Below are 115,343 nucleotides of genomic sequence, written 5' to 3'. Positions count from 1 at the left end.
TCTAGCGCTTAATTTGGCGCCAGCGGGAAATCCTGAAGCCATTCCCATTGCCCAAACAAATCCGCCTATCCCTGGAACACGGAAAAGTGGTCGCATAAGTGGTTCTAATATAACGCCTATAAATTTTACAACACCAATACTAATAAGAAGTTCGGCAATGATGAAAAACGGTAAAAGTGAAGGGAATACAACTTCCCACCATATATTTAACCCTCGAATGGAAGCTTGTAAAGCAGCTTGGGGGTGGAGTACAAGAGAAAAGGTTAAAAACAGTGTTGATATGGTAAGGAAAGCCGTTTTCCATTTTTCATACATGTAAGTAAATCCCCCTTTGTCCCAAAAAACGTTCATTTCAGTATACGTGGATACGTAGTGAATTTAGACCATAAGTATGAAAAAGGAATGAAAAAAATTAAAGGGTGAGAAAAATGAAAGAACCGAAAATTGGCTTAGCTCTTGGATCTGGGGGCGCAAAAGGTTTTGCTCATATTGGTGTTATAAAGGTTTTAAGGGAAAATGATATACCGATTCATCTGATTGCAGGAAGTAGTATGGGGGCTTTGGTAGGTACATTTTATGCAGCTAGTTCAAACGTTGAAAGACTGTATAAACTGGCAAATGTTTTTAAGAGAAAATATTATTTAGATTTTACGGTTCCAAAAATGGGATTTATTGCTGGAAAACGTGTCAAAGATATGATTAAAATGTTTACATATAATAAAAATTTAGAAGAGTTGGATATCCCGACGGCTGTTGTGGCTACTGATATCTTGAAGGGGGAAAAAGTAGTTTTTACAAGTGGGCCAGTTGCAGAGGCAGTGAGAGCTAGTATTTCTGTACCTGGAGTGTTTGTACCAGAGAAAATAGATGGACGATTATTGGTAGATGGCGGAGTAATTGACCGCATCCCAGTATCGGTTGTGAAAGAGTTAGGTGCCGATATTGTTATTGCTGTTGATGTATCCCCGATTAAAGTAAATGGAGAGGTTACGTCTATTTATGATGTAATTATGCAGAGTATTGAAATTATGCAACATGAGCTTGTGATGAATCGGCAAATTGCATCGGATTTAATGATGCGCCCAGCTGTAGAACAATTTAGTTCCCGTGCTTTTACAAACATTGAAGACATTATTCGAGTTGGAGAGGTAGAAGCAGAAAAGCATGTTGCAAATATTCATTTATTAATTGAGCAGTGGAAGGAGAAACATAATGTTTAAGCGTTTTCGGTTTATATATGCAATTTTAATAGGGGTTATATTGGCAATGTTACTTGTTTACGTACGCCTGCCGTATTATATAACGAAACCAGGAATGGCTGCCAAATTAGAGCCTTACGTTCAAGTGGAGGGGGGAACAAAAGAGTCTGGTGATTTTATGCTTGTTACGGTTTCGATGGGACCAGCAAATGTAGTGAATTTAATAGCGGCACAGTTTAATAAATATACACATATTTCAAAAGCGGAAGAAATATTGCAAAAAGGTGAAAGTGATGAAGAATATCAATTTCGCCAAAATTATGCGATGAAAGATTCGCAAAATGCAGCGATCTATAATGCTTATAAACGTGCAAATCGTACTGTTTCTTTTGAAAATAAAGGTGTGTTGGTTGCTGGTGTAGCGAAAGGGATGCCGTCAGAAGGAAAGCTTAAACTTGGAGATGTCATCATTGCTGTCGACGGAAAAACATTTGAAAAGACGGAACAATTTATTGAATATATGACAGGGAAAAAAGAAGGAGATACAGTAAATATTGAGTACAAGAGGGATGGGAAACAGTTAAAAGAAAATTTAAATGTAAAGACTATTCCGAATGGAAATGGACGCGTTGGTATAGGTGTTTCTATCGTTACGGAAAGAGAATTAGTGGTAGATCCAAAAGTGAAAATTGACTCTCATGAAATAGGTGGACCATCGGCAGGTCTCATGTTTACATTAGAAATATATAATCAACTGGTGGACGAGGATTTAACAAGAGGACATGAAATAGCTGGAACAGGTACGATTAATGAAAAGGGAGAAATTGGCCCGATTGGCGGTATTCAGCAAAAAGTGGTCGCTGCAAGTGATGCTGGTGCTGAAGTGTTCTTTGCGCCAAATGAAAAAGGTGCGGAGAAATCGAATTATAAAGATGCACTTGAGGCTGCGAAGGATATTAAAACGAAAATGAAAGTTGTGCCAGTTGATACGTTGGATGATGCATTAATGTATTTGGAAAAAATGGGGAATAAATAAAAAAATCTCTCTGAAAAAGAGAGGTTTTTTTATAGGAATTTTGCAGTTGTTTCATCATAACGAATTGGGTGATGTGTGGCATCTCGTTTTAGTAGTTGCGTTCGTAATGGTTCTTTCATGATAGAGAAGTATACAGAATTGGCTTTTCGCTCTATGTGTAGAGTAGGATGGTCAAATGTTTTTGTATGTGTAAGGATTGGAAGCTCTATTTTTTTCTTGTTTTTTGAAAGGTAAGTTTGTCCTTTTTGTGACATGCCTAATAGACGAATGTATGGTGCATGTTGCTCTATATTTGCGCAATGTATTTCTTCTTTTGTTGTATTTGTTAAAATATGTGTACAAGCTCTTTGTAATCTAGTCCACGTATAACGCTTCGTTTTTAATGCTTCCATGAATAAATGGAAGGAGGAACTGGTTTGTATTTTTGATAAAATACGATGCTCTAAACCTTCCTCAATTTCATATATATGTCGTAAGTCTTCTGGAGACATCGTCATAAGTTTGTATTTGAAAAATGAAAAGTATTGTTCCCAATTATGTAACGTCCCGTAGTTTTGTTTATAACTCGCTAAAAGAGAAGCAGTCGCTTTTGGGATAAAAGACTCAATTTCTGTAAAAGAACTATTTTCGGTAAAAAGTTGTTTGCGAATACTCGTTGCGCTTGCAATATGTTGGTCGTTAAATGTTTCATCATGATAATGAGATGCGAATCTTTTTATCGTTTGTGCTTGCATAGAACTATTTTGCATAAGAATTGCTTTTATGTATTGGAAGCCTAAAATGTTATTTGGTTGTGACATATCTATATTTTTTTCAGAAGATAAAATGTGTAGGAAAGCTTCAGATGTAGCTTTTGCGTAACTATTACCTGCGTTCATAAATTGCTTTACAAGACGATTAAAAGTCTCTTCTTCATTTTTTTGCGCAGAGACGGTGTTATAAAAATTTTCGATTTGTCCATCTTCACTGCCGAAACAAATTTCAGAAACGTGTAGGGCGTTTAAAATAGAAATAGCGCCATTTGCAAAGGTTTCAGCCTTTTGCGTTGAAAAGGCATATGGAAGCTCTACAACGAGGTCTACACCGCATGCTAAGGCCATTTTGGTACGATACCATTTGGATACGAGTGCTGGCTCACCACGTTGTAAAAAAGGCCCACTCATAACAGCGATTGTAATATCAGAGTGTGTTAACTTTTTTGTTTGTTGCACATGATAATCATGACCGTTATGAAAAGGGTTATATTCAACAACAATACCACTGGCTTTTATGGTAATCTCTCCTTTCGATGTAGCATCTTTTTGAAAAACGTGATACTCTATATATTATTTACTATGATGACTTCATTATAGTGTAAAGAAAAAACATTGACAAATATAAAATGGCTAGCTATAATTTTGTTTGTTGCCTTGAGGTGATATGATATGAAATGGTCCATCCATCAATTGAATAAATTGAGAAATAAAGGATTGACATTGGATGAGATGGTAGATGTAAGTGAGCTAAAAGAGGTCGAGAAAGATATTCGTGAAATTAATCCTGTTCATGTAACAGGAAGAGTTGATTTTGGCTCCGGTAAGTTTACGTTCCATCTACATATAACTGGAAGCATGGTTTTACCATGTTCTCGCTCTTTAGTAGATGTGACATTACCATTTGACATTAAAACAACTGAGGTGTTCCAAACTTCACAAGAAGAATTTGAAACGGAAGCTGAAATTCATTGTTTAGAAGGAGAAGTACTTGACTTACTGCCCGTAATCAAGGAAAATATACTTTTGGAGATTCCAATGCAAATTTTCAGTGATGATGTTTCTGGTGGAGCACCGACGCAAGGTCAAGACTGGCAAGTGATTTCGGAAGAAGACAAAGAAAAGCCTGTTGATCCAAGATTGGCAGGACTTGCAAAGTTTTTTGACAAATAATCGGAAGACTGGTTCAGGCCTTCATATGAAAATAACTATTTCTTTTAAGGAGGTGGGAAGAATGGCTGTACCTTTTAGAAGAACTTCTAAAACAGTAAAAAGAAAGCGTCGTACGCATTTCAAATTATCAGTACCTGGTATGGTAGAGTGCCCAAGCTGTGGTGAAGCGAAATTAGCTCACCGTGTATGTAAAGCATGCGGTACTTACAAAGGTAAAGAAGTAATCAGCAAGTAATTGCGGGGAAATAAACGTAGAAGATATCTTCTACGTTTATTTTTTTTGTCTTATTCTTCATTTGTTGTATTCTATCTTTTCTAGTAACTGCATATGTTTAATAAAAAATGCATAGGGAGGACTAGAGAGATGGCGACAACAAGACAAGATGCTTGGACTGATGATGAAGATTTGCTTCTGGCAGAAGTAGTACTCCGGCATATTCGAGAAGGTGGAACGCAATTATCTGCCTTTAAAGAAGTGGGAAGACATCTATCTCGTACACCAGCAGCATGCGGCTTTAGATGGAATTCTTACGTTAGAAAGCAATACAAAGAACGTATTGAAGAAGCGAAGCAACTGCGTAAAGTGGAACATTATGAAGTGAAAGAGGCGAAAGTATTAGAGCCTAAGTCAATTACATTGAATGATGTTATTGATTTCTTACAAAATTATAAAGATGAAAACTCTTTAATGGTGTTGCAACAGCAAATTGAATCGTTACAAACAGAAAAAGAAAGTCTTCTGGAACGATTATCAGTTTATGAGGAAGAATATAGAACATTGCTTGATTATATCGATCAAAAAAGAAGTGTAATGGTAGCGGAAAGAAATAGTGCTCGTTCGAATGGGAAATTAGAGAAATTAAAGAAATAAAAAAACAGCTGCTATGTAGCTGTTTTTTTATTTCTTATGCAGACTCTTCGTTTGTAACCGCATTCAAATTTGTTTCTGGGTGCCAAACGTAAAAATCACCGTCAGGTACTGATACAGGTTGGAAATTTAATTTATCCCAAAAACCAGCTGAATGGATACGTGCGATCGTTTTAATCGGGAACTGCAGTCCCTTAGCATAATTTACAAGCATTTCTCCGAATCCTTGTTTTTGGAAATTTGGTAATACTTCAAGTTTATAGAGTTCTAGGTAAGTACCTGTAATTTCGAATGGTTCCCCGCCGTTCCTTTTCATGTATAGACTCATACGTGCAATTAGTGATCCACCGTAATAAATACCGTAAAATGGAGATTCACTATCGTTTTCAATAATGTTTGCTTGTAATTCTTCTAACATGGATAGTTCTTGAGCTCCGCAACCTTTAAATTTTTTAAACTCGTCTAATGTTTTATAATTGATGAGCAAGCGCTCAACTTTTGGGAATCCCATAACATCACATCCTTTTCTTGTCTCGTTGAATGCAGAAAAGTAAAAATATTTATAATAATATTATAACTCATTTTTTTATTTTTATGAAGATGATAGTATATTTCTTTTATTATTTTTTTGAGGATTTGCTAAACTAAGAGTAGAAGCATAGTAATAAGTAGTATATACATATTGGAAGAAGAGGTGGCATTTATTTGTCAAAAAGCAATGAAATTATAAACTGTGTTAATGTAATTGAGGGGATAAAGTGAAGCTGTAATTGTGGCGTTTGTTCATCTTTAATTAATTATGATTCCACACGAATCGAGTGTTCACGGAATAAAAGGGGAGGGGGAAAAAGGGACTTATGTATAGTATGCAAATGAGTTCCTTGTATGAAAATGAAAATTGGAGTTGTGGGACCAGGAGCTATCGGTCTATTGTATACATTTTATTTACAAAAAAGTAATCAAGATGTTACGTTGTTTACAAGGACAGCTAAGCAGGCTGACGAATTAAATATAACGGGTGTAACTTGTATTAGGGAGGGGAAACGTGAAACGGTATTCCCGCAGGTATTCCCAATAGAAAGTATGCCAGACCAGCAGCTAGACTATATATTTATTGCTGTTAAGCAATATCATATAACTGATATACTACCTTTTGTGCGAGGGAAATCCTCATTAATCTTTTTGCAAAACGGCATGTCACACCTTCATACTATGCAGAAAATAGAGAATGAAAATGTTGCAGTCGGAATTGTGGAGCATGGTGCAAAAAAAGAAGAAAGACATACCGTTTATCATACAGGGATAGGTGTAACGAAGTTTGGAATCGTGCACGGTCGGTCTATACATTTTGAAAAAATATTGAATTGCTTTTCCTTCCCTCATTTTCCGATTCGAATAGAAGATAATTGGAAGGATGTTATGCATAAAAAATTAGTAGTTAATGTATGTATCAATCCATTGACGGCATTATTGCAAGTAAAGAACGGAGATTTGATTACGAATCCGTTTTTTTATCAGATGATGGAGCAAGTATTCCACGAAGTCGTTTTTCTCGTTAAAGAAGAAAAAGAAATGGTATGGGAAATGGTACGTCATGTATGTGAAAGAACGTCTCATAATACATCATCTATGCTGGCAGATGTAAGGGCGAATAGACAAACGGAAATTGGTGCGATTGTTGGATATGTATTAGAAGAAGCTAAGAAACAGCAACGATCTGTTCCGACACTTCAATTTTTGTTTGATGCAATAAAAGGATTAGAAGTAAAAGTATAAGTGTAATTCTTTGCTTTTACGTGAAACATTGACTACAATGTGGATTGGTGAGAGAACAGGATACGAAAGGAAGAATTATATGGAGATAAAAGAAATCTCTGTTCCGCAACAAGGTGTTGTAGCGGACTATATGAACGGTAAAAAAGAGATACAGTCGTGTTTTGATTATATGTTAACAGAAGATGCTTTTAAACAGCGTGTACAAGATTTGCGTGAGAGGGAGTTTTTCCGCCAAGATTTAGTAACGCATTTATTAGAATATAATACAAAATTACAAGCGGGAGAAGCTACAATTCAAAATGTAAAAGCGCTTGGAGATGAAAATACATATGTTGTTATAGCTGGACAACAAGCTGGGTTATTAACTGGACCGCTTTATACAATTCATAAAATTATTTCAGTTTTACAGCTTGCGAAGGAAAAGGAAGAGAGTTTAGGTGTTAAAGTTGTTCCTGTTTTCTGGATTGCTGGTGAAGACCATGATATGGATGAAATTAATCATACTTTTGTAACGAAGAATAAAAAAATAAAAAAGACTATTTTTCATGATCGTAATCCGAAAAAGGCGAGTGCTTCAGAGTCCGAGCTTTCTTTGGAAGACTGTAGAAAGTGGATTGAAGAAATTTTTAAAACATACCCTGAAACGAATTTTACAAAGGATGTACTGCAATTTGTTGATGATTCTTTACGGAAATCGAATACGTATGTAGATTTTTTTGGTCACCTTATTATGAAAATGTTCGTGAATTCTGGTTTAATTCTTGTCGATTCGCATCATCCTGAATTAAGAAAATTAGAAGTGCCGTTTTTTAAACAAATTGTAAGTAAGTATAAAGAAGTGCAAGAGGGACTTCTTAACCAACAGGAAGTAATTAAAGAATTAGGATATAAACCAATTATTGAAACAAAGTCTAATGCAGTACATATATTCATGGAAATTGATAATGAGCGAGTGTTGCTTGAAGACAATCAAGGGAAGTTTGTTGGGAAGGATGGGACATATTCCTTTTCATATGAGGAATTGATTGAAGAGATGGAAAGAAGCCCAGAGCGTTTTAGTAATAACGTTGTAACGCGCCCTCTTATGCAAGAGTATGTATTTCCTACGTTGGCGTTTATTGGAGGTCCAGGGGAATTAGCTTACTGGAGTGAATTACAACAAGTCTTCCATACTATCGGTTTCCGAATGCCGCCTGTCGTTCCTCGTATTACAATAACTTATCTTGAGAGGGATATAGCGACAGATTTACACGATTTACAATTGCAAGAGAGTGATCCGTTTTTAAATAACGTGGATAAGTTGCGTGAGAACTGGTTATCTAATCAAATAGAGGAACCGATAGATGAACGATTTGTAGAGGCGAAAAAAGAAATAATGAATATTCATACGTCATTACAACAGTTTGTGAAGGAAATAGATCCTGGATTAAGTGCATTTGCAGGGAAAAATGAGTTCAAAATTAATGAACAAATTGAACTGTTGGAAAGAATGTTGAAAAGAAATGTTGAGAAAAAGCATGAAGTGGAGCTAAATAAATTCCGTCGCATACAATTTGCACTCCGTCCATTGGGAGCGCCGCAAGAGCGTGTGTGGAATGTATGTTACTATTTAAATCAGTTCGGTTTGGATTTCGTTGATCATGTAATGGAAAAAACGTTTTCTTGGAATGGAAAACATCACGTTATAAAACTATAGAATCTTGCTCTTAGGAGCAGGATTTTATTTTTATTCTGTTGAATTTACTGTGAAGTGAAATTTTTCTGAATTATTAATTTAAAAATCGGTAAATATCGTAATTATGCAGGATACTTAAATATATGACAAAATAGCACAAAATGTAAACGTATTATTATCTTTTTCGACAGTTTTTTATTTAAATTCCCGCAAAAGATGATAAAATTTAGTATATAATAAAAGAAAATAGCGATTTGTATAGTATGCTGCCGTTGTAGGCAAGTTAAATGAGTCGTTCTTTCATAGTATTTCGTTCTCTAGTCGTGAAATATGCGTTTAGAGGAGGAGATACATTCAACATAATTAATTGAAAAAAGAGTAGGTGCAACAATGTTTAATCACGTAACAGTGCTTTTGAAGGAAACAGTAGATGGCTTAGATATAAAGCCAGATGGTACATATGTAGATTGTACACTGGGGGGAGGAGGACATAGTTCTTATTTATTATCCCAATTAACTGAAGGCGGAAGATTAATCGCGTTTGATCAAGATGAGATAGCAATTCAAAATGCGAAAGAAAAATTCTCTTCATACGGTGAACAGTTCATAACAGTAAAGAGTAATTTCCGTTACCTATCTGAAAAACTACAGGAATTAGGTATAACGGAAGTAGACGGTATTTTATTTGATTTAGGTGTTTCATCCCCGCAATTAGATACGCCAGAGCGTGGCTTTAGTTACCATCATGATGCACCGTTAGATATGCGAATGGATCAAGATGCCCCATTAACAGCATATGATGTTGTAAATAGTTGGTCATATGAACAACTTGTAAGAATTTTCTTCCAGTATGGCGAAGAGAAATTTTCAAAACAAATAGCAAGGAAAATTGAAGCGTATCGTGAGAATAAAGCTATTGAAACGACAGGGGAATTAGTAGAACTAATTAAAGAGGGTATTCCAGCTCCTGCTCGTAGAACGGGTGGACATCCTGCGAAGAGAGTGTTCCAAGCAATCCGTATTGCGGTAAATGATGAATTGAAAGTATTTGAAGAAGCGTTGGAATCTGCAATTGAGATGGTCAAGCCAGGCGGAAGAGTTAGTGTTATAACATTCCATTCTTTAGAAGACCGTATTTGCAAAACGACGTTTAAACGAAATAGTACAACACCGCAATTGCCGCCAGGATTACCAATTATTCCTGATGAATTTAAGCCGAAGTTAAAGCTTATTACAAGAAAACCGATTTTACCTTCTGATATAGAGTTAGAAGAAAATAATCGAGCGCGTTCTGCGAAATTGAGAATCGCTGAAAAACGATAAAAAGGGGAGAGAGGTATGAGTAACTTAGCTGTAAAGTACAAACAACAAGCGCAAGAAGAGGTTCAGATTCAAACGCCCCCACAGCAGATGGTTCAGCCAAAAGCTAAAGCGAAGATTACAAGAATCGAAAAACTGTTGTATGTAGCGTTTATTGGCTTTTTATTGTATGCCTGTGTAGCGTTTATTGGAAATAAAGCAGGCCTTTATCAAGTTAATGTAGAAGCTGCGACAATAGAACAAAAAATTGTACAGCAGCAAAAAGAAAATCAAGAGTTACAGGCTGAAGTAGAGAAGTTAAGTCGTTATGAACGAATCGCTGAAGTTGCAAAAAAACACGGGCTAGAAATTAATGCAAATAATGTGAAAGGCCTCAAATAAGGCAATAGGTGTGAAGGGAAAATGAAGAGGAATATGACTAAATTTCATACCAATAAGGGAGCAGGGTATTTTATGATTTTATTCCTCCTGCTCTTTTTGCTGTTATTAGCCCGATTTTTTTACATACAAGCGACAGGAACAGTGCATAATCAGGATTTAGATACACTTGCTAAGCAAAAACATAGTAAAACAGGAGTTCTGGAAGCGAATCGTGGGACGATTTATGATCAAAATTCCCATGTGTTAGCGCAAGATGCAAACTCTTATAAACTTGTAGCGGAATTAAAAGGTGCGAAGCCTGTTGAGAATAAAGAGGATACTGCTAAGAAAATTGCGGGAGTACTCGGAACAGAAGAAGAGAAGATTTTAGCTACTTTAAATAAAGAGGGTAGAAGTCAAGTAGAGTTTGGGAAATTAGGTAAAGGCTTGACGAAAGAACAGAAAGAACAAATAGAAGCATTGAAATTACCAGGTATATCTTTTATTACTGAAAATGCAAGAGTGTATCCGAACGGTGATTTTGCATCTTATGTTGTAGGTCATGCGAGACCTGATGAAAAGGGAATCGCTGTAGGTCAATTTGGTTTAGAAAAGAGTTTGAATAAGTATTTAGGTGCTTCCAATGGAGAGGTAGCTTATACAGGCGATCGTAGAGGCGTATCTCTTGACGGTGGAAAAGTGAATGTGAAGGCACCTAAAAATGGAGATAATGTATATTTAACACTTGACCAGCGTATTCAAAGTTATTTAGAAGATGCAATGAAAGAAGCGAGTAAACATTATGAGCCAGAAAGCTTAATAGGAATTGTTGCGGATCCAAAAACAGGGAAAATATTAGCGATGTCTAGTAAGCCTAGTTATGATCCGAACCAAGAGAATAATAATTATTTTTATAATGACGCAATTGCAAATGCATTTGAACCTGGATCAACAATGAAAATTTTCACACTAGCGGCAGCTATTAATGAAGGTGTGTATAAGGGACAAGATTATTATCAGTCTGGTACATATCCAGTCGGGAATCGAAAAATAAAGGATCATAATGGCGGCGCTGGATGGGGATCTATTACTTTTGATGAAGGGGTAGAGAGATCTTCCAACGTAGCGTTTGCAATTTTAGGGGATCAAAAACTTGGTCCAGACCGTTTCCGAAAGTATATTCACGCTTTCGGATTAGATGAAAAAACGAATATTGATTTACCTGGTGAAGGTTCAAATACCATTGTATTCGATCAGCAAATACAGCAAGTAACAACAGCTTTTGGACAAGGTTCTACTGTAACACCAATTCAGCTTGTACAGGCTGCAACTGCTATAGCAAATGATGGGAAAATGATGAAACCTTATACAATTGATAAAATTGTAGATCCGATAACAGAGGAAGTAAAATTAGAACATAAACCAGAAGAAGTGGGAAAACCTGTTACAAAAGAGACAGCAGCGCAAGTAAGACAGTTATTAGAGCGTGTTGTTACATCACCGAAAGGAACAGGAACTGCTTACAAAGTCGATGGATATTCAGTTGGTGGTAAAACAGGAACAGCACAAATTCCGGATGGAAAAGGTGGCTATATGACGGGAAGAGAGAATTATATATTCTCGTTCTTAGGTATGGCACCTATGGACGATCCGCAACTTGTTGTGTATGTAGCTGTTAAAAAGCCGAAATTGAAAGATGATGAGAGCGGTGCACAACCTTTAGCTGATATTTTTAAATATGTAACGAAGAATAGTTTAGAGTATTTAAAGATTAAGCCTAATGAAGTGAAAAATCCGAAGAAATATGTGAAAGAGCAACAAACTGCTGTTCCAGATGTAACCGAAAAAACGATGGAAGAAGCGAAAAAAGCCATTGATAAAGCAAAACTACGTCCAATCGTATTAGGTGAAGGGAAAGTACAGCAACAAGTACCGAAAGCAACTGAACAAACATTGAAGGGTGACCGAGTCTTCTTAGTGGGAGATAAACCTACAATGCCGAATATACAAGGCTGGGCACTGCGTGATGTTATGAATTTAGCAAAAACATTAAAGCTTAACCTAAAACCTACTGGTACCGGATACGTTACTGAACAGAGTGTGCCAGAAGGAACATTGTTACAACCTGGTACAGAGTTAGGTGTAACACTTGTACCGCCACTTGAACCACAACAAGAAGCAGAAAAACCGTAATGGTAAAAGAGAAGATGTTCTAATTAAATAAGTACAAGCATATATTGGAACAAGCTAGGCGTAAGGGAGGCTTGTTCCAATATGCGTGTATCAAATGTAACGGTTAGAAAACGACTTATTTTTATACTTATATCAGGTATACTTATTTTCACTATCATCGATATTCGTCTTGGATATGTGCAATTTTTTCTTGGAAATATGTTAACGGATCGTGCGAAAGATTCATGGAGTCGTAATATTACTTTTGAACCTGAGCGTGGGAAGATTTTAGACCGAAATGGTGTGGAACTTGCTACGAATAAAAGTGCTCCAACTGTCTTTGTTGTACCGAGGCAAATTGAAAAACCAGCAGAGACTGCAGAGAAGTTAGCTGCAGTATTAGGTGTGGAAAAAGATGAGATTTATAAGAGAATTACAAAAAAAGAATCAATTGTAAGGTTAGATAAAGGCGGAAGGAAAATATCACATGATAAAGCGAAAGAGGTAAGAGGATTAAGTTTGAAAGGTGTTTATATCGCAGAGGACTCTATCCGGTACTATCCATTTGGAAACTTTTTATCACACGTATTAGGGTTTGCAGGTAGTGATAACCAAGGTCTTATGGGGCTAGAAAAATATTATGATAAAGAACTAAATGGTGATGAAGGTCATGTGCGTTTTTTTGCAGATGCAAAAGGACAAAGGATGCCTAATGTTGGTGATGATTTCAAAAAACCAGAAGCTGGTTTGAATTTAGGCTTAACAATTGATGCACGTATTAATAGAATTATGGAAAGAGAAATGAATATTGCAGAATCGACATACAATCCAGATGGTATGATTGCGATTGCGATGAATCCGAAAAATGGTGAAATTTTAGGTATGTCGAGTCGGCCGAGCTTTGATCCAGCAGATTTTCAAAGTGTTTCTCCAGAAGTGTACAATAGAAATTTACCAGTATGGAGTACGTATGAGCCGGGTTCAACATTTAAAATCATTACGTTAGCCGCAGCTTTGAATGAAAATTTAGTAGACTTAGAGAAAGATACGTTTTATGATGATGGAGCAGCTGAAGTTGGTGGAGCTAGATTGAAATGCTGGAAAGCAGGAGGCCACGGTAGCCAGACGTTTTTAGAAGTAGTTCAAAACTCTTGTAACCCAGGATTTATTGAACTGGGTGATCGTCTTGGTAAAGAACGGTTGTTTAAATACATTCGTAATTTCGGCTTTGGACAGAAAACTGGAATTGATCTGCAAGGTGAAGGTAGTGGGATTTTATTTAATTTAGATAAAGTCGGTCCAGTCGAGCAAGCGACAACTTCATTCGGTCAAGGTGTTTCTGTTACGCCAATCCAACAAGTGGCGGCGGTAGCAGCGGCTGTAAATGGTGGGACATTGTATCAACCGTATATAGCTAAAGAATTTATAGATCCGAAAAACAATCAAGTTGTAAGTAAAAAGACACCTGTGGACAAAAGAAAAGTTATTTCCAAGGAAACTTCAGAAAAAGTTCGGTATGCATTAGAGAATGTTGTAGCAAAGGGATCTGGTAAAGGTGCTTTCATTGATGGGTATCGTGTAGGTGGAAAAACAGGTACGGCCCAAAAAGTGAAAGATGGTAAATATTTAGAGAATAATTATATCGTATCTTTTATCGGTTTTGCTCCAGCAGATGATCCAGAAATTGTTGTTTATGTAGCTGTTGATAATCCGAAAGGTGTAACGCAATTTGGTGGAGTAGTAGCAGCTCCAATTGTTGGAAATATTCTTCGGGATGCACTTCCTGTTATGGGAGTGAAACCGAGAAAAGAACAGGTTGAGAGAGAATATAAATGGGGCGATATACCAACTGTGGAAGTTCCAAATTTAATTGGTATGAAAAAGAAAGATTTACAGACGCAACTCGTCGATTTGAAGCTTGATATAAGTGGAGACGGAGAGAAAGTCATTAAACAGTCCCCAGAAGCAGGAGCTAAAGTGAAAGAAGGCTCAAAAATTAGAATTTACTTCGGGAATTAAAGGTAACCTAGTACGTTTTATGGTACAATTGGTGGAAGTGAGTTCTTTATAGAAGAGTTACTTAATTTGAGGCCGTAAGAGTCTCAGTTATAAATAGGTCTATTTATTAGACACAGTAGCGCTTACCTCCTATTTTACATAATTAGGAGGTAGCATGTTGCTTATTAATAAAAGAGATAAATACACAATGTAGAGAGGGTTTAGTGAAATGAAGTTGCATACACTTGTATCATGTTTGCATGATTTTCCAGTTGTTCCAAAAGAAAATCCAGAAATCACATCTATAGAAGCTGATTCACGTAAAGTGAAAGAGGGAAGCTTATTTGTATGTATGAAAGGGTATACGGTTGATAGCCATGATTTTGCTAAGCAAGCAGCGGCACAAGGAGCGGCTGCTATTGTTGCGGAAAGACCAATTGATGTTGACGTTCCAGTTGTACTTGTGAAAAACACTTTTCGTTCGTTAGCGGTTTTAGCTGATTATTTTTATGGTCAACCAACACACAAGTTACATTTAATCGGTATTACAGGTACAAATGGAAAGACAACAACATCGCATATTATGGATGAGATTATGCGCGCACATGGTCATAAAACGGGGCTAATTGGAACGATTAATATGAAAATCGGTGATGAAACATTTGAGGTGAAAAATACAACGCCAGATGCACTAACACTTCAACAGACGTTTGCAAAAATGGTTGAACACGGTGTGGATAGCACAGTAATGGAAGTTTCATCACATGCTTTAGATCTTGGTCGTGTACACGGATGTGATTACGATGTAGCGGTGTTTACAAATTTAACACAAGATCATTTAGACTACCATAAAACGATGGAAGAATATAAACATGCAAAAGGGTTGCTATTTGCACAACTTGGCAATAGTTATAATCATAATCGTGAAAAATACGCGGTACTGAATAACGATGATGCTGTAACAACGGAATATATGAGAAGTACTGCAGCAACTGTTGTAACGTATGGAATTGATACAACAAGTGATGTTATGGCCAAAGATATCGTTATGACAAGTGGTGGAACTACATTTACGCTTGTAACACCGTATGAAAGTGTAAATGTTACGATGAAATTAATTGGGAAATTTAATGTATATAACGTACTAGCTGCAACAGCGGCAGGACTTGTTTCTGGTGTAAGTTTGGAAACAATCATCGATGTAATAAAGGAACTAGCTGGAGTTCCTGGACGTTTCGAAGTAGTTGATGGTGGACAAAATTATACAGTTATTGTTGATTATGCACATACACCAGATAGCTTAGAAAATGTATTGAAAACAGCAAAACAGTTTGCAAAAGGTGACGTATATTGCATCGTCGGTTGTGGTGGTGATAGAGATCGAACGAAGAGACCAATCATGGCAAGTGTTGCCACACAATATGCAACTCACGCAATTTACACTTCAGATAATCCAAGAAGTGAAGATCCAGCGGCTATTTTAGATGATATGGTACATGGTGCAAATGGAAATAATTATGAAGTGATTATTGATAGAAAAGAAGCAATACACCATGCGATCACTAAAGCGAAAGCAGATGATATCATTATTATTGCTGGTAAGGGTCATGAAACATATCAAATTATTGGTAAAGATGTTCATCATTTTGACGATCGTGAAGTCGCTAAAGAAGCAATTACAGAGCGTTTAAACAACGAAGAGTAACAACGTGAGAGGAGGACTACATGTGCTTGAGCAAGGTTTATTAGTAACGGCTGGGGTAGCATTCTTAATTTCTGTTGCCCTTTCGCCATTGTTTATTCCATTTTTAAGAAAATTAAAGTTCGGACAGAGTATTCGTGATGAGGGACCAAAGTCACATCAAAAAAAATCAGGAACACCGACAATGGGTGGTATTGTCATATATGTATCTATGATGGTAACTTCACTTATTATGGCAATTAAGTTTAAGCATTTAGGTGCAGAAGTTTCGTTATTACTATTAGTAACATTTGGTTACGGATTGATTGGATTTTTAGATGACTACATAAAGGTAGTTAAGAAGAGAAATCTTGGTTTGACATCAAAACAAAAATTAGTAGGTCAGCTTGTCATTGCAATTGCGTTCTTTTTAATTGGAAAAGGGCAAGCGTTCCACACATACATTATGATTCCGGGAACGGATGTTAAGTTTGAATTAGGTTGGGCGTATTTTGTACTTGTACTATTTATGCTTATTGGTGGATCAAATGCAGTTAACTTAACTGACGGTTTAGATGGTTTATTATCAGGAACAGCTGCTATTGCATTTGGAGCATTTAGTATTATTGCTGTGGCACAAGAGCAATTTGGAGTAGCGATATTCTGTATGGCAGTTGTAGGAGCTGTACTTGGATTTTTAGTATTCAATGCGAATCCAGCAAAAGTGTTTATGGGAGATACAGGTTCATTAGCTTTAGGTGGAGCCATTGCAGCTGTAGCGATTTTATTAAAACAAGAATTGCTACTTGTAATCATTGGCGGAGTATTCGTAATGGAAACTTTATCGGTTATTATTCAGGTCATTTCATTTAAAACAACAGGAAAACGTGTCTTTAAAATGAGCCCATTACACCATCATTATGAATTATGTGGTTGGTCAGAGTGGCGTGTTGTTGTAACGTTTTGGTCTGTAGGATTTTTATTAGCTGTGTTAGGAATTTATATCGGGGTGTGGATGTAATTGAAAACTGTAACTGAATTTCAAAATAAGAATATTCTTGTATTAGGCATTGCAAAAAGTGGTTATGCAGCAGCTACATTGCTACAAAAGTTAGGGGCAAATGTTATTGTAAATGACGGAAAGCCTTTAGCAGATAATGTACTTGCTGCAGAATTACAAACAAAAGGAATGGACGTTGTATGCGGTGGTCATCCTTTAGAATTATTAGAGAGAAATATTTCTCTTGTAGTAAAAAACCCAGGAATCCCGTATTCTAATCCAATATTAGTTGCTGCGAAAGAAAAGCAAATTCCAATTGTTACAGAAGTTGAATTAGCATATCGTATTTCAGAAGCACCATTTGTTGGGATTACGGGATCTAACGGTAAAACGACGACGACAATGCTTACATTTGAAATGCTAAAAGAAGGACAGAAGCATCCGGTAATTGCAGGGAACATTGGAACTGTAGCGTGTGAAGTTGCACAGGATGCAAAAGAAAATGAAGTTGTAGTTACAGAACTTTCATCGTTCCAATTGATGGGAGTAGAATTGTTCCAACCTAAAATTGCTGCGTTTTTAAATTTATTTGAGGCCCACTTAGATTATCATGGGACGAAGAAAGAATATGGTTTAGCAAAAGCAAATATTTTTAAAAACCAAACAGAAAATGATTATAGTGTAATAAATGCAGATGATGCAGATGTGATGGCTTTATCTGCTTATAGTAAAGGTCAAAAAGTACTATTCTCAACAACGCAAGAAATTGAAGATGGTGCGTGTATAAAAGATAACGCTCTTTATTTTAAAGCTGAAAAAGTTGTTGAAGTAGACGATATCGTTTTACCGGGTCAACATAATTTAGAAAATATTTTAGCAGCGATGAGTATCGCAAAATTATTGGGTGTTTCTAACGAAGCGATTACGGCGGTGTTAAAACGTTTTACAGGTGTAAAACATCGTTTAGAATATGTAACAACTATAAACAACCGTAAGTTTTATAATGACTCAAAAGCAACGAATATGTTAGCGACAGAGAAAGCTTTATCTGCGTTTACACAACCGACTGTGTTATTAGCAGGTGGGCTTGATCGTGGGAATGAGTTTGATGATTTAATTCCGTATTTCAAAAATGTTAAAGCGATTGTAACATTTGGACAAACCGCTCCAAAATTAGTAAGAGCCGCAGAAAAAGCGGGACTAGATACAATTGAAAGTGTCGATACTTTAGATGAAGCGGTAGTGAAAGCTTATGCTCATTCTACAGATGGCGATGTAATTCTTCTTTCTCCAGCATGTGCAAGCTGGGATCAATTTAAAACATTTGAAGAAAGAGGAGACATTTTTATACAAGCTGTGCATAAACTTATATAAAGTAAATCAAAACATCAGTAGGCTAACACCTACTGATGTTTTGTTACATAGGGCAAAAGTTTCTGCCTAAAGAGGTGGTGTTTATGGGTAATGAAGAAAACGCCTGATTTTATTCTCATCATCGTTACACTTGCGTTGTTAACAATCGGAATGATTATGGTTTATAGTGCGAGTGCGGTTTGGGCCTCTTATAAAATGGGGGACTCGTTCTTTTTTGCGAAAAGGCAATTGCTATTCGCAGGTCTTGGTGTAGTGGCTATGTTTTTTATTATGAAAATTGATTATTGGGTGTGGCGTACGTATTCAAAAGTAATTTTGCTAGTTTGCTTCATTCTTCTTATTCTCGTTCTTATTCCTGGAGTAGGTCTTGTTCGAGGAGGAGCGCGAAGTTGGATTGGAATCGGGGCATTTTCCATTCAACCGTCCGAATTTATGAAGTTTGCGATGATTATCTTCTTAGCGAAATTTTTAGCGGAACGACAAAAATTAATTACCTCTTTTAAACGTGGTTTACTACCAGCTCTAGGTTTTGTATTTCTTGCTTTCGGAATGATTATGTTACAGCCAGATCTTGGTACAGGAACGGTAATGGTCGGTACATGTATCATTATGATATTTATCTCGGGAGCAAGGGTCTTTCACTTTGCAATGTTTGGTTTGCTTGGTGTAGCAGGATTTGTAGGGCTAATTGCATCAGCACCGTATCGGATGAAACGTATTACATCATATTTAGATCCGTGGTCAGATCCGCTTGGAAGTGGATTTCAAATTATTCAATCGTTACTCGCAATTGGACCGGGTGGATTATTCGGGCTTGGACTTGGACAAAGTCGACAAAAGTTTCTTTATTTACCTGAACCGCAAACAGACTTTATATTTGCAATCTTATCCGAGGAATTAGGTTTTATTGGTGGTTCATTTGTGTTATTATTATTTAGTCTATTATTATGGCGTGGGATTCGTATAGCTTTAGGAGCGCCAGATTTATATGGTACGTTTTTAGCAGTAGGTATTGTGGCGATGATTGCGATTCAAGTAATGATTAATGTTGGTGTTGTAACAGGATTGATGCCTGTTACGGGTATTACTTTACCGTTTTTAAGTTATGGTGGATCAAGTTTGACATTAATGTTAATGGCAGTAGGTGTATTATTAAATATAAGTCGCCATTCTCGCTACTAAACCCTGTTTTATAAGACAGGGTTTTTCGTATGTGCGTGAAGAAACAATATGTATATAGAAATAAATACGACTGAAATAAGAAAAAGAGAAGCGGAGGAGTTAGTAGTGCGTGTATTAGTAAGTGGTGGGGGCACTGGAGGTCATATTTATCCGGCTCTTGCTTTAATAAGAGAAATAAAAAAATTAAATCCGGAAGCAAGATTTTTATATATTGGTACGGAAAATGGATTAGAGAGTACAATCGTGCCAAAAGCAGGTATACCGTTTCAATCTATTGTTATAAGTGGATTTAAGCGTAAAATATCGTTAGATAACGTGAAAACGGTGATGCGTTTCCTAAAAGGTGTACAAGACAGTAAGCGATATATTCGTCGTTTCAATCCAGATATTGTAATTGGAACGGGTGGATATGTATGTGGACCTGTTGTATATGCTGCGGCAAAATTAGGTATTCCAACTATTGTACATGAACAAAATAGTGTACCTGGTGTAACGAATAAATTTTTAAGTCGCTATGTTGATAAAGTTGCAGTTTGTTTTGAAGCGGCTGCAGAACATTTTCCACAGTCAAAAGTGGTCATGACAGGAAATCCACGAGCGTCAGAAGTAATGGATCAAAATGGAATGAAAGGAAAACGTTCAGTAGGTTTATCCCTTCCTAAAAAATCCGTGCTTATTTTTGGTGGAAGCCGTGGGGCTAGACCAATTAACGATGCTTTCGTAGAGGCAATTGAACAGTTTGGAAATAAAAGTTACGAAATATTGTATGTAACAGGTGAAGTTCATTATGACAAAGTGATGGAAGCAGTGAAGCAAAAAGGGAATCCGAATAATGTTATTATTAAACCCTTCATTCATAATATGCCAGAAGTACTTACAGGTGTAGATCTTGTTGTTTCAAGAGCTGGGGCAACAACACTTGCAGAATTAACAGCGTTAGGTAAGCCAAGTGTGTTAATTCCGAGTCCGTATGTAACAAATAACCATCAGGAAAAAAATGCACGTTCTGTTGTCGATAAAGGAGCAGCAAAAATGTTGCTTGAAAAAGATTTAACAGCTGAAACACTTATTCGTGATATTGATGAGATTTTATTAGATGCACAAACATTACAAAATATGAAGCTTGCTGCTGGGCAATTAGGTATTCCAGATGCAGCAAATAAGCTGTATGAAGTCATGAATAAGCTTGTAAAAAAATAACGTTAGGTGAACGCCCTGCATACTACTGTAATAAGGATGCTTAGTATGGGGGAGATTGTTTATGGAGCAATTAGTAAATGAGCTTATAGAAGCAAATGTTGGTCGCGTGTTAGTGGATGAACCGTTAGCACGTTATACCACTATGAAAATAGGTGGGCCAGCTGATATTTTAATTGTGCCAAAGCATGTTGCTGGTATTGAAAAAACGTTACAGTTAGTAAAGAAATATAAAACAAAGTGGACTGTAATTGGTCGTGGTTCGAACCTTCTTGTATCTGATCTAGGTATAGAAGGTGCCGTTATTCGTTTAGGAGAAGGATTAGACCACTTAGAAGTCGAAAAACATAGAGTAAGAGTTGGTGGTGGGTATCCCCTAATTAAATTATCAACTTTACTTAGTCGTCAAGGGTTAGCCGGTCTGGAGTTCGCAAGTGGTATTCCGGGAAGTGTTGGCGGTGCAGTGTATATGAATGCAGGAGCACATAAATCGGATATATCAAACATATTATCAAAAGCTCTTATTTTGTTTGAAGACGGAACAATTGACTGGTTAACGCATGGAGAAATGGAGTTTTCCTATCGTACATCTGTATTGCAAACGAAACGTCCTGGTATTGTTTTGGAGGCTGAGTTTCAATTACAGATAGGTGAGCGTGAGAGAATTGTAAGTGTTATGCAAAAGAATAAAGATTACCGTCGTGAGACACAGCCATGGAATCATCCGTGTGCAGGAAGTGTGTTTCGGAATCCAACTCCATACTTTGCAGGAGATTTAATAGAAAAGGCAGGGCTTCGTGGTTATCAAATAGGTGGGGCTCAAATTTCTGAAATGCATGGAAATTTTATTATTAATACTGGGGGAGCCAGCGCGCAAGATGTCTTATCTTTAATTGCATTAATAAAACAAACAATTAAGGATAAATTTGGCGTAGAAATGCATACAGAAGTAGAAATCATTGGAAGATAACGGTTATTCGTTCCGCTCATTATCATTTATGTTATAATAAGAAGATAAGAACGGCATGAGGAACATGCCGTTCTTTATGTTACGTAGGGGGATCGTACATGAAAAATAGTAAAGTAATTAAACTACAGGATCGTGTACCAAAGTTAAAAAATCAACAGAAGAAAAAGAAGAAAAATGTTAATCATCGGTTGATTTTATACATATCAATTTTATTTTTATTAGTGCTCTTTTTAATTTATTTTCGATCTCCGCTTAGCAATATAAAAAAGATAAGTGTGTTTGGAAATCATTATATGACAGATGAACAAGTGATGAAGGAATCAGGTGTGACGTATGATACAAGTTATTTCCGGGTGACAGCACATAAAGCAGAAGAAAACTTAACGAAACGAAAAGAAATTAAAGCAGTAAATGTAAAGAAACGTTTTCCAAATAAAATTGACGTTCATATTGAGGAATATTTAACGATTGGTTATATAAACAAAGATGGGAAATTACAACCGTTATTAGAGAATGGGAAAACACTTGATGTACTCCCGAACGGAAAGCTTCCTGTTGCAGCGCCAATTTTTGAACCTTTTAAAGAGGAGAAGATGAAGGAGTTAATTGCTGAGCTTGAAAAATTAACACCAACTATTTTAAGGTCTATTTCTGAAATTCGTTATTCACCGACGAATGCGAATGAAGACCATCTTACTTTATATATGAATGAAGGGTATGAAGTGAGCACTACGATTCAAAATTTTGCAAAACGTATGGAAGCTTATCCGCTTATCTTAAAAACAATTGAGCCGGGTAAAAAGGTATTAATTGACTTAGAAGTAGGGGCGTATACGAAAGAATTAGGAGCGGAAGAAAAAAAAGAATAGAATGATAGTTTTCAATACGTTATCGTAGAAAAAACGAAACGAACGTTCTGCTTGATGCATAGGAATTTACAAGAATGGTTCATTTGATGAAAAATATGTAAAAATTCTTAGATTCATACTAGGATTGGTACAAGTTTCACTTTTCTATGAGTACATCTTAGTGTAGACTTATACTTGGCGGTAATCTTTACACTTGAAATAGAATTATTTCAAGATAAGCAGTTATTCATAGTTTACTGCGATATTCTTAAATGAATGTTAAATAAAAATAAGAAAAATATAGGGTTAAAAAAGGGAAACGTATAAAGACGTTGAATATTTTTCTTATAAATAGTAAAGTTGCGATTGTTGTTCCATATATTGAGTTGTATGGTATAAATAAAGAAGGAGGTGCCAAAGAATGAACAGCAATGAAATATATGTTAGTCTTGACATCGGTACATCCAATGTTAAAGTCATCATTGGTGAAATGGTTAATGACAGCTTAAACATTATTGGTGTTGGAAATGTGAAATCAAATGGTTTAAAGAAGGGATCGATAGTTGATATAGACGAGACTGTTCGATCAATTAAAAAAGCAATTGAACAAGCTGAGCGTATGGTGGGAATCCACATTGAGCAAGTTGTAGTGGGTGTCAATGCAAACCAGGTACAGCTACTTCCTTGTCACGGAGTAGTCGCTGTTTCAAATGAAGATCGTGAAATCGGGAATGAAGATGTCTTACGCGTTCTAGATGCAGCACAAGTTGTGTCAATTGCTCCAGAACGTGAGTTTATTGATGTGGTACCTCGACAGTTCATTGTAGACGGTCTTGACGAGATTAACGATCCACGCGGGATGATCGGTGTAAGATTAGAAATGGAAGGTACACTTATTACAGGCTCGAGAACTTTACTACATAACCTACTTCGTTGTGTAGAAAAAGCAGGTCTTGAAATTGTTGATATTTGTCTTCAACCTTTAGCGGCTGCAACAGTTGCTATATCTTCAGATGAAAAAAATAGAGGAGTAGCCCTTGTTGATATGGGGGGAGGATCTACAACTTTATCTATTTTTAAAGATGGAGAGTTACAAGCGACGAGCGTATTACCATTAGGTGGAGACCATATAACGAAGGATATTGCGATTGGGTTGAAGACTTCAACAGAAAACGCAGATCAAATTAAGTTGAAATATGGACATGCTTTTTATGATACAGCGTCTGAAGAAGAGATGTTTACGGTTCCTATTATGGGAAGCGATCAAACAGAACAATATTCTCAGTTGGAATTATCGGATATAATAGAGGCTCGTGTAGAGGAAATTTTAATGTTTGTTCAAGATGAAGTGCGTAAGTTAGGAGTAAAGCAAGTAGCTTCTGGTTATGTACTAACTGGTGGAATTGCTTCTATGCCAGGTGTCCTTGATCTTGCATATGATATTTTACATGAAAATGTTCGTATAGCAACTCCTGATTATATTGGTGTGCGTGAGCCACAATATACAAGTGGAGTAGGATTAATTAAACATTCTTATCAAAAAGCTAAATTACGTGGGAAAAATGTGCAGGAAAAGCAAGAGCATTTTGAACCAGTACCAGCACCAGCTCCAGCGCCGGTACAACAGCAACCTGCGAAACAAAAAACTCGTAATCAAAACAATAATAATCAAAATGATGACCGTATGATGTCAAAAGTAAAACGTGTATTCCGTTATTTATGGGATTAAAATTGGACACGAAAAATGAGGTTCTAGGGGGATTTCGACATGTTAGAGTTTGATACTACTCAAGATCAATTAGCGAATATAAAAGTTATCGGTGTCGGCGGTGGCGGAAACAATGCTGTAAACCGTATGATTGAACACGGTGTACAAGGTGTAGACTTTATCGCTGTGAATACTGATGCACAAGCATTGAATCTATCAAAAGCTGAAACGAAAATGCAAATTGGTGGAAAATTAACACGCGGACTTGGTGCAGGTGCAAACCCTGAAGTAGGGAAAAAAGCTGCAGAAGAAAGTAAAGAACAGATACAAGAAGCACTTCGTGGTGCAGATATGGTCTTCGTAACTGCTGGTATGGGCGGCGGAACTGGAACTGGTGCAGCTCCAGTTGTTGCTCAAGTGGCAAAAGAACTAGGTGCATTAACAGTTGGTGTTGTAACACGTCCATTTACATTTGAAGGACGTAAGCGTGCAACGCAAGCGGCATCTGGTATTGCGGCATTTAAAGAAAATGTAGATACACTTATTGTAATTCCAAACGATCGCTTATTAGAGATTGTTGATAAAAACACGCCAATGTTAGAGGCATTCCGTGAAGCGGATAACGTATTACGTCAAGGTGTTCAAGGTATTTCTGATTTAATTGCAACACCAGGTTTAATTAACTTAGACTTCGCAGACGTAAAAACAATTATGTCTAATAGAGGTTCTGCTTTAATGGGTATTGGTTCTGGTAATGGGGAAAATCGTGCTGCTGAAGCTGCGAAAAAAGCGATTTCTAGTCCATTATTAGAAACATCTATTGATGGAGCTCAAGGTGTTATCATGAACATTACGGGTGGAGCTAACTTAAGCTTATACGAAGTACAAGAAGCAGCAGATATTGTAGCTTCAGCTTCGGATCCAGAAGTAAATATGATCTTCGGTTCTGTTATTAATGAAGGATTAAAAGATGATATCGTTGTAACTGTAATTGCAACTGGTTTTGATGATAGCATTGCAACTCAACCACCAAAACCAATTATCCGTCCGAATGTGAATCACACGCAACAACAGCAACAGCCAGTAGCGCAACCTCCAAAACAACGTGAAGTAAAACGTGAAATGAAGCGTGAAGAGCCGGTTGTACATGAGCGTCATTCAGATTCAGATGATATCGATATTCCAGCATTCTTACGTAATCGTCGTAGACGATAAAAGAAAAGGAGCTTTCAGGCTCCTTTTTTTGTTTTATACAAGGAAAAGATCTGCTAAGCAGGTCTTTTTTATTTTATATATTTCAATCTATCCCGCTCTTTGCCGGACAGCCCGATTGGTGCGTGGTGATTAAATTGTCACTTTATATATAAATAAAAAAATATAACATTCTATGAAACATATACTTTTATTTTTTACCGACAGATTATGTCTAGAAAGCACAAAATAACAAAAAAACACCTCCGCAAATTGACACACTTTCCTATTGGATATGCATTATACTAGTCTCAACTTAAAAAAAGAGGTGAATTGTTTGGTTGTTTACGCCGACGTTGTTTGGTTGTTAAACGCCTGCATTGATTTTCTTTTACTTTTATTAACAGCTACCGTGTTAAAAAAGAAGATCAAAAGATGGAGGCTTGTGTTAGGGGCATTTATAGGTTCAACCATTGTTATTTTTGCCTTTACTCCTTTTGCTTCTATGATGACACATCCGATTATGAAACTACTGTACTCGTTACTTATTGTGTATACAGCATTTGGGTTTACAACATTTAGAAATTATGCACAAACTGTTTTTACTTTTTACTTTGTAACCTTTATGGTTGGCGGAGGGTTAATGGGCACTCATTTCTTTTTGCAAACGAATGAAATGGTAAATGGGTTGGTTCAATCTCAATCAATTTCTTACGGTGACCCAATTAGTTGGTTGTTCGTTATTTTTGGTTTTCCAGTCATTTATTATTTTTCTAAAAAGCGAATTGAAAGCGTAGAGGTTACAAAAATACACTATGATCAAATTGTGAAATTGAAAATTCAATTAGCTGAAGAGGAACTAGAACTCGCAGGTTTAATTGATAGTGGGAATCAACTTTACGACCCGTTAACGAAAACACCTGTTATGATTATGCATATTTCATCATTAGAACATTGTTTGCCAACTTGGTTAACAGAACAAATTTATTCCAAAACACAGATTCCTCAAATACCAGAAAATGATTCTGGGTGGGCGACAAAATTACGCTTAATTCCTTTCCGAGCAGTAGGAGTAGAGAATCAATTTTTATGGGCAATTAAGCCAGAAAGTGTACAAATTTATCATGAAGGTAGTTCTATTGTCGTGAATAAAGTATTGATTGGATTAAATACACAACAGTTGTCAACCAATGGAGAGTATCAATGTATTGTGCATCCAAAAATGTTGATTTCGCAAAAAATGGTAATTGCTTAATAATGGGAGGCGGGATAATATGATGAAATTAAAATTTTATTTAGTATACCTTTGGTATAAAGTATTGTTGAAATTAGGAATTAAGACCGATGAAATTTATTACATTGGTGGAAGTGAAGCGTTACCACCGCCGTTAACGAAAGAAGAAGAGGAAGTTTTATTAAATAAATTGCCAAAAGGAGATCAGGCGGCAAGGTCGTTACTGATTGAACGTAATTTACGGCTAGTCGTATATATAGCCAGAAAGTTTGAAAATACAGGGATAAATATTGAAGATTTGATTAGCATTGGAACAATCGGGCTTATTAAAGCGGTAAATACATTTAATCCAGAAAAGAAAATAAAATTAGCAACATATGCCTCACGTTGTATCGAAAATGAAATCTTAATGCATTTGCGCCGGAATAATAAAAATCGTTCAGAAGTTTCTTTTGATGAACCACTTAACATCGATTGGGACGGGAATGAACTTTTATTATCAGATGTATTAGGGACAGACGATGATATTATTACAAAAGATTTAGAAGCTACTGTTGATCGTCATCTTTTAATGAAAGCATTACATCAATTGAATGATCGTGAAAAACAAATTATGGAACTTCGGTTTGGGCTTGCTGGAGGAGAGGAAAAGACGCAAAAAGATGTGGCGGATATGCTTGGGATTTCACAGTCATACATTTCGCGTTTAGAAAAAAGAATCATAAAAAGATTACGAAAAGAATTTAATAAAATGGTGTAAAGAATAAGACCAGCCGTTATGTAGGCTGGTCTTTTTCATTTTCGTTGTATGAGGAGAGACAACGAAAATGAAAAATGAAGAGAAAACCGCATGCATAAAATCCCCTTCAAAGGAAATACTTTACACTGTACAGCAACTCCCGATAGGAGGGAACACTTTGACGAGAAACAAAGTAGAAATTTGCGGTGTTGATACAGCTAAACTTCCCGTACTAAAAAATGATGAAATGCGTAAATTATTTCGTGAAATGCAAAGTGGAGAGATAAGCGCAAGAGAGAAATTAGTGAATGGAAACTTACGTCTTGTACTGAGCGTCATCCAAAGATTTAATAACAGAGGAGAATATGTTGACGATTTATTTCAAGTTGGTTGTATTGGACTTATGAAATCCATTGATAATTTTGATTTAGGCCAAAATGTAAAATTTTCAACGTATGCTGTGCCGATGATTATTGGGGAAATACGCAGATATTTGCGTGATAACAATCCGATTCGCGTATCTCGCTCATTACGAGATATTGCGTATAAAGCGTTACAAGTAAGAGAAAAGTTGATTGCAGAAAATTCAAAAGAACCAACAGCAATGGATATTGCAAAAGTGCTTGAAGTGACTCATGAAGAAATCGTTTTTGCTTTAGATGCAATTCAAGATCCAGTTTCATTATTTGAGCCGATTTATAACGATGGGGGAGATCCTATTTTTGTTATGGACCAGTTAAGTGATGAAAAACAAAAGGACGAGCAGTGGGTTGAAGAGTTAGCACTAAAAGAAGGAATGAAGCGTTTAAATGATCGTGAGAAAATGATTATTCGAAAACGTTTCTTCCAAGGAAAAACACAAATGGAAGTTGCAGAAGAAATTGGGATTTCTCAAGCGCAAGTGTCACGTTTAGAGAAATCAGCTATTAAACAAATGAATAAGACGATTCAAGGATAAGGTTTCACCATTTATGGTGAAACCTTTTTATATGTAACATAGTTTGTTTTGGCTCATAGTAGGGGAGAGATGTTCATATATTGAAAATAATATGTGGTTAGTAGAGGGTACTTCCTGTTCATTTGAGAAACAGTTTTTCAATTCGTCATATATAAGGGAGAGGATGAAAGTGATAAGAATTTCGGAATTGCAGATGAAAGATATAATAAATGTTTCAGATGGAAAAAGGCTTGGGAATATTGGAGATATTGAAATTGATATGAACACAGGGAAAATCGAATCAATAATTATTTCCAAACAGGCACGTATGTTAGGTATTTTTGGGAAAGATGTAGAAATTGTAATTCCTTGGAAGGAAATTGTGAAAATTGGGGAGGATGTCATACTTGTTAGAGTAAATACTGTTAATTCTGTAACAGAAACAATACAAACACCGACAATTTCATAAAGAATATTACAAATTCCTCTTTTTTTTCTGTTGGCATTATGAAAAAATAAAAGTATGGTAAAATAGACAGGAAGTACCATGCTTTTTTATGTTATTTTAATTAAAAGGAGCCGCTGTTATGATAGAACCATTTAAATATGTGGACGGTATACTGTATTTACAAGCGTGGAAAGAACTTGGAAACATTACTGCTGGATTTACGACAAAAGATGGTGGGGTAAGTACGGGCTCCTTTCATGCGATGAATTTAGGATTACATGTGAATGATATCGTGGAGAACGTTCATGAAAATAGACGCATTTTAGCAAATAAGTTACAGAAGCCATTAGAAAACTGGATTTGCTCTGAACAAGTTCATGATCATCATGTTGAAAAAGTAGGACAACAGGAAAAAGGAAGTGGCGTTTATTCATATGAAGACGGCATTTCAAAAACAGATGGCATTTATACGACTAATAATGATGTTCTTTTAACATCTTGTTACGCGGATTGTGTTCCACTCTATTTTTATGCGCCATCACATGATATGATAGGACTTGCGCATGCTGGATGGAAAGGGACTGTAAAAGAGATTGCAAAGGAAATGATTCAAAAATGGAATGCAGAAGGGATTTCAAGTGATGAAATTCATGTTGCAATTGGACCAGCAATTGGATCTTGTTGTTACGTTGTTGATGATCGAGTGTTAACAGCAGCAGAGCAAGTAGTAAACGGTTCTGTTCCCTATAAAAAAGTTTCTGACGGACAGTACGCAATTGATTTAAAAGAAATTAATCGTATATTATGTGTACAAGCAGGCATAAAAGAAGAGAATATTGTAATGTCATCTCTTTGTACAAGCTGTGAAGAACAACTGTTTTTCTCTCATCGTCGTGATCAAGGTAAGACAGGGAGAATGTTGAGTTTCATAGGTTTTAAGGAGGATGAAAGCAAGTGACAGTACAAACAAATTTAACAACTGTAAACGAAGCAATTAAACAATCTTGCGCGCGAGCGGGACGTTCTTTGCAAGATATTAAACTCGTTGCGGTTACAAAAACGGTAGGAATTGAAAAAACAAACGAAGTAATTGAAGCTGGAATTATCGATTTAGGTGAAAATAGAAATGAAGGTTTCTTACAGAAGTACGAACATTTCGGTTCAAAAGTGAATTGGCATTTTATTGGATCATTACAAACGAGAAAAGTAAAAGAAATTATTAATGAAATCGATTATTTACATTCATTAGATCGTCTTTCACTTGCAAAAGAAATTCAAAAACGTGCGAATAAGAAGGTGAAATGTTTTATTCAAGTGAAAACATCATCTGAAGAATCCAAGCAAGGATTGGCAATAGAAGAAACAGTTTCTTTTATTCAAAGTTTGCAAGAATTGGATAAGATTGAAGTGGTAGGATTAATGACAATGGCTCCGTTTACAGAAGAAGAGGAAGAAATTAGACGCTGTTTTAAGGAGTTACGTATGCTACAAAAAGAGGTGCAGGGGCTAGAATTATTACATGCACCATGCAAAGAATTATCAATGGGAATGTCTAATGATTACACGATTGCAATTGAAGAAGGTGCTACATATATTCGTTTGGGGACGATTTTAGTAGGAAAAGCGTAAAAGGAAGGAGAATCTTATTATGAGTTGGTCAAAAGTAAAATACTTCTTTTTTGATACACCTGAAGAAAAAGAAGCAGCTCAATATAGTTATGAAAAGGAGCAAACAGACATGAAGAAGCAGCAAGATCCGCCAGAACAACAAGATGTTACGTTTCCAAAAGCGCAACCGAAACAAAATGTTGTGAGCATTGAAACAGCAAAGCAATCTTCAAAAGTTGTTTTATTAGAACCACGCACATATTCAGAAGCGCAAGGAATTGCAGACCATTTAAAAGGTAGACGAGCTGTTGTGATTAATTTACAACGAATGTCTACTGATCAAGCTGTACGTATCGTTGACTTTTTAAGTGGTACTGTATACGCTATAGGCGGGGACATTCAAAAAATAGGACCGAAAACATTTATGTGTACGCCTGAAAATGTAGATATTGTTGGTGCAATTTCAGAGTTATTCGGTGAAGAAGAAGACACAAATATAAAGAGGTGGTAATACGCCATGGAAACAGTTTTAAGGCTTTTAGTTACTGCTATCGAGATATACTCGTGGGCACTTATTATTTACATTCTCCTATCATGGTTCCCAGGTGCAAAGGAATCAACTTTCGGAGATTTTCTTGCGCGTATTTGTGAACCGTATTTAGAACCATTTCGCAGATTTATCCCGCCGCTTGGTATGATTGACATCTCACCACTCGTTGCGATTTTTGCGTTGAAACTTGCTACAAGTGGTTTAGTAACTTTATTCGGCTATTTCTTATAGTAAGAGGTTAGATGAATGAGCATCTACGAGCATTTTAGACCTGATGAAGTAGTCTTTGTGGATAAAGTATTAGAGTGGAAACAGGCGGCTGAGTACCATCAAGTGAAGTTAACAGACTTTCTTGATCCAAGACAACAACAAATTGTCACTATGGTAATAGGACAAGGGGATATTGCTGTACAGTTTGATGGTGCAACGTCTCGTGCAGAGCGTAAAAGAGCACTCATTTATCCGGATTATCTAGTAGTAAATGAAGAGGAATTTCAAGTAGAAGTATTGGAAATTGACTATCCTTCCAAGTTTTATACGCTAGAGCATAGGCAAATATTAGGTACATTTATGTCTCTCGGTTTAACGAGAGAAAAATGTGGTGATATTTTGCTTCAAGAAGATCGTGCCCAAATTGTAGTCGCGAAAGAAGTTGTATCTTATATTGAGATGAACTTACAATCTATAGGGAAAGTGAAAGTCTCCTTATCACCAGTGCAAGGAGAAAAAATTCTACAGATACAAGAAACGTGGGGCGAGAAATCTGGAACGGTTTCTTCACTTCGTTTAGATGTTATGTTAGCTGAAATGTTACATATATCTAGACAAAAAGTACAACCTCTCATAAAAAATGGTTTAGTAAAAGTCAATTGGAAAACAGTGGAGCAAACCTCTTATGAATGTTATCCAGGAGATGTTTTTTCAGTGAGAGGGTATGGACGAAGTAAATTGTTTTCTGTAGAAGGTAGAACAAAGCGCGACAAATGGAGAATTTTGTATGGTATACTAAAATGATTGGTTTTTTAGAAGGAAATCCTCCTATTTTGTCGAAGAAAAGATATAATTGAAAGAGGAAATTTAGATAACTACTTGGAGGTGGCGTTGTGCCGTTAACACCATTAGATATTCATAACAAAGAATTTGGTCGCGGATTCCGTGGCTATGATGAGGATCAAGTAAATGAGTTTCTTGATCAAATTATCAAAGATTATGAATTAGTCATTCGTGAGAAAAAAGCTTTAGAAGAAAAAGTTGCGCAATTAGAAGGGAAATTAGATCATTTCTCTAATATTGAAGATACGTTAAACAAATCTATCGTTGTTGCACAAGAAGCAGCGGAAGAAGTAAAACGTAATGCGCAAAAAGAAGCAAAATTAATCGTACGTGAAGCTGAAAAGAATGCAGACCGTATTATTAATGAAGCGTTAGTAAAATCAAGAAAAGTTGCTTTTGATATTGAAGAGCTAAAGAAACAAGCGAAAGTATTCCGCACTCGTTTCCGTATGTTATTAGAAACACAGCTTGAAATGTTAAACAACGATGATTGGGATAAACTAATTGAGTTAGAAGACGAAGTAGACGAGCTGTTGAAAAAAGAAGAAACAGTGTAAGCTTGACGTTTTTCTCATTATTACATATAATTTTAAACAACATATTTATTAAGAAAAACGAAGATAGGGATAAGTACCTTTTTCATACCTTATATAGCGAACTGAGGATGGTGTAAGCTCAGGATAAGGAGATAATGGGAATATCACCCTGGAGTTCCGCGCTGAACAAATAGAGTAAGCGTAGGCGTATATTCGCGTTAAGAATATAAAGAGGATTGTATACATACGTATAGGATCTACTAGGGTGGTACCGCGGGAGACTTTCTCGTCCCTTTTTGGGATGAGAAAGTCTCTTTTTTATTCCGTTTTTTAGGTCTTTCTTTTATACATGTAAGGAGGAATTGAGCATGGAGTACAAAAATACATTACTAATGCCAAAAACAGAGTTCCCAATGCGTGGGAATTTACCAAAACGTGAGCCTGCAATGCAAGAAAAGTGGGCGGAAATGAATATTTATGAAAAGGTACAAGAACATACGAAAGGTCGTCCTTTATTTGTACTGCATGATGGACCTCCATATGCCAATGGTGACATTCATATGGGACATGCATTAAATAAAGTATTAAAAGACTTTATCGTTCGTTATAAATCAATGACTGGTTTCTGTGCACCATATGTGCCAGGTTGGGATACGCACGGTTTACCAATTGAACAAGCTTTAACAAATAAAGGTGTAAAGCGTAAAGAAATGACAGTTGCTGAGTTCCGTAAGTTATGTGCAGAGTATGCATATGAACAAGTAGAACGTCAACGTGAACAATTTAAGCGTTTAGGTGTACGTGCTGATTGGGATAACCCATACATTACTTTAGAGCCAGCTTATGAAGCACAACAAATTAAAGTGTTTGGTGATATGGCGAAAAAAGGTTATATCTATAAAGGACAAAAACCAGTTTACTGGTCACCAACGAGTGAATCAGCTTTAGCGGAAGCTGAAATTGAATACCAAGATAAGAAATCAGCATCTATTTACGTAGCATTCCCTGTTAAAGATGGAAAGAACGTATTAGAAGGTGATGAGAAATACATTATCTGGACAACTACACCTTGGACGTTACCTGCAAACTTAGGTATTTCTGTTCATCCAGAACTTGAATACGCTATTGTAAAAGTAAATGATGAAAAATATATTATTGCTTCTGAACTATTTGAGACAGTTGCAAAAACGTTAGAGTGGGAAAATGCTGAAGTTGTGAAAACGGTAAAAGGTAGCGAACTTGAGTATACAGTTGCAAAACATCCATTCTACGATCGTGATTCATTAGTTATGTTAGGAGATCACGTAACAACAGATGCAGGTACAGGTTGTGTTCATACAGCACCAGGACACGGGGAAGATGACTTTGTTGTTGGTAAAAAGTATGGATTAGAAGTACTTTGCCCAGTTGATGATAAAGGTGTATTAACAGAGGAAGCACCTGGATTTGAAGGCTTATTCTATGATAAAGCTAACAAGCCAATTACAGAAAAATTAGAAGAAGTAGGCGCGTTACTGAAACTAACATTCATTACGCATTCATACCCACATGATTGGAGAACGAAAAAACCAATTATTTTCCGTGCGACAGCACAGTGGTTTGCATCTATTGAAGCATTCCGTAAAGAGTTATTAGAAGCTGTTGCGGAAACAAAATGGGTACCAGCATGGGGCGAAACTCGTCTTCATAACATGGTTCGTGACCGTGGCGACTGGTGTATTTCTCGTCAGCGTGCATGGGGTGTGCCAATTCCTGTATTCTATGCTGAGAATGGTGATCCAATTATTACAGATGAAACAATTAACCACGTAGCAGATTTATTCCGTGAGCACGGTTCTAACGTATGGTTCGAGCGTGAAGCGAAAGATCTATTACCAGAAGGATTCACACATCCAGGTAGCCCGAATGGTGAATTCCGTAAAGAAACAGACATCATGGATGTATGGTTCGACTCAGGTTCTTCTCACCAAGCGGTATTAGAAGAGCGCGATGACTTACAACGTCCAGCTGATTTATATTTAGAAGGATCTGACCAATATCGTGGTTGGTTTAACTCTTCATTATCAACAGCAGTTGCTGTAACAGGCAAAGCTCCATATAAAGGTGTACTAAGCCATGGCTTCGTATTAGATGGTGAAGGACGTAAAATGAGTAAGTCGATTGGAAATATCGTCGTACCGAAGAAAATTATGGATCAATTAGGCGGAGATATTTTACGCTTATGGGTATCTTCTGTTGACTATCAATCTGACGTACGTATTTCAGATGATATTTTAAAACAAGTTGCAGAAGTATATCGTAAAATCCGTAACACATTCCGTTTCTTATTAGGAAACTTAGACGACTTTAAGCCAAGTGAAAATACAGTAGCTGTAGCTGAACTTCGTGAAGTAGATCGTTACATGTTAGTGAAATTAAATGACTTAATTACAAAAGTAAAAGAAGCATATGAGACATACGACTTCGCTGCTGTATATCATGCAATTCATAACTTCTGTACAATTGATTTAAGTTCATTCTACTTAGACTTTGCAAAAGACATTTTATACATTGAAGGTGCGAACCATGAAGATCGTCGTGCAATCCAAACAGTATTATATGATGTTCTTGTTGCATTGACGAAACTTGTAACACCAATCTTACCGCATACAGCTGATGAAGTATGGCCATACATTCCAGGCGTAACAGAAGAAAGTGTACAATTAACGGATATGCCAGAAGCTGTACAATTAGATGATGCGGAAGCATTAAAAACAAAATGGGATGCATTTATGACATTGCGTGATGACGTATTAAAAGCGTTAGAAGTAGCTCGTAATGAGAAGGTAATCGGTAAGTCATTAAATGCAAGCATTACGCTATATCCAACTGCAGAAATGAAAGCTATGTTAGAGTCTATTAACGAAGACTTAAAGCAATTATTCATCGTTTCTGAGTACAAACTTGGTGGCATGATGGAAGAAGCGCCAGCAGATGCACCGAAGTATGAACATACAGCGGTTGTTGTTGCTCAAGCAACTGGTGAAACATGTGAACGTTGTTGGGTAGTTTCAGAAACAATTGGTAAAGACGCTGAACATGAAACATTATGTGAGCGTTGTGCAACGGTTGTTAAAGAAAATTATGTAAAATAATAAGGGATGACTGCACGTAAAGTGCAGTCATTTTTTTGTTAACAGTATATTGAAATAACTTTCACTCTCTTTCCTATGAAGGAAAAATGTGTGAGAGGTAAGCATATAAATTTCGGACACACTAATCGTACATTGCAACTGGGAGGAATGTACACGTGAATGAAATGTATATGGAAATCAAAGAAGAATTGCAATTGATGCGAAAAGAGTTACAAGAGAGGCTAGCTAAAGAGGTCATGCACAAATATGATACAGAGTTTAGCGAAGAGCTTGGATATGAAATGAAGGAAGAGATAAAGAAAAAACTTTTGTTACATGATATAAAAGAGGATTTAAAAGATGTAGAACGTGCATTATTTAAAATGGAAATAGATATGTATGGTATTTGTGAAGACACGGGGAGAGTAATTTCGGTAAAACAAATGAAAACGATGCCGACTGCCCGTACCATTCATGAATTTTTCTATGAAAAAGTAAATGTATGAATGTGCACAACGATATTATATTACCTTTTTTTAATTTATTTTATTCTTCTATAAAGGTTCATTGTGAAAAGGTTGCAGCTATGCTAAAATTTTGAGGTACACTGTCTTTGTGGGGGAAATGAAAATGATATATTATGTAATAGCGTTATTTGTCATTGCCATCGATCAAATATCGAAATGGCTAATTGTAAAGAACATGGAATTGGGTACGAGCATTCCGATTATCGATAATGTATTATACATAACATCACATCGAAATAGAGGAGCTGCTTGGGGCATTTTAGAAAATAAAATGTGGTTCTTCTACATTATTACAGTCGTTTTTGTAGTATTTATCGTATTTTATATGAAAAAATATGCGAAAACAGACAAGCTTCTAGGAATTTCATTAGGTCTAATTTTAGGCGGAGCAATTGGCAATTTTATTGATCGTGTATTTAGACAAGAAGTAGTGGATTTCATTCACGTGTATATTTTCTCGTACAACTATCCAGTATTCAATATAGCTGATTCAGCATTATGTATTGGTGTTGTATTAATTATTATTCAAACATTATTAGAAGGCAAGAAAACGAAGGAGTAATTGAATGAGTGAAGTAGTACAAGTAACAGTTGCAGAAGAACAAAAAAATGAGCGAATTGATAAATTCGTTGCAGGAATAAATAATGAATGGTCACGTACACAAGTACAGCAATGGATTAAAGATGACGTTGTAACAGTTAATGGAAAAGCGGTAAAAGGGAATTATAAAGTTAGAGAAAATGATGAAATTACAGTGACGATTCCTGAGCCAGAAGAGTTAGATATTCAACCAGAAGATATGAATTTAGAAATTTATTATGAAGATGCAGATGTACTCGTTGTTAATAAGCCGCGTGGTATGGTTGTACATCCAGCACCAGGTCATACAAGTGGAACGCTTGTGAACGGTCTTATGCACCATTGTACAGACTTATCGGGTATTAACGGTGTAATGCGTCCAGGTATCGTGCATCGTATTGATAAGGATACATCAGGCCTATTAATGGTTGCTAAAAATGATATGGCACACGAATCACTTGTAAATCAACTTGTAGCAAAAACAGTAACAAGACGTTACAAAGCGATTGTACACGGTGTTATTCCGCATGATAAGGGAACAATTGATGCTCCGATTGCTCGTGATAAGAAAGAACGTCAAAGTATGACGGTTGATGAAAATGGTAAGCATGCTGTTACGCATTTCCAAGTGTTAGAGCGATTCAAAGATTTCACCCTTGTAGAATGTCGCTTAGAAACAGGGCGTACACATCAAATTCGTGTTCATATGAAATATATTGGCTATCCACTTGCAGGAGATCCAAAGTATGGACCAAAGAAAACATTAGACATGAATGGACAAGCACTTCACGCAGGCATTTTAGGATTTGATCATCCTCGTACTGGTGAATATATTCAGTTTGAGGCACCGATTCCAGAAGTGTTTGAAGACGCATTAAATATTTTACGAAAATAGTATTGACAAATCATAAGAAAACTGAGATACTGACAACAGTTAAATAATGATCCTTTAACACAGCCCCGTGAGGTTGAGAAGGTAACGGTTTGAAATACATAGGGTATGTTGTACCCTTTTTCAAAAGTCCTCTCGCACACGTTGAGAGGACTTTTTTTATACCATTACTCTCACGCAAGAAAAAAGCTTGGAGGTGTAGAGCATGCAAGAGAAAGCTGTCGTTTTAGATGACCAAATGATTCGCCGCGCTTTAACACGAATTAGTCATGAAATCGTGGAACGAAATAAAGGTGTCGATAATTGTGTTCTTGTCGGAATTAAAACTCGTGGAATTTTTATTGCACAACGTTTGGCAGAACGAATTGGTCAAATTGAAGGAAAAGAAATAGAAGTTGGAGAGTTAGACATTACGTTATATCGTGATGATTTAACACTACAATCAAAAAATAAAGAGCCACTTGTAAAAGGTTCTGATATCCCTGTAGATATTACGAAGAAAAAAGTTATCCTTGTGGATGATGTATTATATACAGGCAGAACAGTTCGAGCAGCAATGGATGCTCTTATGGATTTAGGTAGACCATCACAAATCCAACTGGCGGTTCTTGTTGATAGAGGTCATCGTGAATTACCGATTCGCGCTGATTATGTAGGAAAGAACATTCCAACATCAAGTGAAGAGCGTATCGAAGTTGATTTGCAAGAGACAGATCAACAAGATCGAGTAAGCATATACGATAAGTAAAGCCCTTTTAAATGTAGTCCTGTGAGGCTGCCAAAGGGTCTTGGCTTTCATATGTCAAATTTGGCATACGAAAGTGTAGGACTCTTTGTGCACAGGCACAAAGAGTTTTTTTATTGCAAAGATTTAAACTGAAGGAGGATGTAACAATGGAACAAAAGCCAGTGTTAGACGTTAATGAAGTACCGAAACCGGGAAAATGGTTATTTTTAAGTATACAACATTTGTTCGCGATGTTTGGATCAACAGTGCTTGTTCCGTTTTTAACAGGATTGAATCCGTCAGTAGCATTAATATCAAGTGGATTAGGAACGCTAGCGTTTCTTCTTATAACGAAAGGTCAAGTACCTGCCTACCTAGGATCATCATTCGCCTTTATTGCACCGATTATAACAGCAAAAACAGCAGGTGGACCTGGAGCAGCGATGCTCGGTGGTTTGCTAGCAGGACTTGTTTACATCTTAATCTCACTCGGAATTAAGAAATCAGGATCAAAGTGGATTATGAAATTACTTCCGCCAATCGTAGTTGGACCGGTAGTAATGGTAATCGGTTTAGCACTAGCACATACAGCAGTTAACATGGCAATGAACGGTGCCGATGGCAAATATAGCTTTACACATTTTTCGGTAGCATTAGTAACATTAGCAATTACAATCATTTGCTCCATATTCGGGAGAGGGTTCTTCAGTATCATACCAGTTTTACTTGGAATCATTGGAGGTTACATCTTCGCTTACTTCCAAGGGCTAGTAGACTTAAAGCCGGTAGCTGAGGCAAAATGGTTTGTTGTACCAGATTTCACAGTACCATTTGTAACATATACACCAGAGTTTTCATGGAAGATTGTACTCTTGATGGTACCAGTTGCACTAGTAACAATTTCAGAACATATCGGACATCAAATTGTATTAGGAAATGTTATTAAAAGAGATTTGATTGAAAAACCAGGTTTACACCGTTCAATCTTCGGTGATGGAGTAGCAACATTAATCGCATCACTAATCGGTGGACCACCGAATACAACGTATGGTGAAAACATCGGCGTGCTCGCAATTACAAGAGCGTACAGTGTATACTTATTCATCGGTTCAGCGGTATTCGCAATCATGTTTGGATTTATCGGTAAGATTTCTGCGCTGATTCATTCGATCCCAACACCAGTTATGGGTGGTGTATCAATCTTACTATTCGGTGTAATCGCATCAAGCGGATTACGCATGATGGTAGACGATAAAACAGATTTAAGTGACAAACGAAACTTAATGATTGCATCAGTAATACTAGTAATCGGTATTGGTGGAGCGGTACTTCACGTAGGAGAATCATTCCAAGTAGAAGGAATGGCACTAGCAGCAATTGTAGGTGTACTGTTAAATCTACTACTACCGGAAACGAAACAAATAAAACAATCTAACCAGATTGCTTCATAATAATAACCTTTTAATTCAGTCCTGTGAGACCGGAAAGGGTGGCTTCTTTCTTGCACCCTAGTCTCACACGACTAGGGTATTTTTATGCAAAGGTTGTTATAAAAATACAAAAGTGGTAACATAAAAATCAGAAAGATGAGGGATGACGATGAGCCATTTGTTAACGATGAGTGAATTATCGGAAGTAGAAATTTCAGAAATCCTAAAAGACGCAGAAGATTTTGCGAATGGGAAAGAGAGCAAAACGACAGAGCAAACTTTTGTTGCGAACTTGTTCTTTGAGAATAGTACGAGAACGAGATTTAGCTTTGAAGTTGCTGAGAAGAGATTAGGACTTGATGTTTTAAACTTTTCAGCTGATGCATCTAGCGTACAAAAAGGAGAAACTTTATACGATACGATAAGAACACTAGAATCAATCGGAACAAAAGCAGTGGTCATCCGCCATGAGCAAGATCGCTACTTCGATGAACTAAAAGATCAGGTGAATATTCCAATCTTAAACGCTGGAGATGGATGTGGAAATCATCCAACACAGTGCCTACTCGATCTTCTTACCATTAAACAAGAGTTTGGAAGATTTGAAGGTTTGAAGATTGCGATAGTAGGAGATGTTCGTCATAGCCGAGTAGCACGTTCTAATGCAGAAGCATTAACGAAGCTGGGTGCAACAATTTACTTTGCAAGTCCAGAAGAATGGAAAGATGAAGACAACACATTTGGAACATACAAATCATTGGATGAACTTGTTCCAGAAGTGGACGTAATGATGTTACTCCGTGTACAACATGAGCGTCATGATCATTATGAAACAGACATTATGAAAGAGTATCATGAGAAACACGGATTAACAGTGGAAAGAGAAAAGCGTATGAAAGAAGGAAGCATTATTATGCATCCAGCTCCTGTAAACCGTGATGTTGAAATTGCAAGTGAACTTGTTGAGTGTGAGCGTTCACGCATATTTAAACAAATGGAAAATGGAGTTTACGTAAGAATGGCTGTACTAAAACGCGCCTTGCCAAATGTATTAGGAGGAATGAAACATGAATTATTTGTTTAAAAATGGTCGTTATATGAATGAAGAAGGAAAAATCGTAGCAACGGATCTTCTCGTACAAGACGGTAAAATCGCTAAAGTAGCAGAAAATATTACGGCAGATAATGCTGAAGTGATCGATGTGAACGGAAAGTTAATCGCACCTGGATTAGTAGATGTACACGTACACCTTCGTGAACCAGGTGGTGAACATAAAGAAACAATTGAAACAGGTACATTAGCAGCGGCAAAAGGTGGATTCACTACAATTTGCGCAATGCCAAATACACGTCCAGTACCAGATTGCAGAGAACATATGAAAGACCTGCAAAATCGTATTAAAGAAAAAGCACATGTTAACGTACTACCATATGGAGCAATTACAGTACGTCAAGCGGGTTCTGAAATGACAGATTTCGAAACATTAAAAGAGCTTGGAGCATTTGCTTTCACTGATGATGGTGTAGGCGTACAAGATGCTAGCATGATGTTAGCTGCTATGAAGCGTGCAGCGAAATTAAATATGGCAGTAGTTGCGCACTGTGAAGAGAATACTCTTATTAATAAAGGTTGTGTACATGAAGGGAAGTTTTCTGAGAAACACGGATTAAACGGTATCCCATCAGTATGTGAATCTGTACATATTGCAAGGGATATACTGCTTGCTGAAGCAGCAGATTGTCACTATCACGTATGTCACGTAAGTACGAAAGGCTCTGTACGCGTAATTCGTGATGCAAAGCGCGCTGGAATTAAAGTAACAGCAGAGGTAACGCCTCATCACTTAGTGTTATGTGAAGATGATATCCCATCAGCTGATCCTAATTTTAAAATGAACCCACCGCTTCGTGGAAAAGAAGACCACGCAGCATTAATTGAAGGTTTATTAGATGGAACAATCGATATGATCGCAACTGACCATGCACCGCATACAGCAGAAGAGAAAGCGCAAGGAATTGAAAGAGCACCATTCGGGATTACTGGTTTTGAAACTGCATTCCCACTTCTATACACAAACCTTGTGAAAAAAGGAATTATTACACTAGAGCAGTTAATTCAATTCTTAACAGAAAAACCAGCTGATACATTCGGCTTAGAAGCAGGTCGCCTGAAAGAAGGTAGAACAGCTGATATTACAATCATTGATTTAGAACAAGAAGAAGAGATTGACCCAACAACATTCTTATCAAAAGGAAAAAATACACCATTCGCAGGTTGGAAATGCCAAGGATGGCCGGTAATGACAATCGTTGGTGGTAAGATCGCATGGCAAAAGGAGAGTGCATTAGTATGAAAAGACAACTTATCTTAGAAGATGGAACAGTATTAATTGGAACAGGTTTCGGAGGAGAAATCGAAAAGTCAGGTGAGGTTGTATTTACAACAGGAATGACTGGATATCAAGAAACATTATCTGATCCATCATATTGCGGTCAAATTGTAACATTCACGTACCCACTAATCGGAAACTACGGCATCAACCGTGATGATTTTGAATCGATTCACCCATCTGTAAATGGTTTAATCGTAAATGAAATTTGTGATCACCCATCAAATTTCCGTAACGAAATTTCGTTAAATGACTACTTAAAAGAAAGAAACATCCCAGGATTAGCAGGGATTGATACGAGAAAATTAACGAGAAAAATTCGTCAATACGGTACATTACGCGGACGCCTATGTAACATGGATGCAGATGTAGAGTACATCGTGAGTCAATTAAAAGCGACAGTATTTACAGATCATGTAAAACGCGTATCAACGAAAGATCCATATCCAAGCCCAGGCCGCGGACATCGCGTCGTACTAGTAGACTTCGGTATGAAACATGGTATTTTACGAGAATTAAATAAACGTGATTGTGATGTAATTGTAGTTCCTTACAACACAACAGCCGAAGAAATTTTACGCCTTAGTCCAGATGGAATTATGTTAAGTAACGGACCTGGGGATCCAAAAGATGTACCAGAAGCAATTGAAATGTTAAAAGACATTATCGGTAAAGTTCCTTTATTCGGAATTTGCCTAGGACATCAATTGTTCGCTCTAGCATCTGGTGCGAATACAAGTAAGTTAAAATTCGGTCACCGTGGTTTAAACCATCCAGTAAAAAATATTGCAACTGGAAAAGTAGCAATTACATCTCAAAACCATGGTTACGCAGTAGAAGAAGAATCAGTTGAAAATACAGAGCTTGAAATTACACATGTTGCTTTAAATGATGGAACAGTAGAAGGTCTTCGTCATAAGAAGTTTCCAGCATTTACAGTTCAATACCATCCAGAAGCTTCAGCAGGACCAGAAGATGCAAATGATTTATTCGAAGATTTCTTAACAATGATTGAAAACTTCAAGAAAGAAGGGGAAGAGTTATGCCAAAACGCCTAGACATTAACACAATTTTAGTAATCGGATCAGGACCAATTGTAATTGGGCAAGCAGCGGAGTTTGACTACTCTGGTACACAAGCTTGTCAATCTCTTAAAGAGGAAGGTTACAAAGTAATCCTTGTTAACTCTAACCCAGCAACAATTATGACTGATACTGCAACAGCAGATAAAGTATATATTGAGCCTTTAACATTAGAATTCGTAAGCCGAATCATTCGTAAAGAACGTCCAGATGCAATCTTACCAACATTAGGTGGTCAAACAGGTTTAAACATGGCTGTTGAACTTGCAAAATCAGGCGTACTTGAAGAGTGCGGAGTTGAAATTTTAGGAACGAAATTATCAGCAATCGAGCAAGCGGAAGATCGTGATTTATTCCGTACATTAATGCAAGAGTTAAATGAACCAACACCACCAAGTGAAATTATTCATAACCTTGATGAAGCATATGGCTTTGTAAAAGAAATTGGTTATCCAGTAATCGTTCGTCCAGCATTTACATTAGGCGGAACGGGCGGCGGAATTTGTCATAACGAAGAAGAGCTAATTGAAATTGTAACAAGTGGTTTAAAACATAGTCCAGTAACGCAATGTTTATTAGAGAAAAGTATTGCTGGCTGTAAAGAAATTGAATATGAAGTAATGCGTGATTCAAATGATAACGCGATTGTAGTATGTAACATGGAAAACATCGATCCAGTTGGTGTTCATACGGGTGATTCTATCGTTGTAGCACCAAGCCAAACGCTAAGCGATCGTGAATACCAAATGTTGCGTAACACTTCATTACGAATTATTCGTGCACTAGGAATTGAAGGTGGATGTAACGTTCAGCTTGCATTAGATCCATATAGCTTCCAATACTATGTAATCGAAGTAAATCCACGTGTAAGTCGTTCATCTGCACTAGCATCTAAAGCAACTGGATATCCAATTGCGAAATTAGCAGCGAAAATTGCAGTCGGCTTAACATTAGATGAAATTGTAAACCCAGTAACACAAAAAACTTACGCTTGCTTCGAGCCAGCACTAGACTATGTTGTTTCAAAAATTCCACGCTGGCCATTTGATAAGTTTGAATCAGCGAACAGAACACTTGGAACGCAAATGAAAGCAACTGGTGAAGTTATGTCAATCGGACGTAACTTAGAAGAATCATTATTAAAAGCAGTTCGTTCTTTAGAGCTTGGCATTTATCACTTAGAATTAGACCACTTAAAAGAACTTGATAAAGAAACAATGAAAAAACGCATTATTAAAGCAGATGATGAGCGACTGTTTATCGTAGCAGAAGCGATTCGTCAAGGTGTAACGAAAGAAGAGATTAACGAATGGTGTGAAATGGACTTCTTCTTCTTACAAAAAGTTGAAAATATCGTAAATATGGAACGCGAAGTAAAAGCGAATGTAGGAAATATGGAAGTACTACAAACTGCAAAAGAAATGGGCTTCAGCGATCACTATATTGCAGCTGCTTGGAACAAAACGGAGCGCGAAATTTACGATATGCGTAAAGAAAATAATATGACGCCAGTATTCAAAATGGTAGATACTTGTGCCGCAGAATTTGAATCTGCAACACCATATTACTACAGCACATACGCTGATGAGAACGAATCAATTGTAACAGATCGTAAGAGTGTAGTAGTTCTAGGATCTGGTCCGATCCGCATTGGTCAAGGTGTTGAGTTTGACTACGCAACAGTTCACTCAGTATGGGCAATTAAAGAAGCTGGATATGAAGCAATTATCATTAACAATAACCCAGAAACAGTTTCAACAGACTTCAGTATTTCTGACAAATTATACTTTGAACCATTGACGATTGAAGATGTAATGCACATCATCGATTTAGAAAAACCAGAAGGTGTTATCGTTCAGTTCGGTGGACAAACGGCAATTAACTTAGCGGCGAAATTAGAGGCTCATGGTGTGAAAATCTTAGGAACATCACTTGAAGACTTAGACCGTGCAGAAGATCGTGATAAATTCGAAGCTGCTTTAACAAAGCTTGGTATCCCACAACCAGTTGGTAAAACAGCAACGACTGTAGAACAAGCGGTAGCAATCGCAGAAGAAATTGGTTACCCGGTATTAGTAAGACCATCTTACGTACTAGGTGGACGTGCGATGGAAATCGTATATCGTCAAGAAGAACTACTGCACTACATGAAAAATGCAGTTAAAGTTCACGCAGATCACCCAGTATTAATCGACCGTTACATGGTTGGTAAAGAAATTGAAGTAGATGCAATTTCAGACGGTGAGAATGTGTTCATTCCAGGTATTATGGAACATATTGAGCGCGCTGGAGTTCACTCTGGTGACTCAATTGGAGTATATCCACCACAAAGCTTATCTGAAAAATTAAAAGAACAAATTATTGAGCATACAATTGCACTTGGAAAAGGATTAAACATTGTTGGATTACTAAATATCCAGTTTGTAGTATTCGAAGATCAAGTGTACGTAATTGAAGTAAATCCGCGTGCGAGCCGTACAGTACCATTCTTAAGTAAAATTACAGGTGTACCAATGGCGAACGTTGCAACGAAAGTTATTTTAGGGCAAGACCTAGTAGAGCAAGGATACGGAACGGGTTATCACCCAGAAGAGAAAGAAGTATATGTAAAAGCTCCGGTATTCTCATTCGCGAAACTACGCTCAGTTGATACAACATTAGGACCTGAAATGAAATCAACAGGGGAAGTAATGGGTAAAGATTTAACGCTTGAAAAAGCATTATACAAAGGGTTAGTTGCTTCTGGAATTAACATCCCAACTCACGGATCAGTAATCATTACTGTAGCAGATAAAGATAAAGAAGAAGCGATGGAAATTGCAAAACGTTTCCACGAAATCGGCTATAACTTATTAGCAACAGCTGGAACAGCACAATCGTTAACAGAGCAAAATATCCCAGTACAAGTTGTAAACAAAATTGATTCTGAAGACTACAACTTACTAGATATTATCCGTCAAGGAAAAGCACAGTTTGTAATCAATACGCTAACAAAAGGTAAACAACCAGCGCGTGATGGTTTCCGCATTCGCCGTGAATCAGTAGAAAATGGTGTAGCTTGCTTAACATCACTTGATACAACGAGAGCAATCTTACGAGTATTAGAATCTATGACATTCTCAGCTCATTCAATGAAAGAAATTACGCAAACAAAGCGTCACGAGGTGGTACATGCATGATGCAAAAGCAAAATATGATCGTCGTTAATCAAAAAGAAATCGCAAAAAATATTTACGAATTAGTGCTTCAAGGAACGTTAGTACAGCAAATGAAAGAACCAGGACAGTTTGTACACATTAAGGTAGCAGAGGGCATTGCGCCCCTTCTGCGCCGCCCAATTAGTATTTGTAATGTAGATCAAGAGAAGAACGAGTTTACAATGCTATATCGTGCGGAAGGACAAGGGACAAAAACATTAGCAACTAGAAAACAAGGTGAAATGGTAGACGTACTAGGACCACTAGGACACGGTTTTCCTGTAGAAGAAGCAGAAACTGGTCAAACAGCTTTACTAGTAGGCGGGGGAATTGGTGTACCACCACTTTATGAATTATCACAGCGCCTTGTTGCAAAAGGTGTACGTGTGATTCACATCTTAGGTTTTCAAACGAAAGATGTAGTTTTCTATGAAGAAAAATTTGCAGAACTTGGTGATACGTACGTTGCGACAGTAGACGGTACACACGGTACAAAAGGATTTGTCACAGATGTAATTGATCATTACGGAATTGACTTTGATATTCTTTATTCATGTGGTCCGTTAGCGATGCTTCGTGCATTAGAAGGACGTTACAAAGAGAAAAAAGCCTATATTTCATTAGAAGAACGTATGGGCTGTGGTATTGGAGCTTGTTTCGCATGTGTATGCCACTTACAAGAAGATCCAAGTGGACATTCTTACAAGAAGGTGTGTAGCGACGGACCAGTATTTCCAATCGGGGAGGTTGTACTATGAACAGACTGCAAGTTGAATTACCAGGATTATCATTAAAAAATCCAATTATACCGGCATCTGGATGCTTTGGATTTGGTCGTGAATATGCACAGTTTTACGATTTAAGTGTACTAGGATCAATCATGATTAAAGCGACAACAGAACAACCACGCTATGGAAATCCTACGCCTCGTGTTGCTGAAACACCGGGTGGCATGTTAAATGCAATCGGACTTCAAAACCCAGGATTAGAAAAAGTAATGAATTCTGAATTACCATGGTTAGAACAATTTGATCTTCCAATCATTGCGAACGTTGCAGGCTCACAAGCTGAAGATTATGTAGCGGTTGCAAAGGAAATTTCTAAAGCACCTAATGTTCATGCACTAGAATTAAACATTTCTTGTCCAAATGTAAAAACAGGTGGTATCGCCTTTGGTACAAATCCTGAAATTGCTGCTGATTTAACGAAGCGAGTAAAAGAGGTTTCTGAAGTACCTGTATACGTGAAATTGTCACCGAACGTGGCAAACATTGTAGAAATTGCAAAAGCGATTGAAAATGCAGGTGCAGATGGTTTAACGATGATTAATACATTGCTTGGTATGCGTCTAGATTTAAAAACAGCTAAACCAATTTTAGCGAACCGTACAGGCGGATTATCAGGTCCTGCGATTAAGCCAGTAGCAATTCGTATGGTACATGAAGTAAGCCAAGCGGTTAACATTCCAATTATCGGAATGGGTGGTATTGAAACAGCGGAAGATGTAATCGAATTCTTCTACGCTGGCGCAAGCGCAGTTGCAGTAGGTACAGCGAACTTTATCGATCCGTTCGTATGTCCGACAATTATTGAAGAGTTACCAGCATTACTAGATGAATTAGGATTTGATCACATTTCGGAATGTCAAGGAAGGAGCTGGAAGCAAACATGTCACAGTCGTTAATCGTTGCACTAGATTTCCCAGGGAAACAAGATGTAGAACAATTCTTGCACCACTTTGAAGGGGAAGAGTTATTTGTCAAAGTTGGTATGGAGTTATTTTACAAAGAAGGCCCTGCGATTATTACGTACTTAAAAGAAAAAGGACATAAAATCTTTCTAGATTTAAAACTTCATGATATTCCGAATACAGTAAAAAGCGCTATGCGTAGCCTAGCTAGTCTAGATGTAGATATGGTAAATGTTCATGCTGCTGGGGGAAGCAGTATGATGAAAGCTGCGATTGAGGGATTAGAGGAAGGTAAGCAAGAAGGAAAAGAGAGACCGATTTGTATTGCAGTTACACAACTAACAAGCACTTCGGAAGATATGATGAAAAAAGAGATCGGCATTGAGAAAACGTTAGAAGAAGCGGTTGCTCATTATGCAAAACTAACGAAAGAAAGTGGACTTGATGGCGTTGTTTGCTCAACACTTGAAGTTCCAAAATTACGTGAAGTATGCGGAAATGAATTTGTAACAGTAACACCGGGGATTCGTCTTGCAAGCGATGATGTAAATGACCAGGTGCGCGTAGCAACACCGAAACGTGCGAGGGAACTTGGCTCAAGCTATATCGTAGTTGGACGTAGTATTACAAAAGCAGAAAATCCGCTTGAAGCGTATAAAACAGTAAAACAACAGTGGGAAGGTGTAACAGTATGAAAAAAGAAATCGCATCGCATTTATTAGAAATTGGAGCAGTATTTTTACAACCAAATGATCCATTCACATGGTCTTCAGGTATGAAATCACCAATTTATTGTGATAACCGTTTAACTTTATCTTATCCGAAAGTACGTCAAGCAATTGCAGCTGGATTAGAAGAGTTAATTAAAGAGCACTTCCCAACTGTAGAAGTTATTGCAGGAACAGCAACTGCTGGTATTGCGCACGCTGCATGGGTAAGCGATCGTATGGATTTACCAATGTGCTACGTACGTAGTAAAGCAAAAGGTCATGGTAAAGGGAACCAAATCGAAGGAAAAGCTGAAAAAGGTCAAAAAGTAGTAGTAGTAGAAGACTTAATTTCAACTGGCGGTAGTGCTATTACATGTGTAGAAGCACTTCGCGAAGCTGGCTGTGAAGTATTAGGAATCGTATCAATCTTCACATACGAGCTTGAAGCAGGAAAAGAAAAGCTAGAAGCAGCTAACGTAGCATCATACTCTTTAAGCGACTACAGTGCATTAACTGAAGTAGCAGCAGAAAAAGGTATGATCGGACAAGCTGAAACGAAAAAATTACAAGAGTGGCGTAAAAATCCAGCTGACGAAGCTTGGATCACAGCGTAACACGAAAAAAAGACGACTGCGGGGGAACGCGGTCGTCTTTTTTATATCATTGTTAAAACTTCATGTGAAGTTTTAACAATATCAAAGAAAATCATATTCTTGTCTCCTTGCTAACAACTATTTAGCGTTTTCCGCAACCTCATATCCTCTCACAAACAATAGCGTCATATAAGAAACAATAAATGAGAATATGCTATACATGCCAACCCAAAAGAAAAACTTTGGAGTAAAGGCAATAACACCTATTATTAAAAAACTAGCAAACGTTACAATCGGCATTACGTAATACGTTTTCGTTTTGCGTGTTCCAATAACAGATACGATAAAGATAAATAATGGACAAATTAATAAGACGAAAATCAATTCATTCATAGGTATGTCCCCTTTTCTAATTGCAGTAATCTGTTTCTCGTAAACGTTTTAAACTAAATACTCTCTTAATATAATTTCGCTAAGTAATAATGAATACCTTTTGAAAGTCAGTAATTCATGATGAATTTTACAATAAAAAACGTAAGCAAGAAAACACTTGCTTACGTTATAAAATAAACATCGCAACGATCGTAGTGACAATTAAGCCAATCATAACTGGTAAAAAATTTCGGCGTGCAAGTTCAAATGGATCGACTTTACAAATCGCAGCGGCAGGAATAAGTGCCCAAGGAATTAACGTCCCACCCCCGGTCCATATAGCTGCAATTTGTCCGAGAGCTGTTAATGTAGCTGTTCCATGACCAAGTGCTGTGCCGAAAAGATTTGCAATGGAACCAGCAAGCGATATACCGGAAAAACCAGATCCATCTAATCCTGTTATAACACCAACGATAGTTAAAGTTCCAGCTGATACATATTGATTTAAAGGAACAGTTTGAGATAAGGCGATCCCTAAGTCGTTAATGATTCCGTGTGAACCTTTCGGTAAATAGTCCCCGATAATTTTCACAAAGCCGCTATCTCCTAAATAAAAGAGTGCAGCGATCGGAATGACTGGTCCGAAAATTTTAAATCCAAATTGGAGACCTTCTATAAAATAATCGGTCGTTTTATTCAGTCCATTGCCTTTATAGGCGATGAGAGAAATGATGATAATCATAATAACAGTCGTCCCGCCGATAAGTGCCGTTGCATCGCTTCCTTGTAGTTTAAATTGAATCATACAGAGGATATCAATGATATATATGATCGGGATACATATAGCAAGCCATTTCTTTATGCGAGGAGATAATAAAATAGTAGTTTTAGATGGTTCCGTTGATGAAACAGAGTCTTGTAACGATATTCCTGTATGAAACTCTTTTCGTAAGAAGAAAAAAGCGAAAGAAGTTGTAACGACGCCCATAACGATAACGAGTGGAACACTTGCAGATACGACGCTGGAAACAGGGAGACCAGCAGCGTCTGCGGTTAATTTTGGTGCGCCTTGTATAACGAAGTCGCCGGATAAAGCAATCCCATGACCGAATAAGTTCATAGCAATCGCGACTCCAATTGGAGGAAGACCGACGCGTACAGCAACCGGTAATAAAATAGCTCCCATTAAGGCGACAGCTGGAGAAGGCCAAAAGAAGAAAGAAATTGTCATCATTAAAAGGCCGATAATCCAGTAGGCGAGTGTAGGGGTACGAATCATCTTTGTAAATGGTGAAATCATCGTATCATTTATACCGGTTTGAACGAGTAAATTGCTCATCGATACGATAATGGAAATGATTAATATAGTTGGTAATAATTCAGTAATGGAGTAAATGAAACTTTGAAAGATCCCGCTAATGGCAAGAGGGATAGAACCTGTTGCGGTTAATGCTAATAAAAAGATAAAAATGATACAAATAATTGTCGTATCTTTCCGGAGAATAAAAAAAGTAATAATAGTAAGTAAACAAAGAACATAGAGAGCGTGTAATAGCGTTAATTCAACTCCCATAACAGTCACATCCTTTAGGCATTCGTGTAGTTTATTGTATGAAAGCAGTGAAAGTATGTGAGTATAGGAAACCGAAAAACCAAAATTTCATGTACCGTAATGGCAAGATTGAAAAATGGATGTTACAATACAATTAATCCTAAAAATGGAATTAAAGGAGGGCTTATGCGCAAAAAAATTGGATTTTGGGGATTTATCATATCTTGTAGTCTATTAATCATTTTAAAACTGTTTACAAACAATGAGTGGATCAGTATTATACCTGTTTTTGGGTTTGTATTTATACTTTTATATAACTGGGATGGTATGAAACAATATAGTAAGAAAAGTATCGGAATTATGATAGGTATCATTGTTGTTTACTCAATTTTTGTAGGATTTATTTTAATAGAAGGGCAGAAACAAATGGAGAAAATGTCTATTTTTCAAGAGTGGATGTCTTCTGCAAAAGGTCTTTATTTTGTAATTGTCGTTGTTATTTTTCTAAGAATTGTCATAAGCATAGTAAGTTACATAGTAAAGGAGAAGTAGAATGGGGGGGGGGTACGAATGAGAGAAAAAATAGGATATTATGGTGTGCTCGTTTGTTTACTATTATCAGTTATTTCAGGGCAATTTCTTAAAAGTGAATGGATACCAGCTATATTATGTATAGGAGTATTGATTTTTGCACCTATGTATCGCTGGAAAGAATGGAAAGCATATACCCGAAAAAAGAAAATTGTTTTCAGTATCGAGTTTGTTATTATAATTAGCACGATTCCATTTTTGTTACTGAAGGGAAATGAAATAATAGATGGAATTGTAATGTTTCAAGGGTGGTTATTTTTTGCGAAATTGCTATATTTAATATGCATTTTAATAGTGGTAGCGCTAGTCGCTAAAAAAGTAAATGAAAAGTTATTCGCTAACAAATAGAAAATGCCACCTTATTTGGTGGCATTTTCTCATTTTATTGAATGAGCTTTTTGCATCTTTTTAATTAAACGAATTTGTCCGCGATGATTGATTTCATCTTCGAAAACGTGAAACCACTTAAAATAGTTATTTGCTTGTTTGTCATACCAAAAGTCTGTCGTTTTAAACAGCCATTCATCAGGTAATGATTGGAATGTTTCAATCGTTTTGGAACGTACTTCTTGTAATGTATCAATATAAAATTCTATAGAGTTTCCTTTTATTTTCTCGCGTCCAAGAGCTTCTAACTCGAGGCCAGGTAACCATCTTTCTAGTTCGGCCTCCGTTGGTTCGCGGTCTTCAAAAGTATGAATCTGGTAGTAAAATTCAACAGCAGCCATGTGATATAATAGCATGCCGATTGAATTTGCTTCCTCATCATATAAATAATCAAGTTCTCCCATTGTTAAATCTTCCACCCCTTGCATTGTTGTATAGCGAGCATAATTCATCATGGAAACAAGTTTGGAAAATTCAGGATGTAAACCGTCTATTTTATCGATTACAAAGTTCAATTACAATTCCCCCTCTTTAAACGAATACTCCAGAGAAGGAATTCTATGTGCAGAGAAAAAATCCTGTTGGGAATTTCAAAATATTAACAAGGGATTATAATTAGATCTCTATTTGATTTTGTAATAACTTCATATCCATCTTCTGTAATGACGATATCATCTTCAATTCTACAACCGCCCCAGTTTGGTATGTAAATACCTGGTTCAACTGTAACGACCATACCTTCTTCTAAAATAGCCTTACTTTCTTGGGATAGGCGAAGTGGTTCATGAATTTCTAATCCAAGACCATGACCAGTAGAATGTCCAAAATATTGACCGTATCCATTTTCTATAATATAGTTTCTCGTTATATCATCGATACGTTTCGCAGTTTCTCCAGGCTTAATTGCTTCAGTCCCGCGTTTTAATGCTTCGCGTACAACACTGTATATTTTTTTGAACTCTTCTGATGGTTCCCCAATTGCTACAGTACGTGTTATATCGGAACAATATCCGTCGTAAAGTGCACCGAAATCTAATGTAACGATGTCGCCTCGTTCAATTATTTTATTTGATGCAACTCCATGAGGAAGAGAAGAACGAACACCAGAAGCTACAATAATTTGAAATGATGAGGATGTAGCTCCTTTTTTTCGCATGAAAAATTCTAACTCATCTCGTACATCATTTTCACTTATTCCTGGTTTTAGAAATGTAAGAATGTGGTAAAATGCTTCATCCGCAATATTAGCTGCGATTTTCATTGTTTCTATTTCATGGGTGTCTTTAATAAGACGAATGTTTTCAATGATTTCGCACACTTGAACCATTTCCGTATGTACATATTTTTGTAAGTTTTTATATTGTTGCAATGTCATATTATTTTCTTCAATTCCAAGTTTTTGAATGTTTAATTTTGATACTTGATTTGCAATTTCTTTTTCTAAATTTCCTTTATGCATAATAATTTCAGCATTTTTTATTTGTGAATTCGCTTGGTCTACATAGCGAAAATCAGTTATAAAAACAGCTGCATCCGCAGAGATTAAGACAACACCAGCACTACCTGTAAAGCCTGTCGCATATTGGCGATTTTCTTTTTTTGTAATGAGTAACCCGTCAATTTCATAGTTCTGTAGTTGATTTTGGATTTTATTAATTTTTAAAGTCATATTAATTCCCCCTATTCACAGTATTGAATAAAGCAAATAGTGTGCCAAAGTGTATATTTGAAGAAAGGATAAGAACTACATATATTTAAGTTGAAGTGAAAAAATAGCTAGCCACTTGTAGGAGACAGGTCATTTATAAATAATTGGCAGGGATGAAGAAACATTGATTTGAGTCGTGCTTTATATACATACTGTAAAAAAATTTATACAGATATGGAATAACACTGTCAATCTTTTTGACAATATATAAAATGACAAAAGAAAGATATTACGAACTAATGGAAAAGAATAAAAAATGCGCTGCTTATAAGCAACGCATTTTTTTATTTAAGCTTTTAATTTCATTACAGTATCTGCATCTGGTGTTACATATACAGTTTGTTGATTGTCATAAGTAACAAAACCAAGTTTTGCACCACTCGGTTTTTTCACATGGCGTATTTTTGTGAAATCAACAGGTACAGAACTAGACTCTTTTGCTTTACTATAATAAGCAGCAATTTTGGCAGCTTCTAGTAAAGTTTCTTCAGCAGGTTCTAAAGAACGAATGACAACGTGAGAACCAGGTATGTCTTTCGTATGTAACCAAATTTCATCACGACGGGCAAATTTCGTTGTTAAATAATCATTTTGTTTATTGTTTTTACCGACGAAAATTTCTGTGCCATCACTTGCTACATATTTATCTAATACTGGTTTAGTAGGCTTTTTCTTTGCGTTTTTCGTTTTACGATTGCGCATATAACCTTCTTCAGCTAATTCCTCACGAATTTCTTCAATATCTTTTGAAGAAGCAGCTTCCATTTGTTGAAGTAAGCTATCAAAATAAAGAATTTCTTCCTTAGTTTTTTCGATTTGTTCTTCTACAACAACAATTGAATTTTTCGCTTTTTGGTACTTTTGGAAATAGCGTTGTGCATTTTCAGATGGCGTTTTTAAAGGATCTAATGTAATCTTTACAGTTCCGCCATTTTCATCGTAATAGTTAACGACTTCAATGTCTTTATCGCCTTTTTTCAAAGCGTACATATTGGCTGTAAGTAGTTCTCCAAATAGTTGATATTTATCTGCTTTTCCAGCATCTTGTAATGTTTTTTCTAGTTTAATGAGTTTTTTCTCATTTTTATTTTTTTCGTTTTGCATAAAGCGCTCTAAATCGTGAGCTTGTTGTTTTACACGGTCACGCTCTGCTTTTCCGAAAAAGAAACGGTCTAGCAATTCACTAACAGATGAGAATGTCTTGTTCTCTCCTGCTAAGTGCGCAAGAGGGAAAAGATAAAAGAATTCTTTCCCATTTGAAGTAGTCATTGTTGGCGAATATGTATGAGTTAATAATGGTTTTTGTATGGAGAAAAATGCGTCAGCTAATGCTTTTTCATTTACCATACCAGCTTTTTTCACGACTTCTTTTGCGAATAACGGTGATATTCCTGTAAAGGTGCCGACAAGCTGTTTATCCATGTTTCCAGATAGAAAGTCTAGCGGTCTAATAAATTCATCATTTGTTTCGATCTGAAGTGGGTTAATTTTATGTTGTGCTGGTGGTGCAATATATTCAGCTCCAGCGTATACAGTTCGATGTCGGTTTACTGCTAAAGAAACGTGTTTTAAGCTATCTAAAATATTGTTTGTTTTTGTGTCTACTAAAATAATGTTACTATGTCGCCCCATAATTTCAATTACTAATGTTTTTAGCGATTCATCACCAATTTCATTTCTGCTACGAACGGTAATTTGAACAATACGTTCTAAATCAATTTGTTCAATTTTTTCAATGAATCCACCTTCTAAATGCTTACGAAGAAGCATGCAGAACATTGGTGGAAGTGCAGGTGAATCGTAATTTTGATTTGTTAAGTGTAAACGTGCATATGTCGGATGAGCGGAAAGAATGAGTTTTTGATTTTTTCCGTTTGCTCGAATATGTAATAAAATCTCGTATTTTGAAGGTTGATATATTTTTGAAATTCTTCCCGTGTAAAGAGAATTTGCAATTTCATGTGTAATCGCTCTTGTAAATAATCCATCGAATGCCATAAATGAACACTCCTTTCTAACTAAAAGTTAATTATAGCATTTTTTTGGACGAGGCTGAATAAGCTTTCAATAGAGTATGTCTGGAATCAGGAGGTCGATAGCAGGATGAACTGGTATGGAATGCGCGCACATGAAGTGGAAGAAAGAACGAATACGAATGTGAAGGTTGGACTTACAGAGAAAGAAGCAGAAGGACGAATAAAAAAATTTGGTACAAATGAATTAGAGGAAGCGAAAAGGCCTTCTGCACTGATGGTATTTTTAGCGCAATTTAAAGATTTTATGGTACTTGTTTTATTTGGTGCAACAATAGTCTCTGCTTTTTTAGGGGAATACATTGATTCTATTGCGATTGTGGCAATTGTTATTATCAATGGTATTCTAGGCTTTTTTCAAGAAAGAAAGGCTGAAAAGTCATTGGAAGCTTTAAAAGAGCTAGCCGCCCCACAAGTAACTGTACTGCGGAATGGAAAGTGGATAAAGGCACCGTCTAAAGCACTCGTTTTAGGTGATGTTATTAAATTTTCTAGTGGCGATCGTATTGGAGCTGATGTACGTCTTGTTGAGGCGTCGAGTTTATATATTGAAGAATCAGCTTTAACAGGAGAGTCAGTTCCAGTGCAGAAGAAAGTAGAAGCGTTGCAAGGGCAAGATGTTTCAATTGGTGATCAAAAAAATATGGCTTTTATGGGTACGATGATTACACGAGGATCTGGCACAGGGGTCGTTGTAGCAACTGGTATGAATACAGCGATGGGCCAAATTGCAAATATGTTGCAAAATGCAGAGCAAATGGAAACACCATTGCAAAGAAGATTAGAGCAACTTGGAAAAATATTAATTATTGTAGCTCTTATTTTGACAGCGCTCGTTGTATTAGCTGGTGTGTATCAAGGGAATGAAGTATATCATATGTTTTTAGCTGGCGTGTCGCTAGCTGTTGCTGCTATTCCAGAAGGGTTACCAGCAATCGTTACAGTAGCTTTATCGCTTGGTGTACAGCGTATGATAAAAAAGAGAGCAATTGTAAGGAAGTTACCAGCAGTAGAAACGTTAGGCTGCGCTTCTGTCATATGCTCTGATAAAACAGGAACAATGACGCAAAACAAAATGATGGTAACACATATGTGGTCAGGTGGAGAGTTGTGGAAAGTGACAGGCCAAGGGTATGAACCTAATGGCTCTTTTATGAAAGGTGAAAAAGAAATTAATCCAGCTAAGACGAAATCACTTTATCAACTACTTACATTTGGTTCACTATGTAATAACGCAAATATTATTCAAAAGAAAAAGGCGTATGTATTAGATGGAGATCCAACTGAGGGGGCGCTTGTAGCTGCAGCAATGAAAGCGGGGATAACACGTGAGGCACTGAAAGGGAAATTTGAAATTATTCGTGAATTTCCCTTTGATTCAACTCGAAAAATGATGAGTGTTATTGTACGAGATCGAGAAGGGAAAAAATTTGTTGTTACGAAGGGAGCGCCAGATGTCCTTCTGCAAATGAGTCAAACGATTTTATGGGGGGATAAGCAACAACCTTTAAGTGAGTTGTATAGAAAAGAAGTACAGGCGGCTATTCATAGCTTAGGTAGTCAAGCACTTCGAACAATTGCAGTTGCATTTAAGCCTTTAAAAGTAACAGATTCTATCGAACATGAAAGAGACGTTGAAAAAGATTTTATGTTAGTTGGGATACAAGGAATGATTGATCCGCCAAGACCAGAGGTAAAGCAGGCAGTAAAAGAGTGCAGAGAAGCTGGCATTCGAACGGTGATGATTACCGGTGACCATAAAGTGACTGCAATGGCGATTGCGGAACAATTGAGCATTTTACCACAAGGTGGACGCGTTGTTGAAGGGGTAGAACTCGCAAGTATGGATGTAGAAGAATTAGAAAATGTTGTGGAAGATACGTATGTATTTGCTCGCGTATCACCAGAACATAAATTGAAAATTGTTAAGGCGTTGCAAAATAAAGGACATATAGTAGCGATGACAGGTGATGGAGTAAACGATGCTCCTGCTATAAAAACAGCGGATATTGGGATAGCGATGGGAATTACAGGGACAGACGTTGCGAAAGAAGCTTCTTCTCTTGTCTTGCTGGACGATAATTTCGCTACGATTAAATCGGCAATTAAAGAAGGTAGAAATATATACGAAAATATACGTAAGTTTATTCGTTATTTATTAGCATCGAACGTAGGGGAAATTTTAGTCATGTTATTTGCGATGTTGCTTGCATTACCACTGCCGATGGTTCCAATTCAAATTTTATGGGTGAACTTAGTTACTGACGGTTTACCGGCGATGGCACTAGGTTTGGATAAAGCTGAAGGAGACGTGATGAAGAGAACTCCACGTCATCCGAAAGAAGGGGTATTTGCTAGAGGGCTTGCCTGGAAGATTATAAGCCGTGGCTTTCTAATAGGAGCAGTGACGTTAGTAGCGTTTATTATTGCATATAATCAACATCCAAATGAATTGAAATATGCACAAACTGTAGCATTCGCGACGTTGGTACTTGCTCAGCTTATTCATGTATTTGATTGCCGAAGTGAGCATTCTGTTTTCCACCGCAATCCGTTTGGAAATGTGTATTTAGTAGGAGCGGTTATCATTTCATTACTACTCATGCTCGTCGTTATATATTACCCACCGTTACAACCGATTTTTAGCACGATGCCAATACAAGCGAGAGATTGGTTGTTAATTGGAGGTTTATCATCAATTCCGACTTTCTTATTAGTAGGCTCTTTATTAACAGGGAAAAAAGGGAAGAAGGAAAAGTCAATATTATATAAGAAGGGATTAAACTTGAAATAGTCAATGATATGAAAATGTGATATAATTTACAGAAGGTAGTAGAGCCTTGTCTCTATTACCTTTTTCATTGAGTTATTTCATGGCTTGGATGTGATAAAAAATGATTTGTAGTATGACAGGATTTGGAAGGTCGAAAGTAGAAAGTGATACTTTTCAAATTACAGTAGAAATGAAATCGGTGAACCACCGTTTTCTAGAGATGAGTATTCGACTACCGAAGCAGATGATGGTATTTGAAGACAAAATTCGTAAAATAATTGCACAGCAAGTTCGCCGTGGACGCATTGAAGTGTCTATTAGTATAGCGGGTGAAGGGCTTGTTGAAAGAAAATTAAGTGTGAATTGGTCGCTTCTTGAGCAGTACCAATCGATTATGGAAGATATAAAAGGGAAATTTCAATTACAAGATTCTATTACACTCGAGCAATTAATGGCAATGCCAGAAGTAACAGCGATTGAAGAGGTAGAAAACGTAAATGAACAATTTGAGAACAGTTTATATGAGGCTGTTCGCCAAGCTGCTCATATGTTAAAAACGATGAGAGATGGCGAAGGAGAACGATTACATAAAGATATAGCGTATCGTTTACAAGAGATTCACAATTGTGTAAATGCAATTATTCCGCATGCACCAATTGTTACACAAAAATATCGTGAACGATTAGAAAATCGCTTAAAAGAATTACATAATCAAGATCTAGATGAACAAAGATTGCTAACAGAAGTTGCAATCTTTGCTGAACGTTGTGATATTCACGAAGAGTTAGTTCGTTTGCAAAGTCATTTAGAACAATTCCGTGAAACACTGCAGATTGAAGAACCTGTTGGAAGGAAAATGGATTTCATCGTGCAAGAGATGCATAGAGAAATTAATACGATTGGTTCTAAGGCAAATGACTTAACAATTTCAAAATATGTTGTAGAAATGAAAAATAACCTTGAAAAAATTCGTGAACAAGTACAAAATATTGAGTAGCTTTCAAAAAATATATAAAGTTATACGTGGTGGAGAAATCGGATAGACTTACTAGGAGGCGCAAACTATGGCCATGCGGTTTTTAAATATTGGATACGGAAATATTGTATCTGCTCATCGAATTATTGCTATTGTAAGTCCGGAGTCAGCTCCTATTAAACGAACAGTACAGGAAGCACGTGAACATAATGCTTTGCTTGATGCTACGTATGGGAGAAAAACAAGGGCGGTTATTGTTATGGATGATGGGCATGTTGTATTAAGTCCAATTCAGCCAGAGACGATTGCACATCGTTTGAATAATAAAGAAGATTTAAGTGAGGAAGGGTAGGTTTTACATATTTATGAGAAGTAGAAGAGGATTGCTCATCGTTCTTTCAGGACCTTCTGGTGTTGGGAAAGGAACGGTTCGAAAAGAGCTGTTTAGTCATGAGGATACACGTTTTCAGTACTCCATTTCAGTAACGACACGTAAGCCACGTGAAGGTGAAGTGGATGGTGTGGATTATTTCTTTAAAGAGAGAGAAGAATTTGAAGAAATGATTCGTAATGAAAAATTACTTGAGTGGGCTGAGTTCGTAGGTAATTATTACGGAACACCAATTGACTATGTTGAAAAAACATTGCAAGAAGGAAAAGATGTATTCTTAGAAATTGAAGTGCAAGGAGCAATTCAAGTTAAGAAAGCTTTCCCAGAAGGTGTATTTATTTTCTTAGCACCTCCAAGTTTATCTGAACTAAAGAACCGAATTGTCGGTCGTGGTACAGAAACTGAAGATGTTATTGAAAATCGTTTAACGGTAGCGAAAGAAGAAATTGATATGATGGACGCTTACGACTACGTTGTAGAAAACGACCAAGTTGAACTAGCTTGTGAAAGAATTAAAGCAATTGTGGTTGGCGAACATTGCCGCCGCGAAAGAGTAGCAAAATATTATAAAGAAATGACGGAGGGTCTATAATTATGTTAAATCCATCAATTGATTCATTATTAACAAAAATCGATTCTAAATATACACTTGTAACAGTGGCTGCAAAACGTGCGCGCGAAATGCAACTTGCTAATAACTGTGTTGTAGAAAAACCAGTTTCTCATAAATGTGTAGGTAAAGCATTAGAAGAAATCGATATGGAAGCGTTAAGCTACGTACCAAGTGAAGATAAAGTAACTGAATAAGACTTTGTCTTCGACAATTTAAAACATAGACTTTATAATTTTCTATGTAACGGTAACAACCTATTTACAAGTAGGTTGTTATTTTTTTACGGTAGGGAAGAAATATTGATACTGATGAGCTGATAATCTTGTTTCAGTATTATAAGTTTGAAAAAGAAAGAGGACGAGCCATATGCTAAAAGGGAAAAAGATACTTTTATGTGTAACAGGAGGCATTGCGGTCTTTAAAGCGGCTGCGTTAACGAGTAAATTGACACAAGCTGGTGCTATTGTAAAAGTAATGATGAGTGAGTCGGCAATGAAGTTTGTTACACCTCTTACATTCCAGGCACTTTCTCGCCATGATGTATATACGGATACATTCGATGAGAAAGATTCAGCTGTTATTGCTCATATCGATTTAGCAGATTGGGCAGATGTTGTACTTGTTGCACCTGCTACAGCCAATTGTATTGGAAAGCTAGCTAACGGCATTGCAGATGATATGATTACAACTACTTTGTTAGCTACTACAGCCCCAGTGTGGATTGCACCTGCTATGAATGTGCATATGTATGAAAATAAAATTGTTCAAAAAAATATGATGACGTTAAAAACGTTAGGATATACATTTATTGAGCCTGGAGAAGGTTTTTTAGCGTGTGGTTATGTAGCGAAGGGAAGATTAGAAGAACCTGAAGCGATTATTGCACGGTTAGAAGAGGTTTTTTCAGAACAAAAACCATTGCAAGGAAAAAGGATATTAATAACTGCTGGTCCAACTCGTGAAAAGATTGACCCAGTCCGTTTTATGACTAATTTTTCTTCTGGAAAAATGGGATATGCGATTGCGGAAGTGGCAGCGAACTTAGGCGCTGAAGTCATACTCGTTTCTGGACCGACAGCATTAAATCCACCATTACATGTAACTACAGTGCAAGTGGAATCTGCACAAGATATGTTAGAGGCAGTCATTCAACATTATCAAAACGTAGATGTTGTCATTAAAACAGCAGCAGTTGCAGATTATCGTCCGAAATATGTACATGATAATAAAATGAAAAAGAAAAATGGCGATGCTGTAATTGAACTCGAGAGAACAGTAGATATTTTAAAAACGTTAGGTGAGAAGAAAGATAAACAGTTACTTATCGGTTTTGCGGCTGAAACGACAAACGTAGAGGAATATGCAACGAAAAAATTACGTGAGAAAAATGCGAATATGATTGTTGCGAACGACGTAAAGGCGCAAGGAGCTGGATTTGGTACAGATACAAACATTGTAACAATGTATAGAAAAGATGGAGAAGTTATAGAGTTGCCACTTTTAACGAAGAAAGAGGTTGCTCGTGAAATATTAAAGCAAATTGAGATGATGTTAGAAGATGATCGTCTATGAAATTTGCAAGTGTAATTGTTGATGTACCAGCACGTCAGACAGATCGACCATTTGATTATATTATCCCTAAAAAATGGGAAGATATTGTTCAGACGGGCATGCGTGTAGTAGTTCCGTTTGGTCCAAGGAAATTGCAAGGTTTTATTATTGGGATCAAAGATTCGGTTGAAGTAGAAAGTAAGAAGTTAAAGACAATCCATGAAATATTAGATGTAACACCTGTATTAAATGAAGAATTGTTAAAGCTCGGATATTGGCTTACAAGTGAAACGTTATGTTATATGATTTCAGCATTTCAAGTTATGCTCCCGACGGCCATAAAAGCAACATATAAAAAACGTCTACAGCTTCGCAAACAAGAAGAAGTAGCACCTGAACTACTATTTTTATTTCAGGACAAAGAAGCGATAGATTGGGAAGCGATTGAGACACAGCCACATCTATACCGCACGATTCAACAAGAAATTAAACATGGCACGATTGAAGTCGTTTATCAAGTAAAAGATAAAGTACAAAAGAAGAAACAAAGAGTTGTTCAACCGGAGTTGCCAGAAGATAAATTAGAATTGGCAGCATTTGAACTGAAAAGTAAAAAACAACAAGATGTCCTCTATTATTTTGTGGAAAATTATAAAAGTGTGCCGTTGAAAGTAATAACAGAAGAGTTGCAAATAACAGATGCTCCGATTAAAGCACTTGTTAAAAAGGGGCTACTCTCAGAAAAGTATGTGGAAGTATATCGGAATCCGTATGACGATGACGATTTTGAACAAACGAAACCATTCCCACTTACTGAGGAACAAAAGCAAGTTATTACACCGATTTTATCATCAATTACAAATGAAACTTACAATCCATTTTTACTATATGGTGTTACAGGAAGCGGAAAAACAGAAGTATATTTACAATCTATAGCAGCGGTGCTCGAGAAAGGAAAAGAAGCTATTGTACTTGTTCCTGAAATTGCACTAACGCCTCAGATGGTAGATCGTTTTAAAGGTAGATTTGGCTCACAAGTTGCGGTTCTTCATAGTGCGCTGTCTGTTGGAGAAAAATATGATGAATGGCGTAAGATTTTAAGAAAAGAAGTGAAAGTTGTAGTTGGTGCACGTTCAGCTGTATTTGCTCCTTTTGAAAATTTAGGGATTATTATTATTGATGAGGAACATGAATCGAGTTATAAGCAAGAAGATAATCCGAGGTATCATGCAAGGGATGTAGCTGTGTGGAGGGGACAATATCATAAATGTCCTATCGTTCTTGGTAGTGCAACACCGACGCTTGAATCATTTGCAAGAGCGAAAAAAGGTGTGTATGAATTACTGACGATGGAAAAACGTATGAACGAACAAGCTTTACCGACAGTAGAGATTGTTGATATGCGTGAAGAACTTCGTGACGGGAATCGCTCCATGTTTTCAAAGGCACTGCATGAAAAAATAGCAGATCGATTAGAAAAGAAAGAACAAATGGTGCTCTTTTTAAATAGAAGGGGGCATTCTACATTTGTTATGTGCCGTGATTGCGGGTACGTTGTACAATGTCCGCATTGTGATATCTCACTAACATATCATAAAATGAACCATCGTTTAAAATGCCATTATTGCAGTTACGAAGAAAATATGCCGACTGCGTGTCCTGCTTGTCAAAGTACATACATTCGTTTCTTTGGTACGGGTACGCAAAAGGTAGAAGAAGAAATTACAAAACTATTTCCAGAGGCACAAGTCATTCGAATGGATGTAGATACGACGAGTCGTAAAGGGATGCATGAGAAATTATTAAAGGCGTTCGGGGAAGAAAAAGCAGATATATTACTTGGAACACAAATGATTGCGAAAGGGTTAGATTTTCCGAAAGTAACGCTTGTTGGGGTTTTAACTGCTGATACGATGCTTCATTTACCTGATTTTAGGGCGAGTGAGAAGACTTATCAGTTATTGACGCAAGTAAGTGGACGAGCAGGCCGACATGAATTGCCAGGGGAAGTCATAATTCAAACGTATACACCAGAACATTACAGTATAGAGTTAGCAAAGAACCAACAATACGATGTGTTTTTTGACCAAGAAATGCAAATGAGACGAACGAGACAATATCCACCTTATTACTATGTTGTACTTGTGACGGTATCTCATCCGGAATTATTGAAGGCAGTACAAGTGACGGAAAAAATTGTCGGTCATTTACGATCGCACTGCACAGAGCAAACAATGGTGTTAGGACCGGTTGCTTCAGCAATTCCAAGGATAAAAGATAGATATCGTTATCAATGCATGATAAAATACAAACGGGAACCAAACTTAAAGAACGTGCTCAAAATGGTAAATGAACATTATCAAGCAGAAATGCAAAAAGAGCTACAAATCTCAATTGATTTTAATCCAACAATGTTAATGTAGCGGAGGGAAATATGGCAGTTTTAGAAATAGTAAAGCATCCAAATGAAGTGTTAGAAACACCTTGTGAAAGAGTAATTAACTTTGATAAAAAGTTAGTGAAATTGTTGAAAGATATGCATGAAACAATGTTAATTGCGGACGGAGTCGGTTTAGCTGCGCCTCAAGTAGGGGTAAGCTTGCAAGTGGCGGTAGTTGATATCGGTGATGATACGGGGAAAATCGAGTTAATCAATCCATCGATACTAGAAAAACGTGGTGAACAAGTAGGTCCCGAAGGCTGTTTAAGCTTCCCGGGACTTTATGGTGAAGTAGAACGTGCGGATTATATTAAAGTACGTGCACAAAATCGCAGAGGCAAAGTATTTTTACTAGAAGCAGAAGGGTTTTTAGCGCGTGCAATTCAACATGAAATCGATCATTTACACGGTGTGTTATTTACATCGAAAGTGACAAGATATTATGAGGAAAACGAATTAGAATAGGTATTAAAAGGAGCGGTTTTTAAATGATAAAAGTAGTATTTATGGGAACACCGGACTTTTCAGTGCCGGTGCTTCGTCGTCTTATTGAAGATGGCTATGATGTAATAGGTGTTGTGACGCAACCAGATCGTCCGGTAGGTAGAAAAAAAGTATTAACACCTACACCTGTCAAAGTGGAAGCAGAAAAGCATGGTATCCCGGTCTTACAGCCGTTAAGAATTCGTGAAAAAGACGAATATGAAAAAGTATTGGCATTAGAGCCAGATTTAATTGTAACAGCTGCGTTCGGTCAAATTGTACCAAATGAAATTTTAGAAGCACCGAAGTATGGTTGTATTAACGTCCACGCTTCTTTACTTCCTGAACTTCGTGGTGGCGCACCAATCCATTATGCAATTATGGAAGGGAAAGAAAAAACAGGTATTACAATTATGTATATGGTAGAAAAATTGGATGCTGGTGATATCTTAACGCAAGTAGAAGTGGAAATTGAAGAGCGTGAAACGACAGGTTCGTTATTTGATAAGTTAAGTGAAGCAGGGGCACATCTTCTATCTAAAACAGTACCTTTACTAATTCAAGGTAAGTTAGAACCAATTAAACAAAACGAGGAAGAAGTAACGTTTGCATATAATATAAAACGTGAACAAGAGAAAATTGATTGGACAAAAACAGGTGAAGAAGTATACAATCACATTCGCGGATTGAATCCATGGCCAGTTGCTTATACAACTTTAGCAGGACAAGTTGTTAAAGTATGGTGGGGAGAAAAAGTACCTGTAACGAAATCAGCTGAAGCGGGTACGATTGTTGCGATTGAAGAAGATGGTTTCGTTGTAGCAACTGGTAATGAAACGGGTGTTAAAATTACTGAATTGCAACCTTCTGGTAAAAAGCGTATGAGTTGTTCGCAATTTTTACGTGGCACAAAACCTGAAATTGGAACGAAGTTAGGAGAAAATGCATGAGACAAAATGTTCGTGAATTAGCTCTTGATGGTTTAATTCAAGTAGAAAAAAGTGGTGCATACAGTAACTTACTTTTAAATAATCTAATTGAAAAAAGTACAATTGATAGAAAAGATATTGGTTTATTAACTGAAATTGTATATGGAACAATCCAACGTCGTGACACATTAGATTATTATTTACAGCCTTTTTTAAAAAAGAAAGTTGAAGCATGGGTAAGAGTATTACTTCGCTTATCTTTATATCAAATGATTTATTTAGACCGAGTGCCCGAAAGAGCGGCTATTCATGAAGCGGTTGAGATTGCAAAGCGTCGCGGACATAAAGGCATTGCTGGTATGGTAAACGGTGTATTACGTTCGATTCAAAGAGAAGGTGTACCTTCTGTAGATGAAATCAAAGATCCAGTAGAACGTTTGGCAATTGCAACAAGTCATCCAGTTTGGCTTGTTCAAGAGTGGACTGCTGAATATGGTTTAGAAACTGCTGAGAAAATGTGTGAAGTGAACATGTTACCGCCTGTACCAACAGCGCGTGTAAATGTTGATAAAATAACAGTAGAAGAAGCAATTACATTATTGGCTAGTGAAGGTATAGAAGCGAAGCGTGGCGATTTATCAGATGATGCAATTCAAATTGAAAAAGGAAATGTAGCGCACACAGATGCGTTTAAAAAAGGTTTTCTTTCTATTCAAGATGAAAGTTCTATGCTGGTAGCACGCGCTCTAGAACCAGATGAGGGAGATGTAATTCTTGATAGTTGTGCTGCTCCAGGCGGAAAAACAACGCATATTGCAGAGCGATTAAAAGGAACTGGTCAAGTCATGTCCCTTGATTTACATGCACACAAAGTACGCTTAATTAAACAACAAGCAGAGCGACTTGGTCTAGAAAATGTCGAAACTAAGGCATTAGATGCTAGAAAAGTGCAAGAACACTTTGCAAATGAAACATTTGATAAAATATTAGTAGATGCCCCATGTTCTGGATTTGGTGTAATTAGACGTAAGCCTGATATTAAGTTAGGTAAAGATAAAGGCGATAGTGAAAGATTATCGATGATCCAATTTGCAATACTAGAAAAAATCGCACCGTTATTAAAACAAGGTGGTCGCCTTGTTTATAGTACGTGCACAATTGAGAAAATAGAAAATGAACAAGTAATAGAACGATTTTTACAAGAGCATCCGGAGTTTGAGTGGGATACTACGATAAAAGAGCGTATGCCAGAAAAGCTAAGTCCGTATATGGATGAAGGTCAAGTACAAATTTTACCGCATTATTTTGCAACAGATGGCTTTTATATTGCTTGTTTAAGGAAGAAGGTGTAGCATCGTGGAAACGACTGTGAGAAAACAAAAGAAAAACTTAGAAACGAAAAAACCATCAATTTACTCTTTACAACTTCATGAAATGCAAGATTGGTTAAAGGAGCAAGGAGAACCAAAGTTCCGTGCTGGACAAATTTTTGATTGGTTATATAAAAAACGTGTAAAAAATTATGAGGATATGTCAAACCTTTCTAAAGGATTGCGTGAAAAATTGTCGAATTCCTTTGATATTACTACTTTAAATACGTTAGTAAAACAAACGTCTTCGGATGGAACAATTAAATTCTTATTCCAATTATATGATGGATATTCTATTGAAACGGTATTAATGCGACATGAATATGGAAATTCCATTTGTGTAACAACACAAGTAGGTTGTCGTATTGGTTGTACGTTCTGTGCTTCAACGCTTGGTGGTTTAAAGCGAAACTTAGAAGCTGGAGAAATTGTAGCGCAAGTAGTAGAAGTGCAACGTGCACTTGATGAATCAGAAGAACGTGTAAGTTCTCTTGTCGTTATGGGAATTGGAGAACCATTTGATAACTACGATAATTTAATGGGATTCTTACGCATCATTAACCATGAAAAAGGACTTCATATTGGCGCGAGACATATGACAGTTTCGACAAGTGGAATCATTCCAAAAATTTATAAGTTCGCTGAAGAAGACTTACAAATTAATTTTGCGATTTCACTGCATGCTCCAAACTCAGAATTACGTTCAAAATTAATGCCGATTAACCGTGCTTATAAGCTACCTGATTTAATGGAAGCTATTAAATACTATGTAAATAGAACAGGGCGTCGTATTACTTTTGAATATGGACTATTTGGAGGAGAAAATGACCAAGTTGAGCACGCTGAAGAACTTGCTGCGCTCTTAAAAGGTGTAAAATGTCATGTGAACTTAATTCCGGTAAACTACGTACCTGAACGTGATTATGTACGTACGCCACGTGAACAAATTTTCTTATTTGAAAAAACGTTGAAAGATCGTGGAGTAAATGTAACGATTCGCCGTGAACAAGGTCATGATATTGATGCAGCCTGCGGTCAGTTGCGTGCGAAGGAGCGCAAAGAAGAGACGAGGTGACGAGATGAAAGCCGTGTTTCTATCAGATAAAGGAAAAGTTCGTCAACATAATGAAGATAGTGCAGGAGTTTTTCACAATTTAGATGGAAATATTTTAGCGGTAGTAGCAGATGGAATGGGAGGTCATCGAGCTGGTGATGTAGCGAGCTCGATGACCATTCAATTATTCCATGATTATTGGAAGCAAACGCATAATATGAATGAGCCAAAAAAAGTAGAAGAGTGGTTACATACTAGTGTTGGGATAATTAATGAGCGTATATATGAGTACTCTAAGCAACATGTAGAATGTAATGGTATGGGAACAACACTTATAATAGCAATTTGTACGCCGAGCTTTGTGACAATAGGTCATATAGGGGATAGTCGTTGTTATATGGTATCAGAGGGAGAAATCTCGCTTGTAACGGAAGATCACTCACTTGTAAATGAACTTGTGAGACATGGTGAAATTTCAAAAGAAGACGCAGAATATCACCCGAAAAAGAATGTTTTATTAAGGGCATTAGGAACAGAAGAGAGAGTTGGATTAGATGTTAAAACATTGGTGCTAGAGGAAGATGATCAGCTACTTCTTTGCTCTGATGGATTATCTAACAAAGTTTCTATTGCTGATATGCAACAAATTTTACAGTTAAATGAACAGCTAGAAACTAAGGGACAACGTCTCATTCAATTGGCGAATGATCGTGGCGGGGAAGATAATATCACCCTTGTTCTGATTGATTATGCGGGTTCGACAAACGAAAGTAGGTGAAGTGCAACGTGCTGATTGGAAAACGCTTAAATGACCGTTATAAGCTGCTGAAAATGATTGGTGGCGGTGGAATGGCCAATGTGTATTTAGCTCATGATGATATACTGGGCCGGGATGTAGCGGTGAAAATATTAAGACTCGACTATTCAAATAACGAAGAGTTTATTAAACGTTTCCATCGAGAAGCGCAGTCTGTTACAACGTTGTCGCATCCAAATATTGTGAATATGTATGATGTCGGAGAAGAGGATGGTATATATTATCTTGTAATGGAGTATGTACCAGGACAAACATTGAAGCAATACATAATTGAGCGAGGGATGTTACCTATTGGAGAAGCTCTTGACATAATGGAGCAGTTAACATCCGCCATGGCACACGCCCATCATTTTGAAATTGTGCACCGTGATATTAAACCGCACAATATTTTAATTCGAGCTGATGGAGTAATAAAAGTAACAGATTTTGGAATTGCGACAGCTACAAGTGCAACAACAATTACACATACAAATTCAGTACTCGGTTCGGTGCATTATTTATCACCAGAACAAGCACGCGGTGGGATAGCAAATAAACAATCAGATATTTATTCCCTAGGGATCGTTATGTTTGAGTTGTTAACAGGAAGACAACCTTTTTCTGGCGAATCTGCTGTTGCTATAGCTTTAAAACATTTACAAAGTGAAATTCCATCTCCAAAAAGATGGAATGAAAATATTCCTCAAAGTGTCGAAAATATTATATTAAAGGCAACTGCGAAAGATCCATTTCATCGATATCAATCTGCCAATGCGATGAAACGAGATATTGAAACTGCGCTATATCCAGAGAGGATAAATGAGCAGCCATTTTACATACCGGAAGATATGGAAGCGACAAAAGCGATTCCGATTATTCAACAAGAACAATTATTCGAAAATGTTACTGATGAAACAATTGTTTTAAAAGGAAGTAAAGTGGATGAACAGATAAGAAAAGAAGAAACGGATTTAAGTAAGAAGAAAAAACGAAGTAATAAATGGCTCAAAATTTTAATTACAACATTTTTACTGTTAGCGATTGGAATAACGTTAGCGCTTACTGTTATTCCAGGATTCTTTATTCCAAAAGATGTAAAAGTACCTGATGTGGCTGGTATGAAATATACGACAGCAGTAAATACATTAGTTGAAAAGGGTTTTGAAGTTACGGAACCTAATATTGTATATACAGATGATGTTGAAACCGGTGACGTTATAAAAACAGATCCTGTAGCAGGTAGAGTCGTGAAAGAAAACTCTAAAATTACTATCTATCAATCAGGTGGGAAAAAGAAAAGTAAGATGATTGATTTCACAGGAAAAGATTTAGAGAGTATAAGAACAGAGTTAGAAGAGAAATATAAACAAGTTACAGTATATTATATTGAAGATGATAGGCCGAAAGGTGCAATTGTAGAGCAAATTCCGACGTCTGACCAAATGGTGGTAGAGGCCGAGCAAGAACTGAAAATCTGGGTAAGTAAAGGCCCTTATCAAATTAGACCGGGTGATTTTTCAAGGTGGACTGAAAATAGTGTAACTGGTTATTTGAATGAGAGAAAACTAACTCCAGATATAAAACGAGAGTATTCCGATACTGTTGATAAAGGACTTGTAATTTCGCAATCTCCAAAACCGGGAACGCCGTTAAAAGAAGGGGATAAAGTGACGATTATCATCTCAGAGGGCCCTAAGCCGAAAGTAACGAAAACCGTGAAAGTGGATAATATTTCTATTCCGTATGAGTCTTCTATAATAGGTGAGAAAAAACCGCAAACAATAGAAATTTATAAAGAAGATATGCAACAAAAAATGGATAGACCAATTGAAACTAGAACAATTTCAGAGTCGGCAACTATTTCATTAGAATTTGTAATTCAAGAAGATACAAAAGGACGCTATAAAATTGTAAGAGATGGTGTAACGATTATTGACAAAGAAGTACCATATCCAACACAATAATAATACATTCCACTTTCTTTCTAGAGAGAATGGAATGTATTACTCCTGCCTGTTATGCTGTCTACACATAGTGGACTGTATAACAGGCAAAAATATATGATTCAAAAAGTTATAAAAGTGATACTGTTATAAATAATATTTTAAATTTGATGGTAGATTAAATATATTAACTTATATATATGACGGGTTTTGAAATCTTTATTTAAAGAATAATAATCCATTCAATATGAATTACAGCTTCACTTTATACAGAATAAAGGAGAATTATATGCCAGAAGGAAAAATTGTAAAAGCTCTAAGTGGATTTTATTATGTGCAGCATGAAGAAGGGATTACACAATGTCGCGGACGTGGTGTGTTTAGAAAAAATAAAATTACACCACTGGTAGGAGACCAAGTTGTCTTTCAGGCTGATAATCCAAGTGAAGGATACGTGCTTGAAGTATTTGATCGAAAAAATGAACTTGTTAGGCCTCCTATTGCTAATGTTGATCAGGCAATTCTCGTTTTTTCTGCAGTAGAACCAGATTTTAATCCGGGACTGTTAGATCGATTTTTGGTGCTAATTGAATATCATAACATTAAGCCGATTATTTGCATTAGTAAGATGGATTTAGTGGATGAAAAAATGAGAGAGACTGTTGAAGCTTATGCAAATGACTATCGTGAGATGGGATATGATGTATTATTTACTTCTATAAATACATCGGAAAGTATTGATATTTTAAAACCATTCTTAGAAGGTTGTGTTTCCGTCGTTGCGGGACAATCTGGTGTTGGGAAATCTTCTATGCTTAACGTCTTACGTCCAGAATTAGAACTGAAAACGAATGATATTTCCTCACATTTAGGACGCGGAAAACATACGACAAGACACGTAGAATTAATTGCGATTGGAAGCGGACTAGTTGCAGATACACCTGGTTTTAGTTCACTCGATTTCATAGATATAGAGGTAGAAGATCTTACATATTGCTTTCCAGAGTTGAAAGAAGCGAGCCAATACTGTAAATTTAGAGGGTGTACACATCTTTCTGAACCGAAATGTGCTGTGAAGGCTGCGGTTGAAGAGGGGAAAATTACAGAATATCGTTATAAGAATTATAAACAATTCGTAGAAGAAATTAGAGAGAGAAAGCCGAGGTATTAGTTATGATTAAAATTGCACCATCGATCTTATCAGCAGATTTTTCAAAATTAGGGGAAGAGATTAAAGATGTAGAAAAGGGCGGAGCGGATTACATTCATGTCGATGTAATGGATGGACATTTCGTACCAAATATTACGATTGGACCATTAATTGTAGAAGCGATTCGTCCGATTACATCGTTACCGTTAGATGTACATTTAATGATTGAAAATCCAGATAACTATATTCCGACTTTCGCAAAAGCGGGAGCGGATATTATTACTGTTCATGTAGAGGCGTGCCCTCATTTACATCGTACAATTCAGTTAATTAAATCTCATGGCATTAAAGCAGGAGTTGTATTAAATCCACATACGCCAGTTTCAGTGATTGAGCATGTGTTAGAAGATATTGATATGGTATTACTTATGACAGTAAACCCTGGATTTGGTGGGCAGAAATTTATCCATTCTGTATTACCGAAAATTAAACAAGTTGCAGAAATGGTTAAAGAGCGCAATCTAGACGTGGAAATTGAAGTTGATGGTGGTGTAAACGCTGAAACAGCAAGACTTTGTGTGGAAGCTGGAGCAAATGTACTTGTAGCTGGGTCAGCAGTATACAATCAAAAAGACCGCGGTGAAGCAATTCGTGTCATTCGTGGATAATGAATGAACGAGTCTTTATCCCAGTGAATCTTCTAGTGTAGTAAGTTTTCACTATTTATAAAGGATAGAGAAAAAATATGTAAAAAGGCAATCTACCGACTGGCAGATTGCCTTTTTACAATAGAAGGGGAAGGAAACATGATTATTCATATTTTAGCGGGAGGACCTGCGGAATATTGTGCAGATTTTTCTCGATATGAAAATGAGAAAGTAGTGTGGGCGGCAGTTGATAGAGGAGTATACCGTTTATTAAAAGGCGGGATTACTCCAGCTGTTGCGTTTGGAGATTATGACTCGGTTACTGAAGAGGAATTAGTATGGATGGGGCAACAAACGAATGATTTACATATTGTCCCTCGTGAAAAAGATCAAACGGATTTAGAAATTGCGATCAACTGGGCGTTAGAACAGAAGCCAGCATTAATTCGTATTTTTGGTGCTACCGGCGGAAGACTTGATCACGGTTTAGCGAATATACAGATGCTTTTAAAAGGGTTAGAAGTAGGAATAGAAATGTGTATTGTAGACAATAAAAATGAAATAAGCGTGAAAAAAGTAGGTACACATATAATTGAAGAAAATGAAAATTTCCCTTATGTATCTTTTGTGCCGGTTACTGAAATAGTGGAAGGGATTACATTACTTGGTTTTAAGTATCCCCTAACTAATAAAACAATAGAATGGGGATCGACACTTTGTATTAGTAATGAACTCATTGATGAAAAAGGTACTTTTTCATTTACTTCTGGCATATTAATGGTGATAAGAAGCACTGATTAAAGAAACAATTTTGCTCCTTACATCATATAGTGAACAAGTGGAGTAATGGGGATTAGGAGGGAAACCATGAGATTTTATACAATTAAGTTACCTAAATTTCTTGGTGGAATTGTTCGTGCCATGTTAAATACCTTCAAAAAAGATTAAAAAAAGCACCTATTACCGGTGCTTTTTCCATTTTCATAGTAAAAAAAGAGCCTAGCGGCTCTTTTTTTTATTATTAAACACGTTCGATTTTGCCAGATTTTAATGCTCTAGCAGAAACGTAAACACGTTGAACTTTTCCGTCGATGCGTACGCGAACTTTTTGAAGGTTAGCGCCCCACTTACGTTTTGTAGCGTTCATTGCGTGAGAACGAGAGTTACCAGAACGAGCTTTTCTTCCAGTAATAGCACAAACACGAGCCATTTATATTTCCCTCCCTTGATACCTTACCATACGTAATTTTTCAATGTTAGTCTTTTATGCGATGCTAAAAACACTACTATAATTTAACACAACTAAATAGAGAATGCAACACCGTAGAAAAAAGAAATCAAGAAAAATTACTTGACACTATATGTCAATGAAGAAAAGTTGAAATCAAGAAAAATTGCTTGACATATTATAGTGATACATGTTGTATAATAACAATGGACTATTTTGCTCATCATAAAACAGTGTAGTTTTCAACATAAAATATGAGAGTGAAAAAGAAAGAACGATGGAATTTTCTTTAAAAAGATTATATGATAGTAACTAAAGTAGTCTAACTCACTTTCACCATTTATGAAGGGGGAAAACGAGATGTCAATTGAAATTAAAACGAAGTACGGTCAAATTGATATTAGTACAGATGTAATTGCAACAATTGCTGGAGGTGCCGCGGTAGATTGCTACGGTATCGTAGGTATGGCATCAAAGAATCAGTTAAAAGATGGATTAACAGACATTTTACGAAAAGAAAACTTCACTAGAGGTGTTATTGTTCGTAAGGATGAAGACGAAGTACATATTGATATGTATATTATTGTGAGCTATGGTACGAAAATTTCAGAAGTAGCACATAACGTGCAGACGAAAGTGAAATATACATTAGATCAAACTGTAGGACTAGCAGTAGATTCTGTAAACATCTACGTACAAGGAGTTAAAGTAATAAACTTGTAATGTGCATTAAGGAGGAAAATCTGTGTCAATTCAAAAAATTGATGGAAAACGTTTATCACAAATGATCATGCAAGGAGCGAATAATTTAACAAATAATGTTCAGCTTGTTGATGCATTAAACGTATTTCCAGTTCCAGATGGCGATACCGGTACAAACATGAACTTATCTATGACTTCAGGCGCACGTGAAGTGAAAGCAAACCCTTCACAACATGCTGGTAAAGTCGGCGTAAGTTTAGCCAAAGGATTATTAATGGGAGCTCGTGGTAACTCTGGAGTTATTTTATCTCAGTTGTTCCGTGGTTTCTCGAAATCCATTGAGCAAAAAGAAGAATTAACAACAGTTGATTTTGCTGAAGCTTTAGAAGCTGGAGTAGAAGCGGCTTACAAAGCGGTTATGAAACCGATTGAAGGAACGATTTTAACGGTTGCTAGAGAAACGGGTAAATATGCAGTAACAGTTGCGAAAAAACAGCGCGACTTTGTTTTGTTTATGGAAGACGTTGTGAAAGAAGCAAATGCATCGTTAAATCGTACGCCAGATTTATTACCTGTATTAAAACAAGTTGGCGTTGTAGATAGCGGTGGTAAAGGTCTTGTTGTTGTATACGAAGGATTTTTAGCTGACTTAAAAGGAGAAACAATTTCTTCTGATGCGCCGACGCAACCATCTATGAATGAAATGGTGCGCGCAGAACATCACCGTAGTGTACAAAGCCAATTGAGTACAGAAGATATTAAGTATGGATATTGTACGGAGTTCATGGTGAAATTAGAAGCTGAAAAAGTGAAAGAACATAATTTCTCTGAACAAAAATTCCGTGAAGATATTAGTGTGTATGGTGATTCACTACTAGTTGTATCTGATGATGAAATTGTAAAAGTTCATATCCATGCAGAGCATCCTGGAGACGCTATGAACTACGGACAACGTTACGGTAGTTTAATCAAGATTAAAGTAGAGAATATGCGTGAACAGCATACTGCTTTGTTAGATGAGCCTGCTATGATGCCTGAGCCAACTAGCCAGTCTAAAGAGAAACAACCGTACGGTATTGTAACTGTAGCTATGGGATCTGGTATTAAAACTTTATTTGAAAGCATTGGCGCGACGAAAGTTATCGAAGGTGGCCAAACGATGAATCCAAGTACGGAGGATATCGTGAAGGCAATTGAAGAAGCAAACGCTGAAAAAATCATTATTTTACCGAACAACGGGAATATCGTAATGGCAGCAGAACAAGCAGCGTCAGTTGTAGATCAAGAAGTGATTGTAGTTCGTTCAAAAACAGTTCCTCAAGGTATGGCTGCGATGTTAGCATTTAATCCAGTTGGAACGCTAGAAGAAAATGAAGAAAACATGAAAGAAGCTTTATCTCATGTGAAAACAGGTCAAATTACGTATGCTGTACGTGATACGGAAATAGATGGTGTGGCAATTCAAAAAGATGATTTCATGTGTATCGCAGATGGAAAAATCGTATCAACAAATGCTGAAAAAGTAGGAGCTGCGAAGCAATTACTAGGAGCACTTATTGATGAAGATTCTGAAATCGTAACGATTCTACAAGGTGAAGATGCAACTGACGAAGAAGTAGCTGAATTAGTTGCATTTGTAGAAGAGAATTTTGAAGATGCAGAAGTAGAAGTACATGCTGGAAACCAACCGGTGTATTCTTTCATCTTCTCTGTAGAATAAGAAAAAATTCGTTTTGAAAATAAATGGATTACTTACTTGCTAATGGATAATAAGTAGTAATATGAAGTTTATTACTAGTTTTTATTCAAAAGGCTAGCATATTGAAGATAAAAAAGAGCCTTGCTGCTAATAGTGAGGCTCTTTTCTTTCGTGTTGTTTATGAGGGATTTGAGTAGTTTCTCTTAGAATGCCTATGATAGAATATATAGGGTGAAAGAGAGCGATTACAGATGTCAATCATGTTAATGGATAATGAATCAAAAAAATAATGTGACGGAGCGTGAGAATCTTGAATGAAGTTGTACAAGTTCCCGTTACGGATGTAAAGGGAATCGGAGGAGAAACATCTGAATTACTACACGAGATGGGAATTTATACAGTTTCTCATCTATTAGAACATTTTCCGTACCGTTATGAAGACTATGCGATGAAAGATCTTGCTGAAGTAAAGCATGATGAACGTGTAACAGTAGAGGGGAAAGTTCATAGTGCTCCTTTACTGCAATATTATGGGAAGAAGAAGTCGCGTCTTACGGTTCGTGTCCTCGTAGGTCGTTATTTAATTACAGCTGTATGTTTTAATAGGCCGTACTATAAGCAGAAGTTAAATTTAGATGAAACGGTAACGATTACTGGTAAATGGGATCAGCATCGTCAAACGATTGCGGTATCAGAACTTCATTTTGGACCGGTTGTACGTCAACAAGAAGTAGAGCCTGTGTACTCAGTGAAAGGGAAACTTACAGTAAAACAGATGCGCCGTTTTATTGCACAAGCGTTAAAAGAGTATGGAGATTCTATAGTTGAAGTGTTACCTGATGGATTGCTAAGTCGATATAAATTATTGCCACGTTATGAAGCGCTTCGGGCGTTGCATTTTCCAACAGGTCAGGAAGATTTGAAGCAAGCGCGTCGCCGTTTTGTATATGAGGAGTTTTTCTTATTTCAGTTAAAAATGCAAACGTTACGGAAAATGGAGAGGGAAAATTCGAAAGGGACGAAAAAAGAAATTCCTTCAGAAGAATTGCAAGAGTTTATCGATGCTCTTCCGTTTCCGTTAACTGGTGCGCAACGCCGAGTTGTAGATGAAATTATGAAAGATATGACATCTCCTTATCGAATGAATCGTCTGTTGCAAGGTGATGTAGGTTCTGGTAAAACGGTGGTTGCTGCAATTGGTCTTTATGCAGCAAAATTAGCACATTATCAAGGTGCTTTAATGGTTCCAACAGAAATTTTAGCAGAACAACATTATCAATCGCTCGCAGAGACGTTCTCGCACTTTGGTATGAAGGTTGAATTGTTAACAAGTTCAGTTAAAGGTGTGAGACGCCGAGAGATTTTGGCAAAATTAGAACAAGGAGAAATAGATATCCTTGTTGGAACACATGCTTTAATTCAAGATGAAGTGATCTTTCATAGGTTAGGTCTCGTTATTACTGATGAACAACATCGATTTGGTGTAGCGCAGCGACGAGTTTTACGTGAGAAAGGTGAAAGTCCAGACGTATTATTTATGACAGCGACTCCGATTCCACGTACGTTAGCAATTACTGCATTTGGAGAGATGGATGTTTCTATAATCGATGAGATGCCAGCTGGTAGAAAGGTAATTGAAACATACTGGGCAAAACATGACATGTTAGATCGTGTTCTCGGTTTTGTAGAGAAAGAGATAAACAAAGGAAGACAAGCATATGTTATTTGTCCCCTTATTGAAGAATCTGAGAAACTGGATGTGCAAAATGCAATCGACTTACATAGTATGCTGACTCATCATTATCAGGGTAAATGTCAAGTTGGTTTAATGCATGGAAGATTATCATCTCAAGAAAAAGAAGAGATAATGGGACAATTTAGTGAAAATAAAGTGCAAATTCTTGTATCGACAACAGTTGTTGAAGTAGGTGTGAACGTACCGAATGCGACTGTAATGGTTATTTATGATGCAGAGCGTTTCGGTTTATCGCAGCTTCATCAGCTAAGAGGACGTGTTGGGCGTGGTAGTGAACAATCGTATTGTTTATTAATCGCGGATCCAAAATCGGAAACGGGAAAAGAAAGAATGCGTATTATGACCGAAACGAATGATGGATTTGTATTGTCAGAAAAAGATTTAGAGTTAAGAGGTCCTGGAGATTTCTTTGGGAGTAAGCAAAGTGGTTTACCAGAATTCAAGGTTGCTGATATGGTACATGATTATCGGGCGTTAGAAACAGCTAGACAAGATGCGGCGTTACTAGTAGATTCAGAAGCATTTTGGCATAATGATCAATATGCGTCGTTGCGTACGTATCTTGACGGGACAGGTGTGTTCCAGGGAGAGAAGCTCGATTAAAGGGAGGCGACAAAAGTTTTTGTTGCATTCTACTTTTAATGATTATATACTACTGTTAGTACCTAGTCATAAAAATGGATGGTGCGGTATGAAAAAAAGAAGAAGTAAAAAAGAAAGACAAGAATTATTACAACAAACTATAGAAACGAATCCTTTTATTACGGATGAAGATTTAGCAGAGAAATTTCAAGTGAGTATACAAACTGTACGTCTCGATCGTATGGAATTATCTATTCCTGAACTAAGAGAAAGAATTAAACATGTAGCTACAAAGCAACATGAAGAAGATGTGAAATCTTTACCGTTAGAAGAGGTTGTCGGAGAAATTATTGATATAGAATTAGATAGACATGCGATTTCTATCTTTGAAGTGAAGGTAGAACACGTATTTAAAAGAAATCAAATTGCTCGTGGGCATCATTTGTTTGCACAAGCAAACTCACTAGCTGTTGCGGTTATTGATGAAGAATTAGCTTTAACCGCAAAGTCTACCATTCGATATATTCGTCCTGTAAAATTAGGAGAGCGTGTTGTTGCAAAAGCGCGCGTGGAAGATGTAGAGAATGATAAAGGGCGGACGGTTGTCAAAGTGCGTAGCTTTGTTGGAGAAGAACTTGTTTTTACAGGCACTTTTGAAATGTATCGATCAAGTAATTATAGTGAGGAAGGTAACAACTTATGAAAATCGCAATAGATGCAATGGGCGGCGATCATGCTCCAAAGGCTGTCGTACTAGGAGCAATGAAAGCTATTAAGGAATATTCTGATTTACATATTACGTTAGTAGGGAAAGAAGAGGAAATTCGTCAATACTTAACGAGTGAAGAACGAATTACTATACTTCATACAGACGAAAAAATCGAATCGACAGATGAACCAGTAAGAGCGGTTCGTCGAAAAAAACAAGCTTCAATGGTACTTGCGGCGCAGCAAGTGAAAGACGGCGTAGCGGATGCTTGTATATCAGCTGGAAGTACAGGTGCTTTAATGGCGGCTGGATTGTTTGTTGTAGGTCGTATGGAAGGAATTGAGCGACCAGCTTTATCCCCTACAATGCCAACTGTTGATGGAGAAGGTTTTGTTATGTTAGATGTTGGAGCGAACGTTGATGCAAAACCAATTCACTTATATCAATATGCAGTAATGGGATCTGTATACGCTGAGAAAGTAAGAGGAATTAAAAATCCTCGCGTCGGACTTTTAAATGTTGGGACAGAGGATGGCAAAGGAAACGAGCTTTCAAAACAAGTCTTTGCAATGCTTAAAGATGCGCCAATTAATTTTGTTGGAAACGTTGAATCAAGAGACTTGTTACAAGGTGTAGCAGATGTTGTTGTATGTGATGGTTTTACAGGTAATGTAGCGCTAAAATCTTTAGAAGGAACAGCACTTGCATTATTCTCTATGTTAAAAGAGCAGTTAATGAGTTCGTTTACGAGCAAATTAGCAGCCGCGGTATTAAAACCAAAACTTATGGTATTAAAAGATAAAATGGATTATTCGGAGTATGGAGGAGCGGCATTATTTGGATTGAAAGCTCCTGTCATTAAGGCTCACGGTTCTTCTAATGATCAATCGATATTTAGTGCGATTCGTCAAACGAGAGAAATGGTAGCGAAAGAAGTTATTCCTACTATTTCAAGCGTAATGGAGAAAGAGCCACTCCAATAAGAGGAGGATTTGAAATGGGAAAACTAGCATTTCTTTTTCCGGGCCAAGGTTCACAGGCAGTTGGAATGGGTAAACAGTTAGCAGAGAATAATAAAGAGGTTGCAAATGTATTTGCAAAAGCAGATGAAGTGTTGCAAGATTCACTTTCAGAAGTGATTTTTGAAGGGCCGCAGGAAAAGCTTACGTTAACGACAAATGCGCAACCGGCTTTATTAACAACGAGTTTTGCTATTTTGACAGCTTTAAAAGAGTATGATATTACACCAGACTTTGTCGCAGGGCATAGTTTAGGTGAGTATAGCGCTCTTGTAGCAGCGGGTGCATTAACTTTTGAGGATGCAGTATATGCTGTAAGGAAACGTGGGGAATATATGGAAGAAGCTGTTCCTGGCGGAGAAGGTGCAATGGCGGCTATTTTAGGTGCTGATCCACATATGCTGAAACAAGTTACAGAAGAGGTAACAGGTGAAGGGTATGCAGTACAAATCGCTAATATGAATAGTACGAAGCAAATTGTGATTTCTGGAACAAAGCAAGGGGTCGAGATTGCTTCTCAAAGAGCGAAAGAAAATGGTGCAAAGAGAGCGATTCCGCTTAAAGTAAGTGGACCGTTCCACTCTGCGCTTATGAAGCCAGCAGCGGAGAAATTCCAAAGTGTCTTAAATGAAATTACAATTCAAGATACGAATATTCCGGTAATCGCAAATGTAACAGCAGACGTTATTACGAGTGGTGCGCATATTCAAGAAAAGCTAATCGAACAGCTCTATTCGCCTGTCTTATGGTACCCATCCATTGAATATATGGTGAATCAAGGGGTCGATACATTTATTGAAATTGGACCTGGGAAAGTACTTGCTGGACTTATGAAGTCAATTGATTCATCAGTGAAAGCATACGCGATATACGATGAAGAGACATTAAAAGATACCATTTCAAATTTGAGAGGAGAAAACTGATGTTAAAAGGGAAAGTAGCATTAGTAACGGGCGCTTCACGTGGAATTGGTCGTGCGATTGCGATTGATTTAGCGAAACAAGGGGCAAATGTGGTAGTAAATTATGCCGGTAATGAGCAAAAGGCAAATGAAGTAGTTGATGAAATAAAGAACTTAGGTTCGGATGCCATTGCAGTAAGAGCAGATGTTGCAAATGCTGAAGACGTTACAAATATGGTGAAACAAACTGTAGATGTATTTGGACAAGTTGATATTCTTGTTAATAATGCAGGTGTAACAAAAGATAATTTATTAATGCGTATGAAAGAAGAAGAATGGGATACAGTTATTAATACAAACTTAAAAGGTGTATTCTTATGTACGAAGGCAGTATCTCGTTTTATGATGCGTCAACGTCATGGGCGTATTGTTAATATCGCCTCTGTTGTTGGAGTAACGGGTAATCCAGGACAAGCAAACTATGTTGCTGCTAAAGCAGGTGTAATTGGATTAACAAAAACATCAGCAAAAGAGTTAGCGAGCCGCAATATTACTGTAAATGCAATTGCTCCTGGATTTATTGCGACGGATATGACAGACGTATTAGATGAAAATATAAAAGCTGAAATGTTAAAATTAATTCCTGCAGCTCAGTTTGGTGAAGCGCAAGATATCGCAAATGCTGTAACGTTTTTTGCTTCTGATCAAAGCAAATATATTACAGGTCAAACGTTAAATGTTGATGGCGGTATGGTAATGTAATAAAAGAATCGATTTCAACTAGTTTTTTTGGACAATATTTAATATAATATTTGAGGGGAGGTGAATGGAATGGCAGATGTTTTAGAGCGTGTAACAAAAATTATCGTTGATCGTTTAGGAGTAGAAGAAACAGAAGTAGTACCAGCTGCGAGCTTCAAGGAAGATTTAGGAGCAGACTCCCTAGATGTAGTAGAACTTGTAATGCAATTAGAAGACGAATTCGAAATGGAAATTTCTGATGAAGATGCTGAAAAGATTGCTACTGTTGGCGATGCTGTGACTTACATAGAGAGTCATCTATAATGCTTGAATGAAGTCCCGTTTTTTAGCGGGGCTTCTCGGCTTATATCTGGAGGGACCTATGCCGTACCGTAAATATAGAGAAAAAAAATACGAAACAAAATATCGTGAAGCGTTTAAATTATTTCAAGAAAAGATAGGTATTACGTTTACAGATGAAAAATTATTGATTCAAGCATTTACGCATTCATCGTATGTGAATGAGCATCGAAAAAAACCACATGAAGACAATGAGCGTCTCGAATTTCTTGGAGATGCAGTATTGGAACTTACTGTATCGCAGTATCTGTTTCAAAAATATCCGACAATGAGCGAAGGAGAGTTAACAAAACTACGTGCAGCAATTGTATGTGAACCATCTCTTGTTCGTTTTGCAAACGAGTTGTCATTTGGTAGCCTTGTTTTATTAGGCAAAGGTGAGGAAATGACAGGTGGACGTGAACGACCAGCTTTATTAGCGGATGTCTTTGAAGCGTTTATTGGTGCCCTTTATCTTGATCAAGGGCTAGAAACAGTATGGGGCTTCTTAAAAGAAATTGTATACCCTAAAATTAATGAAGGTGCTTTTTCTCATGTGATGGATTATAAGAGTCAATTACAAGAGTTGATTCAGCGTGATGGTAGTGGCAATATTGAGTATCAAATTTTGCAAGAAAAAGGCCCAGCCCACAATCGAGAATTTGTGTCACGTGTTACGTTAAATAACGTGGCTTTAGGACTTGGTAGTGGCAAGTCGAAAAAAGAAGCAGAACAACAAGCTGCTGCAGAAGCGTTGAAAAAGTTAAAAGAACAACTATAAGGAATCCCCCTTTGAATGAGGGGGATTCCTTATGCATAGAATGAAACTTTCTTTTCGTTTGTAAATGAAAGGAAAGGAAATCCGTATAAAAGTTGTTTTTGTATAAATAACATTTATAGCAACGGAGAATAGGAGGAAGGCCTTTCGTGTTTTTAAAAAGATTAGAAATAGCAGGATTTAAGTCTTTTGCTGAACGTGTATCTGTCGATTTCGTCCCAGGTGTAACGTCTGTAGTAGGACCTAATGGAAGCGGGAAAAGTAATATTACGGATGCCATTCGCTGGGTACTTGGTGAACAATCGGCAAAATCATTACGTGGTGCAAAGATGGAAGATATTATTTTTGCAGGTAGTGATACGAGAAGAGCGGTTAATGTTGCTGAAGTAACATTAACTTTAAATAATGAAGATCAACGTTTACCGATTGAATATAATGAGGTGTGTGTAACGCGTCGTGTATCTCGTTCTGGTGATAGTGATTTTTATATTAATAAACAATCATGCAGGTTGAAAGATATTATCGATTTATTTATGGACTCTGGTATGGGAAGAGAAGCTTTTTCGATTATTAGCCAGGGGAAAGTTGAAGAGATTTTAAGTAGTAAATCAGAAGAACGTCGTGGTGTATTTGAAGAAGCGGCGGGAGTGCTGAAATACAAACTTCGTAAAAAGAAAGCTGAAAGTAAATTAGCAGACACACAAGAAAACTTAAATCGTGTACAAGATATAATTCACGAATTAAGTAGTCAAGTAGAACCTTTAGAAAGACAAGCTTCTATTGCAAAGGATTATCTCGAGAAAAAAGAAGAATTAGAGAAAGTAGAAGCAGCGCTTATTGTACATGAAATTGAAGAATTGCATGAGAAATGGGAAGCGCTTCGAAATCAGTTTGGGCATAATAAAAACGAAGAAGCTAAAATGTCAACGCATTTACAAAAAGGTGAAGAAGAGTTAGAGGAATTACGAGGCCAATTACAAGCGGTAGATGAGTCGGTAGATTCCTTGCAAGAAGTACTTTTACTTTCTAGTAAAGAGCTAGAAAAGTTAGAAGGGCAGCGTGAGCTATTAAAAGAGAGAAAGCAAAATGCAACGACGCATTGTGCGCAACTTGAACAGTTAATTGTTGAATTAACAGAGAAAGCTACGAGTTATGATGGTGAAATCGAATCGAGTACAGAAGTGTTGATGCAATTTGTAAATCATGTAAAAGAGTTGGAGACGAAATTGCATGATAATGAGCAATTGCTTGCAACGTTTGCTGACAATTTGGAGGAACAAATTGAGAATTTAAAAGGTGACTATATTGAACTTTTAAATCAACAAGCTAGTCATCGTAATGAGTTATCTATGATTGAAGAACAATCTAAACAACAAAATTCAAAAAATGAACGCCTTGATGAAGAAAATGCGAAATATGTAGAAATGCGTATGGAAATTACAGCGAAAAAGACAAAACTTGTGGAAAGTTATGAACAAGTAAAAGAAAAAGTAGCTGGAATCCTTTCGAATATACAAAAGACAGAAGCGGCACTTGGGAAATGCAAGGCGCAGTATAGTGAAAATGAAACAAAACTGTATCAAGCGTATCAATTTGTACAACAGGCACGTTCTCGAAAAGAAATGCTAGAAGAGATGCAAGAGGACTACTCTGGTTTCTATCAAGGGGTACGTGAAGTGTTAAAAGCTAGAGAAAATAAGTTGCAAGGTATTGAGGGGGCTGTTGCAGAATTGCTAACGGTACCGAAAGAATATGAAATTGCAATGGAAATTGCTCTAGGTGCAGCGATGCAGCATATCGTTGTACAAAACGAAGAACATGCTCGTAATGCAATTGCGTTTTTAAAACAAAATAAACATGGACGAGCAACGTTTTTACCGCAGGCTGTTATGAAAGGTAGATCGTTATCATTTGAGCAATTACGTATTGTAAATCAACATCCATCGTTTGTAGGTGTGGCAGCAGAACTCGTGCAATATAACAATAAATATGAAAATGTAGTTTCCAATTTATTAGGTACTGTTATTGTTGCAAAAGATTTACGCGGGGCGAATGAGTTGGCGAAACAATTGCAATACCGTTATCGCATTGTAACAATCGAAGGTGATGTAGTGAACCCTGGCGGTTCTATGACAGGTGGAGCGGTAAAACAGGCGAAATCATCTTTATTAGGACGTCAACGTGAATTAGAAGAGTGGACGAGCAAGTTAACTGATATGGAAGAAAAAACGACGAAGTTAGAAAACTTTGTTAAAGCAGTAAAACAAGAGATTCAAGAAAAAGAAGTGCAAATACGCGAACTAAGGAAAAGTGTAGAAACAGAGCGTGTAGATGAACAGAAGTTAAGAGAAGAAATTAGTCGCTTAGAATTAGAAGAACATCGTATTAATGATCGTTTATCTATTTACGATTTAGAGATTGAAGGGTTTTTACAAGACCAAGTGAAAATGCAAGGTCGTAAAGAAGAGCTAGAAAAGACTTTAGCGACTCTTCAGGCAGAGATTACGGAATTAGATAGCAAAATCGTAGCCTTGACAAAACAAAAAAGTGAGCAACATTCTTCAAAAGAAAAAGTTCAAAAAGAAATGACCGAGTTAAAAGTGTTGGCAGCTGAAAAACAACAACGCTTATCTAATCAAAAAGAAAAAGTAGAACGATTGACGAAGGAAAAAGAAGAAACGGATGCAACGCTTGTCAAAACAAAAGAGGATTTAGCATTCTTAAAACAAGAAATGACATCGAATTCAAGTGGAGAAGAGCAAATTACGAATATGATTGAGAAGAAAGCATATGATCGTAATCAAACTTCGGAGTTAATTCGCTCTCGTCGAGAACAACGTGTATCGTTACAAGAGAGAGTAGAACAGTTAGAGCGTAATCTGAAAGAAACAACGGGTAAACATAAATACATTCTTGAGATGTTGAAAGATCAAGAAGTAAAAATAAACCGACTTGATGTAGAGTTAGAAAATAGATTACAACATTTACGTGAAACATATACGATTTCATTTGAAGCGGCAAAACTGAAGTATACAATGGTGATGCCTGCTGAGGATGCACGTAAAAAAGTGAAACTAATTAAACTATCCATCGAAGAGCTAGGCACAGTAAACTTAGGGGCAATTGATGAGTATGAGCGTGTAGCGGAGCGTCATACATTCTTACTTGAGCAAAAAGATGATCTAGAAGAAGCAAAAACGACATTGCACCAACTTATTACTGAAATGGATGAAGAAATGAAAAAACGCTTTTCTACTACGTTTGAAGGGATTCGAATGGAGTTTCAATCGGTGTTCTCTGAATTGTTTGGAGGCGGTAGAGCGGATTTAGTCATGACGAATCCAGAGGATTTATTAAATACGGGTATTGATATTGTAGCGCAACCGCCAGGGAAGAAACTGCAAAACTTAGGTTTACTTTCAGGTGGAGAGCGTGCTTTAACGGCAATTGCGCTATTATTTGGTATTTTAAAAGTGCGCCCAGTCCCATTCTGTGTATTAGATGAGGTCGAGGCCGCTCTTGATGAGGCAAACGTTGCCCGTTTTGCCCAGTATTTAAAGAAATTTAGTGATGAGACACAGTTTATTGTAATTACACATAGAAAAGGTACAATGGAAGAGTCTGACGTATTGTACGGTGTAACAATGCAAGAGTCAGGGGTATCTAAACTTGTCTCGGTTCGTTTAGATGATGGGGAAGAACTAGTCGCAAGCAAATAGGAAGGATGGGACAGTATGAGCTTTTTTAAAAAACTAAAAGAAAAAATTTCAAAACAAACGGATACGGTAACAGAGAAGTTTAAACAAGGATTAGAAAAAACGAGAAATTCGTTTGCGGATAAAGTAAATGATTTAGTCTTTCGTTACCGTAAAGTAGATGAAGATTTCTTCGAGGAATTAGAAGAAATCTTAATCGGTGCAGATGTTGGCGTCTCAACAGTAATGGAATTAATTGACCAGCTAAAAGAAGAAGTGCAACGTCGTAATATTCAAGACCCAAGAGAAGTACAAGCTGTTATTTCGGAAAAATTAATAGAAATTTATAAAGGTGACAGCGATTTTACTAATGAAGTTAATATGCAAAAGGATGGCTTGACAGTTGTTTTATTTGTTGGTGTTAATGGTGTAGGTAAAACGACAACAATTGGTAAGATGGCTCATAAGTTTAAATCAGAAGGTAAGTCTGTCTTATTAGCGGCAGGAGATACATTCCGTGCTGGAGCGATTGAACAATTAGAAGTTTGGGGCGATCGCGTTGGGGTAGAAGTGATTAAACAAGGATCAGGATCTGATCCAGCAGCGGTTATGTATGATGCGGTACAAGCTGCAAAAGCACGTAAAGTAGATGTATTACTATGTGATACAGCAGGACGTTTACAAAATAAAGTGAACTTAATGAAAGAGTTAGAGAAAGTAAAGCGTGTAATTGAGCGTGAAGTACCAGGAGCTCCTCATGAAGTATTACTTGTTATTGATGCTACAACGGGACAAAACGGTTTAAGTCAAGCGAAAACATTCCGTGAAGCAACGAATGTCACTGGTATTGTTTTAACGAAGTTAGATGGAACTGCTAAAGGTGGTATTGTATTAGCGATTCGTAACGAAATGGATGTACCGGTGAAATTCGTTGGATTAGGAGAACAAATGGATGATCTGCAACAGTTCAATCCAGAACAATATGTATATGGTTTATTTGCGAACTTAGTAGAAACAGAAGAAGTATAAGTGAAAGGAGCGGTATTTTCCGCTTCTTTTTCTATAAAAAATATGTGATGTTAAGAAAAAAACTTGACACTCTTTTGTACTCCATGTAAACTAATTCATGTAAAGGGAAATCACTTAACAAAGGATGATCCAACATGCTCGAAAAAACAACGAGAATGAACTATTTATTTGATTTTTATCAATCGTTGTTAACGCAAAAACAAAGAAGTTATATGTCGCTTTATTATCTAGATGATTTATCTCTTGGTGAAATTGCGGAAGAATTTGATGTAAGTCGCCAAGCCGTGTATGATAACATTAAACGGACTGAAGCGATGCTTGAAGAATATGAAGAAAAATTAGTATTACTTCAAAAGTTTCAAGAGCGACAGCGACTTGTTGCAAAGCTAAAACAGCTAATCAGCGAAGAAGAGCATGTGAATGAAGAAATGAAACAAGTTGTTGAAGCTATCGAAAAATTAGATTAGGAGGGCGGCAATATGGCATTTGAAGGATTAGCCGACCGACTTCAACAGACGATGCAAAAAATCCGCGGCAAAGGAAAAGTTTCTGAAGCCGATGTGAAAGAAATGATGAGAGAAGTTCGTCTAGCTCTTTTAGAAGCGGACGTTAACTTTAAAGTAGTAAAAGATTTTGTAAAGCGTGTGTCTGAACGTGCTGTCGGACAAGATGTAATGAAAAGTTTGACACCTGGACAACAAGTAATTAAAGTTGTACAGGAAGAACTTACAGAACTTATGGGCGGAGAGCAAAGCAAAATTGCTGTTGCTAATAAGCCACCGACTGTTATTATGATGGTTGGTCTGCAAGGTGCAGGTAAAACAACGACGACAGGTAAACTGGCGAATTTGCTTCGTAAAAAGCATAATCGTAAACCGATGCTTGTTGCAGCGGATATTTACCGTCCTGCAGCGATTAAACAGCTTGAAACATTAGGGAAGCAATTGGACATGCCTGTATTCTCTTTAGGAGATCAAGTAAGTCCTGTTGAAATTGCGAAACAAGCGATTGTAAAAGCGAAAGAAGATCATCATGATTATGTTTTAATTGATACAGCAGGTCGCCTGCATATTGATGAAGAACTAATGGATGAATTAGCGAAAGTGAAAGAAGTTGCGAAACCGGATGAAATTTTCCTTGTTGTCGATGCGATGACAGGACAAGACGCGGTAAATGTTGCACAAAGTTTCCATGAACAGTTAGGTTTAACAGGGGTTGTATTAACGAAATTAGATGGTGATACGCGCGGTGGTGCGGCATTATCTATTAAAGCTGTTACAAATACGCCAATTAAATTTGCTGGTATGGGTGAAAAACTAGATGCAATTGAAGCGTTCCATCCAGAACGTATGGCATCCCGTATTTTAGGGATGGGAGACGTCTTAACATTAATTGAAAAAGCGCAAGCTACAGTTGATGAAGAGAAAGCAAAAGAACTTGAGCAAAAAATGCGTACGCTTTCGTTTACCCTTGACGATTTCCTAGAACAACTTGGACAAGTGCGTCAACTTGGACCGCTAGATGAATTGTTAGGGATGCTTCCTGGTGCAAATAAAATTAAAGGGCTGAAAAATGCACAAGTTGATGAAAAACAAATTGGGCATATTGAGGCAATTATTCGTTCTATGACTAAATTAGAGCGAGAACAACCGGAAATAATCAATGCTAGTCGCAAAAAACGCATTGCCAAAGGTAGCGGTACAACGGTACAAGAAATCAATCGTTTAATCAAGCAATTTGATGATATGAAAAAGATGATGAAAACGATGACTGGAATGCAAAAAGGTAAGAAAAAAGGACTAGGTGGATTGAAGTTTCCATTCATGTAAGGAAAAAAGATGGCTCTGTTAAGAAAAAATACTTTACAAAGCAATAGTCTTTTTGCTAATATAATTATCTGTGTGAAATAAATTCGGAGGTGCTTTATAAATGGCAGTTAAAATTCGTTTAAAACGTATGGGAGCTAAAAAAACTCCTTTCTATCGTGTAGTTGTTGCAGATTCTCGTTCTCCTCGTGACGGACGTTTCATTGAGGAAATCGGTACTTACAATCCGGTTGCTCAACCAGCTGAAGTTAAGATCAACGAAGAAGCAGCATTAAAATGGTTAGGAAATGGTGCTAAACCATCTGATACAGTTCGTAACTTATTCTCTAACCAAGGTATCATGGAGAAATTCCACTTATCTAAACAAGGTAAGTAATTGAGGCAATGACTATGAAGAAGTTAGTCGAGACGATTGTCAAGCCTCTTGTCGATCATCCTGAAGATGTAAAAGTTACACAGGAACTTTACAACGGAGAGATAAAGTATCGATTAACTGTACATCCTGATGATGTTGGAAAAGTCATTGGAAAGCAAGGGAAAGTTGCGAAAGCAATTCGAATGCTCTTGTATTCAGTGGGACATCACAATAGTGAAAAAGTAACACTGGAAATTCAATAAACGTAAAAAGGGCGAGGAGTTATTCCTCTCCCTTTTTTAACATTTAAAGAGAAGTTGCATGTTCCATATGAGAAATGGGGATGCTTAATTTATATAGAAACCAGGGGTGACATACTGTTTATGACAAAATGGTTTAACGTAGGAAAAATTGTAAATACTCATGGCGTAAAAGGAGAAATTCGTGTGGTTTCTCGTACTGACTTTCCAGAAGAGCGATATAAAGTAGGGAATACGTTATACATATCGAATGAAAAAGGTGGAGAGCCTTTCCCAGTAAAGATTACTTCTCATCGTCAACATAAAACATTTGATTTATTGACATTTGAAGGATACGGGAATGTAAATGAAGTAGAACAGTTTAAAGGTTCTCTTTTAAAAGTGCCTGAAGATCAATTAGGTGAACTAGCTGAAGGTGAATACTACTATCATGAAATTATTGGCTGCAATGTTGTAACGGAAGAAGGAGAAGCGTTAGGGACAATAAAAGAAGTTTTATCTCCTGGTGCAAATGATGTTTGGGTAATTAAACGTCCAAAAGGTCAAGATTTGTTAATTCCTTATATTGATGATGTTGTGCTTCAAGTTAACATTGAGAATAAATTAGTAACCATTCATGTAATGGAAGGGCTACTATAATGAAAATTGACATTTTAACATTGTTTCCAGATATGTTTACAGGTGTGTTTGGATCTTCAATTTTAAAGAAAGCACAAGAAAAAGAAGCGGTAGAGCTTCGTGTTGTCAATTTCCGCGATTATACAACGAGTAAGCATAATAGCGTGGATGATTATCCGTATGGTGGTGGTGCTGGGATGGTATTAACTCCTCAGCCTATTTTTGATGCTGTAGAAGATTTAACGAAAGAGACAGAGCGTAAGCCGAGAGTTGTCTTAATGTGTCCGCAGGGTGAAAGATTTACTCAGAAGAAAGCGGAAGAGCTTGCAGAGGAAGAGCATTTAATCTTTGTATGTGGGCATTATGAAGGATATGACGAACGAATTCGTGAACACCTCGTAACAGATGAGATTTCTATTGGTGACTACGTATTAACTGGTGGAGAGTTAGCCTCTATGGTTATTACCGATAGTGTTGTACGTCTCCTACCAGGAGTACTAGGAAATCATGCTTCACAAGTCGAGGATTCGTTTAGTACTGGTTTATTAGAGCACCCTCACTATACACGTCCAGCTGATTTTCGTGGTATGAAAGTGCCGGATGTATTAATGTCAGGAAATCATAAAAATATTGATGAATGGCGACATAAAGAATCACTACGTCGTACATATACACGTAGACCGGATTTATTGGAAGAACGAGAATTGTCTAAGCAAGAAAAGAAATGGTTAGAACAGATTAAAGAAGGCAAATAAGGGCTTGATATATTTTCTATTGCAACAGCCCTAGCAATATGCTATTATAACACTTGTGCTACTGAAATCAGTGGCCGTATTAACGATGTTCCGCTGTAATTTATTTAGACTTTATAAGAGCATCTGTTTAAAGGAGAGAATTTAATATGCAACAATTAATCGCAGAAATTACAAAAGGCCAATTAAAAACTGACCTTCCTTCATTCCGTCCTGGAGACACTTTACGTGTACACGTAAAAGTAGTTGAGGGAACTCGTGAAAGAATTCAGCTTTTCGAAGGTGTTGTAATTAAACGTCGTGGTGGCGGAATTAGTGAAACATTCACAGTTCGTAAGATTTCTTACGGTGTAGGTGTAGAGCGTACATTCCCAGTTCACACGCCAAGAATCGCGAAAATCGAAGTACTTCGCCGTGGTAAAGTACGTCGTGCTAAGTTATACTACTTACGTAACCTTCGCGGTAAAAAAGCACGTATTAAAGAAATTCGATAAGACATGTATGGGAGCTTGTAAATGCACAAGCTCCCTTTTTCCAATCTATATAAAATTTTGATATAATACGAGCAGCTTACATAATCGTGGAGGGGAAAAGCATGAAGAAAGAAAAGAGTTCACTTTGGGAATGGATCAAGGCAATTTTGATAGCTGTTGTATTAGCAGGTGTTATTAGACAGTTTTTCTTTGCACCAATTCTCGTAGATGGAGTATCGATGGCATCTACTTTACATGATCGCGATCGAATGATTGTTAATAAAATTGGTTATCACATAGGAGATCCGAAACGATTTGATATTATTGTATTCCGAGCAACGGAAGATAAAGATTATATTAAGCGTATTATCGGCCTACCAGGCGATGAAATAGAGTATCGTAATGATAAACTATATGTTAACGGAAAGGCTTATGAGGAGCCGTACTTAGACAAGCAGAAGAAACAAATTGCTGACGGACCGCTTACATATGATTTTACTCTTGAAGAAATGACAGGGAAGAAAACTGTTCCAGAAGGTCAATTATTTGTTTTAGGCGATAATCGTCGTTTTAGTAAAGATAGCCGTTCAATTGGTACAATTTCAATGGACCAAGTGATTGGAAAAGCAAATATACTATATTGGCCATTAAAAGATGCTCGTATTGTGAAATAAAAGAAAAAGAAGGTGGCAACATGGTAATTCAATGGTTCCCGGGACATATGGCAAAGGCTAGACGCCAAGTAACAGAAAAATTAAAGTTAATTGATGTTGTAATTGAGCTTGTAGATGCTCGATTACCTTTATCTTCTCGAAATCCGATGATCGATGAGATTATTACACATAAACCGAGGCTTGTTGTTTTAAATAAAGCCGATATGGCAGATGATCGTTTAACAAAGCAATGGATCGCATATTTTAAAGAAAAAGGCCATATGGCAATTTCAATTAACGCACAAGCTGGACAAGGTATGAAGGAAATTGCAGCGGCTTGTAAAGTATTAGTGAAAGAGAAATTTGATAAAATGGTTGCGAAAGGTATTAGACCGAGAGCGATTCGTGCATTAATTGTAGGTATACCGAATGTTGGTAAATCTACGTTGATTAATAAGTTAGCGAAGAAAAATATTGCTAAAACAGGAGATCGTCCTGGTGTGACAACAGCTCAGCAATGGATTAAAGTTGGGAAGGAAATGGAATTACTTGATACACCAGGTATACTATGGCCTAAATTTGAAGACGAATTAGTTGGATTGCGTCTAGCTACGACTGGTGCAATTAAAGATTCTATTTTAAATCTACAAGATGTAGCTGTTTATGCACTACGTTTTATGGAGAAACATTACCCAGAGCGATTAAAAGAGCGTTATAATTTGAATGACATTCCAGAAGATATCGTAGAGTTATTTGATGCGATTGGAAAAAATAGAGGCTGTTTAATGGGCGGCGGAATGATTGATTATGATAAAACATCTGAACTTGTACTTCGTGAGCTTCGTGGTGGCAAACTTGGAAAAATGACGTTTGAAACACCAGAAGAGTTTGCAGAGCAGACAGAAGATGCAGAAAAAGTAGAGGAAGCATAAGACGTGCGTTTGTACGTCTTTTCTTTTTTGTATATAAAGGGAGTGGCATGAATGCAAAAAGTGACGATTCAAGAAGCGGAACATTTACTGAAAGAAATTATGAGTGAAGAGGACGATCGCTTTCAAATATTAATGAAAGATGAACGTAAAGGGGTACAAAAGCTCATTTTGAAGTGGTATAAACAAAAAGAGTTAGCACAAAAGGAAAAAGAAAAATTTCTAGAAATGTCTAAGTATGAAAATGCGTTACGTGAAAAAGGTCTCACATATATCGCAGGTATAGATGAAGTAGGTCGTGGACCGCTAGCTGGGCCTGTTGTGACGGCAGCTGTTGTTCTTCCGGAAGATTTTTATATTCCAGGGTTAAATGATTCGAAAAAGCTGAGTGAGGCGAAGCGAGAGCGTTTTTATGATGAAATTAAAGCAAAAGCAATCGCGATTGGAGTTGGAATTGTATCACCGCAAGTTATTGATGAGATAAATATTTATCAAGCGACGAAACAAGCGATGTTAGATGCTATTGCGAATTTATCTTGTACACCAGAATATTTATTAATTGATGCGATGAAACTTCCTACACCAATTCCGCAAACATCCATCATTAAAGGTGATGCGAAAAGTATTTCCATTTCAGCTGCATCCATTATTGCGAAAGTAACGAGAGATCGTATGATGAAAGAGCTTGGAGAAAAGTATCCAGCATATGGATTTGAACAACATATGGGATATGGTACGAAACAACATTTAGAAGCGATTGAAGTGCATGGCGTATTAGAAGAACATCGAAAATCGTTTGCGCCAATTAAAGATATGATTCAAAAATAAGCTGCGAAAACGCAGCTTATTTTTTATTTTCACATATAAACATTACTATTTTCAAAAAAGAATAAAGCGATTTCAGTTTTCTGACACTTTATTGTAGACAGCGTGCCAATCATCTTATACAATGGCAATGTAATGTTTTTTAAACATTAAAAAACTTTTCGAGTAAAACAGGAAAACAGGGGAGGATGGGACCATGAATATCCATGAGTACCAAGGTAAGGCAGTCCTTAGAAGCTATGGGGTTAGCGTTCCGAACGGGAAGGTTGCATTTACAGTAGAAGAAGCTGTAGAAGCAGCGAAAGAATTAGGAACGGATGTATGTGTAGTAAAAGCACAAATTCACGCTGGTGGACGCGGCAAAGCTGGCGGAGTAAAAGTTGCAAAAAATTTAGATGAAGTTCGTACATATGCAGAGAGCATTTTAGGAACTACACTTGTGACACATCAAACAGGTCCTGAAGGTAAGGAAGTAAAACGCTTACTTATCGAAGAAGGTTGCGATATTAAAAAAGAATATTATGTAGGTCTTGTTTTAGATCGTGCAACTTCTCAAGTTGTTTTAATGGCGTCTGAAGAAGGCGGAACAGAAATTGAAGAAGTAGCAGAAAAAACACCAGAAAAAATCTTTAAAGAATATATTGATCCAGCAGTAGGTTTACAAGGCTTCCAAGCACGCCGAATTGCATTTAACATTAATATTCCAAAAGAGCTTGTAGGACAAGCTGTGAAGTTTATGATGGGCTTATACCGTGCGTTTATCGAAAAAGATTGTTCTATCGCAGAGATTAATCCACTTGTTACAACAGGTGACGGTAAAGTTATGGCATTAGATGCGAAATTAAACTTTGATTCTAACGCTTTATATCGCCATAAAGACATTTTAGAACTTCGTGATCTTGATGAAGAAGATGCAAAAGAAATCGAAGCTTCTAAATATGACTTAAACTACATTCCTTTAGATGGAAATATCGGTTGTATGGTTAATGGTGCAGGTTTAGCGATGGCTACGATGGATATCATTAAACATTACCATGGCGATCCAGCTAACTTCTTAGATGTTGGTGGCGGTGCGACAGCTGAAAAAGTTACAGAAGCATTTAAAATTATCCTTTCTGACAAAAATGTAAAAGGTATCTTCGTTAACATTTTTGGTGGCATTATGAAGTGTGATGTTATTGCAGAAGGTGTTATTGAAGCAACGAAACAAGTAGGTCTTGAATTGCCTTTAGTTGTACGTCTTGAAGGTACAAACGTTGAGTTAGGTAAGAAAATTTTAAATGAGTCTGGCTTAAATATTGTTGCAGCAGAATCTATGGCAGACGGTGCACAAAAAATTGTTTCACTAGTGGGCTAATAGAAAGCGGGGGAGAAAAAATGAGCGTATTAGTTAATAAAGATACAAAAGTTATTGTTCAAGGTATTACAGGTTCTCAAGGATTATTCCACACAAAACAAATGATTGAATACGGTACGAAAATTGTCGGTGGTGTAACGCCAGGTAAAGGTGGCACTGACATTGAAGGTGTACCAGTATTTGATACTGTAGAAGATGCAGTGAAAGCAACAGGCGCCAACGCTTCAGTTGTATACGTTCCACCCGCTTTTGCGGCTGATGCAATTATGGAAGCAGTTGATGCAGAAATTGATTTAGTAGTATGTATTACCGAAGGAATTCCTGTACTAGATATGGTAAACGTAAAGAGATATATGGCTGGTAAACATACACGTTTACTTGGACCGAACTGCCCAGGTGTTATTACGCCTGATGAATGTAAAATCGGTATTATGCCAGGGTACATTCATAAAAAAGGTCATGTAGGTATCGTATCTCGCTCTGGTACATTAACGTATGAGGCTGTACATCAGTTAACACAAGAAGGTATTGGCCAATCTACTGCTGTAGGTATCGGCGGAGACCCAGTTAACGGTACAGACTTTATTGATGCGTTAAAAGCATTTAATGAAGATGAAGAAACACATGCTGTAATTATGATTGGTGAAATCGGTGGTACAGCGGAAGAAGAGGCAGCTGAATGGGTGAAAGCTAATATGACAAAACCTGTTGTAGGCTTCATTGGCGGCCAAACAGCGCCTGCTGGCAAACGTATGGGCCATGCTGGTGCAATCATTTCTGGCGGTAAAGGAACTGCTGCAGAAAAGATTAAAACGATGGAAGCTTGTGGTATTAAAGTAGCGGAAACTCCAGCAGTTATGGGGGAAACGCTAATCTCTGTCTTAAAAGAAAAAGGTCTATTTGAGACTTGTAAAAACTACTAATCTGTTGAAAGACACCTTCTTGCTTGAAGGTGTCTTTTTACAAACTTCTTGTTTACATAATAAAAATTATGGGTAAGGAGAATTGAGATGAAAAGAGAACGATTGTTACATCTTCATTATTTGTTAGCAGACCATTGGAAGGCGATAGAAAGGCTATTACATGTCGATCCAGAATTGAAGGGAATATACACTTTTAATGCAAAACAAATGGAATGTTACACTGGAATATCCTCGAAAAAATCTTCAGAATTAGTAAATTTTCTTCAAAGTTCAAATCTCCCGCAATATATATCTTATTTAAAGAAAAATCGAATTTTTTATATGACAATATGGGATAAAGATTATCCAAAATTATTACGTGAAATACAAGATCCTCCCTTCGTATTATATGGAAAAGGAGAGAAGGATTTTCTCAATAAAGCGAATAAATTAGCGGTTGTTGGAACGAGAGAACCAACTTTATATGGACATGAGAGTTTAGAATTTATTTTACATCCATTATTAGAAAAGGAATGGCTTATTGTCAGTGGATTTGCAAGAGGGATAGATACGATGTCTCATGAGATTACAGTGAGACGGCATTGTCCAACAATTGCGATACTAGGACATGGATTATCGTATATATATCCAAAAGAGAATCGATATTTATATGAAGCGTGGAATGAATATATATTGTTATTAACAGAGTATCCTCCGCACTATGCACCAAAAAAATGGTATTTTCCAAAAAGGAATCGAATTATTAGTGGTATAAGTAAAGGTGTTTTAGTTGTAGAAGCGAAATCGAGAAGTGGAACACTTATTACTGCAGACCTTGCTCTAGAGCAAAATAGAGAGGTATTTGCACTTCCTGGACCTATATTTACAGATAGTGCATCAGGAACAAATCATCTTATTCAACAAGGGGCGAAACTAGTAAGAAATGCAGAAGATATACTAGAAGAGATTTTAAATTAATCTTATATTTTTATGTTTTTATTAAACAATTATTGACAAATGGTAGATAGGCACTGTATGGTATATTCATTCTTGATTGACAAAAACAAGAGAAATCAATAAGATTAATGAAGACTTGAATCCACCTCTTAAGGAGGCACTAGCATGTCAGATTACCTCGTAATCGTGGAGTCGCCTTCTAAGGCGAAGACCATTGAGAAATATTTAGGGAAAAAATACAAAGTTGTCGCGTCTATGGGACACGTTCGCGATTTACCTAAAAGCCAAATGGGGATAGAAGTAAAGAACAACTTCACCCCGAAGTATATTACCATTCGTGGTAAAGGTCCCGTCTTAAAAGACTTAAAATCAGCGGCGAAAAAAGCAAAGAAAGTCTATCTCGCGGCCGATCCAGACCGCGAAGGAGAAGCTATTGCTTGGCATTTAGCCAATACGTTAAATGTGGACGTTGAATCAGATTGCCGAGTTGTGTTTAATGAGATTACAAAAGATGCAATAAAAGAATCATTCAAACATCCTCGTGCGATTAACATGGATTTAGTAGATGCACAACAAGCAAGACGTATACTAGATCGTCTTGTTGGTTACAATATTAGTCCTTTATTATGGAAGAAAGTAAAAAAAGGATTAAGTGCAGGGCGCGTACAATCGGTAGCAGTTCGTTTAATTATCGAACGTGAAAGAGAAATTCAAAGTTTCGAGCCTGAAGAATTCTGGACAATTAAAACAGAATTTGTGAAAGGGAAAGACACATTTGAAGCAAGCTTTTACGGTGTAGATGGTGAAAAAGTTCAATTAACGAATGAAACACAAGTGAATGAAATAATTGAACAGCTGAAAGATAATGCGTTCTCAGTTGAAAATGTAACGCGAAAAGAGCGAAAACGTAATCCTGCATTACCATTTACAACATCTTCCTTGCAACAAGAGGCAGCGCGTAAGTTAAACATGCGAGCAAAGAAAACGATGATGCTTGCGCAGCAATTGTATGAAGGGATCGATCTTGGAAAACAAGGAACTGTAGGTCTTATTACGTATATGAGAACTGATTCAACACGTATCTCAGAAACAGCTCAAACAGAGGCACGTACTTATATTACTGAGGCGTATGGTACGGAATACATAGGAGCAGAAAAGAAGAAAGAAACGAAGAAGTCGAACGCACAAGATGCGCATGAGGCAATTCGTCCTACTTCGGTAATGAGAAAGCCAGAGGAATTAAAGAGTTTCTTAAGTCGTGATCAACTTCGATTGTATAAATTGATTTGGGAGCGATTTGTTGCAAGTCAAATGGCGTCTGCTATAATGGATACTGTGACAGCGAGACTCATTAATAACAATGTTCAGTTCCGTGCAAGTGGATCGGTTGTAAAGTTCCCAGGATTTATGAAAGTGTATGTAGAGTCGAAAGATGACGGGGCTGAAGAAAAGGATAAGATGTTGCCACCTTTAGAAGTAGGGGAAACCGTATTTTCGAAGGATTTAGAACCGAAGCAGCACTTTACACAACCTCCGCCGCGCTATACTGAGGCTCGTCTAGTAAGAACACTTGAAGAGCTTGGAATTGGAAGACCGTCGACTTACGTACCGACACTTGAAACGATTCAAAAACGTGGATATGTAGGTTTGGATAATAAACGCTTCGTTCCAACTGAACTTGGTGAAATAGTAATTGAACTTATTTTAGAGTTTTTCCCAGAAATTATTAACATTGAATTTACTGCTAACATGGAGCAAAGCCTCGATGAAGTAGAAGAAGGAAATGCAAATTGGGTAAAAATTGTTGATGATTTCTACGTAGGGTTTGAACCGCGTTTAGAAAAAGCGGAAAAAGAAATGCGTGAAGTAGAAATTAAAGATGAACCAGCTGGGGAAGACTGTGAATTATGTAATCACCCAATGGTCTTTAAAATGGGTAAATACGGGAAATTTATGGCTTGCTCGAATTTCCCAGATTGTCGTAATACAAAACCGATTGTGAAAGAAATCGGTGTTACTTGTCCGAAATGTGATAAAGGTCAAATTATTGAACGTCGTAGTAATAAAAAGAAACGTCTTTTCTATGGATGCGGTACGTATCCAGAGTGTGACTTTGTATCTTGGGATAAGCCGATTGGCCGTAAATGTCCGAAGTGTGAAGGTATGCTAGTAGAGAAGAAGTTGAAAAAGGGCGTACAAGTACAATGTATTTCGTGTGATTATGAAGAAGAACAACAAATGTGAGCGTAACTGCTCACATTTTTTTCGGGAAGAAAAGGAAAGGTGATAAATATATGACAACACAAGTAGTAAACGTCATTGGCGCAGGTCTTGCAGGAAGTGAAGCAGCTTATCAAATTGCAAAACGTGGTGTCCAAGTAAGATTATATGAAATGAGACCGGTAAGGCAAACGCCAGCTCATCACACAGATAAATTTGCAGAATTAGTATGTAGTAACTCACTTCGCGCAAACACATTAACAAATGCTGTTGGTGTTATTAAAGAAGAAATGCGTTTAATGGATTCTGTTATTATTCGTGCAGCTGATGAGTGCTCTGTACCAGCAGGAGGAGCTTTAGCGGTAGATCGTCATGAATTTGCGGCAAAAGTAACGGAATATGTGAAAAACCATCCGAACGTAACTGTGATGAATGAAGAAATCACTGAAATTCCAGAAGGTCCTACTATTATCGCGACAGGTCCACTTACGTCACCGGATCTTTCTGCACAATTAAAAGAATTAACGGGTGAAGACTACTTTTATTTCTATGATGCTGCAGCACCGATTGTTGAGAAAGACAGCATTGATATGAATAAGGTGTATTTAAAATCTCGTTACGATAAAGGTGAAGCGGCATATTTAAACTGCCCAATGACGGAAGAGGAATTTGACCGTTTTTACGAGGCTTTAATCGCTGCTGAAACAGTACCTTTAAAAGAATTTGAAAAAGAAATTTTCTTTGAAGGTTGTATGCCGGTAGAAGTTATGGCAAGTAGAGGAAGACAAACACTAGTATTTGGACCGATGAAACCTGTTGGATTAGAAGATCCGAAAACAGGGAAAACGCCATATGCTGTTGTTCAATTACGTCAAGATGATGCAGCGGGAACGTTATATAATATCGTAGGTTTCCAAACGCATTTAAAATGGGGACCACAAAAAGAAGTGTTACAGTTGATTCCAGGACTGGAAAACGCAGAGATTGTACGTTATGGTGTAATGCATCGTAATACGTTTATTAATTCACCTAACTTGCTTCGTCCAACATACCAATATAAACAACGTGATGATTTATTCTTCGCTGGTCAAATGACTGGAGTAGAGGGATATGTTGAATCGGCAGCTTCAGGATTGTTAGCGGGTATCAACGCTGCTCGACTTGTAAAAGGTGAAGAGCCGGTTGTATTACCACCTGTAACTGCAATGGGAAGTATGGCGAATTATATTACTGCGACAAACGCGAAAAACTTCCAACCAATGAATGCGAACTTCGGTCTGTTTGCACCGTTAGAGAAGAAAATTAAGAAGAAAGCAGAACGTAATGAAGCCTATGCAACACGCGCTTTAGAAACGATTCGAAATTTTGTAAATATTTAGTTAAATTTCTTGCAAAGGCTACTAAGTTGTGATACGATTTAGTAGCCTTTATTGAGGTGAATTGTGTGAATGTGAAGAAATTGTTACAATTATTCGTTGGATATTTACAAATTGAAAGAAATTATTCAAAATATACAATTGCAAGTTATCAAAATGATTTAGAACATTTTGTGCAATTTATGGAGCGAGAAGGCATATCCTCTTTTTTAGATATTACATACGCGGATGTTCGTTTGTACTTAACGACGTTGCACGATGAAAAGTTAGCCCGTAAATCTGTCGCAAGAAAAGTATCAAGCTTACGAAGTTTATATCGCTTTTTGATGCGTGAAGGTTATCGGAAAGATAATCCGTTTGCACTTGCGTCACTCCCCAAAAAAGAATTGTCAATCCCAAAGTTTTTATACGCTGAAGAATTAGAGGAATTGTTTGAAGTTTCTGATACGGAAACCCCGTTAGGTCAAAGGAATCAAGCTTTATTAGAATTGATGTATGCGACTGGGATCCGTGTGAGTGAATGTGTCAATTTACAACTTACCGATATTGACTTTGCAGTGGGAACAATTTTAGTAATGGGAAAAGGAAAAAAACAAAGATATATTCCGTTCGGGAGCTATGCACAAGATGCTTTAATTACTTATATAGAGAACGGGAGAAAACAGTTAGCCGAGAAAACTGAAGAGCAATCTCATATGGTATTTTTAAATGCGAAAGGGACGCCGCTGACAAGTCGAGGGGTACGCTATGTATTAAATGAACTCATTAAGAAAGCTTCACTGACAATGCGGATAAGTCCCCATATGTTAAGGCATACATTTGCTACACATATGTTAGATGAAGGGGCAGATTTACGTACTGTACAGGAGCTACTCGGTCATGAAAATTTGTCGACGACACAAATTTATACGCATGTCTCTAAAGAAAGATTGCGTTCTGTCTACATGAAGCATCACCCACGGGCATAAATTGCTTTTAAAGCTATAAAAACATATAAAGGAGTTTTTTCTATGGGAAATTTCCACGCTACAACGATATTTGCAGTTCATCATAATGGAGAATGTGCAATGGCTGGAGATGGCCAGGTGACGATGGGGAATGCTGTTGTAATGAAACATACAGCTCGTAAAGTTCGTAAACTTTTCCAAGGGAAAGTTTTAGCTGGTTTTGCAGGTTCGGTTGCTGATGCATTTACTCTTTTTGAAATGTTTGAAGGGAAATTAGAAGAGTACAATGGAAACTTGCAGCGTGCTGCTGTTGAGATGGCAAAACAATGGCGCGGCGACAAAATGTTACGTCAGCTAGAAGCGATGCTCATTGTCATGGATAAAACAACGATGCTCCTTGTTTCAGGTACGGGAGAAGTGATTGAACCGGATGATGGTATTTTAGCAATTGGATCTGGCGGGAATTATGCGCTTTCAGCAGGTCGTGCTTTAAAACAATATGCAAGTGAACATTTAACAGCGAAGCAAATTGCGAAAGCGAGTTTAGAAATTGCTGGCGATATTTGTGTTTATACAAACCACAACATAATTGTGGAAGAATTGTAGAATCGTAAGGGAGGCATTCTATATGCATTTACATTTTACTCCGCGTCAAATTGTGGAAAAATTAGATCAATACATTATCGGTCAAAAAGATGCGAAGAAAGCGGTTGCTGTAGCTTTAAGAAATCGATACCGCCGAAGTAAATTAGCTGAAAATCTACGTGATGAAATTGCACCTAAAAATATTTTAATGATTGGACCGACAGGTGTTGGTAAAACAGAGGTAGCACGACGAATGGCGAAACTCGTTGGAGCACCTTTTATTAAGGTTGAAGCTACGAAATTTACAGAAGTTGGATATGTGGGTAGAGATGTTGAATCGATGGTACGTGACCTTGTGGAAACGTCCGTTCGTATCGTGAAAGAAGAAATGGTAGTTAAAGTACAAGACAAAGCAGAAGAACAAGCGAACCAACGTCTTGTTGAAATTTTAGTGCCGAGTCCGGAGAAGCAATCTGGATTTAAAAACCCATTAGAAATGCTATTTGGTGGCACTCAAAATTCGAATCAAACAACAGATTCACAGGAAGATGTTGAAATCGAAAAGAAACGTCAAGATGTGGAAAGAAAGCTTGCTGCGGGGCTTCTTGAAGATGAAATTGTATCGATTGAAGTGACTGAACAACAGTCTTCTATGTTCGATATGTTGCAAGGAACTGGCATGGAACAAATGGGGATGAATTTCCAAGATGCGTTAGGAAGTTTTATGCCGAAAAAAACAAAAAAACGTAAACTTTCTGTAAAAGAAGCAAGAAAAGTCTTGACAAATGAGGAAGCACAGCGCTTAATTGATATGGATGAAGTTACACAAGAGGCTGTTTATCGTGCTGAACAGCTCGGGATTATTTTTATCGATGAAATTGACAAAATTGCTGGTAAGCAGTCGAATAGCGTAGATGTATCACGTGAAGGTGTGCAACGTGACATTTTACCAATTGTAGAAGGATCAAATGTTGCGACAAAATACGGATCAGTAAAAACGGATTATATTTTATTCGTTGCAGCTGGAGCGTTTCATATGTCTAAACCGTCAGATTTAATTCCGGAATTACAAGGGAGATTTCCGATTCGAGTAGAATTAACAAAATTATCAACTGATGATTTTGTTAAAATATTAATCGAGCCTGACAATGCGTTGATTAAACAATATATGGCTTTATTAGCGACTGAAGGTATAGAAATTGAATTTTCAGACGAAGCTATTCGTAAGATTGCTGAGATTGCTTATCAAGTTAATCAGGATACAGATAATATTGGAGCAAGAAGACTTCATACGATTATGGAGAAGCTCCTTGAAGATTTATCGTTTGAAGCATCTGAAATTACGTTAGAGAAAATAACGATAACACCTCAATACGTTGAGGAGAAATTAGCAACGATTGCTAAAAATAAAGATGTGAGCCAGTTTATTTTGTAATAGTGTCATCAGGTGACTCGCCCTAGTTTCCAAGTGATGAAAAAATATGTGAGTAACATGTAGGAGGAACTTTTGAAATGGAATTATTAGCAAAAACAAGAAAATTAAATGCGTTATTACAGAGCGCAGCAGGAAAGCCTGTAAACTTTAGAGAAATGTCTGACACAATGTGTGAAGTAATCGAAGCGAACGTATTCGTAGTAAGCCGTCGTGGTAAATTACTAGGTTATGCAATTCACCAACAAATCGAGAATGAGCGTATGAAACAAATGCTTGCAGAACGTCAATTCCCAGAAGAGTATACACAAAGCTTATTCAACATTACAGAAACATCTTCAAACTTAGATGTAAACAGTGCTTACACAGCATTCCCAGTAGAAAATAAAGAATTATTTGGTCAAGGTTTAACTACAATCGTACCGATCGTTGGTGGCGGTGAGCGTCTAGGTACATTAGTTTTAGCTCGTCTTGGTCAAGAGTTCTTAGATGATGATTTAATTCTTGCTGAGTACAGCTCAACTGTTGTAGGTATGGAAATTTTACGTGAAAAAGCAGAAGAAATCGAAGAAGAAGCACGTAGCAAAGCTGTTGTTCAAATGGCGATCAGCTCATTATCTTACAGTGAGTTAGAAGCGATCGAGCACATCTTCGAAGAATTAAACGGAACAGAAGGTTTACTTGTTGCAAGTAAAATTGCTGACCGCGTAGGAATCACTCGTTCGGTAATCGTAAATGCACTTCGTAAATTAGAAAGTGCTGGTGTAATTGAGTCGCGTTCTTTAGGTATGAAAGGAACATACATTAAAGTATTAAACGACAAATTCTTACATGAACTTGCTAAATTAAAAACAAACTAATTTAAAAAACTCTCCTCATTCTTTGAGGAGAGTTTTTTTGTGTATAACAGATTGATGTTGTTAGCAAATAGCGTCATAATCCCATTTTTGTGAAAAACTATGAATTGCATTTCACTTTTTTGCTTAAAAGAAATGCAGGCTGGTAATACTAGAATTCGAGTATGAACAAAGAAAGTTTTACATTGTTCGCATTTTCGACTTGATTGTAATATTTCAGTATGATATAGTAAGCAGTGGTGTCAGTACAAAGTACACACGTTTACTGATTTAAGTGTTGGTGCTACGTTTGTAGTTTCGCTTAGAGATGAAGTAAACGGAGGATATCAAAAACCATTTAGGAGGAACTATATTATGTCAGTAATTTCTATGAAGCAATTGCTTGAAGCTGGTGTTCATTTCGGACATCAAACTCGTCGTTGGAACCCAAAAATGAAGCGTTACATTTTCACAGAGCGTAACGGTATCTACATCATCGACTTACAAAAAACTGTGAAAAAAGTTGAGGAAGCTTTCAAAGTTATGCGTGACATCGCTGCTGAAGGCGGAGACATCTTATTCGTAGGTACTAAAAAACAAGCACAAGAAGCTATTAAAGAAGAAGCAACTCGTGCTGGTATGTACTTCGTTAACCAACGTTGGTTAGGTGGAACTTTAACTAACTTCCAAACAATCCAAAAGCGTATCAAGCGTCTTAAAGACATCGAAAGAATGCAAGAAGATGGTACTTTCGAAGTACTACCTAAGAAAGAAGTTGTTCAACTTAAAAAAGAGTTAGAGCGTCTTGAGAAATTCTTAGGCGGTATTAAAGATATGAAAGGTCTTCCAAGTGCATTATTCGTAGTAGACCCTCGTAAAGAGCGTATTGCAGTTGCTGAAGCACGCAAATTACACATTCCAATCATCGGTATCGTTGATACAAACTGTGATCCAGACGAAATCGATCACGTTATCCCAGCAAACGATGATGCAATTCGTGCTGTAAAACTTCTTACATCTAAAATGGCAGACGCGATCCTTGAAGCAAAACAAGGTGAAGAAACTGTTACTGCGTAACAAAGTTGGAAAGGTGATAAGGGGTTCGGCCTTTTATCACCTTTTTTAAGGTATAAACACCTTTATAAAAGGTATAAATACATATTTTAGGAGGATGAAAAGTATGGCAATCACTGCACAAATGGTAAAAGAATTACGTGAAAAAACTGGCGCAGGTATGATGGACTGCAAAAAAGCTTTAACAGAAACTAACGGCGACATGGAGAAGGCAATTGACTTCTTACGTGAAAAAGGTATCGCGAAAGCTGCTAAAAAAGCAGACCGCATCGCTGCTGAAGGTTTAACTTTCATCGAAACAAACGGTAACGACGGTTTAATCTTAGAATTAAACTCTGAAACTGATTTCGTTGCGAAAAACGAAGGTTTCCAAACATTAATTAAAGAATTAGCTGCTCACTTATTAGCTAACAAACCGGCTAACGTTGAAGAAGCTATGGCTCAAACAATGGAAAACGGCAAAAAAGTAGAAGAGCACATCAACGAAGCAATCGCTAAAATTGGTGAAAAACTTACACTTCGTCGTTTCGAAATCGTATCAAAAACTGATGCAGATGCATTCGGCGCTTACCTACACATGGGTGGACGCATTGGTGTATTAACAGTTCTTGAAGGTTCTACTGATGAAGCGGCTGCTAAAGATGTTGCAATGCACATTGCTGCAGTTAACCCTAAATACATCGACCGCGATGCTGTAACAGCTGAAGAAGTTGAGCATGAGCGTCAAGTATTAACACAACAAGCATTAAACGAAGGCAAGCCTGAAAAAATCGTTGCAAAAATGGTTGAAGGCCGTCTTGGCAAATTCTTCGAAGAAATTTGCTTACTTGACCAAGCATTCGTTAAAAACCCTGATATGAAAGTTCGTCAGTTCGTTGAGTCTAAAGGCGGAACATTAAAAGGATTCGTTCGCTACGCTGTTGGTGAAGGTATCGAAAAACGTGAAGACAACTTTGCTGAAGAAGTAATGAACCAAGTAAAAGGTAGTAACTAATACAGATTAGGGAACACATTGTGTTCCCTTTTTTAAAATAAAGATGTAAGCAATTGGAGGTTCATTATGAGTAAACCGAAATATAATCGTGTCGTTTTAAAGCTGAGTGGAGAAGCTTTAGCTGGCGAGCAAGGATTTGGAATTAACCCAGCTGTTATTAAATCAGTTGCGGAACAAGTGAAAGAAATTGCAGAACTTGATGTAGAGGTTGCTGTTGTTGTTGGTGGCGGTAACATTTGGCGTGGGAAAATTGGAAGTGAGATGGGCATGGATCGTGCAGGAGCAGATTACATGGGCATGTTAGCGACAGTTATGAATTCATTAGCTCTTCAAGATAGCTTGGAGAATATCGGAATTCAAACTCGCGTACAAACTTCAATTGAGATGCGTCAAGTGGCAGAGCCTTACATTCGTCGTAAAGCAGTTCGTCACTTAGAGAAGAAACGTGTTGTTATCTTTGCAGCAGGTACAGGTAATCCATACTTCTCTACAGATACAACAGCAGCATTACGTGCAGCAGAAATTGAAGCAGACGTAATTTTAATGGCGAAAAACAATGTAGATGGCGTATATAATGCGGATCCATCTATTGACCCAACAGCTACGAAATACGAAACGCTTACTTACTTAGATGTATTAAAAGAAGGTTTAGGTGTAATGGATTCTACAGCTTCTTCTCTATGTATGGATAATGATATTCCATTAATTGTATTCTCAGTTATGGAAAAAGGTAATATTAAACGTGCCGTTTTAGGTGAAAATATTGGAACAGTTGTAAGGGGGAAATAAATATGGGACAACAAGTATTAAAGTCTTCAAATGAAAAAATGGAAAAAGCAGTTGCTGCTTATTCTCGTGAATTAGCAACAGTTCGTGCTGGCCGTGCAAGCGCGTCTGTATTAGATAAAGTACAAGTTGATTACTATGGTGCACCAACACCAGTTGTGCAATTAGCGAACATTACAGTTCCAGAAGCACGTTTACTTGTAATTCAACCTTATGATAAAACTTCTATCGGTGATATCGAAAAAGCAATTTTAAAAGCAGATTTAGGCTTAAACCCTTCTAATGACGGAACTGTAATTCGTATTGCATTCCCTGCATTAACAGAAGAGCGTCGTCGTGATCTTGTAAAAGTTGTGAAAAAATATGCTGAAGAAGCAAAAGTTGCTGTTCGTAACGTACGTCGTGACGGTAACGACGATCTTAAAAAGCTTGAAAAAGCTGGCGAGATTACAGAAGATGATTTAAGAGGATATACTGAAGATATCCAAAAAGAAACAGATAAATATATTGCAAAAGTTGACGAAATCGCAAAAAACAAAGAAAAAGAAATCATGGAAGTGTAATAGCGATACCTTCGCAAATATGACCCTCTTCTTAAGGGGGTCTTTTTACACTTTTAGGCATACGTCTGCTTGCTGGAGGGTATGAATGATGTTTAAAAACTTTCCTTTTTTTAAAGGTAAAAAGGACACATCGTTTGATCATCTCGTTGAAGAAGTAAAAAAAGGATATATCCCAGAACATATTGCGATCATTATGGATGGTAATGGAAGATGGGCGAAGAGGAGAGCAATGCCTCGTATTGCGGGACATCATGAAGGTATGCAAGTTGTAAAGAAAATTACAAAATTTGCAAGTAAACTTAATGTGAAAGTGTTAACTCTCTATGCTTTTTCGACTGAGAACTGGAAAAGACCGAAAAAGGAAGTTGATTATTTAATGAAGCTTCCAGAAGAATTTTTAGGTACATTTTTACCAGAATTGATTGAAGAAAACGTACAAGTCCGAGTAATAGGGCAACAAGATCGTCTTCCTACGCATACACGCAGAGCGATGGAGAAGGCCATGGAAGAGACGAAAGAGAATACGGGATTAATTCTTAATTTCGCGTTAAACTATGGAAGTCGAGATGAAATCGTTTCTGCTGTGCAACATATGATGAAAGATAGTGAGGAAGGAAAAGTTCGTGTTGAAGATGTAAGTGAAGAAATGCTTTCTTCCTACTTAATGACGAGTTCTTTACCTGACCCAGAGTTGTTAATCCGTACGAGCGGAGAGCTACGTATTAGTAATTTCATGTTATGGCAAATTGCATATTCGGAATTTTGGTTTACAGATGTGTATTGGCCAGATTTTACCGAGGAACATTTGCTAAATGCGATTACAGACTTTCAACATAGAGGGCGCAGATTCGGAGGCGTGTAGAAAGAGAGGGTTTGGTAGTGAAACAGAGAATTATTACTGGAGTGGTTGCTGCCGCGCTATTCATTCCCATCGTAATTTACGGTGGCGTGCCTTTTACGGTTTTAGTGTATGCACTTGCTTCTATAGGTTTATATGAATTAATTCGTATGAATAAGCTTACGCTTATTTCAGTACCAACAGTTTTAGCTGCAGTATTATTATGGATTATTTTAATTCCAAGTAGTGCATCGGAACTGTTTACTTGGATTGGATTAGGTAAATTAGAAATCACATTTGTGATTGTTTTATTACTTTTATCATATACAGTCCTTTCTAAGAATACATTTACTTTTGACAATGCTTCATTTTTACTAATGGCAACAACATATGTTGCAATGGGATTCTTATATCTGAATGAAACGAGGATATTAGGAATTAAATATGTATTTTGTGCATTATTTGTTATATGGGCTACTGATTCAGGCGCATATTTCGTAGGAAAAGCATTAGGAAAAAGAAAATTATGGCCAGAAATTAGTCCAAACAAAACGATTGAAGGTTCATTAGGTGGTATCGTTTGTGGAATTATTGTGGCACTTGTTTACAACATGTTCTTCCCAGTTGAATCGAATGTATTGATTTTAATTGCGCTGACAATTATCATTTCTATTTTTGGACAAATTGGTGATTTAGTGCAATCTGCTTTTAAGCGTCATTATGGCGTAAAAGATTCAGGTACAATTTTACCTGGGCATGGTGGTATATTAGATCGAACAGATAGTTGGTTATTCGTTTTACCAATTCTCTACTTCTTATTACAATATAATTAATGAATGAACGAGGGGTTGGAATCATGAAAAACATTAGTTTATTAGGTGCAAGCGGATCAATTGGTACACAAACTTTAGATGTATTACGCTCGCACCCAGACCAATTCCGTCTCGTTGCTTTTTCTGTAGGGAAAAATATTGACTACGCAGTAAAGGTCATTCAAGAATTTTCTCCACAAATTGTCTCTGTGCAAAGAGAGGAAGATGTTTTAAAATTACAAGCTGTTTCTGGTAATACAAAAATTGTATATGGTAGTGAAGGGCTTTTAGAAGTAGCATTACATCCAGATGCGGAGATTGTAGTAAACGCTGTTGTAGGTAGCGTAGGGTTATTACCAACACTTCGTGCAATTGAGGCGAAAAAAACAATTGGAATTGCAAACAAAGAAACGTTAGTAACTGCAGGGCATCTTGTAATGGAAGCAGCGCGAAAACATAATGTTTCGTTACTTCCAGTAGACAGTGAACATTCAGCTATTTTTCAATGCTTGAATGGTGAAAATGAAAAAAGAATTTCTCGACTAATTATAACGGCTTCTGGTGGAAGTTTCCGTGATAAAACGAGAGATGAATTGCATCATGTGACCGTAGAAGATGCGCTTCGACATCCAAACTGGTCAATGGGTTCGAAAATTACAATTGATTCTGCTACAATGATGAATAAGGGGCTAGAAGTAATTGAAGCACATTGGCTTTTTGGTATCCCTTATGAGCAAATCGATGTTGTTTTACATAAAGAAAGTATTATTCATTCTATGGTTGAATTTGAAGATCGTAGTGTGATGGCACAGCTTGGCTCACCTGATATGCGAGTACCAATTCAATACGCGCTTACATATCCTGATCGATTACCTCTTTCAGACACAAAGCAGTTAAACTTATGGGAAATAGGAACGTTGCATTTTGAGAAGATGAACCAAGAGCGTTTCCGTTGCCTACGTTTTGCGTATGAAGCTGGAAAAGCAGGTGGAAGTATGCCAGCTGTAATGAATGCAGCGAATGAAGTAGCTGTTGAAGCTTTTTTACAAAAGAGAATTGGTTTCTTAACAGTGGAAGACCTCATTGAAAAAGCAATGAACCATCACAATGTCATTGCACGTCCGAGCTTAGAGGAAATTCTGGAAATTGATGCAGCCACAAGACGGTTTGTGATGGAACAAATTTAGCAAAGGTGGTATGGAATTGAATACAGCGATTGCCTTTATATTAATTTTCGGTGCACTCGTATTTTTCCATGAGCTAGGGCATCTATATTTCGCAAAAAGAGCAGGTATTTTATGCCGCGAGTTTGCGATTGGTTTTGGTCCGAAAATATTCTCATTTGAAAAGAATGAAACGGTGTATACGATTCGATTACTGCCCCTTGGTGGCTATGTAAGAATGGCTGGCGAGGATGCAGACACAGTTGAGTTAAAGCCTGGGAAAAAGGTTGGCCTTGTATTAAATGCAAAAGACGAAGTTGCAAAATTAGTTTTTGATGGATATGAAAAGTATCCCAATGTTCGCGTTATCGAAGTCGAACAAGCTGATTTAGAGCATAATTTAACAATTTCGGGTTATGAAGAGTACGAGGAAGAGCTTCAAACATTCCGAGTGAACGAGAAGGCTCGTATTATTACTGCCGGTGAAGAAATTCAAATTGCTCCGTATAATAGGCAGTTTGGCTCTAAGAAATTAGGACAACGTGCGTTAACAATCTTTGCGGGCCCTGCAATGAACTTCATTTTAGCATTTGTTATTTTTGTGATTCTTGGATTTGTACAAGGTGTTCCTGTTGACAAACCAATGGTCGGAAAAGTGATGGAGAATAGTGCAGCAGAGCAAGCTGGATTAAAAGAAAATGATACAATTCAAGCTATTGATGGGAAAAACACAAGTACATGGAAAGATGTTGTTACCATTGTACGTGAAAATCCAAATAAAGAAATTACGTTACAAGTAAAGCGTGATAGTGAACAGTTTAATGTGAAAGTAACGCCAACGCTTGATAAAGAAGGTAAAGAAGAAGTTGGTAGAATTGGTGTTTACTCTCCTGTAGAGAAAACAGTGATGGGTTCTATTAAATCGGGTTTTGAACAAACATACCAATGGACGAAACTAATTTTTGAGTCTCTTGTGAAATTAGTAACTGGTCAATTCTCTATTAATGAGTTGTCAGGTCCAGTAGGAATTTATAATCTAACAGATCAAGTTGTAGATTATGGATTTACGCGTGTTTTAAGTTTAGCAGCCGTTTTAAGTATTAACCTTGGTTTATTTAATTTACTACCAGTTCCTGCTTTAGACGGTGGACGTTTGTTCTTCTTCTTAATTGAGGCATTGCGTGGGAAACCAATTGATCGCCAAAAAGAAGGAATGGTTCACTTTATTGGTTTTGCATTATTAATGTTACTTATGTTAGTTGTAACTTGGAATGACATTCGTAAGTTTTTCTTGTAAAATAAAGTGAAACTTATAATGAAATAGAGCTCGTAGAATAAAATCCCTCACCTAACTCGAGGTGAGGGGTTTTCCTGCGTGTAAGAGTAAAATGAAGAGGTGCGAATAAATGAAACAAAGTATGGTATTCAGTCCTACATTACGTGAAGTTCCAGCTGATGCGGAGATTAAGAGTCATCAGTTATTACTTCGTGCAGGTTTTATGCGTCAAAATGCTTCTGGTATTTATAGTTTTCTACCATTTGGATTAAAAGTACTACACAAAGTAGAACGTATCGTTCGAGAAGAGATGGAGCGCGCAGGTGCCGTAGAATTATTAATGCCAGCGATGCAAGCTGCAGAATTATGGCAAGAGTCAGGTCGTTGGTATTCTTACGGATCTGAATTAATGCGTATGAAAGATCGTAACGCTCGTGAATTTGCATTAGGAGCGACACATGAAGAAGTAATTACAGATCTTGTACGTGATGAAGTGAAATCGTATAAAAAATTACCGTTAACATTATATCAAATTCAAACAAAATTCCGTGATGAACAAAGACCTCGTTTCGGTTTATTACGTGGAAGAGAGTTTCTAATGAAAGATGCATACTCTTTCCATGCTACGCAAGAGAGCTTAGATGAAGTGTACGATCGCTTATACAAAGCATACTCTAACATCTTTGCTCGTTGTGGCTTGAATTTCCGTGCGGTTATTGCTGATTCTGGAGCAATGGGTGGAAAAGATACACATGAATTTATGGTATTATCTGATGTTGGTGAAGATACAATTGCATACTCTGATACATCTGATTACGCAGCGAACATCGAAATGGCTCCTGTTGTAGCTACGTATACGAAGAGTGACGAAGCAGAAAAAGAGCTTGAAAAAGTAGCAACACCAGACCAAAAAGCAATTGAAGAAGTATCTGCATTCTTAAACATCGAAGCTGACAAGTGCATTAAGTCTATGGTATTTAAAGTAGATGAGAAATTAGTAGTGGTACTTGTTCGTGGTGATCATGAAGTAAACGATGTAAAAGTGAAAAATGTATACGGTGCTTCAGTTGTTGAGCTTGCCTCTCATGAAGAAGTAAAAGAATTATTAAATTGTGAAGTTGGTTCATTAGGACCGATTGGTGTAAATGGTGATATCGAAATTATCGCTGATCACGCTGTAGCATCAATTGTCAACGGATGTTCAGGAGCGAACGAAGAAGGATTCCATTATGTAAATGTAAATCCAGAACGTGACTTTAAAGTAAGTCAATATACGGATTTACGCTTCATTCAAGAAGGAGACCAATCTCCAGACGGAAACGGGACAATTCTTTTCGCACGCGGAATTGAAGTTGGTCATGTATTCAAATTAGGAACTCGTTATAGTGAAGCAATGAACGCAACATTCCTAGATGAAAACGGAAAAACACAACCACTTATTATGGGTTGTTACGGCATTGGTGTGTCTCGTACAGTGGCAGCAATTGCAGAGCAGTTTAATGATGAGAACGGTTTAGTTTGGCCAAAAGCTGTAGCACCGTTCCATGTGCATGTAATTCCAGTGAATATGAAATCTGATGCACAACGTGAAATGGGTGAAAACATCTACAACTCATTACAAGAGCAAGGATATGAAGTATTACTAGATGATCGTGCAGAACGTGCAGGTGTTAAATTTGCTGATGCTGATTTATTCGGCCTTCCAGTTCGCGTGACAGTTGGTAAAAAAGCAGACGAAGGTATTGTAGAAGTGAAAGTACGTGCTACAGGTGAGTCTGAAGAAGTAAAAGTAGAAGAACTTCAAACATATATTGCTAATATTTTAAAATAGGAAGAGGTACCTCGTAATGAGGTACCTTCTCTTTCTTTGTAAACGTATTTTGTAAAAGAAGAAGGGAGAAATCTTTCTTTGTAGTACGTTTCAATTTATAATAGCAAATGGAAGGAGAGTGCTTATGTCTTTAACAAATGAACAAAAAGAGCGATTTCAAATTTTGCTCCAGCAGTTGCAAATACCAGACGACCTTATAAATCAATATTTACAAGGCGGTGGTATTGAAAGGCTCGTTATCGATAAAGCG

General features: G+C 37.1%; 111 protein-coding genes, 1 pseudogene and 1 other annotated feature (2 of these 113 running past the window's edge). Of the genes and pseudogenes, 103 read left to right on the top strand and 9 right to left on the bottom strand.

The annotated features are described in order from the left end of the window. On the bottom strand, window positions 1–315 hold the start of the coding sequence (gene ylbJ, locus ACVWY7_RS10385; RefSeq protein WP_000273100.1) for a sporulation integral membrane protein YlbJ. Its footprint begins 915 nt before the window's first position; only the first 315 of its 1,230 coding nucleotides appear in the window; it begins with the start codon at window positions 313–315; its stop codon lies off the left edge, out of view. A gap of 113 nt (window positions 316–428) precedes the next feature. Between ylbJ and ACVWY7_RS10380 the strand changes: the two genes are divergently transcribed. Further along, window positions 429–1,220: a patatin-like phospholipase family protein gene (locus tag ACVWY7_RS10380; RefSeq protein ID WP_000662594.1), complete on the top strand. Its 792-nt coding sequence runs from the start codon at window positions 429–431 to the stop codon at window positions 1,218–1,220. Continuing rightward, window positions 1,213–2,235, top strand: coding sequence for a SepM family pheromone-processing serine protease (locus tag ACVWY7_RS10375; protein WP_000476289.1), 1,023 nt, complete (start codon window positions 1,213–1,215; stop codon window positions 2,233–2,235). Before ACVWY7_RS10380 ends, ACVWY7_RS10375 begins: the two co-directional genes overlap by 8 nt. 29 nt (window positions 2,236–2,264) lie before the next feature. On the opposite strand, the gene ACVWY7_RS10370 is transcribed toward ACVWY7_RS10375, so the two are convergent. Beyond that, the gene (locus tag ACVWY7_RS10370) at window positions 2,265–3,506 is read right to left on the bottom strand and encodes a nucleotidyltransferase (RefSeq protein WP_175556162.1); all 1,242 of its coding nucleotides are present in this window, start codon (window positions 3,504–3,506) and stop codon (window positions 2,265–2,267) included. A gap of 153 nt (window positions 3,507–3,659) precedes the next feature. Here ACVWY7_RS10370 and ACVWY7_RS10365 point away from each other — a divergent pair, with 153 nt between their 5' ends. The 3 genes from ACVWY7_RS10365 (at window position 3,660) to ACVWY7_RS10355 (ending at window position 5,031) form a co-directional block, all read left to right on the top strand. Continuing rightward, window positions 3,660–4,160 (top strand): YceD family protein, encoded by a 501-nt coding sequence (locus ACVWY7_RS10365; protein WP_000872145.1) that lies wholly within the window; start codon window positions 3,660–3,662, stop codon window positions 4,158–4,160. Window positions 4,161–4,221: 61 nt separating this feature from the next. Beyond that, on the top strand, window positions 4,222–4,395 hold the full coding sequence (gene rpmF, locus ACVWY7_RS10360; RefSeq protein WP_001984764.1) for a 50S ribosomal protein L32: 174 nt from the start codon (window positions 4,222–4,224) through the stop codon (window positions 4,393–4,395). 129 nt (window positions 4,396–4,524) lie between these two features. Next, complete coding sequence (locus ACVWY7_RS10355) at window positions 4,525–5,031, top strand: RsfA family transcriptional regulator (protein WP_000246472.1); 507 nt, start codon at window positions 4,525–4,527, stop codon at window positions 5,029–5,031. Window positions 5,032–5,065: 34 nt separating this feature from the next. Here the strand turns inward: ACVWY7_RS10355 and ACVWY7_RS10350 are convergent, their stop codons facing one another. Then, a complete protein-coding gene (locus ACVWY7_RS10350) occupies window positions 5,066–5,539 on the bottom strand; it encodes an N-acetyltransferase (RefSeq protein WP_000506700.1) in 474 nt (157 codons plus the stop codon). 374 nt (window positions 5,540–5,913) lie between these two features. Between ACVWY7_RS10350 and panE the strand changes: the two genes are divergently transcribed. From panE to pyrE, 39 genes are all read left to right on the top strand, one after another. Further along, the gene (panE, locus tag ACVWY7_RS10345) at window positions 5,914–6,804 is read left to right on the top strand and encodes a 2-dehydropantoate 2-reductase (protein WP_000782398.1); all 891 of its coding nucleotides are present in this window, start codon (window positions 5,914–5,916) and stop codon (window positions 6,802–6,804) included. Between the two features lie 79 nt (window positions 6,805–6,883). Further along, window positions 6,884–8,500 carry a bacillithiol biosynthesis cysteine-adding enzyme BshC gene (gene bshC / locus ACVWY7_RS10340; RefSeq protein WP_073524684.1) on the top strand — a complete coding sequence of 539 codons (1,617 nt, stop codon included), beginning with the start codon at window positions 6,884–6,886 and terminating at the stop codon, window positions 8,498–8,500. Between the two features lie 369 nt (window positions 8,501–8,869). Further along, window positions 8,870–9,802: a 16S rRNA (cytosine(1402)-N(4))-methyltransferase RsmH gene (gene rsmH / locus ACVWY7_RS10335; protein WP_000481786.1), complete on the top strand. Its 933-nt coding sequence runs from the start codon at window positions 8,870–8,872 to the stop codon at window positions 9,800–9,802. Between the two features lie 15 nt (window positions 9,803–9,817). Then, window positions 9,818–10,180, top strand: a complete 363-nt coding sequence (gene ftsL, locus ACVWY7_RS10330) for a cell division protein FtsL (protein WP_000067081.1) — start codon at window positions 9,818–9,820, stop codon at window positions 10,178–10,180. Between the two features lie 21 nt (window positions 10,181–10,201). Then, window positions 10,202–12,352, top strand: a complete 2,151-nt coding sequence (locus ACVWY7_RS10325) for a penicillin-binding protein (protein ID WP_073524683.1) — start codon at window positions 10,202–10,204, stop codon at window positions 12,350–12,352. Window positions 12,353–12,433: 81 nt separating this feature from the next. Then, window positions 12,434–14,350: a stage V sporulation protein D gene (locus ACVWY7_RS10320; protein WP_001266229.1), complete on the top strand. Its 1,917-nt coding sequence runs from the start codon at window positions 12,434–12,436 to the stop codon at window positions 14,348–14,350. Between the two features lie 208 nt (window positions 14,351–14,558). Then, the gene (gene murE, locus ACVWY7_RS10315; protein ID WP_000766303.1) at window positions 14,559–16,034 is read left to right on the top strand and encodes a UDP-N-acetylmuramoyl-L-alanyl-D-glutamate--2,6-diaminopimelate ligase; all 1,476 of its coding nucleotides are present in this window, start codon (window positions 14,559–14,561) and stop codon (window positions 16,032–16,034) included. Between the two features lie 22 nt (window positions 16,035–16,056). Then, entirely contained in the window at window positions 16,057–17,031 is a 975-nt protein-coding gene (gene mraY / locus ACVWY7_RS10310) for a phospho-N-acetylmuramoyl-pentapeptide-transferase (protein ID WP_062923009.1), read from the top strand. Further along, window positions 17,032–18,384, top strand: coding sequence for a UDP-N-acetylmuramoyl-L-alanine--D-glutamate ligase (gene murD, locus ACVWY7_RS10305; RefSeq protein WP_000860106.1), 1,353 nt, complete (start codon window positions 17,032–17,034; stop codon window positions 18,382–18,384). A 90-nt stretch (window positions 18,385–18,474) separates the two neighbouring features. After that, on the top strand, window positions 18,475–19,566 hold the full coding sequence (gene spoVE / locus ACVWY7_RS10300) for a stage V sporulation protein E (RefSeq protein WP_000753510.1): 1,092 nt from the start codon (window positions 18,475–18,477) through the stop codon (window positions 19,564–19,566). Between the two features lie 105 nt (window positions 19,567–19,671). Beyond that, window positions 19,672–20,766, top strand: a complete 1,095-nt coding sequence (murG, locus tag ACVWY7_RS10295; RefSeq protein WP_001265416.1) for an undecaprenyldiphospho-muramoylpentapeptide beta-N-acetylglucosaminyltransferase — start codon at window positions 19,672–19,674, stop codon at window positions 20,764–20,766. Between the two features lie 61 nt (window positions 20,767–20,827). Further along, window positions 20,828–21,733: a UDP-N-acetylmuramate dehydrogenase gene (gene murB / locus ACVWY7_RS10290; protein WP_000437036.1), complete on the top strand. Its 906-nt coding sequence runs from the start codon at window positions 20,828–20,830 to the stop codon at window positions 21,731–21,733. 98 nt (window positions 21,734–21,831) lie between these two features. Beyond that, on the top strand, window positions 21,832–22,602 hold the full coding sequence (gene divIB, locus ACVWY7_RS10285) for a cell division protein DivIB (RefSeq protein WP_000798222.1): 771 nt from the start codon (window positions 21,832–21,834) through the stop codon (window positions 22,600–22,602). A 400-nt stretch (window positions 22,603–23,002) separates the two neighbouring features. Beyond that, a complete protein-coding gene (ftsA, locus tag ACVWY7_RS10280) occupies window positions 23,003–24,310 on the top strand; it encodes a cell division protein FtsA (protein WP_001087551.1) in 1,308 nt (435 codons plus the stop codon). A gap of 39 nt (window positions 24,311–24,349) precedes the next feature. Beyond that, a complete protein-coding gene (gene ftsZ, locus ACVWY7_RS10275; protein WP_000888987.1) occupies window positions 24,350–25,504 on the top strand; it encodes a cell division protein FtsZ in 1,155 nt (384 codons plus the stop codon). Window positions 25,505–25,817: 313 nt separating this feature from the next. Beyond that, window positions 25,818–26,735 carry a sigma-E processing peptidase SpoIIGA gene (spoIIGA, locus tag ACVWY7_RS10270; protein ID WP_073524679.1) on the top strand — a complete coding sequence of 306 codons (918 nt, stop codon included), beginning with the start codon at window positions 25,818–25,820 and terminating at the stop codon, window positions 26,733–26,735. Between the two features lie 19 nt (window positions 26,736–26,754). After that, window positions 26,755–27,474, top strand: a complete 720-nt coding sequence (sigE, locus tag ACVWY7_RS10265; protein WP_000976948.1) for an RNA polymerase sporulation sigma factor SigE — start codon at window positions 26,755–26,757, stop codon at window positions 27,472–27,474. A gap of 157 nt (window positions 27,475–27,631) precedes the next feature. Further along, entirely contained in the window at window positions 27,632–28,411 is a 780-nt protein-coding gene (sigG, locus tag ACVWY7_RS10260; RefSeq protein ID WP_000197753.1) for an RNA polymerase sporulation sigma factor SigG, read from the top strand. A 163-nt stretch (window positions 28,412–28,574) separates the two neighbouring features. Next, a complete protein-coding gene (locus ACVWY7_RS10255) occupies window positions 28,575–28,859 on the top strand; it encodes a YlmC/YmxH family sporulation protein (protein WP_033682636.1) in 285 nt (94 codons plus the stop codon). A gap of 118 nt (window positions 28,860–28,977) precedes the next feature. Continuing rightward, the gene (pgeF, locus tag ACVWY7_RS10250) at window positions 28,978–29,796 is read left to right on the top strand and encodes a peptidoglycan editing factor PgeF (RefSeq protein ID WP_000572370.1); all 819 of its coding nucleotides are present in this window, start codon (window positions 28,978–28,980) and stop codon (window positions 29,794–29,796) included. Beyond that, window positions 29,793–30,467: a YggS family pyridoxal phosphate-dependent enzyme gene (locus tag ACVWY7_RS10245; RefSeq protein ID WP_000218170.1), complete on the top strand. Its 675-nt coding sequence runs from the start codon at window positions 29,793–29,795 to the stop codon at window positions 30,465–30,467. Before pgeF ends, ACVWY7_RS10245 begins: the two co-directional genes overlap by 4 nt. A gap of 19 nt (window positions 30,468–30,486) precedes the next feature. Then, complete coding sequence (locus ACVWY7_RS10240; protein WP_000119136.1) at window positions 30,487–30,957, top strand: cell division protein SepF; 471 nt, start codon at window positions 30,487–30,489, stop codon at window positions 30,955–30,957. Between the two features lie 6 nt (window positions 30,958–30,963). Beyond that, a complete protein-coding gene (locus ACVWY7_RS10235; protein WP_000450918.1) occupies window positions 30,964–31,227 on the top strand; it encodes a YggT family protein in 264 nt (87 codons plus the stop codon). A gap of 15 nt (window positions 31,228–31,242) precedes the next feature. Then, the gene (locus tag ACVWY7_RS10230; RefSeq protein ID WP_000029723.1) at window positions 31,243–32,010 is read left to right on the top strand and encodes a YlmH family RNA-binding protein; all 768 of its coding nucleotides are present in this window, start codon (window positions 31,243–31,245) and stop codon (window positions 32,008–32,010) included. A gap of 89 nt (window positions 32,011–32,099) precedes the next feature. After that, on the top strand, window positions 32,100–32,606 hold the full coding sequence (gene divIVA, locus ACVWY7_RS10225) for a septum site-determining protein DivIVA (RefSeq protein WP_001131611.1): 507 nt from the start codon (window positions 32,100–32,102) through the stop codon (window positions 32,604–32,606). 51 nt (window positions 32,607–32,657) lie between these two features. Beyond that, window positions 32,658–32,882 (top strand) — a binding site (T-box leader). A gap of 71 nt (window positions 32,883–32,953) precedes the next feature. Further along, a complete protein-coding gene (gene ileS2 / locus ACVWY7_RS10220) occupies window positions 32,954–35,719 on the top strand; it encodes an isoleucine--tRNA ligase (protein ID WP_000455930.1) in 2,766 nt (921 codons plus the stop codon). A gap of 155 nt (window positions 35,720–35,874) precedes the next feature. After that, complete coding sequence (locus ACVWY7_RS10215) at window positions 35,875–36,204, top strand: TraR/DksA family transcriptional regulator (RefSeq protein WP_001004661.1); 330 nt, start codon at window positions 35,875–35,877, stop codon at window positions 36,202–36,204. A 124-nt stretch (window positions 36,205–36,328) separates the two neighbouring features. Continuing rightward, window positions 36,329–36,787, top strand: a complete 459-nt coding sequence (lspA, locus tag ACVWY7_RS10210) for a lipoprotein signal peptidase LspA (protein WP_000642181.1) — start codon at window positions 36,329–36,331, stop codon at window positions 36,785–36,787. A gap of 4 nt (window positions 36,788–36,791) precedes the next feature. Next, window positions 36,792–37,700: an RluA family pseudouridine synthase gene (locus ACVWY7_RS10205; protein ID WP_000005838.1), complete on the top strand. Its 909-nt coding sequence runs from the start codon at window positions 36,792–36,794 to the stop codon at window positions 37,698–37,700. 202 nt (window positions 37,701–37,902) lie between these two features. Next, window positions 37,903–38,445 carry a bifunctional pyrimidine operon transcriptional regulator/uracil phosphoribosyltransferase gene (gene pyrR / locus ACVWY7_RS10200; RefSeq protein ID WP_001156487.1) on the top strand — a complete coding sequence of 181 codons (543 nt, stop codon included), beginning with the start codon at window positions 37,903–37,905 and terminating at the stop codon, window positions 38,443–38,445. Window positions 38,446–38,591: 146 nt separating this feature from the next. Continuing rightward, complete coding sequence (uraA, locus tag ACVWY7_RS10195; protein WP_000435935.1) at window positions 38,592–39,875, top strand: uracil permease; 1,284 nt, start codon at window positions 38,592–38,594, stop codon at window positions 39,873–39,875. Between the two features lie 148 nt (window positions 39,876–40,023). After that, window positions 40,024–40,938: an aspartate carbamoyltransferase gene (pyrB, locus tag ACVWY7_RS10190; RefSeq protein WP_000018857.1), complete on the top strand. Its 915-nt coding sequence runs from the start codon at window positions 40,024–40,026 to the stop codon at window positions 40,936–40,938. Then, complete coding sequence (gene pyrC / locus ACVWY7_RS10185; RefSeq protein WP_144507604.1) at window positions 40,922–42,208, top strand: dihydroorotase; 1,287 nt, start codon at window positions 40,922–40,924, stop codon at window positions 42,206–42,208. Before pyrB ends, pyrC begins: the two co-directional genes overlap by 17 nt. Then, on the top strand, window positions 42,205–43,302 hold the full coding sequence (locus ACVWY7_RS10180) for a carbamoyl phosphate synthase small subunit (RefSeq protein ID WP_000828679.1): 1,098 nt from the start codon (window positions 42,205–42,207) through the stop codon (window positions 43,300–43,302). The genes pyrC and ACVWY7_RS10180 overlap by 4 nt, the downstream gene beginning before the upstream one ends. Continuing rightward, the gene (gene carB, locus ACVWY7_RS10175; protein ID WP_001126115.1) at window positions 43,287–46,505 is read left to right on the top strand and encodes a carbamoyl-phosphate synthase large subunit; all 3,219 of its coding nucleotides are present in this window, start codon (window positions 43,287–43,289) and stop codon (window positions 46,503–46,505) included. Before ACVWY7_RS10180 ends, carB begins: the two co-directional genes overlap by 16 nt. Then, on the top strand, window positions 46,502–47,281 hold the full coding sequence (gene pyrK, locus ACVWY7_RS10170) for a dihydroorotate oxidase B electron transfer subunit (protein WP_000983350.1): 780 nt from the start codon (window positions 46,502–46,504) through the stop codon (window positions 47,279–47,281). The genes carB and pyrK overlap by 4 nt, the downstream gene beginning before the upstream one ends. After that, window positions 47,278–48,207, top strand: a complete 930-nt coding sequence (gene pyrD / locus ACVWY7_RS10165; RefSeq protein WP_001081057.1) for a dihydroorotate oxidase B catalytic subunit — start codon at window positions 47,278–47,280, stop codon at window positions 48,205–48,207. Before pyrK ends, pyrD begins: the two co-directional genes overlap by 4 nt. Beyond that, window positions 48,192–48,908, top strand: coding sequence for an orotidine-5'-phosphate decarboxylase (pyrF, locus tag ACVWY7_RS10160; RefSeq protein ID WP_000083489.1), 717 nt, complete (start codon window positions 48,192–48,194; stop codon window positions 48,906–48,908). The genes pyrD and pyrF overlap by 16 nt, the downstream gene beginning before the upstream one ends. Then, entirely contained in the window at window positions 48,905–49,537 is a 633-nt protein-coding gene (gene pyrE / locus ACVWY7_RS10155; RefSeq protein WP_000711447.1) for an orotate phosphoribosyltransferase, read from the top strand. Before pyrF ends, pyrE begins: the two co-directional genes overlap by 4 nt. A 117-nt stretch (window positions 49,538–49,654) precedes the next feature. Here the strand turns inward: pyrE and ACVWY7_RS10150 are convergent, their stop codons facing one another. Beyond that, window positions 49,655–49,909 carry a YbeF family protein gene (locus ACVWY7_RS10150; RefSeq protein WP_001003917.1) on the bottom strand — a complete coding sequence of 85 codons (255 nt, stop codon included), beginning with the start codon at window positions 49,907–49,909 and terminating at the stop codon, window positions 49,655–49,657. Window positions 49,910–50,075: 166 nt separating this feature from the next. Beyond that, on the bottom strand, window positions 50,076–51,461 hold the full coding sequence (locus ACVWY7_RS10145; RefSeq protein WP_073524669.1) for a hypothetical protein: 1,386 nt from the start codon (window positions 51,459–51,461) through the stop codon (window positions 50,076–50,078). A gap of 99 nt (window positions 51,462–51,560) precedes the next feature. On the opposite strand from ACVWY7_RS10145, the gene ACVWY7_RS10140 reads away from it, so the two are divergent. Both ACVWY7_RS10140 and ACVWY7_RS10135 read left to right on the top strand, forming a co-directional pair. Continuing rightward, a complete protein-coding gene (locus ACVWY7_RS10140) occupies window positions 51,561–51,992 on the top strand; it encodes a YoqO family protein (protein ID WP_139242303.1) in 432 nt (143 codons plus the stop codon). Between the two features lie 18 nt (window positions 51,993–52,010). Next, the gene (locus ACVWY7_RS10135) at window positions 52,011–52,379 is read left to right on the top strand and encodes a YoqO family protein (RefSeq protein WP_105989219.1); all 369 of its coding nucleotides are present in this window, start codon (window positions 52,011–52,013) and stop codon (window positions 52,377–52,379) included. A 29-nt stretch (window positions 52,380–52,408) separates the two neighbouring features. Here ACVWY7_RS10135 and ACVWY7_RS10130 read toward each other — a convergent pair whose 3' ends face one another. From ACVWY7_RS10130 to ACVWY7_RS10120, 3 genes are all read right to left on the bottom strand, one after another. Next, window positions 52,409–52,933 carry a DinB family protein gene (locus ACVWY7_RS10130; RefSeq protein WP_073524661.1) on the bottom strand — a complete coding sequence of 175 codons (525 nt, stop codon included), beginning with the start codon at window positions 52,931–52,933 and terminating at the stop codon, window positions 52,409–52,411. A gap of 83 nt (window positions 52,934–53,016) precedes the next feature. Then, window positions 53,017–54,087, bottom strand: a complete 1,071-nt coding sequence (locus ACVWY7_RS10125; protein WP_073524659.1) for a M24 family metallopeptidase — start codon at window positions 54,085–54,087, stop codon at window positions 53,017–53,019. A gap of 327 nt (window positions 54,088–54,414) precedes the next feature. Continuing rightward, window positions 54,415–56,124 carry an Rqc2 family fibronectin-binding protein gene (locus ACVWY7_RS10120; protein WP_000863267.1) on the bottom strand — a complete coding sequence of 570 codons (1,710 nt, stop codon included), beginning with the start codon at window positions 56,122–56,124 and terminating at the stop codon, window positions 54,415–54,417. 105 nt (window positions 56,125–56,229) lie between these two features. Here ACVWY7_RS10120 and ACVWY7_RS10115 point away from each other — a divergent pair, with 105 nt between their 5' ends. From ACVWY7_RS10115 to spoVM, 17 genes are all read left to right on the top strand, one after another. Next, window positions 56,230–58,953 (top strand): calcium-translocating P-type ATPase, SERCA-type, encoded by a 2,724-nt coding sequence (locus ACVWY7_RS10115; protein ID WP_073524657.1) that lies wholly within the window; start codon window positions 56,230–56,232, stop codon window positions 58,951–58,953. Window positions 58,954–59,053: 100 nt separating this feature from the next. Next, complete coding sequence (locus tag ACVWY7_RS10110; protein ID WP_000564120.1) at window positions 59,054–59,929, top strand: YicC/YloC family endoribonuclease; 876 nt, start codon at window positions 59,054–59,056, stop codon at window positions 59,927–59,929. A gap of 67 nt (window positions 59,930–59,996) precedes the next feature. Beyond that, window positions 59,997–60,260, top strand: a complete 264-nt coding sequence (gene remA, locus ACVWY7_RS10105; protein WP_001251456.1) for an extracellular matrix/biofilm regulator RemA — start codon at window positions 59,997–59,999, stop codon at window positions 60,258–60,260. A gap of 13 nt (window positions 60,261–60,273) precedes the next feature. After that, entirely contained in the window at window positions 60,274–60,891 is a 618-nt protein-coding gene (gene gmk / locus ACVWY7_RS10100) for a guanylate kinase (protein ID WP_001257738.1), read from the top strand. A gap of 2 nt (window positions 60,892–60,893) precedes the next feature. Continuing rightward, a complete protein-coding gene (rpoZ, locus tag ACVWY7_RS10095; RefSeq protein WP_000933970.1) occupies window positions 60,894–61,106 on the top strand; it encodes a DNA-directed RNA polymerase subunit omega in 213 nt (70 codons plus the stop codon). Window positions 61,107–61,278: 172 nt separating this feature from the next. Beyond that, the gene (coaBC, locus tag ACVWY7_RS10090; RefSeq protein WP_456523770.1) at window positions 61,279–62,484 is read left to right on the top strand and encodes a bifunctional phosphopantothenoylcysteine decarboxylase/phosphopantothenate--cysteine ligase CoaBC; all 1,206 of its coding nucleotides are present in this window, start codon (window positions 61,279–61,281) and stop codon (window positions 62,482–62,484) included. After that, window positions 62,481–64,886 carry a primosomal protein N' gene (priA, locus tag ACVWY7_RS10085; RefSeq protein WP_456523769.1) on the top strand — a complete coding sequence of 802 codons (2,406 nt, stop codon included), beginning with the start codon at window positions 62,481–62,483 and terminating at the stop codon, window positions 64,884–64,886. Before coaBC ends, priA begins: the two co-directional genes overlap by 4 nt. A gap of 11 nt (window positions 64,887–64,897) precedes the next feature. Next, complete coding sequence (def, locus tag ACVWY7_RS10080; protein WP_000279468.1) at window positions 64,898–65,368, top strand: peptide deformylase; 471 nt, start codon at window positions 64,898–64,900, stop codon at window positions 65,366–65,368. Between the two features lie 23 nt (window positions 65,369–65,391). Further along, window positions 65,392–66,336, top strand: a complete 945-nt coding sequence (gene fmt / locus ACVWY7_RS10075) for a methionyl-tRNA formyltransferase (RefSeq protein WP_000598790.1) — start codon at window positions 65,392–65,394, stop codon at window positions 66,334–66,336. After that, window positions 66,333–67,667 carry a 16S rRNA (cytosine(967)-C(5))-methyltransferase RsmB gene (rsmB, locus tag ACVWY7_RS10070; protein ID WP_001249680.1) on the top strand — a complete coding sequence of 445 codons (1,335 nt, stop codon included), beginning with the start codon at window positions 66,333–66,335 and terminating at the stop codon, window positions 67,665–67,667. Before fmt ends, rsmB begins: the two co-directional genes overlap by 4 nt. Before the next feature lie 4 nt (window positions 67,668–67,671). Beyond that, window positions 67,672–68,760 carry a 23S rRNA (adenine(2503)-C(2))-methyltransferase RlmN gene (gene rlmN / locus ACVWY7_RS10065; RefSeq protein ID WP_000450543.1) on the top strand — a complete coding sequence of 363 codons (1,089 nt, stop codon included), beginning with the start codon at window positions 67,672–67,674 and terminating at the stop codon, window positions 68,758–68,760. Between the two features lie 4 nt (window positions 68,761–68,764). Then, window positions 68,765–69,517, top strand: a complete 753-nt coding sequence (locus tag ACVWY7_RS10060) for a Stp1/IreP family PP2C-type Ser/Thr phosphatase (RefSeq protein WP_000648699.1) — start codon at window positions 68,765–68,767, stop codon at window positions 69,515–69,517. An 8-nt stretch (window positions 69,518–69,525) separates the two neighbouring features. Next, window positions 69,526–71,499 carry a serine/threonine protein kinase PrkC gene (gene prkC / locus ACVWY7_RS10055; protein ID WP_000904759.1) on the top strand — a complete coding sequence of 658 codons (1,974 nt, stop codon included), beginning with the start codon at window positions 69,526–69,528 and terminating at the stop codon, window positions 71,497–71,499. 268 nt (window positions 71,500–71,767) lie between these two features. Further along, the gene (gene rsgA, locus ACVWY7_RS10050; RefSeq protein ID WP_001113935.1) at window positions 71,768–72,649 is read left to right on the top strand and encodes a ribosome small subunit-dependent GTPase A; all 882 of its coding nucleotides are present in this window, start codon (window positions 71,768–71,770) and stop codon (window positions 72,647–72,649) included. Between the two features lie 2 nt (window positions 72,650–72,651). Continuing rightward, window positions 72,652–73,296 (top strand): ribulose-phosphate 3-epimerase, encoded by a 645-nt coding sequence (gene rpe, locus ACVWY7_RS10045; RefSeq protein ID WP_456523768.1) that lies wholly within the window; start codon window positions 72,652–72,654, stop codon window positions 73,294–73,296. 99 nt (window positions 73,297–73,395) lie between these two features. Further along, window positions 73,396–74,076, top strand: coding sequence for a thiamine diphosphokinase (locus tag ACVWY7_RS10040; RefSeq protein ID WP_025388434.1), 681 nt, complete (start codon window positions 73,396–73,398; stop codon window positions 74,074–74,076). A gap of 66 nt (window positions 74,077–74,142) precedes the next feature. Then, a complete protein-coding gene (spoVM, locus tag ACVWY7_RS10035) occupies window positions 74,143–74,223 on the top strand; it encodes a stage V sporulation protein SpoVM (protein WP_001213599.1) in 81 nt (26 codons plus the stop codon). Between the two features lie 73 nt (window positions 74,224–74,296). On the opposite strand, the gene rpmB is transcribed toward spoVM, so the two are convergent. Next, entirely contained in the window at window positions 74,297–74,485 is a 189-nt protein-coding gene (gene rpmB / locus ACVWY7_RS10030) for a 50S ribosomal protein L28 (RefSeq protein ID WP_000124776.1), read from the bottom strand. 378 nt (window positions 74,486–74,863) lie between these two features. Here rpmB and ACVWY7_RS10025 point away from each other — a divergent pair, with 378 nt between their 5' ends. The 40 genes and pseudogenes from ACVWY7_RS10025 to ACVWY7_RS09830 all read left to right on the top strand — a co-directional run. Next, complete coding sequence (locus ACVWY7_RS10025) at window positions 74,864–75,226, top strand: Asp23/Gls24 family envelope stress response protein (protein ID WP_000021109.1); 363 nt, start codon at window positions 74,864–74,866, stop codon at window positions 75,224–75,226. Window positions 75,227–75,248: 22 nt separating this feature from the next. Beyond that, window positions 75,249–76,925: a DAK2 domain-containing protein gene (locus ACVWY7_RS10020; protein WP_000027136.1), complete on the top strand. Its 1,677-nt coding sequence runs from the start codon at window positions 75,249–75,251 to the stop codon at window positions 76,923–76,925. Between the two features lie 289 nt (window positions 76,926–77,214). Then, window positions 77,215–79,263: an ATP-dependent DNA helicase RecG gene (gene recG, locus ACVWY7_RS10015; RefSeq protein ID WP_001006884.1), complete on the top strand. Its 2,049-nt coding sequence runs from the start codon at window positions 77,215–77,217 to the stop codon at window positions 79,261–79,263. An 88-nt stretch (window positions 79,264–79,351) separates the two neighbouring features. Next, a complete protein-coding gene (gene fapR / locus ACVWY7_RS10010) occupies window positions 79,352–79,945 on the top strand; it encodes a transcription factor FapR (RefSeq protein ID WP_000747352.1) in 594 nt (197 codons plus the stop codon). Then, window positions 79,942–80,934 carry a phosphate acyltransferase PlsX gene (gene plsX / locus ACVWY7_RS10005; protein ID WP_000684108.1) on the top strand — a complete coding sequence of 331 codons (993 nt, stop codon included), beginning with the start codon at window positions 79,942–79,944 and terminating at the stop codon, window positions 80,932–80,934. Before fapR ends, plsX begins: the two co-directional genes overlap by 4 nt. A 14-nt stretch (window positions 80,935–80,948) precedes the next feature. Beyond that, entirely contained in the window at window positions 80,949–81,893 is a 945-nt protein-coding gene (gene fabD, locus ACVWY7_RS10000) for an ACP S-malonyltransferase (RefSeq protein ID WP_000516948.1), read from the top strand. Continuing rightward, entirely contained in the window at window positions 81,893–82,633 is a 741-nt protein-coding gene (gene fabG / locus ACVWY7_RS09995) for a 3-oxoacyl-[acyl-carrier-protein] reductase (protein ID WP_000911788.1), read from the top strand. Before fabD ends, fabG begins: the two co-directional genes overlap by 1 nt. 69 nt (window positions 82,634–82,702) lie before the next feature. Beyond that, a complete protein-coding gene (gene acpP, locus ACVWY7_RS09990) occupies window positions 82,703–82,936 on the top strand; it encodes an acyl carrier protein (RefSeq protein ID WP_000786062.1) in 234 nt (77 codons plus the stop codon). A 58-nt stretch (window positions 82,937–82,994) separates the two neighbouring features. Further along, window positions 82,995–83,732 (top strand): ribonuclease III, encoded by a 738-nt coding sequence (rncS, locus tag ACVWY7_RS09985; protein ID WP_001146873.1) that lies wholly within the window; start codon window positions 82,995–82,997, stop codon window positions 83,730–83,732. Window positions 83,733–83,878: 146 nt separating this feature from the next. Further along, a complete protein-coding gene (gene smc, locus ACVWY7_RS09980) occupies window positions 83,879–87,448 on the top strand; it encodes a chromosome segregation protein SMC (protein WP_456523767.1) in 3,570 nt (1,189 codons plus the stop codon). Between the two features lie 15 nt (window positions 87,449–87,463). Beyond that, window positions 87,464–88,453 (top strand): signal recognition particle-docking protein FtsY, encoded by a 990-nt coding sequence (gene ftsY / locus ACVWY7_RS09975; RefSeq protein WP_073524647.1) that lies wholly within the window; start codon window positions 87,464–87,466, stop codon window positions 88,451–88,453. Between the two features lie 134 nt (window positions 88,454–88,587). Further along, complete coding sequence (locus ACVWY7_RS09970) at window positions 88,588–88,920, top strand: putative DNA-binding protein (protein ID WP_000891062.1); 333 nt, start codon at window positions 88,588–88,590, stop codon at window positions 88,918–88,920. Between the two features lie 12 nt (window positions 88,921–88,932). Then, window positions 88,933–90,282 (top strand): signal recognition particle protein, encoded by a 1,350-nt coding sequence (gene ffh / locus ACVWY7_RS09965; RefSeq protein ID WP_073524645.1) that lies wholly within the window; start codon window positions 88,933–88,935, stop codon window positions 90,280–90,282. A gap of 100 nt (window positions 90,283–90,382) precedes the next feature. Continuing rightward, window positions 90,383–90,655, top strand: a complete 273-nt coding sequence (rpsP, locus tag ACVWY7_RS09960; protein ID WP_000268750.1) for a 30S ribosomal protein S16 — start codon at window positions 90,383–90,385, stop codon at window positions 90,653–90,655. A 14-nt stretch (window positions 90,656–90,669) separates the two neighbouring features. Then, the gene (locus ACVWY7_RS09955) at window positions 90,670–90,897 is read left to right on the top strand and encodes a KH domain-containing protein (protein ID WP_000737395.1); all 228 of its coding nucleotides are present in this window, start codon (window positions 90,670–90,672) and stop codon (window positions 90,895–90,897) included. Between the two features lie 120 nt (window positions 90,898–91,017). After that, window positions 91,018–91,533, top strand: a complete 516-nt coding sequence (gene rimM, locus ACVWY7_RS09950) for a ribosome maturation factor RimM (protein ID WP_000170268.1) — start codon at window positions 91,018–91,020, stop codon at window positions 91,531–91,533. After that, complete coding sequence (trmD, locus tag ACVWY7_RS09945) at window positions 91,533–92,267, top strand: tRNA (guanosine(37)-N1)-methyltransferase TrmD (protein ID WP_000686892.1); 735 nt, start codon at window positions 91,533–91,535, stop codon at window positions 92,265–92,267. Before rimM ends, trmD begins: the two co-directional genes overlap by 1 nt. A gap of 146 nt (window positions 92,268–92,413) precedes the next feature. Then, window positions 92,414–92,758, top strand: coding sequence for a 50S ribosomal protein L19 (gene rplS, locus ACVWY7_RS09940; protein ID WP_001186516.1), 345 nt, complete (start codon window positions 92,414–92,416; stop codon window positions 92,756–92,758). Window positions 92,759–92,859: 101 nt separating this feature from the next. Beyond that, window positions 92,860–93,411: a signal peptidase I gene (gene lepB, locus ACVWY7_RS09935; RefSeq protein WP_000711857.1), complete on the top strand. Its 552-nt coding sequence runs from the start codon at window positions 92,860–92,862 to the stop codon at window positions 93,409–93,411. Between the two features lie 20 nt (window positions 93,412–93,431). Beyond that, window positions 93,432–94,322, top strand: a complete 891-nt coding sequence (gene ylqF / locus ACVWY7_RS09930; RefSeq protein ID WP_000236695.1) for a ribosome biogenesis GTPase YlqF — start codon at window positions 93,432–93,434, stop codon at window positions 94,320–94,322. 51 nt (window positions 94,323–94,373) lie between these two features. After that, window positions 94,374–95,147 (top strand): ribonuclease HII, encoded by a 774-nt coding sequence (gene rnhB / locus ACVWY7_RS09925; RefSeq protein WP_456523766.1) that lies wholly within the window; start codon window positions 94,374–94,376, stop codon window positions 95,145–95,147. A gap of 193 nt (window positions 95,148–95,340) precedes the next feature. After that, window positions 95,341–96,501 (top strand): ADP-forming succinate--CoA ligase subunit beta, encoded by a 1,161-nt coding sequence (gene sucC / locus ACVWY7_RS09920; protein ID WP_001020785.1) that lies wholly within the window; start codon window positions 95,341–95,343, stop codon window positions 96,499–96,501. Between the two features lie 20 nt (window positions 96,502–96,521). Then, complete coding sequence (sucD, locus tag ACVWY7_RS09915) at window positions 96,522–97,424, top strand: succinate--CoA ligase subunit alpha (protein ID WP_000115178.1); 903 nt, start codon at window positions 96,522–96,524, stop codon at window positions 97,422–97,424. A gap of 87 nt (window positions 97,425–97,511) precedes the next feature. After that, a complete protein-coding gene (gene dprA / locus ACVWY7_RS09910) occupies window positions 97,512–98,381 on the top strand; it encodes a DNA-processing protein DprA (protein WP_000818035.1) in 870 nt (289 codons plus the stop codon). Between the two features lie 144 nt (window positions 98,382–98,525). Then, window positions 98,526–100,604 (top strand): type I DNA topoisomerase, encoded by a 2,079-nt coding sequence (gene topA, locus ACVWY7_RS09905; protein ID WP_001286969.1) that lies wholly within the window; start codon window positions 98,526–98,528, stop codon window positions 100,602–100,604. A gap of 50 nt (window positions 100,605–100,654) precedes the next feature. Beyond that, a complete protein-coding gene (trmFO, locus tag ACVWY7_RS09900) occupies window positions 100,655–101,959 on the top strand; it encodes an FADH(2)-oxidizing methylenetetrahydrofolate--tRNA-(uracil(54)-C(5))-methyltransferase TrmFO (RefSeq protein ID WP_001991958.1) in 1,305 nt (434 codons plus the stop codon). 65 nt (window positions 101,960–102,024) lie between these two features. Continuing rightward, complete coding sequence (xerC, locus tag ACVWY7_RS09895; RefSeq protein WP_001101227.1) at window positions 102,025–102,924, top strand: tyrosine recombinase XerC; 900 nt, start codon at window positions 102,025–102,027, stop codon at window positions 102,922–102,924. Window positions 102,925–102,966: 42 nt separating this feature from the next. Continuing rightward, complete coding sequence (gene hslV, locus ACVWY7_RS09890; RefSeq protein WP_000526272.1) at window positions 102,967–103,509, top strand: ATP-dependent protease proteolytic subunit HslV; 543 nt, start codon at window positions 102,967–102,969, stop codon at window positions 103,507–103,509. 22 nt (window positions 103,510–103,531) lie between these two features. Then, window positions 103,532–104,923, top strand: a complete 1,392-nt coding sequence (gene hslU, locus ACVWY7_RS09885) for an ATP-dependent protease ATPase subunit HslU (RefSeq protein WP_000550088.1) — start codon at window positions 103,532–103,534, stop codon at window positions 104,921–104,923. Between the two features lie 77 nt (window positions 104,924–105,000). Then, window positions 105,001–105,780: a GTP-sensing pleiotropic transcriptional regulator CodY gene (gene codY / locus ACVWY7_RS09880; protein WP_000421288.1), complete on the top strand. Its 780-nt coding sequence runs from the start codon at window positions 105,001–105,003 to the stop codon at window positions 105,778–105,780. A 351-nt stretch (window positions 105,781–106,131) separates the two neighbouring features. Further along, on the top strand, window positions 106,132–106,833 hold the full coding sequence (rpsB, locus tag ACVWY7_RS09875) for a 30S ribosomal protein S2 (protein ID WP_000111483.1): 702 nt from the start codon (window positions 106,132–106,134) through the stop codon (window positions 106,831–106,833). 103 nt (window positions 106,834–106,936) lie between these two features. Further along, window positions 106,937–107,824: a translation elongation factor Ts gene (tsf, locus tag ACVWY7_RS09870; protein ID WP_001018581.1), complete on the top strand. Its 888-nt coding sequence runs from the start codon at window positions 106,937–106,939 to the stop codon at window positions 107,822–107,824. A gap of 66 nt (window positions 107,825–107,890) precedes the next feature. Beyond that, the gene (pyrH, locus tag ACVWY7_RS09865) at window positions 107,891–108,613 is read left to right on the top strand and encodes a UMP kinase (RefSeq protein WP_000042663.1); all 723 of its coding nucleotides are present in this window, start codon (window positions 107,891–107,893) and stop codon (window positions 108,611–108,613) included. 2 nt (window positions 108,614–108,615) lie between these two features. Beyond that, a complete protein-coding gene (frr, locus tag ACVWY7_RS09860) occupies window positions 108,616–109,173 on the top strand; it encodes a ribosome recycling factor (protein WP_000531503.1) in 558 nt (185 codons plus the stop codon). An 85-nt stretch (window positions 109,174–109,258) separates the two neighbouring features. Further along, the gene (gene uppS, locus ACVWY7_RS09855; protein WP_000971301.1) at window positions 109,259–110,035 is read left to right on the top strand and encodes an isoprenyl transferase; all 777 of its coding nucleotides are present in this window, start codon (window positions 109,259–109,261) and stop codon (window positions 110,033–110,035) included. A gap of 17 nt (window positions 110,036–110,052) precedes the next feature. Next, entirely contained in the window at window positions 110,053–110,844 is a 792-nt protein-coding gene (gene cdsA, locus ACVWY7_RS09850) for a phosphatidate cytidylyltransferase (protein ID WP_000813583.1), read from the top strand. Window positions 110,845–110,867: 23 nt separating this feature from the next. Further along, window positions 110,868–112,010, top strand: a complete 1,143-nt coding sequence (gene dxr / locus ACVWY7_RS09845; protein ID WP_000790359.1) for a 1-deoxy-D-xylulose-5-phosphate reductoisomerase — start codon at window positions 110,868–110,870, stop codon at window positions 112,008–112,010. A gap of 16 nt (window positions 112,011–112,026) precedes the next feature. Beyond that, a complete protein-coding gene (gene rseP / locus ACVWY7_RS09840) occupies window positions 112,027–113,283 on the top strand; it encodes an RIP metalloprotease RseP (protein WP_001090229.1) in 1,257 nt (418 codons plus the stop codon). A gap of 109 nt (window positions 113,284–113,392) precedes the next feature. After that, window positions 113,393–115,093, top strand: coding sequence for a proline--tRNA ligase (locus tag ACVWY7_RS09835; protein ID WP_000814312.1), 1,701 nt, complete (start codon window positions 113,393–113,395; stop codon window positions 115,091–115,093). A 124-nt stretch (window positions 115,094–115,217) separates the two neighbouring features. Continuing rightward, window positions 115,218–115,343, top strand: a pseudogene (locus ACVWY7_RS09830) (PolC-type DNA polymerase III); its annotated part runs 2,772 nt beyond the window's last position; the annotation flags it as partial.

The organism is Bacillus sp. TE9106W, assembly GCF_054062215.1.
This window is presented reverse-complemented; position numbering and strand designations above follow the sequence as displayed.

Bases quoted from the DNA above. Each gene is read 5' to 3' on its own strand.
- ftsY (WP_073524647.1), top strand. From the start codon at position 87,464: ATGAGCTTTTTTAAAAAACTAAAAGAAAAAATTTCAAAACAAACGGAT.
- pyrE (WP_000711447.1), top strand. From the start codon at position 48,905: ATGAAAAAAGAAATCGCATCGCATTTATTAGAAATTGGAGCAGTATTT.
- def (WP_000279468.1), top strand. From the start codon at position 64,898: ATGGCAGTTTTAGAAATAGTAAAGCATCCAAATGAAGTGTTAGAAACA.
- ftsA (WP_001087551.1), top strand. From the start codon at position 23,003: ATGAACAGCAATGAAATATATGTTAGTCTTGACATCGGTACATCCAAT.
- rpmF (WP_001984764.1), top strand. From the start codon at position 4,222: ATGGCTGTACCTTTTAGAAGAACTTCTAAAACAGTAAAAAGAAAGCGT.
- ACVWY7_RS09970 (WP_000891062.1), top strand. From the start codon at position 88,588: ATGCTCGAAAAAACAACGAGAATGAACTATTTATTTGATTTTTATCAA.
- ACVWY7_RS10060 (WP_000648699.1), top strand. From the start codon at position 68,765: ATGAAAGCCGTGTTTCTATCAGATAAAGGAAAAGTTCGTCAACATAAT.
- spoVM (WP_001213599.1), top strand. From the start codon at position 74,143: ATGAGATTTTATACAATTAAGTTACCTAAATTTCTTGGTGGAATTGTT.
- ACVWY7_RS10325 (WP_073524683.1), top strand. From the start codon at position 10,202: ATGAAGAGGAATATGACTAAATTTCATACCAATAAGGGAGCAGGGTAT.
- sucC (WP_001020785.1), top strand. From the start codon at position 95,341: ATGAATATCCATGAGTACCAAGGTAAGGCAGTCCTTAGAAGCTATGGG.
- hslV (WP_000526272.1), top strand. From the start codon at position 102,967: ATGGGAAATTTCCACGCTACAACGATATTTGCAGTTCATCATAATGGA.
- sigE (WP_000976948.1), top strand. From the start codon at position 26,755: ATGATGAAATTAAAATTTTATTTAGTATACCTTTGGTATAAAGTATTG.
- ylqF (WP_000236695.1), top strand. From the start codon at position 93,432: ATGGTAATTCAATGGTTCCCGGGACATATGGCAAAGGCTAGACGCCAA.
- pyrF (WP_000083489.1), top strand. From the start codon at position 48,192: ATGTCACAGTCGTTAATCGTTGCACTAGATTTCCCAGGGAAACAAGAT.
- ACVWY7_RS10320 (WP_001266229.1), top strand. From the start codon at position 12,434: ATGCGTGTATCAAATGTAACGGTTAGAAAACGACTTATTTTTATACTT.
- ACVWY7_RS10255 (WP_033682636.1), top strand. From the start codon at position 28,575: ATGAAAGTGATAAGAATTTCGGAATTGCAGATGAAAGATATAATAAAT.
- tsf (WP_001018581.1), top strand. From the start codon at position 106,937: ATGGCAATCACTGCACAAATGGTAAAAGAATTACGTGAAAAAACTGGC.
- ACVWY7_RS09835 (WP_000814312.1), top strand. From the start codon at position 113,393: ATGAAACAAAGTATGGTATTCAGTCCTACATTACGTGAAGTTCCAGCT.
- hslU (WP_000550088.1), top strand. From the start codon at position 103,532: ATGCATTTACATTTTACTCCGCGTCAAATTGTGGAAAAATTAGATCAA.
- bshC (WP_073524684.1), top strand. From the start codon at position 6,884: ATGGAGATAAAAGAAATCTCTGTTCCGCAACAAGGTGTTGTAGCGGAC.
- ACVWY7_RS10350 (WP_000506700.1), bottom strand. From the start codon at position 5,539: ATGGGATTCCCAAAAGTTGAGCGCTTGCTCATCAATTATAAAACATTA.
- rsmB (WP_001249680.1), top strand. From the start codon at position 66,333: ATGAGACAAAATGTTCGTGAATTAGCTCTTGATGGTTTAATTCAAGTA.
- spoVE (WP_000753510.1), top strand. From the start codon at position 18,475: ATGAAGAAAACGCCTGATTTTATTCTCATCATCGTTACACTTGCGTTG.
- fabG (WP_000911788.1), top strand. From the start codon at position 81,893: ATGTTAAAAGGGAAAGTAGCATTAGTAACGGGCGCTTCACGTGGAATT.
- sucD (WP_000115178.1), top strand. From the start codon at position 96,522: ATGAGCGTATTAGTTAATAAAGATACAAAAGTTATTGTTCAAGGTATT.
- acpP (WP_000786062.1), top strand. From the start codon at position 82,703: ATGGCAGATGTTTTAGAGCGTGTAACAAAAATTATCGTTGATCGTTTA.
- rsgA (WP_001113935.1), top strand. From the start codon at position 71,768: ATGCCAGAAGGAAAAATTGTAAAAGCTCTAAGTGGATTTTATTATGTG.
- ACVWY7_RS10110 (WP_000564120.1), top strand. From the start codon at position 59,054: ATGATTTGTAGTATGACAGGATTTGGAAGGTCGAAAGTAGAAAGTGAT.
- ftsZ (WP_000888987.1), top strand. From the start codon at position 24,350: ATGTTAGAGTTTGATACTACTCAAGATCAATTAGCGAATATAAAAGTT.
- ACVWY7_RS10025 (WP_000021109.1), top strand. From the start codon at position 74,864: ATGTCAATTGAAATTAAAACGAAGTACGGTCAAATTGATATTAGTACA.
- ACVWY7_RS10120 (WP_000863267.1), bottom strand. From the start codon at position 56,124: ATGGCATTCGATGGATTATTTACAAGAGCGATTACACATGAAATTGCA.
- ACVWY7_RS10180 (WP_000828679.1), top strand. From the start codon at position 42,205: ATGAAAAGACAACTTATCTTAGAAGATGGAACAGTATTAATTGGAACA.
- lspA (WP_000642181.1), top strand. From the start codon at position 36,329: ATGATATATTATGTAATAGCGTTATTTGTCATTGCCATCGATCAAATA.
- ACVWY7_RS10135 (WP_105989219.1), top strand. From the start codon at position 52,011: ATGAGAGAAAAAATAGGATATTATGGTGTGCTCGTTTGTTTACTATTA.
- trmD (WP_000686892.1), top strand. From the start codon at position 91,533: ATGAAAATTGACATTTTAACATTGTTTCCAGATATGTTTACAGGTGTG.
- ACVWY7_RS10150 (WP_001003917.1), bottom strand. From the start codon at position 49,909: ATGAATGAATTGATTTTCGTCTTATTAATTTGTCCATTATTTATCTTT.
- pyrC (WP_144507604.1), top strand. From the start codon at position 40,922: ATGAATTATTTGTTTAAAAATGGTCGTTATATGAATGAAGAAGGAAAA.
- rsmH (WP_000481786.1), top strand. From the start codon at position 8,870: ATGTTTAATCACGTAACAGTGCTTTTGAAGGAAACAGTAGATGGCTTA.
- plsX (WP_000684108.1), top strand. From the start codon at position 79,942: ATGAAAATCGCAATAGATGCAATGGGCGGCGATCATGCTCCAAAGGCT.
- ACVWY7_RS10145 (WP_073524669.1), bottom strand. From the start codon at position 51,461: ATGGGAGTTGAATTAACGCTATTACACGCTCTCTATGTTCTTTGTTTA.
- uppS (WP_000971301.1), top strand. From the start codon at position 109,259: ATGATGTTTAAAAACTTTCCTTTTTTTAAAGGTAAAAAGGACACATCG.
- pyrD (WP_001081057.1), top strand. From the start codon at position 47,278: ATGAACAGACTGCAAGTTGAATTACCAGGATTATCATTAAAAAATCCA.
- dxr (WP_000790359.1), top strand. From the start codon at position 110,868: ATGAAAAACATTAGTTTATTAGGTGCAAGCGGATCAATTGGTACACAA.
- ffh (WP_073524645.1), top strand. From the start codon at position 88,933: ATGGCATTTGAAGGATTAGCCGACCGACTTCAACAGACGATGCAAAAA.
- murB (WP_000437036.1), top strand. From the start codon at position 20,828: ATGGAGCAATTAGTAAATGAGCTTATAGAAGCAAATGTTGGTCGCGTG.
- rnhB (WP_456523766.1), top strand. From the start codon at position 94,374: ATGCAAAAAGTGACGATTCAAGAAGCGGAACATTTACTGAAAGAAATT.
- fabD (WP_000516948.1), top strand. From the start codon at position 80,949: ATGGGAAAACTAGCATTTCTTTTTCCGGGCCAAGGTTCACAGGCAGTT.
- ACVWY7_RS10125 (WP_073524659.1), bottom strand. From the start codon at position 54,087: ATGACTTTAAAAATTAATAAAATCCAAAATCAACTACAGAACTATGAA.
- lepB (WP_000711857.1), top strand. From the start codon at position 92,860: ATGAAGAAAGAAAAGAGTTCACTTTGGGAATGGATCAAGGCAATTTTG.
- coaBC (WP_456523770.1), top strand. From the start codon at position 61,279: ATGCTAAAAGGGAAAAAGATACTTTTATGTGTAACAGGAGGCATTGCG.
- pyrR (WP_001156487.1), top strand. From the start codon at position 37,903: ATGCAAGAGAAAGCTGTCGTTTTAGATGACCAAATGATTCGCCGCGCT.
- remA (WP_001251456.1), top strand. From the start codon at position 59,997: ATGGCCATGCGGTTTTTAAATATTGGATACGGAAATATTGTATCTGCT.
- pyrB (WP_000018857.1), top strand. From the start codon at position 40,024: ATGAGCCATTTGTTAACGATGAGTGAATTATCGGAAGTAGAAATTTCA.
- codY (WP_000421288.1), top strand. From the start codon at position 105,001: ATGGAATTATTAGCAAAAACAAGAAAATTAAATGCGTTATTACAGAGC.
- rpmB (WP_000124776.1), bottom strand. From the start codon at position 74,485: ATGGCTCGTGTTTGTGCTATTACTGGAAGAAAAGCTCGTTCTGGTAAC.
- ftsL (WP_000067081.1), top strand. From the start codon at position 9,818: ATGAGTAACTTAGCTGTAAAGTACAAACAACAAGCGCAAGAAGAGGTT.
- ACVWY7_RS10115 (WP_073524657.1), top strand. From the start codon at position 56,230: ATGAACTGGTATGGAATGCGCGCACATGAAGTGGAAGAAAGAACGAAT.
- ACVWY7_RS10140 (WP_139242303.1), top strand. From the start codon at position 51,561: ATGGCAAGATTGAAAAATGGATGTTACAATACAATTAATCCTAAAAAT.
- uraA (WP_000435935.1), top strand. From the start codon at position 38,592: ATGGAACAAAAGCCAGTGTTAGACGTTAATGAAGTACCGAAACCGGGA.
- divIB (WP_000798222.1), top strand. From the start codon at position 21,832: ATGAAAAATAGTAAAGTAATTAAACTACAGGATCGTGTACCAAAGTTA.
- priA (WP_456523769.1), top strand. From the start codon at position 62,481: ATGAAATTTGCAAGTGTAATTGTTGATGTACCAGCACGTCAGACAGAT.
- panE (WP_000782398.1), top strand. From the start codon at position 5,914: ATGAAAATGAAAATTGGAGTTGTGGGACCAGGAGCTATCGGTCTATTG.
- rpoZ (WP_000933970.1), top strand. From the start codon at position 60,894: ATGTTAAATCCATCAATTGATTCATTATTAACAAAAATCGATTCTAAA.
- dprA (WP_000818035.1), top strand. From the start codon at position 97,512: ATGAAAAGAGAACGATTGTTACATCTTCATTATTTGTTAGCAGACCAT.
- rpsP (WP_000268750.1), top strand. From the start codon at position 90,383: ATGGCAGTTAAAATTCGTTTAAAACGTATGGGAGCTAAAAAAACTCCT.
- ACVWY7_RS10375 (WP_000476289.1), top strand. From the start codon at position 1,213: ATGTTTAAGCGTTTTCGGTTTATATATGCAATTTTAATAGGGGTTATA.
- fapR (WP_000747352.1), top strand. From the start codon at position 79,352: ATGAAAAAAAGAAGAAGTAAAAAAGAAAGACAAGAATTATTACAACAA.
- carB (WP_001126115.1), top strand. From the start codon at position 43,287: ATGCCAAAACGCCTAGACATTAACACAATTTTAGTAATCGGATCAGGA.
- pgeF (WP_000572370.1), top strand. From the start codon at position 28,978: ATGATAGAACCATTTAAATATGTGGACGGTATACTGTATTTACAAGCG.
- ileS2 (WP_000455930.1), top strand. From the start codon at position 32,954: ATGGAGTACAAAAATACATTACTAATGCCAAAAACAGAGTTCCCAATG.
- topA (WP_001286969.1), top strand. From the start codon at position 98,526: ATGTCAGATTACCTCGTAATCGTGGAGTCGCCTTCTAAGGCGAAGACC.
- ACVWY7_RS10235 (WP_000450918.1), top strand. From the start codon at position 30,964: ATGGAAACAGTTTTAAGGCTTTTAGTTACTGCTATCGAGATATACTCG.
- pyrH (WP_000042663.1), top strand. From the start codon at position 107,891: ATGAGTAAACCGAAATATAATCGTGTCGTTTTAAAGCTGAGTGGAGAA.
- trmFO (WP_001991958.1), top strand. From the start codon at position 100,655: ATGACAACACAAGTAGTAAACGTCATTGGCGCAGGTCTTGCAGGAAGT.
- rpsB (WP_000111483.1), top strand. From the start codon at position 106,132: ATGTCAGTAATTTCTATGAAGCAATTGCTTGAAGCTGGTGTTCATTTC.
- ACVWY7_RS10365 (WP_000872145.1), top strand. From the start codon at position 3,660: ATGAAATGGTCCATCCATCAATTGAATAAATTGAGAAATAAAGGATTG.
- ACVWY7_RS10205 (WP_000005838.1), top strand. From the start codon at position 36,792: ATGAGTGAAGTAGTACAAGTAACAGTTGCAGAAGAACAAAAAAATGAG.
- ACVWY7_RS10230 (WP_000029723.1), top strand. From the start codon at position 31,243: ATGAGCATCTACGAGCATTTTAGACCTGATGAAGTAGTCTTTGTGGAT.
- ACVWY7_RS10380 (WP_000662594.1), top strand. From the start codon at position 429: ATGAAAGAACCGAAAATTGGCTTAGCTCTTGGATCTGGGGGCGCAAAA.
- rimM (WP_000170268.1), top strand. From the start codon at position 91,018: ATGACAAAATGGTTTAACGTAGGAAAAATTGTAAATACTCATGGCGTA.
- murE (WP_000766303.1), top strand. From the start codon at position 14,559: ATGAAGTTGCATACACTTGTATCATGTTTGCATGATTTTCCAGTTGTT.
- ACVWY7_RS09955 (WP_000737395.1), top strand. From the start codon at position 90,670: ATGAAGAAGTTAGTCGAGACGATTGTCAAGCCTCTTGTCGATCATCCT.
- ACVWY7_RS10240 (WP_000119136.1), top strand. From the start codon at position 30,487: ATGAGTTGGTCAAAAGTAAAATACTTCTTTTTTGATACACCTGAAGAA.
- rncS (WP_001146873.1), top strand. From the start codon at position 82,995: ATGCCGTACCGTAAATATAGAGAAAAAAAATACGAAACAAAATATCGT.
- pyrK (WP_000983350.1), top strand. From the start codon at position 46,502: ATGATGCAAAAGCAAAATATGATCGTCGTTAATCAAAAAGAAATCGCA.
- rpe (WP_456523768.1), top strand. From the start codon at position 72,652: ATGATTAAAATTGCACCATCGATCTTATCAGCAGATTTTTCAAAATTA.
- fmt (WP_000598790.1), top strand. From the start codon at position 65,392: ATGATAAAAGTAGTATTTATGGGAACACCGGACTTTTCAGTGCCGGTG.
- rplS (WP_001186516.1), top strand. From the start codon at position 92,414: ATGCAACAATTAATCGCAGAAATTACAAAAGGCCAATTAAAAACTGAC.
- frr (WP_000531503.1), top strand. From the start codon at position 108,616: ATGGGACAACAAGTATTAAAGTCTTCAAATGAAAAAATGGAAAAAGCA.
- gmk (WP_001257738.1), top strand. From the start codon at position 60,274: ATGAGAAGTAGAAGAGGATTGCTCATCGTTCTTTCAGGACCTTCTGGT.
- ACVWY7_RS10355 (WP_000246472.1), top strand. From the start codon at position 4,525: ATGGCGACAACAAGACAAGATGCTTGGACTGATGATGAAGATTTGCTT.